The sequence below is a fragment of the Mycobacterium basiliense genome (assembly GCF_900292015.1).
GTDB lineage: Bacteria > Actinomycetota > Actinomycetes > Mycobacteriales > Mycobacteriaceae > Mycobacterium > Mycobacterium basiliense.
The window spans coordinates 114648-229990 of record NZ_LR130759.1 but is presented as its reverse complement, the minus strand read 5'-3'; the positions used below and the strand labels follow the sequence as shown (position 1 = coordinate 229990).

Genomic DNA, 115343 nt, shown 5'->3' with positions numbered 1-115343 from the left:
GCCGGACCCAGCGGCGGATCAAACATGGCGCCGTTGGCATGCTCCACCAGCATGAAGGCTGCCATCGTTTCAAACATGCCGATTTCCACTTCTTGCCCTTCACCACTGCGCTCGCGGTGAAACAGCGCCATCATCGTGGCGTAGAGCGCGGTCAGGCCGGCCACCTTGTCCGCCAGTATCGTTCCCACGTAATTGGCCTCGCCGGTCAGCTGTTCCTGCACGAACGGCAGCCCACAGGCCGCCTGAATGGTGTCGTCGTAAGCCGGTAGATCCCGGTTCGGACCCCGGCGGCCGTACCCGTAGCAGTTCGTGTAGACGATCGTCGGATTGATGGCAGCAACGTCGCCGTAGCTAAAGCCCAGCCGGGCAATCGCTTTGGACCGCATCGAATGGATGAAGACGTCGGCTTGTTCGATGAGCGCGCGCAGCGCAGTCTTTCCCGGCGCCGAACGCAGGTCGATGCTGACGGCCCGCTTGCCCCGGTTGACGTTGACGAACACCCCGCTCATGCCGGGGGCCGGCCCGACGGAGACATACCGGGTGTCATCGCCGCGCGGCGGTTCGATCTTGATCACGTCGGCACCCATGTCCGCCATGATCTGGGTGCAGTACGGGCCCATCACCATTGCGGTGAGATCCACCACGCGCACACCCGCCAGCGGCCCGGCCCCATCGCTAGGCATGGCCCACGCCGTCGCGGCTGGACGGTGCGGCCATGTCGAAGCTGTAGCGGACGTGGTCGGCATGACCATCAGGCACCACCGGGAACACCACCGGAGAGCCGACATCGCTGATGCCGTCCAGCTGTGCGCCAACATCCTCGATCGTCCACGACCGACGATGCATCCCGGGGGCTTCGGCGACAATCGCTCTGCCGACCCGCCCGGCAATGGCCACCAACATCTCGCCGGTGACCGAACACGATTCGTGCGCCAACCAGCCCACCACCGGTGCTACCACGTCGGTTCCCATCGGCGGGTAGGCGGATGTATCCAGGCCATCGGCCATTCTGGTTACGGCCGAGGGAATGATCACGTTGCACTGCACTCCTTCCGCCGCCCCTTCGAGCGCCACGACATTCGATAGGCCGATCAGCCCGGCCTTGGCAGCAGCGTAGTTCGCAATCCCACGATTGCCGTAGAGACCACCGATCGACGAGGCCAACACGATACGGCCGTAGCGCGCCCGGCACATGACCGGAAACGCGGGGCGAACCAGGTGGAATGCGCCTCGCAGGTGGACGTCGATGACCGAGTCGAAGTCCTGATAGCTCATCTGCTTCAGCGAGCCACGTCGCACATTGCCGGCATTATGGATGAGCACATCGATGCGCCCGTAATGCTCCAGCGCCGACCGCACAATCGCTTGCCCCCCGGCGGCCGTGGCCACCGACTCTCCGGATGCGACGGCCTCGCCACCCGCGGTCCTGATCTCGGCAACCACCCGATCCGCGGGCCCGGCGTCGACACCGTCGCCGGCCAGGTTGCCGCCGGTATCGTTGACGACGACCTTGGCGCCGCGCGCGGCCAGCAGCAGCGCGTAGGCGCGCCCCAGCCCGCGTCCGGCACCGGTTATCACCGCGACGCGATCATCGAATCTGAGTTCGGCCATCAATCACGATCCCAGCATGAGGCCAGCTAGATCGCCCTTGTTTCGCCACTGCGCCAACAGGTCACCGAACGCGTAGTAGCCCGGCCCATAGGGTTCGCCGAGGTGCGAGCGAATGCCCTCTCCCGCCGCCGGCCCCGCGCCACCGCCTTCGTTGTTGTAGTAACCAGGCGTACATTGCAAGTCGAACTGACTGTTGTCGATCGCGGTGTCTCGGATGGTCTGGCACCAATCGTCTTGGGCCTCTTGGGTGGGTTCCACCATTGTCGCTCCCCGGGCCAGCGCCTCGGCGATGATGTAAGCGATATGCTCGCCCTGCAGCTCGTAGTTGGCAGCAATATTCGCAGAGATCCCGACCTGAGTGAAACCGGTGAAGAACTGGTTGGGAAAACCATGGCTGGTGAATCCGTGAAATGTGCGGTAACCGTGGCGCCAATGGTCGAAGAGCGACCGGCCGTCCCGGCCTTCGATGGTGTCGATCGAGTACCGGCGGCTGACTTCGGTACTGATTTCGAAGCCGCTGGCGTAAATGATGCAGTCCACTTCGTACTCAACACCGTTGGCCACCAAACCCTTTGCGGTGGCTCGCTGCACGCCTTTGGTTCCAGACACGTCGACCAGGGTGACATTGGGCCGGTTGAAGGTCGGTAGGTAGTCGTCGTTGGTGCATGGCCGTTTACACAAGAATTGGTAGTAGGGCTTGAGCGCCTCGGCGGTGGCAGAGTCCGCCACGATGCTGTCGATGCGGCGCCGCAGCCGCTCCATGACTTTGAAGTCCTCTTCCTCCCGGATGACCGCAAACTGGTCGGGAGTCATCGAAGCCGGGTCCGGGAGCGCCAGCACCCGCGCGGCGGTGTTGCGGCCGAGTTCGGTCCAAAAATCGCAGACGTAGTCCGGCTGTCCCGGGGCCATACCCTCCATCGTCCAGGAGTGGAAATTGCGTTGCCGCTCCTGCTGCCAGCCCGGCCGCAGTGTTTTCACCCACTCGGGGTCGGTGGATGCGTTGTTGCGCGGGCCCACCGACGACGGTGTGCGCTGGAACACGTAGAGATGCTTGGCATACTCGCCCAGGTACGGCACGATCTGGACGGCGGTCGCGCCGGTGCCCACTACCGCGACGCGCTTGTCGCCGAGCTTGTCCAGACCGCCGGTGCTATCCCCGCCGGTATATTCGTAGTCCCAGCGCGAGCTGTGAAAGCTGTGGCCCTGGAAGTCCCTGATCCCCGGAATACCGGGTAGCTTCGGTCGGTGGAAGGGGCCCGAGGCCATGACAACGAAGCGCGCCCGAAGGTCATCGGCCCGGTCGGTGCCAACCCGCCAGCGCTTGATTGGCTCGTCCCACCGCAACGTTCGGACCTGGGTGGAAAAGATCGCGGAGTCGTAGAGGCCATAATGCTTTCCGATACGCCGGCAGTGCTCGTAGATCTCCGCCCCGTCGGCATACTTCTTACTCGGGACGTAGTTCAACTCTTCTAGAAGCGGTATGTAGCAATAGGATTCATTGTCACATTGCAGTCCCGGAAAGCGGTTCCAATACCAGACTCCACCGAAATCCCCGCCCAACTCGATGATTCGGACGTCGTCGACACCGGCCTTCTTCAGGTAGGCACCGGACAGCAGCCCGCCAAAGCCCCCGCCCAGCACCAAGACATCGATATCTGCCGAGATCGGGTCACGGACCAGCGGCGGCGAGTGCGGATCGGTTTCGTAAAACCCGGCAAAGTCATCCACGAGTTCGATGTATTGCTTGGACCCTTCTGGACGTAACCGCTTTTCGCGCTCCCGGCGGTATCTCTCCCGTAGTGCGGAGACGTCGATATCATCGGGGGTCGACGTCGGTGGGCAATCAGGGTCTGTCATTGCAGTCACGCCAGCGCATTCTCCGGCAGCGCCGCGGGGTGCAACGGTGCGTCCATCCGATGCACCGCCGGCAGCACCTCTTCGGCGAACAGCCGCGTGCTGGCCATCGCCTCCTCGTACGGCATGGTGCCGAACTGCGGGACCACGGTCAACTCGCTAAACGAGCATGCTTGCTGAGCCGCGCGCACCCGATTGAAGATCTCCTCCGGGGTCCCGATCAGCAGGTTGGACGCATGGTAGCCGGGCGTCCTGGTGGCGCCCTTGTTGTCACCGGTCACCGACGATGCCAGCACCGCAGTCGCGCTGGCCTCCCGCGCGGCGTAGGCCTCGTAACCCTGGACGCCCTTGAAGTTCGATGCATCGGCGAACCCATAGTGCACCGTGACGTCCCGGTTGGCCGTCCAGATCCATTCTTCGGACTTGGCGGCCGCTTCGGCGTTGGCGGTGCAGTACATGAACATCACATTCTTGGGCTGGCACGGCGCCAGGCCCTCTTCCTGTCGGAATATGTTGACCTGCTGCACTTCCCGACCAGCGTCTGCGATCGGCTTGTTACCTACGAAGAGCGGTACCATCCCGCGCCGAGCGAGAATTTCGAGCGACTCGGCGGTGGACGACGAACTGTAGATCCGGGAAAACAGGTCACGGCTTTGCGGTTCGGGGCGCAGCGACATTTCCGGCACGGTGAAGATCTCTCCTCGGTAGGAGAACCTTTCGCCACTGAGTGCCAGCTGCAGGATGTCGAGGGTCTCGTTGAAACGCTGCCTGCTTTCCTCTCGCGGGATCCCGACGGCCGCGAACTCGCCCTTCGATACCCCACGTCCGATCCCGATCGTCGAATATCGGCCACGGGAAAGGATGTCGAGGTAGGCAATCTGATGTGCCAGGCGGACCGGGTGCCACCACGGCGCGACAACGACAAAGGTGCCGAGGCTAACGCGGTCGGTACGTCCAGCGAAGTAGCTCAGCGCCTGAATTGGGTTGGGCGTCATGCCATACGGGGTCCCGCAATGCTCGGGCATCCAAATGCCGTCGAACCCCAGCGGTTCGGCCAGATCGGCAATCGCGAGCGTGGCCTGCACGCACTCGGAGTCCGGGGTCGCGGGCCGCTCGCCGAAGGCACCGGCCAGCACGCGGTCCCAGTCGTGGGAGTTGTGCGATCCAAAACCAAGATTGACTTTCATCGATCAAACTCCTGTGCAAGTTTGCGCGGCGCATCGGCGCCCAGGTAGGCCGCGAGATTTCGGTGCAGATTTGCCGTGCTGCGTTCCATGTAGGGATTGGGCTTGGGCCCAGAAAAGCCCAGGGACTTCATGCCCTGCTGGACCGCGGCCATGTTGGCGAAGTCCTGCGGCAACACCGTGCGCCAGCCCGGGTCATTCGGTGCCGCGTACACCCACTCGGTTTGTGGCTCTTCGCCTTTCGGATACAGCTCGTAGCATGCGGCTTCGAAGATGCATTCGTCCGGGTGGTAGCCGTGCGGGCGTGCGCTGTAGCACAAGGCGGTGGTCACCCCCTGCCCTATCTGGAAGTTTGGAAAAATCTGCCAGGCGGTGCCGCTGCTGGCCAGGTGTTCGGGATCGATGGTCGGCCAGATCACGCCACGGGCCGCATCGTCCCGTCGTGCCGAGGCGAGCCAGTGGTCGAGTACCTGGTCCGCGGGCGCGCCTTCGGGGACCTCGTCGACGAGTCGAAGCGCCGCATCCACCAGCGTCCTGGTGGTGGTGGCGTTGGTTTCCTCCAGGGTGTACAGCTGCATTTCCGCGGTCGACACCCGAGGGTCGGCGCCCGTGCCGAGGCGGATCTTCGACTTGGTCTCCTCCAGGTCCTCGGGGGCGTCGTAGCCGATGTTGCTGTGCTTGCCATGCGCGACGGCCCAGCCGCGGAAGTTCCCGAACTTGTTGAACTGAGGATGGGTGGTCGCCACATGGTAGGTCTCGTTGAAGGCCTCCATCGCCACCTTCCAGTTGCATTGGAAGTGCAGCCATTTTCGCCATTTGCAGCGCATGTCCTGCAGCTGGAACGGGTCGAGCATGGTGGCGGCGGGCTCAAGATAATCCCGCAGGGGCTCGGCGGCGGGATCCATGTTGATCCAGATCCAACCGCCCCAAGTGTCGACCCGTACGGGCGCGAGATGGGTGTTCTCCTGCGTCAGCGCGCCCTGCCAATCCGCGCTTTCCGGAATGTGGATGCAGTTGCCATGCCGGTCGTAGGTCCAGCCGTGGAACCCGCAGACAAACGACTTCTTTTGACCACAAGCATTTTTCGCTCCATGCGGGACGTCCACCAACCGGCGGCCGCGGTGCATGCACACGTTGTGGTGCGCTTTGAGTTCGTCGTGCGCTGTTCGCACCACCACAATCGAGTCGTCGAGAATGTCGTAGGTCAGGTAGCTGCCCACCTTGGGCAGGTCTTCGACGCGCCCCACTTGTTGCCATACCCTGCGCCACAGCTTGTCCCGCTCGGCGCGCGCATACTCCTCGGATATGTAGGCGTCGATCCCGAAGGTGACCGGTTCGGTCAACTCAAGACCATTGTGGGGCGCGTCCATCGCTTCCTCCCTTTGCCTTTTCTCGCCGCTGTGCCCTATTCCCAGCGCTTTACGGCCGCACGGAACGACTCGTCTTTCAGGAACAATGAAATGTTGTCGGCATCTAGATGCCCCCACTTGAGGTTCAGACCGCCGTCGACCAGCAGCGTTTGCCCGGTGATGTAGCTCGAAAGGTCGGATAGCAGGAAGAGGATGGCGCCCGCCACCTCTTCGGAACGACCCCGACGTCCCATCGCGATGGCGTGGCGATCGCGCTCGGGGTCAACGTCGGTGTATGCGCGCGACGCAGGTGTTTCGGTCACTCCGGGTGCCACCGCATTGACCCGGATAGCGGTTCCGGTTTCGTCACAGGCAAGTTCGAGGGCCATGGTGCGTGTCGCCGCGACAATGGCGGCCTTGGCCGTTCCGTAGGCGATATGGAACGGCGCGGTGTTCATCCCACTGATCGACGACAGCGAAACAATGGAACCGGGCCGGTTGCGGCTCTTCAGTTCCGCGGCCACCGCCTGGCTCATGAAGAACATCGTCTCCAGGTTTCGGGTGAATAGCTCATGCCAGTCGTGGCGCGCCACCCGAGTCGACGGCATCCAGGTCGATGGATCGGCGCCGCCGACGACATTGACCAAGCCATGCAACTCGCCGTCGGTGCGCCGCACCGCGTCCAACGTGGTGTTGATGCCGTCCGCGGTGGCGACGTCGGCCGCCACCGCCACTACCGACAGTCCCTCGTCCAGCAAGGGGCCCAGGTACCGGCCGAGGTTGTCCGTGCCACGGCTCACCGCGACCACCGTCGCTCCCGCTCGAGCGACCATGCGCGTCACGGCGGTGCCGATACCGCCGCCCGCCGCACCGGCGACCACAACGATGCGGCCATGCAGACTCAGGAGATCCCGTTTCATTCGGGTATCAGATAATTGTCCGGACATAATAATGGCATGCACTCATTGGAGAGTATGATTCTCTTTCGATAGGCTGCGCGTCAAGGGCGCAGGCGTAACAACCGCACGCTATTGTCTGGACCACAGATCGATTGCTATCGTCCGAGCAGTGCTAGCCGGAACCGGATTGTCACAACCCAGTGGCCGCTTCCCAGGCCGTTCCCAGGGCCGCTACCTCGCCAAGCGGTCACCCAACGTTGCCGAAGGCTGGAGTTTGGCCCGGCTCACCCCACCCAGCAGGCTGTTCGGCGCCAACGGGTTACGCACCGGTCCGGACGGCCGGGTCTACATCGCTCAGGTGACCGGCAGCCAGATCAGCGCGCTCAACGTGTTGTCCGGAACTCTCGAGACCATCACCGCCAGGGGTGGCGAGATCACCGCGCCCGACGACGTGGCCTTCGACTCCGCCGGCAACCTGTACGCGACCGAGGTGATGGACGGCCGGGTCAGCGTACGCAACCCTGCCGGCCACACCCGGGTGCTCCGAGATGACTTGCCATCCGCGAACGGGATCACCGTCCATCGGGATCGGCTGTTTGTCGGTGAATGCCGCGACGGCGGGCGCCTGCTGGAGCTCGATCTCAACGGTGGCCCGCCACAGGTGCTGCTGGACAACGTACCGTCACCCAACGCCATGGAGGTCGGACCCGATGGCCTGTTGTACTTCCCGGTGATGGGCGCCAACGAGATCTGGCGCATCGATCCCCAGGGCGGTGTCCCGGAATGCGTGGCCGGCGATCTCGGCGTTCCCGACGCGGTGAAGTTCGATTCCCGGGGCTACCTGGTGACGACCCAGGTGCACAGCGGCCAGGTGCTGCGAATCGATCCCCGCACCGGGGACCGAAAGGTGCTCGCGACCCTCAGCCCTGGCCTGGACAACCTCGCCTTTCTGGGCGAGCGGTTGTTCGTGTCCCATTTCACCGGCCAGATCACCGAGATCCTTGGCGACAACCAGACCCGGACCCTGCTGCCGGGCGGGTTGAATTGGCCGCTGGATCTGACGGTCGATGCGGCCGGAACCCTATATATCGCCGACGGCACCTTCCTGTACGCGCTGCTCGGCGACGGCACGCTACGTACAGCCGGAATGTTGTTCAGTGCCGGGTATCCCGGTTTCCTTCGCGGTCTGGCCGCCGTCGGCACCGGCGAGTTCGTGGTTACCACCTCCACTGGGGAGGTGGCCCGATACCGACCGGAATACGGCGAAAGTGAAGTGCTGGCACAGGGTTTCGACCAGCTGTACGGCGTGGCGGTGGCTTCGTCGGGCGCGGCGAGCGACAGCGTAGTGGTGGCCGAACTCGGCGCCGGACGGGTGCTGGCTATCGACCACGGCCGCGTTGAGATTCTGGCGGCCGGCCTCAACGATCCGGTCGGTGTGGCGATCGCGCCGGACGGGGCCTACCTGGCTTCCGAGGCCGGTGCCGGACGGCTGGTCAAGCTGGACGGCACCGGTACGGTGGCGGATGGATTGCAGCGACCCCAGGGCATTGTTGTGCTCGCCGGGCAGGTCTACGTCGTCGACGCGGGCGCAAAGGAACTGATCTCGATCGACCTGGACAGCGGCGCCCGATGCACCATCGCCAGCGACCTTCCGGTCGGAACACCACCCGGCGTCGTGCCCAAACCGCTGCGCGGGATGCCGCCGTTCTCCGGGCCGCAGGGACCGTTCGCCGGCCTCACCGCCGGGCCGGACGGCACGTTGTATGTGTCTGCCGACGCCGACGGCAGCGTGTTGGCGCTGCACCGGGAATCATGAAGGGCCAAAGCCTGTGTCCGAGTCGAATGCGATCGATCACCGCTATCTTCAAGTCGCACGCACCCTGCGCAAAGAGATTGTCGACGGCGTCTATCCGGTGGGGTCGCAATTGCCGACCGAGCATCAACTGTGCGAGCGATTTGCAGTCAGCCGCTATACCATTCGAGAGGCATTACGACGCCTGCGTGAAGACAACTTGGTGTCCTCGCGCCCACGGACCGGCACGCTGGTTGTGCCACGACCATCGTCGGAGTCCTACGTCCAGCACGTCATGTCGATCAACGACCTGCTGGCCTTTGCATCCGGCACCCGATTCGCCATCAAAACCATAACCATGGTCACCATCGACGACGAGTTGGCCGCCCAAACCGGGCTGGCCAGCGGCGAACAGTGGCTAGCGGTCCGCGGCTTTCGACAGGCCGATGACGCCGGGCCGGCCCTGTGTCGCACCGTGTACTACATCAACCGTGCATTCGCGGCGGTCGGAAGGTTGCTCCAGCGACACGACGGCCCCATCTTTCCCTTGATCGAGGACCTATTCGGGCTCAGCATCGTTGAGGTTCAACAGGAAATTGCCGCAGTGCTCATCTCACCGGCAGTAGCCAAGGGCCTCGACGTCGAGCCCGGCACGCCGGCACTGCAGGTGCAACGCACCTATACCACCTCCGACGGGCAGGTCGCCCAGGTCACCCTCAATACCCATCCGGCGTCCCGGTTCCGTCACTCGATGACGATGCGGCGAGTACGTAGTTAAGCTGAGCCTTCTGGTGAGACTAACGATAGGCGCCAACGGTATTCGGCACGGGGCATTTCATCGGCCTCTTCGCCCGCCGGGTAGTGGGCAATAGGCGGCGCGATGTCGTGGCGTCGGGACCGAAGGCTGATCAACGGCCACTGGGTTCGTTGGGACGAGGAACGTGCCGCCGACGCGTACGCGCGCGGCTGGTGGGTCCGCCAGACGCTGGTCGATTCGCTACGTGCGGCCGCCCAGCGAACTCCGCACCGCGCTGCGCTCGTCGACGCCGATCGCCGGCTGGATTGCCAAAGTCTCTGTGCGCAAGCAACCGCGCTGGCGCACGCTCTGCAGGCCCGCATGCCCGCCGGAAGCGTGGTGACATTCATGCTGCCGAACTGGCATGAAGCCGCGGTGATCTATCTGGGCGCAACCCTGGCAGGCATGGTGGCCAATCCTGTCCTACCGTCGCTACGGGAGCATGAACTGCGTTTCATCCTCGACGATGCGAACAGCCGCGTCATTTTTATCCCGTCGGTTTTCCGCCACCATGACTACACCACAATGTTGACGCGGCTGGTCGCCCTGATGGAGTCACCGCCGGATATCGTTGTGGTTAGAGGAAATTCGGAAGTTGGCGGGTTCTTGATACCGTTCGAGTCGCTGCTCGCCAATCGCTCGACCCCCGACCGACTACCCACGCTAGATCCCGATGCCGTACGAATGCTGCTTTACACATCCGGGACTACCGGGCGGCCCAAAGGTGTTTTGCACAGCCACAACTCCATCCACGCCCTGAGCTGTCAGATCCGCGAACACTGGCCGGTCGAGCCGGGCGATGTGTTCCTGGTTGCATCACCGATCGCCCATATCGGCGGCTCCATCTACGCATTCGAGTGCCCGCTGTTGCTGGGGACAACCGCCGTGCTGATGGACAGTTGGGACGCCGACCGCGCGGTGCAACTCATGCAGACCCAGCGATGCACCCATATGGCCGGAGCAACGCCGTTTCTAGAACAGTTGCTGGCGGCCGCGCAGCGCGCCGAGACCCGCTTGCCGTACCTCAAGCTGTTCGTCTGTGGCGGTGCATCCGTGTCGCCACCGCTGATACACCGAGCGGCCAGGTATTTCGACGGTGCGGTCATCACTCGCGTCTACGGATCGACCGAAGTTCCGGTCACCACGATCGGGGCGCCGGACAAGGCAGACCACGCCGCAGGCACCGACGGCCGTGTCGGCATGGCCGAGGTGAAACTGGTCGGCGGAGAAATTCGGGTGCGGGGGCCGCAAATGCTGGTGGGCTACCGTCATCATGAAGATGAGGCCGCCGCCTTCGACGCTGACGGCTATTTTCGTACCGGCGACCTGGCGCGCTGGGTAGACGGTGAATACCTGGTGGTCACCGGGCGAGTCAAAGACGTCATCGTTCGCAACGGGGAGAACATCTCGCCCAAGGAGATCGAGGACCTCTTGGCCGGCCACCCCGGCATCGCCGAGATCGCTGTCGTTGGGCTGCCCGACATCACGACGGGAGAGCGGGCGTGCGCTGTGGTCGTGCCTACGTCCGCACCCGGGCCAGACCTTGCCAGCTTGGGCAGCTTCCTGCGGGCGGCCGGACTGGCGCGGTTCAAAATCCCCGAGCAAGTGGTGTTCTGGGACGCGCTGCCCAAGAACGACGCGGGGAAGATTGTGAAGCACCAGATCAGGGCGGCGCTTTTGGAGGTTGAGCGGTGACATGCAGGTAGCGATCATCACCGGGGCGACCGGCGGAATCGGGTTCGGTTGCACGACAAAGCTCGCCGAGATGGGTATGGCGGTATTGGCGACGGGACGCAACGCACACAGACTTGCCGAGCTGGCACGGCTGATCGATGACCCCGATCGGGTGGCCACCCAAGCCCTCGATCTCACCAAAGACGACGCGCCCATGCGGATCGTGGACACCGCCGTCGAACGCTGGGGCCGGATCGATTTTCTGATCAACAGCGCCGGCATCGGTAGCCCCAAGCCGCTGCACGAGACCGACGACGAATCGCTGGACCACGTGTTGAGTTTGATGTTGCGGGCGCCGTTTCGCCTGACCCGGGAAGTGTTGCCGCACCTGCGGCCCGGTTCGGCGATCATCAACATCACCTCGACGTTTGCCGTGGTGGGCGGGCTTCGGGGCGGCGCCTACTCGGCCGCCAAGGGCGGACTCACCGCGCTGACCACGCACCTTGCCTGCCAATACGGTGCGCAGGGCGTCCGCTGCAACGCGGTGGCTCCCGGGGTCATTCAGACGGCAATGACCGAGCATCGGTTTGCCGATGAGCGGTTCCGGCGGATCAACGCCGAGATGACCCCGCATCAGCGGTTGGGCACGGTCGAGGACGTCGCGAGCACCGTGGCGTTCTTGTGTTCGCCGGGCGGCGCATTCATCAATGGCCAGACCATCGTCGTCGATGGCGGTTGGAGCTCCACGAGATACCTGTCCGATTTCGCGTTGACATCGGAGTGGAAGGCCGCTCAACCCGATTCGAAGTGACGCCGGATTCCGGCCAGCATCGCGACGTGCGCTTGGACGGCCTCGCGGATGGTGAGCGCGGCCACTGGCCGTGGCGCGGCGATGCGGATACGCTCGGTCACCCTGGTGCCGCCGGCGATCGGCGCGAAGGATACCGTTCCGCGGAGCCGCACCCCGGGGGATTGATCGGCCTCGGTGGTCACGTCACCCTCCGCGGGGACATACAGCCGCGCTCGGTAGGTTGCCGGTAGGGTAAACGGCCCCAGCGGAATTCGATCTTTCACCCGAGCGGTGCGCCAGGAGCCGTCCGGGGTTTCCCCGACGGACAGTACCTGTACCGCCTCGATGAGCGGGTGCACCAGCTTGATGTTGTCCAGGTCCACATAGAAATCGCGGACCCGGCCCGGAGGCGCGGGCACGTCTTCGGTCAGCGTGCGCTCGGCGTGCGCGATCCACCAGCTCATGCCCGCCAACCTAACCCGGCGGCGAACTCACCGCCGACGCACATCGGCCTCGCTTGATCTCACAGATGCCCGCCGAACAACGCGAGTAGATCGCTCGTGCGCCACCAAATCAGCACGCAGAACACGCATAAGACGGTGACCGTGACCGTAGCTTGAATCGGGTTCCGCCGTTGCTTGGGCGAGTAGACGTAGGCCCCGGCGACCAGGGCGCCTGTCACCAACCCGCCGATGTGGCCCTGCCAGCTGATCGTCGGGGCGACCACCGTGAACACCAGGTTGATCACGATCAGGGCGACGACCCAACGCACGTCGAGATTGAGCCGCCGTGCCACCACGAACGTGGCACCGAAAAGACCGAATATGGCCCCCGACGCCCCGGCCGTTGCCGTATTAAGAGGCGCGATCAAATAGACCAGCACCGAACCACCCAGCGCGCTCAGCGCATACAGCGCACCGAACCGCAGCCGGCCCAGCCACATCTCCAGCGGCGGGCCCACGATGTACAGCGCCCACATGTTCAACAGCAGGTGCAAGACGCCGTAGTGCATGAACGCGGATGTGACCAACCGGTACAGCTGGCCATCGGCAACCGCCGGCGGCCACAGGGTGAGCTGGCTCGCCAGGCCTCTGGTTGTCAGCTGCAGCAGGAAAGCCAGCACGTTCACCGCGATGAGCGCATTGGTGACCGCCGGGGTGCTCGACCGCTGCCGCCCGCCGAATTGCGTGCGGGGCTGTCGGACCGTCCGAGCACCGGCTCGCACACATTCGACACATTGATGACCGACCGGGCCCGCACGCATGCAGTCCCCGCAGATATACCGATCGCAGCGAGTGCACCGCACGTAGGTCAGGCGCCCGGGATGCCGATAGCAGGCGGGCGACTCCGGTGCGCTGGGCTCAGTCATCGCACCATTGTTGCCTGTGCCGCCGAGCGGGGTGCATACCCGCTGGGGGTTGGATCGAATCCGCTCAGCTGGGCCCAGCGGTGCCGTCGACGCCAATTAGCGAACCACCCTGACCGCCGATGCCGCCGGTGCCGCCGAAGATGCCGGGGCCACCGTCGCCACCGTTCCCGATCAGCCGGGCGTTGCCGCCGTTGCCGCCGCTGGCCGCGGAGACCAGGCTGGTGCCCGCCGCTCCGCCGGTACCGCCATTGCCGATGAGCGCGCCGGTGCCACCGTCACCCCCGTTGCCGCCGGGATTGCCGGCGCCGGCGCCGGTGCCGCCATTGCCGCCGGTCCCGCCGTTGCCGAACAGGCCGATGGCGTCGCCACCCCGGCCGCCGGCGCCGGTGACGCCACCCGCACCACCAGCGCCACCCGCACCGCCGTTGCCGATGACCAAGCCCCCATTGCCACCCACACCCCCCGCCGAGGAAATTCCGCCGTTGCCGAACTGGCCGTTACCGCCGGCGCCACCGTTGCCGAAGAACCCCGCATCACCACCATTGCCCGCCGCCCCAGCGTTGGCCAGCGCATAGCCGGCGCCGCCCTCCCCGCCGGCACCACCGCCACCGAATATCCCGCCCCTGCCGCCGTCGCCGCCGTCGCCACCGGTCACGTTGACACCTACGCCGCCGGCCCCGCCGCGTCCGCCGTCACCGAACAGCCCGGCATTGCCGCCGTGCCCACCGTCACCGCCGCTGTTACCGCCGATGCCCCCCACCCCGCCGGTGCCGGCGAAGCCCAGCAGCCCGGCGTTGCCCCCGGTCCCGCCGTTGCCGCCATCGACGGTGGCAGCCTGGCCGATCCCACCACCGCCGCCGCTGCCGCCGTTACCGAACAACCCGACGGCGTTGCCGCCAACACCGCCCAACCCGCCACTGGTGACGGTGCCGACCCCACCGGAGCCGCCGAGGCCACCGTTGCCGAACAGCCACCCGCCGGCGCCACCCGCACCGCCCGCGGCGCCAATGGCACCCGGCCCCCCGGCGCCACCGGCGCCGCCGTTGCCGACCAACCCCGCGGCACCGCCGTCGCCGCCGGCCTGACCCACGGCACCGGACCCGCCGTTGCCGCCGTTGCCGTACAACAAACCGCCCGCCCCGCCGTCTTGCCCGGTATTGGGCAAACCATTGGCACCGTCACCGATAAGCGGGCGGCCCAGCAGGGCCTGGGTGGGCGCATTCACCGCGGCGAGCAGGTTTTGCTCCACGGTCTGCACGATTTGTAGGGGCGAGGCGTTAGCCGCTTCGGCCGCCGCATAGGAACCCGCGCCGGCGTTGAGCATGCCGACAAATTGTTCGTGGAATGCCAGCGCCTGGGCGCTCAATGATTGATATGCCTGCGCGTGGGCATCGAAGAGCGCCGCAATCACCGTCGATACCTCGTCCGCGCCCGCCGCCAATACGCCCACGGTGGGGGCGGCCGCCGCCGCATTCGCGGCGGCGAGTACCGACTGAACCCCGGTTAGATCCGTTGCCGCGGCGGCCACCAACTCCGGCGTTGCGAAAACGTACGACATCTGCGACCTCCACCGCCCGCGGCCACCGGGAATTATGTCCGGCCATAATCCCGCCACCATCTACCTGGCTTGACCTGGCTTGACCTGGCTTGACCTGGCTTGATCTGGCTTGATCTGGCTTGAACTCGCCGCATTAGTTAGCGTACGGCGGTTTTAGAGCACTCCCGACACCAAATTTGTTCGGGTTTGTCCGGGCGGGCCGATGCCCATGGCATTCCGACGTCGTCGGCCGCTCGTTCAGGCTCGGGGTGTTCCCTGGTTGGCTAAATTGCCCTACTGTGTTTCGCGTGGAGGCACACGGAACCCCTGAATTGGTGGCCGTCGAGAATTTGCACTCTGGTGACCCGATCACCGATGTCAACGGTGGCGGTCAAAGGTATATCGTTCTGGAATCGAAGGCCGTCGGCGAGGGCTGCGTGGTGCTTGAGCTGGAGTCCAGGGTGGACCATCAGTTGCAGGTCATCGAAAAGTCATTCCCGACCGGCTACCACGTCGGCAGGGCAAACCACCGAATCTTGTAGGCCGCGTTTTTCGACGTTTATTAAAGGCCTATTAGAGCGATGCGGCGCCGGTCGACGGCAATCGCAAGTTTCGCTTTTTCGCGCGCTAATTACCGCTTGGCGATTGTTCCTCGCCGTGCCTTGAGCAGCCCCGGGGTTCGGCACCCGAGTGCGTGTCGCGACCACACGGCGGATCGGGCGGTCACAGCGGTGAGGCCGATACCGTCGGGCTGTCGAGAACCGTCACGCGTGATCACCGACAGCGGGCTGGATACACAAATGGCCGAGCCACCGGGTACCCGGGCTTGGTGTTTCCGGCTAACATGCTCAAGCCGCCACCAAACTGCGCCCAGTGACTGCACAATCGCAACGCCATTGAGCCGGCGTACACCTGTTCGGGAATTGGTCCTAGGGCTGCCTAGCGCAGCAACGCGAGACGACATCATGCGGTTTCGGCGGTCGGCGCTGGTGAGGCACCCGATCCAACGGGACTGCTACGCCCGGCGGCCCAGAGCCTCGGGCATCCTCGGGCACCTAGCCCGAGTTCGTGTGGACAGCTCGGGGGGTCGCCGGGAGGATTGGCGCGGTAAGCGGTGCAGTCAACATCGTTGTTGAAAAATGAGTGAAAATCATTGAAGGGTGGCGCATGAGGATTCCGGGCCTGGCCGGCCCAGTGGCCAATCTGGTCGCTGGCGTGACCGGAGGTGCCGCGCAAGCAGTGCGGGCCGGCGTGCAAACCGCAGCCGGCGCCGCCAGCGCTCTGCAGGTGCTGGCCAGCCCGGTGGTGGAGTTGGCTGGCCCGGTGGCGCAGTCAGCGGCTCAAACGACTGGCCGCGCAATCGGGCGCACCGGTTCTCCGGACGGAGCCCCCGACGGGGTCACCCCGCCGCTGCGTTGGCACAGCGGTCGGCGGGTCCATTTCGACCTGGACCCCTTGCTGCCGTTCCCGCGCTGGCACGAGCACGCGGCGGTGGTTGAGGAGCCGGTCCGTCGGATCCCGGGCGTCGCCGAGGCCCACGTGGAGGGCGCATTGGGTCGCCTGGTGGTGGAACTCGACGCGGGCGCCGACGCCGATGTCGTGCTCGACGAGGTACGCGACACCGTTTCCGCCGTCGCCGCCGACATTTTCCAGTCCAGGTCAGCTTCGTCGCCCAACTCCGCGCCGTTCGCCGACCCGGGTAACCCACTGGCCATCCTGGTGCCACTCACCGCCGCGGCAATGGATGTGGCCGCCCTGGGCGCCGCGATAACCGGTTGGGTCATCCGCTTGCCCGCGGCACCGCAGACCACCCGAGCCGCGGCCGCCCTGATCAATCACCAGCCACGCATGGTCTCGCTGCTGGAATCGCGGCTGGGTCGGGTGGGCACCGATATCGCGCTGGCCGCGACGACGGCTGCGGCCAACGGGCTGACCCAAGCGGTCGGCACACCGCTGCTCGATCTGGTGCAACGCGGACTGCAGCTCTCCGAGGCGACGGCTCATCGGCGGGTGTGGCGCGACCGGGAGCCCGCACTGGCCACCCCCAGGCGGCCGCAGGCTCCGGTGGTGCCGGTTATCTCATCGGCCGGCGTGCAGTCGCAGGAGCCGCGGCACAGCTGGGCGGCCGCGGCGGCCGGTGAGGCGTCACACGTCGTGGTGGGCGGATCCATCGACGCCGCCATTGACACCGCGAAGGGATCGATGGCGGGGCCGGTGGAGAACTATGTCGGTTCGGCGGCCAACGGCGCCCTGATTGCCGCGGCGAGCGCCCTGGTAGCCGGCGGCGGCACCGAGGACGCGGCCGGCGCCGTTTTGGCCGGGGTGCCACGTGCGGCGCATATGGGCCGGCAAGCGTTTGCCGCGGTCTTGGGGCGCGGACTCGCCCAGGAAGGGCAACTGGTCCTCGATCCGGGCGCGTTGCGACGACTGGATCGGGTGCAAGTGGTCGTTATCGACGGTGCGGCGCTCCGCGGCGACCATCGCGCGGTCCTGCGTGCCCAAGGCGACGAGCCCGGCTGGGACGACGACCGTGTCTATGAGGTCGCCGATGCGCTGCTGCACGGTGAGCAGGCACCCGATCCCGATCCCGACGAGCTACCGGCCACCGGGGCGCGCCTGAGATGGGTTCCGCCGAAGGGACCGTCGGCTACCCCCGCACAAGGCCTCGAACGCGCCGACCTGATGGTCGACGGCCAGTGCGTGGGCAACGTGGACGTCGGGTGGGAGGTCGACCCCTACGCGATTGCCCTGCTGCAGACCGCACACCGGACCGGGGCCCGGGTCGTTCTGCGTCATGTCGCCGGCACCGAAGATCTGTCCGCCAGCGTTGGCTCGACGCACCCGCCGGGTACGCCGCTGCTGACTTTGGTGCGCGAGCTGCGGAGAGATCGCGGGCCGGTATTGCTGATCACCGCATTGCACCGGGACTTCGCATCGACCGATACGTTGGCCGCACTGGCCATCGCCGATGTCGGAGTGGCGCTCGACGATCCCAGGGCGGCGACACCGTGGACCGCCGACATCATCACCGGAACCGATCTCGCAGCGGCGGTGCGGATTCTGTCCGCCATCCCGGTAGCGCGTGCCGCCAGCGAATCGGCCGTACACCTGGCCCAGGGCGGCACGACGCTGGCGGGGTTGTTGCTGGTCACCGGCGAGCAAGCCAGAACCACCAACCCGGCCAGCTTGCGGCGCTGGCTCAATCCGGTCAACGCCGCAGCCGCGACGGCCCTGCTGTCGGGAAGCTGGTCGGCCGCCACGGTGCTGCGATTGCCCGATCCCACTCCACAGCCGCTGACCGCATGGCACGCGCTGGACCCCGAGATCGTCTATTCGCGGCTGGCCGGGGGTGCCCGGCCGTTGGCGGTCGACCCCGGTACCCCCACCTGGCGACGCCTTCTGGACGACTTGTCCTACGAACCGGTCATGGCGCCGCTGCGCGGTCCGGCACACACCCTGGCCCAGCTGGCAGCGGCCACCCGACAAGAACTTGCCGATCCGCTAACCCCCATCCTGGCGGTCGGCGCCGCGGCATCGGCGATCATCGGCAGCAACGTCGATGCCGTGCTGGTGGCCGGTGTGATGGCGGTCAACGCGCTCACCGGCGGGGTGCAGCGGCTGCGGGCCGAGGCGGCGGCCGCGGAGCTGTTCGCCGAGCAGGACCAACTGGTCCGTCGGGTGGTCGTCCCGGCAGTCGCCACCACCCGGCGCCGGTTGGAAGCGGCTCGGCACGCCACCCGCACGGCCACCGTCTCGGCCAAGTCGCTGCGGGTCGGTGACGTCATCGATTTGGCCGCGCCGGAGGTGGTCCCGGCGGACGCTCGGCTCCTGGTCGCCGAGGACCTCGAGGTCGACGAGTCCTTGCTCACCGGCGAGTCGCTGCCGGTGGACAAGCAGGTGGACCCGGTTGCGGTCAACGAGGCCGACCGGGCCAGCATGCTGTTCGAGGGCAGCACCATCGTGGCCGGACACGCCCGCGCGATCGTGGTGGCCATCGGCGCCGGTACCGCGGCGCATCGGGCGATCTCGGCGGTCGCCGACGTCGAGACATCGGCCGGCGTGCAGGCCCGGCTGCGCGAGCTGACCAGCAAGGTGCTCCCGCTCACACTCGCCGGCGGCGCCGCGGTGACCGTGCTGGCCCTAATCCGGCGCGCCACGCTGCGGCAAGCCGTGGCCGACGGTGTCGCCATCGCGGTCGCCGCCGTCCCGGAGGGACTTCCGTTGGTGGCCACCCTGTCCCAGCTGGCAGCCGCTCAACGCCTCACCGCCCATGGCGCGCTGGTGCGTGCGCCGCGCACCATCGAAGCGTTGGGCCGCGTCGACACCGTTTGCTTCGACAAAACCGGCACGCTCACCGAAAACCGGTTGCGTGTGGTTTGCGCGATTCCCCACTCGGCCAAACCACAAGATCCCTTCCCCGATAGCGCCGACTCGAGTTCGGTCCAGGTGCTGCGGGCCGCCGCGCTGGCCTCCACCCAGCCCCACGACGGCCAGGGCCATGCCCACGCGACCGACGAAGCAATCGTTGTCGCAGCGAGCGCCCTTGACTGCCAAGATAATTCGGCCTGGACGATAATCGCCGAAGTACCCTTCGAATCCAGTCGGGGCTACGCCGCCACGATTGGCACGGCGGGCACGAACGACAGCCAACCGATGCTCATGCTCAAGGGCGCCCCGGAGACGATGCTGCCCCGCTGCCGGTTCGCCAACCCGGCAGCCGACCTCGAACATGCGGAGGCGTTGGTGCACAGCCTCGCTGAGCGAGGGCTGCGGGTATTGGCGGTTGCCAAGCGCGCCTGGGAGCACGAGACCGCCCACGACACCGACACCGACGCCGATGCCGTCGACGCGGCGGCACATGACCTCGAATTGCTCGGATACGTCGGTCTGGCGGACACCGCGCGCCCGTCGGCGCGGCCGTTGATCGAGGCGCTGATCGATGCCGAGCGCAACGTGGTGCTGATCACCGGCGATCACCCCACCACCGCACGGGCGATCGCCCGGCAGTTGGGCCTGTCAGCGGATGTGCGGGTGGTGACCGGCGCCGAGCTCATCGGCCTCGATGAGGACGCGGCCGCCAAACTTGCCGCCGATGTGCAGGTGTTCGCCCGCGTGAGCCCGGAACAAAAGGTGCAAATCGTGGCGGCGCTGCAGCGCTGCGGACGAGTGACCGCGATGGTCGGCGACGGCGCCAATGACGCCGCCGCCATTCGGATGGCCGACGTCGGTATCGGGGTCAGCGGGCGCGGTTCGTCGGCCGCGCGTGGCGCCGCAGACATCGTGTTGACCGACGACGATCTGGGCGTGCTGCTCGACGCTCTGGTCGAAGGCCGCAGCATGTGGGCGGGCGTGCGTGACGCGGTGACGATTCTCGTCGGCGGCAATGTGGGTGAGGTGCTCTTTACCATCATCGGTACAGCCTTCGGTGCCGGTCGGGCTCCGGTGGGAACCCGCCAGCTGCTGCTGGTCAACCTGCTCACCGATATGTTCCCCGCGCTCGCTGTCGCCATCACATCGCAGTACGACGATCCGGAGGAGGACGGCGATCTCAGCGAGGAAGAGATCGAGGAGGCGCGGCGGACCCGCCAACGCGCCGTCTTGACCGCACCGGCGCCGTCGCTCGATGCGCCCCTGATGCGCCAAATCGTCAACCGCGGTGTGGTGACCGCGGCCGGCGCAACCGCCGCGTGGAGCATTGGGCGTTGGACACCGGGAACCGAACGACGTACGGCCACCATGGGTTTGACCGCGTTGGTGACTACCCAGTTGGCGCAGACTCTGCTGACCCGCAGCCACAGCCCACTCGTCTTGGCCACCGCCTTCGGCAGCGCGGGAGTCTTGATCGGCATCATCCAGACCCCGGTTGTCAGCCACTTTTTCGGATGCACTCCACTGGGACCGGTCGCCTGGACAGGTGTGTTCAGCGCCACCGCAGGAGCGACCGCGGTATCGGTGCTGGCACCCAAGTGGCTGGCAAAGACGGTCGATGCCCTGCAGCCTGACGAGGACGCGGACTAAAGCGCGCTTAGGTCGACAACTCCCGGCGCAGCACCTTGCCGGCCGCATTGCGCGGAACACTGCCGACGATGTGGATATCTCTGGGCTGTTCGAACCGAGACACCCGGCCCTTCAGGTAGTCCCGTATCGCATCTGGGTCGACGTTGCGATCCGGGCGTACCACGATGAATGCGGCCAGCCGTTTGCCGAACTGGTCGTCGGGGACCCCGACGACCGCGTTTTCGGCGATGTCAGGGTGTTGGGCCAAAGCGTTCTCCAGCGCGCGTGGGTAGACGTTCTCCCCGCCCGAGACGATCATGTCGTCTTCCCGGCCGACGATGTACAGTCGGCCCGATTCGTCGATATAGCCCATGTCGCCGGTGCTCACCATGTTGTCGATGACGGCCTTGCCGTCGCCGGCGGTGTCGCCGTCTGAGTTCAGTTCGCCGCCAACGAAAATGCGTCCGATCACGCGCGGACCGACAAGTCTTCCGGATCTATCGAAGATCCGTACGGGACACCCCGCCACCGGCCGGCCCACCGTCTCCGGGGCAGTCCGTAGTTCGGCCGGCGTGGCCAGGGATCCGATGCCGACCTCGGTGGAGCCGTAGAGGTTGTACAGCACATCGCCGTAGGCGTCCATGAACCGACGAGCCAAGCCGGGTTCGAGCCGGTCCCCGCTGGACACCACGACCCGCAGACCCGGCACCGGGTTTCGGGCGCGCACCCGCTCCGGCAGGTCGAGGATGCGCGCCAGCATGATCGGCACCACGCTCATCGCATCGGCACGCTGCAACGACGCCTGCGCAAGCGTGGCCTCGGCGTCAAAGCGCCGGCGGGTCAGCACTGTGCCACCGAGACCAACGGTAAGCGTCAACATGCCGAAACCCAGACCGTGAAACATCGGTGTCGCCAATATCATTCGCGTACCGACACGGAGCCGAGTGCGATCGAGAATCGTCACTCCGACACCCAGCCCCGAACTAACTCTGGGTGTGCGTGGTATCCCCTTGGGTACACCCGTGGTGCCCGAAGTCAACAGGATGATTCGGCCCGACGCCGCAACCGTGGGCCGGGAAAAGTCGCCCGTCGTAACCGTCTGCGGGTCGATGACCAGGACCGAATCGGCGGTTCCGGTGATCTGGTCGGCAAATTCGTTGTCGCACAAGACCAGCCGAATCCGGTGGGCTTCCAACGCGGCCGCCAGCGCCGTGTGGCGAAACTCCGTGTTCACCAACACGACGTCGGCACCGACCAATCCCGCCGCGAATGCCGACGCAACGAAATTGCGACCGTTGCGGCACATGACGCCCACCGGCTGGCCGGCTGTGACGCCGGCACGGGCAAGTCGGTGGGCAATCGCGTCGACCATCGATTGCAGCTCGCGGTAACTGAGCGCGCCGTTGTCGTCGATGATTGCGGTCCGGTCCGGCCATCGCGCCGCCGAAATGGCCAGCAAAGTATACAGATTCGCGCCACCCCGGTAGAGTTCGCGAACCAGCCGGAGGGCCGCAACCGGACCGGGAGGACCGAGCAGACCGGAAAACAGCACCGCTCTTGCCGCGGCGCTCAACACGCTAGCGACCATCGTCGTCAGCCCCATCCGGTCCCGGCCGCGGTGTTGCAAAGAACCAGCGGTGCCACAGCCGCGCCGCATGATCGGCGGGCCCGGCCAACAACACCGAGGCCAGCTCGGCGGGCCACAACCAGGGCGGTTCGATGGTGCGCGGCCGCTCGATAATCGCTTTCGCCACGGCGTCGGCGGCCTCGTCGGGATCCAGGCCGGGAAGCCGGCCCAAGACGGGCGTGGGTGCGATCATTCGGGTACGGACCAGCGCGAAGTAGATAGATGTCACGTCCACGCCGTCATCGTGCAATTCCGGTGCCACACTGCGCATCCAGCGATCGAATGCGCCCTTCGACGCCTGGTAGGCACCCCATTGTGGGCCGGGTACCAGGCGTACGCCGACGCTGGAGACGTTCACAATCTGGCCGCGTCCGTTCTCGCGCATCGCCGGTAGCAGCCCCAACAGCAGCCAGATCGGCCCCAGGTAATTGACATCGATGGTGCGCTGGAAATCATGCGGCCGGTCGTACTGGTCGTGCAGCGACCGGCGCAGCGACTTGCCCGCGTTGCTCACCACGATGTCCATCGGCCCGTGGTTCTGATGGATTTGCTTGGCCAGCACGTTCACAGCGGCCTCGTCGGCCAGGTCGGCCGGGTAGGCGACCGCCGTCCCGCCCCCGGCGGTGATAGCGGCCGTTAGGTCGTCGAGCCTGTCGACGGATCGCGCCACGATCAACACGGTCGCTCCCGCCGCAGCCAGTTTCCGTGCGGTTGCCGCACCTATTCCGTAGGACGCGCCGGTAACGAGGACAGTCTTGCCGGAGACCGCGGCGCGCAGCCGATCGGGATCGGATATCCCCGCCGGATTGGCCAGTCTGGTACCGGCTCCGTCAAAGGCCCGGTAAATGGCCCCTGTCAAAAGCTGCGTTGCCAACTTCATCGGCCGGATCCCTCGATTGCGGACTGCTGTCTTGCCTATTGTGACCCATGGTCACTCTGGCAGGTACGGGTCCGGGTTGCGGGAATTTGACGACATCCGAGTCGGCGCTTGCGGTCCGTACCGGCGCCGACCACCGCTGCGGGCAGCTCAGCCACCAAAACTCGGCAGGTCACCCCATCGCGGCCGGTCAGCCGCGCCCATATCGGCGGTAGAACTTCTCGACGCGGCCGGCCGTATCGAGTGTGCGGCGGGTACCGGTCCAGAACGGATGCGAATCGGCGGATACCTCCACGACCACCAGCGGATAGGTGTGCACGCCCGACGGGCTCTCCCAGTCGATGCTGCGAGCGCTGGTCAGGGTGGAACGGGTAAGAAAGCGGGTGCCAGTGGTCGCATCCTCGAAAACCACCGGGTGGTAGTCGGGATGGATGACGGGTTTCATCCGGGTTCTCCTTTGTTTCCGAGTTCTCCTCTGTTGTGATGCCCGGAGAACTGCCCGGTTTCATCCGGTGTCTCATGGCACGGGTCTTCATGCCAGTCGCCGAACGGGTCGTCGTAGGCCGGCCAATCCTGCGGACGGGCCATCTCCCGGTCGGTGAGCAGCGCCCCGGTCAGGGCGCGGGTGATCTCGGCCTGGTCGGCGCCGCAGGCCAGGACCGTCATCGCGGTATGCCGGTCACCGAAGCGGTATTCCCACATCAACTCGGCGAACAAGCGCCGCTCCGGGTCGGCCCGGTCTACTTCGGCGGATGACATCGCGGCCAGCCACTTGCCCGCCGACGCGACCCGCAGACCACCGCCGGCAGATTCGAGCCACATGACCTGATCGGGCCGATTGGCTAACCACAGGCGCCCGCGGCTACGAATCACGCCATCCAGCAAGAGGTCGACGGCCTCGTGCAAGCGCTCCGGCCGAAATGGACGGCGGGCGGTGAACTCAACGATGCCGACGCCGCGGTCGGTGACCAACGGAGGTCGCCCGGCCAACAGCGGTGCGTGCGGATGATCGCTACGTCCCCTGCGCGCGTAGTCGTCCAGGTTGGCCAGCGCCAACTCGACTCGGTCGAGCCCGACGGTGATCCGCGCCCGCGGCGCCAGGCGCCTCAACACGGCCAGGGTGACCGGGTCGGGGCGGTTGAGCACCAGCACGTCGGCGAATTCGGCCTGACCGACTGTCACCTGAGCGAATGTCCGCCCGTCGAGCAGTTCGTCGTCGCCGAGGGATTGCGCCAGCCAGTTCGCCGAGTCCACACACGTCACCACCGCGCCGATCCGAACATCGCGACCAGCTGGAGCGTCCGGGTAGCCGGGCCCGACCCGGACCCGCACGTGATTGATTGCCCAGCAGATGGGTTCGGGCTCTAGCCAGGGCGCCAGGTGCACCACGATGCGGTCCACACCGTCTCGGCGGTGCAGCCTGCGCAGCAGAATCAGCAGATCGTTGCGGATGGTGCAGGACACACATCCATGCGCCAACTCCAGAGCCTCTTCGGCGGTGCTCAGCTCCCCGCGGCGCAGGGCGACGGTGGTGCGTCTGACCACGTGACCGTCAAACCGATGCTCGACAACGACCGTTCCGGACCGGCGCAGCAGCAGGCCGGTGGCGTCGTCGGTGTCGCCCTGCCCTGCCACCAGCACCACGGGAGTCCGCATCAGCACCCCTTACCGCACCTTCCCAAGCTTTCCTCTTATTGATAACGATTGTCATTAAGACGGGACTCACGATACAGTGCCTCGCACCGGGTTGTCGAAAATGATTTTCAATAAGCGCGTCAGCGAGGAGGCTGCCATGTCCGCACGATGCCAAGTCACCGGTCGCACGGTGGGTTTCGGCAATACGGTGTCGCATTCGCACCGGCGGAGTCGACGACGTTGGTCCCCGAATATCCAACTCAAGACCTACTACCTACCGTCCGAGAACCGCCGCATCAGGCTGCGGGTCAGCGCCAAGGGCATCAAGGTCATCGACCGCGACGGCATCGAGGCCACAGTTGCACGGCTCCGCCGGGCCGGCGAGAAGATCTGATGGCGCGCAACGAGATTCGCCCGGTAGTCAAACTTCGCTCCACCGCGGGTACCGGATACACCTACATCACCCGCAAGAACCGCCGCAACGATCCCGACCGGCTCACCCTCAACAAGTACGACCCGGTGATTCGCCAGCACGTCCAGTTCCGGGAGGAGCGCTGAATGGCCAAGAAGTCCAAGATCGTCAAGAACAACAAGCGGCGGGAATTGGTCGCGCGCTACGCGCAGCGGCGCGCCGAACTCAAGCAGATCATCCAATCGCCCACCAGCAGCTACGAGCAGCGGCTCGTAGCACGGCGCGCCCTGGGTCGCCAGCCGCGTGACGCGAGTGCCGTCCGGCTGCGCAATCGCGACGTCATCGACGGCCGTCCGCGCGGTCACCTACGCAAGTTCGGGTTGTCCCGGGTGCGGGTGCGCGAGCTGGCACACGCGGGCCAACTGCCGGGTGTTCGCAAGGCGAGCTGGTAGCCGAAGATGAAGAAGAAGACGAAGAACTCCGCGCGCACTCGGCGCGCCATCGCCACCCCACCAGCGCCGGCCAAGAAAAACCTGCTGACCTCGCTCGGGGTTGCCGAGGTCGACTACAAGGACGTCGCGCGGTTGCGCACGTTCATTTCCGATCGGGGCAAGGTTCGCTCTCGGCGGGTGACCGGCCTCACCGTTCAACAGCAACGCCAGGTCGCCATCGCGATCAAGAACGCCCGCGAAATGGCGCTGCTGCCGTATCCGGCTTCCCGGTCCCAGTGAGGCCCTCGTCGTGAGGCCGACCGCTAAGTCGCCGCGCTGCGGTTGTGCCGCCGGCGCGGGTCGACACCCGAACGGACCCATGCCTGTGCCGCCCAGGGCAGGTAGAGCAACCTGACAGGCAGCCGTTGCAGCGCCGGGTTCATCGCCCGCATGACAGCGGCGAAACGCTGAAATCTCCTCTCCTTCTTCGCATTCCAGTCGAGCTTGCACACCGCTCGCATCTGCGGCGGCAAGGTCCCGACGATGACCAGCCGGGCGTAGGAGTTCAGCGGCGCAGAAACGATCTTCCAGACCAACGCGGGTACATGGCGGGGGCCGCGGATCCCTTTGCGGAGATAGCCGGTCCCGTAGAGAACGGTCGGGTGTGCGACGAACCGGTCTAGCATGCCGTCCCAATACGCGACGAACTCGTCGTAAGTCTGCGGCTGACCACGGCCGCTGACGCCGTAAAGGTGGTACCAGATCTTGCTCTCTTCGAAGATCCGCCTCTTCTCGTCATGCGACAGCCGCCGGATGAACATGTCCGTGGTGTAGATGACCTGGTCGACAAAGGTGGCGTGGGCCCAATAGAACAGCTCCGGATTCAACGCGTGATAGCGCGAGCCGTCGCTAATGGTCCCCTTGATCGGCTTGTGGAAATCCCGCACGGTGCGGCCCCACGCATAAGGATCGTCGGAGTAGACGGTTTTCATCAGCGGCGGTGCGGTCCGCTTGGCTCGGCCCAGGGTGTCGCTGAAGACCACCGAATGATCGAGCACACCCTGAGCGAGTTGTTCGATGCAGTTTTCGGTGCCGGCAACGCGCTGGAACCCGAACAGCTGGGTGCGGTGGTCTCCGTAGAACTTCCAAATCAACGAGTCCGGGCCCAGCCTCGGTGCCGCCGTCTCCTCTGGTTGGTCGACCAGCAGCGGCAACGCTTCGCGAACACCGGTGTCAAAACCTGGGTCGGCGGTCAACTCAGTCGACATCCACCCTCCTTGCCAGTAGGTCCGCCACGGTTGAAGCATAGACACAAAGTTATATCTTTGTATCATGCGCCTGGCATCCGGATCGCCGCCGCGTCGTTTATCTGGGAAAACCCGGCCTTGTCGGCAATCTCGATGACGGGCGGGAACTATCATGCAGTCCAGAATGGCCGCCAAAGCAAACAACAATCGAGCCGAGTCGAGCACTGATCTCGACCGCACCATCCTGGATACCGCGCGGACGGTGTTCGAAACGTACGGCGTCCGGCGGGCGAATATCGAAGACGTCGCGGTGCGCGCGGGCGTGAGTCGCAGCACCATCTACCGACGGTTCCCTACCAAGGACGAACTGTTTGAACATGTCGTTCGGCGGGAGGCCGAACTGTTCTTCAGCACGCTGGACCAGGCCACCAGCGGGCGCAATCCGCAGGAGGCCGTGGTCGAAGCGTTCGCGCTCGGTGTGCGACTGATCAGGGACTCGCCACTGTATTCGCGGATCGCCGAGAGCGAACCCGAGTTGTTTGGCATGTTTTCGCGCTCGCACGTCTTCCCGATCGGTCGGTTCGCCGACGGGATCGCCCACACACTGCGGCGTTGCGGCGCCGATGTGGCCGACGATGCCGACCTTGCCAACATCGCCGACATCCTGCTGCGGGTCGCCGTCGGCATCATCGTCTTTCCCACCGACCGCCTCGACACCGCCGATGACGCGGCCGTCCGCGCGTACGCCGCCCGCTACCTGGTCCCGATCATTACGTTGTAACCGTGTCGCAGCTGCCCCGGACTCCCAGGACTCGCTACGCCAAGTGTGACGACCTGGACATCGCCTACCAGGTGATCGGGGAGGGGCCCATCGACCTGCTCGTGGTGCCGGGGCCCTCGATTCCCATCGACACCATCGACGCCGAACCGTCGATGTATCACTTCCACCGACGTCTGGCGTCGTTCGGTCGACTGGTCCGCTTTGACCATCGTGGCGTCGGCTTGTCCTCTCGGGTTTCGTCGCCGGAGGTGCTCGGCCCTAAAGCGTGGGCCGAGGACGCGATTGCGGTCATGGACGCCGTCGGATGCCAGCAGGCCACGATTTTCGTCTCGGGGTTCACCACGACGACCGCCCTGGTATTGGCCGCCGAGTATCCCGAGCGAGTGCGCAGCCTGGTGATCGTCAGCGGCTCCGCGCGGACGTTGTACGCACCCGACTACGAGCAGGGTCTGCAGACCAACGCGACCGAACCTTTCCTCACCATCGGGACCGAGCCCGACGCGGTTGAGCAAGGCTTTGACGTGCTGCGCATCATGGCTCCCAGCGTGGCGCATGACCAGGCTTTCCGGTCGTGGTGGGATCTGGCCGGCAACCGGGCCGCCTCCCCCAGCACGGCTCGCGCGTTCATCAACGCAGTGCGTGCCTCCGACGCTCGCGACGCGCTGCCACACATCACCGCACCGACGCTGATCCTGCACCGCAGGGGTTCGAGGTTTGTCCCGGTCGAACACGGCCGCTACCTCGCCGAGCACATCACCGGATCACGCTTGATCGAGCTGCCCGGTTCGGACTCCTTGTATTGGGTTGGCGACACCGCGGCCTTGCTCGACGAGGTCGAGGAGTTCATCACCGGCGTCCGGGGCGGCTTCGTCACCGAACGCGTACTGACCACGGTCATGTTCACCGACATTGTCGGCTCGACCCAGCGTGCGGCCGCCATGGGTGACACCCGATGGCGCGCCCTACTCGATAACCACGACAACCTTGTTCGCCACGAGCTCCAACGATTCGGCGGGCGCGAAGTCAACACCGCCGGCGACGGGTTCGTCTCCACCTTCAGCAGCCCAAGCGCGGCGATCAACTGCGCGGACGCCATCGTGGACGCGGTTGGGGTGCTCGGCATCGAGGTCCGCGTGGGGATTCATGCCGGCGAGGTCGAGGTGCGTGGCGCCGATGTCGCGGGCATGGCCGTGCACATCGGCGCACGTGTCTCGGCATTGGCTGCCGCCAGTGAGGTGTTGGTGTCCTCGACGGTGCGCGACATCGTCGTCGGCTCGCGGCATGACTTCGCCGAGCACGGTGAGCACGAGCTCAAGGGGGTTCCGGGCCGGTGGCGGCTATACGCGCTCATCCGGGAACTCCCGGCCGACCAGCCGTGGTGATCCGACGGCCAGCACCTAGCCCCCCTACACCCCGAGGTAATCCGACGCATCTGCGTCGCCGTTGACGCTGGCCTGGACCGCGTCGTGGGCGAGGTCGTGCATGGCGGCATCCATTCTGAGCACCTCGCTGAAAGCCGTTCCGTCCAGCACCCATAGCACCGTCGGTTCGATCGCGCGCACGCTCGCCTCGCGCCGCCAGCCACCGAGCAAGGCGATTTCACCGAAATGGTCACCCGCCACCAGGGTCCGCACGACCGTGCCAGCGACCAACGCCTCGAGCTTGCCGGATTCGACGACGAAAAAGTTCTCCGCCCGCTCACCCTGACGAAAGACCATCTCACCGGGACGCTTCAGCACGCGGCGATAGCCCCCCATCGAGAGCAACGGCAGCTTGCTGAGCGCCCGCAGTGGAACATCGATATTGAGGAACGATTGCACGATGTCGCCCTGATCGAGCAGCGCCAGATGCGGGTGATCGGAGGCCATGTCGCTGGCGCTGGCGCCGGACGCGTGCAGGACGGCGGCGGCCAACAATGCCATCGTGAGCGCCATCGACTCATCGCCGCACATGGGTGATCCGTCGAAGTTGACCGGGAACCCTGAGTTCAACAACGTGGCGTCGACGGTGCCGTCGCAGACCGTGAGGTCAGCATGACAGTCGGGATCCGGCTTGGTGCGCCGTCGCAGGGCGACGGCGTCAAACTCACGATCGGACGACGACGCCGACATCAACACCACGCCGGGGCGCAGCAACTCGTGCATGTCGGTGGGCACACTCGTCGCTCCCGTGGCGCCCACGATCACGTCGTAGTCGCCAATCGTGTCGACCAGATCGACCTGCGCCGCACAGCCCACCCGCGTGTCGTAAACGTCTACCCGATCATGCTGCGCACGCAGCAGGTCCGCCAGGGCGGTTCCGATTGCCCCGGCGCCGGTGATCAGGATGGCGTCGCCGGCCTCGACCGCCGTGATGCGCTCGAACGCCGTTTGCGTCACGCGGGCCGCGATGATCGGCGACTCGTATAAGAGCTTGGCCGACGAGCGGGCGATATTCACCACCGGAAATCCGAGTTGGCGCGCCGCGATCTTGGCATAGCCGGCCGATGTCTGTTCGATACCGATGACGTTGGCATCGGCGTCGAGCGCGTCGCCGGCGGCGGCCAGCAGCGAGCCACCGTCGTCGAGGAGCACCACACGCGCGGTGCGGTCGGGCACAAGTCGAGCCCAGGATTCGACGAAGAACCGTTCCACGTGGCGCGTGTACTGATCGTCGAACGGCTGATACGGGTCGTACATATCGCTGCAGTAATCGACGTAGACGCCGTCGGCGCGCATCGCGTCGGCAACTCCGCTGTGTGTCGAGTAGCACTTGCCGATCACCGCGACGTTGTGCGGGTCGAGTCCGACGCCAAATAGCGCGCGCAGCATCGCGTGCGTCGTCTCGAGCAGGTGTTGGGCGGCGATCAGGATGACCCCGTCGAGGCTGCGATCGCGGCTAGACACGATCGCGTCCACGAGTGGAAACCGTGTGACCGGCGTCACAGCGCAAAGTTAGCACACCCGCCCCGTGCCGTGGGCCGGTCTTTACCGGCCGGCGCCCAGCCACTGGAACCAAATACCGGCGGGCCGCGACTTGTAGGCTGACGAGTGTAAAAATGCCGATTTGAGGAGGCCTGTGGCGGCTCCACTTGTGGGGGACCCCGACCTCGGCTCCGCGCGGCGCATCCAGCTCGATGTTTCGGGTATGTCGTGCGCGGCGTGCGCGAGCCGCGTCGAAACGAAGCTCAACAAAGTTCCCGGCGTGCACGCATCGGTGAATTTCGCCACCCGCGTCGCCACCATCGACGTCGTCGACGTCGCGATCGACGACCTGTGCCAAGTGGTCGAGAAAGCGGGATACCAAGCGTTTCCGCACGCCGAGTCTGCCACCGACGAACGTGATCCAGACGCCGATCACGCCCGCAACTTGCTGCGCCGGCTGCTGGTGGCGGCGGTGTTGTTCGTGCCGCTGGCCGACCTGTCGACAATGTTCGCAATCGTGCCCAGCGCCCGGTTCCCCGGCTGGGGATACCTGTTGACCGCCTTGGCTGCCCCGATCGTGACCTGGGCGGCCTGGCCCTTCCACTCGGTCGCGCTGCGCAACGCGCGGCACCGGACCGCGTCGATGGAAACGCTGATATCGGTTGGTATCACCGCCGCTACGGTGTGGTCACTGTCGACGGTCTTCATCGCTGCCCCGCCGCGGCCCAGCAACGGGATCTGGCAGGCGATCCTCAACAGCGACTCGATTTACCTCGAGGTCGCCGCCGGAGTCACGGTTTTCGTGCTTGCGGGTCGGTATTTCGAGGCCCGTGCCAAATCCAAGGCGGGCGGCGCGCTGCGTGCGCTGGCTGCCCTTGGCGCCAAGAACGTGACGGTTCTGCTGCCCGACGGCGCAGAGCTGGTAATGCCGGCGGGTGAACTCAAACAAGGGCAGCGTTTTGTGACCCGGCCTGGTGAAACCATCGCAGCGGACGGTGTCGTCATCGACGGCACCGCGGCGATCGATATGAGCGCCATGACCGGCGAGGTCCGGCCGGTCCGCGCCGGTCCGGATGCGCCCGTCATCGGTGGCACCGTTGTGCTGGACGGCCGGCTGGTTATCCGGGCCACCGCCGTGGGCGCCGATACCCAGTTTGCTGCGATGGTCCGCCTGGTGGCGGAGGCGCAAGCGCAGAAGGCCCGAGCCCAGCGCCTGGCCGATCGGATCTCGGCGGTTTTCGTGCCGGTGGTCTTCGCCATTGCCGGGCTGGCCGGCGCGGTCTGGCTCATGGGTGGCGCCAGCGCGGATCGCGCTTTTTCAGTGACGCTTGGGGTGCTGGTGATCGCGTGCCCGTGCGCACTCGGCCTGGCCACCCCGACGGCGATGATGGTCGCCTCCGGACGCGGAGCGCAGCTGGGCATCTTCATCAAGGGCTGTCAGGCGCTGGAGACCATTCACGGGATCGACACCGTGGTGTTCGACAAGACGGGCACGTTGACGGTCGGGCAGTTGACCGTGAGCACGGTGACGACAACCGGCGGGCGAACCGCCGAGGAGATCGTTGCGCTCGCCTCCGCAGTCGAAGCGGCGTCCGAGCATGCGGTGGCGACGGCGATTGTTGCGGCCGCTCCCGATCCAGCTCCAGTCACCGAGTTTTCCGCGATCGCCGGATGCGGCGTGTCGGGAATCGTGGGCGGCCACCACGTGGAAGTCGGTAAGCCCTCCTGGATTACCCGAAACGGGGCCGGCAACGCCGATTTGGACTCTGCCCGGCGCGACGGCGAGTCTCGGGGTGAAACAATAGTTTTCGTTTCGGTGGATGGTGCGACAAGCGCGGCTATCACGATTGCCGACACCGTGAAAGACTCTGCCGCAGAAGCGATTGCCTCACTGCACAGCCGAGGGCTGCGGACCATTCTGCTGACCGGCGACAACCGGGCCGCAGCCGATGCGGTGGCCGTGCAGGTGGGCATCGAGACCACCATCTCTGACGTGCTTCCCGACGGCAAAGTTGATGTGATCCACAGACTTCGCAACGAAGGGCGCACCGTTGCCATGGTCGGGGACGGAATTAACGACGGTCCCGCGTTGGCTTGCGCCGACCTGGGATTGGCGATCGGACGCGGCACGGATGTCGCGATCGGCGCCGCCGACATCATCCTGGTCCGCGACGACCTCCACATAGTTCCCCAGGCGCTGGACCTGGCCCGGGCAACCATGCGGACGATACGGATGAACATGATCTGGGCGTTCGGCTATAACGTCGCGGCCATTCCGATTGCCGCCGCCGGTCTGCTCAATCCACTTATCGCCGGGGCCGCCATGGCCTTTTCATCGTTCTTTGTGGTGTCGAACAGCCTGCGGCTGCGCAACTTTGGCTCCGATGGCCGGGATCTATCCGAGGCGCGCTAGTGCCTGCCGGTTCGCTGTGCGGTCATCGCCGCATCCGGGACAGCTCGCGCAGCATCGCGTTGTAGGCCTCTAGGTCATCGTCGCCATAACTGCTATCGGCATGCCGGTCCTGACGGGCAGCGACTCGACGGTCTTGGCGCGCCCATTGCGCCACCAACGCGACTATGACGATGATGATGGGGAGTTCGGTTGCACCCCAGGCGATTCCTCCCCCGAGATGTTGATCGGCTTCGATGCTAGCCAGCCAGGGAAGATCCACGGACTTGTAGAACACGCCGCCCACCGCCGACGTCGTGGTCATCAACGCGATGCCGAAGAAAGCATGGAAGGGCATCACCGCGAAGAGGAGCCCGATACGTCCCGGGTAGGGCAGGCGACGCGGCCCCGGGTCGATACCAATGATCGCCCAATAGAACAGGTATCCGACGAGCAGAAAGTGGACGGCCATGAACTCATGACCCCAGTGATACCGAACAAGAGTGTCGAAAAGCGGTGTGAAATAGACGATGTAGGGCGAGGCGACAAACAGGATGAACGCCGTAATCGGATGCGAGAAGAATGCCGTTACCCGAGAATGCAGCAGCCATGTCAGCCACTCACGGGGGCCCGGCCGCTGTCCGTCACCAGCGGCGGGCAACACCCGCAGAGCCAAGGTGACCGGCCCGCCCAACACGAGCAGGACCGGGATGAACATGTTCAACGTCATGTGCTCGGCCATATGGACGCTGAACATCGCCGACCCGTAAGCCCGCACCCCCGAGCTGCTGGTGACTACCAGAACGGCACAACCGGTCAACCAGGACGCCAGCCTGCCCGCCGGCCAGGCGTTGCCGCGCCGTCGTAGGACGACGAAACCCGCCAGATAACCGATGGCGAGAACTATTCCCGCGACTCCAACCAGGCTGTCGAATCGCCAGGTGGTCACCAGGCGGACCGCATTCGGCGGTTGCGGAAGTTCATACCCCAAGAAGACGTCCCAGGCGGTGAACTGATGCGCAACGTAACGCGGCGCGGTCTGAACGGCCATCGCCGCCAGCGCGGCCACGGTGGTCATCGCCGCCAGTGCGGCACCGGTACTAGCATCACCGGATCGTCCCGGTGTGCGGAAGAGCTGCCGGCAGTCCGACATCCACACCAGCAGCAATAGCAGACCGGCCAGCAGACCCAGGCGCGCAAAATCGGAGTCGACCTCCCAGCGCGGGATCAACAGGTAAAGCAGCATCGCGCCGTAGGACAACGCGAGCGCACCGCATGCCACCTGGACCACCTGCACGGCGCGGCTCGGCGTCGCGGCGACCAGGACCATAGTGATTTTCAACCCGGCCAACGTGGTGACCGCCACAGCGAAAACGATCGCCGCGCTGGTCGCGTAGTCGTGATCCGGGCCCTGACCCGGGTTACCGGTCACCGCGGTCGCGATGACAGCGACCACGGTGGGGACCAGCAGCACAAGATGACCGAGCCAGCGAGTATGCAGGCGCAAGGTCACCGTGACCACCAGCGCGCAGATCACCGTGACGATCCACCCCCGCGCGATCTCGGATGCGGCGACGGCGTCGACCACCCCCCCGCCGGTCAGCAACCTGGTCGGCGCCACACCGGAATCGTGTGCGGCCTGAATGATCACCATCGCCGCCGCCAGGGCCGCCCAGGCAATAGAAACACGCTCCGCTACCAGATGGATCCGGAACGAAGCGGGATCGATCAAACCATCTCGTTCCGGCCGCGCCATCATGACCACGCAAACCATGGCGCCAAGACAAACCGCACCGGCGAGGCAGGCAGCGAAGTACCCCACCGGCTCCGCGACAGCAAGGAAAGCACCCGGATAGGGGTTGCCGACGGTGGCATACCGGCGTACCCCGGAAAGCAGGCCGTAGGCCGCCAACGCCGTCGCGCCGCCCAGCAGGCCGACCAGTAGCCAAGCCAGCGCCCAGGAGTTCGACCTGGAGGCTCGCGCGGTCGACGACGCGAGCGCGACGGGCCCTTCAGTCTCCATCCCACGAGCTTACGACTGCATGTCGTAGCCGATCCCCGTTGCCCGGGACGGGCAGGGAACTATTGGCGCGGCGGTAGCGACCTTGTCTGGGTAGGTGGCAGTTCGTCTGGGTAGACGACAAGTCAGCGAGGAGGTACGCAGCCATCATGTCGAAGCCGACCGAGGTGACTGACCAGCGCGTCGAGCGTGAGCAGCGGATACAACTCAAGATCTCCGGGATGTCCTGCTTCGCGTGCGCCCGTCGGGTCGAATCGGCGCTGAACAAGCTCCCAGGAGTTCGGGCCTCGGTGAGGTTCGCCACCCGGGTAGCGACCGTCGACGCCGGCACCGACATCGACGTTGCCGCTTTGTGCCAGGCGGTCCGCCACGCGGGCTATCCGGCCGAGTTGTGCACGGATGACGGTCAAAGCGCACGCCATCGGCCTCGTCATCCGTTGATTCGACGGGCGCTGGCGGCCGCGCTCTTCATGTCCCGCGCCTGCCACAGTGTGGTTTCTCGCTAGGGGCTAGTTCGGGGCGGGCGGCGGTGGCCACCAGGGTCGTCCTGGGTCGTCCTGGTCAGGCCGCCGAGCCGTCGATGGGCCACAAATGGTCGCGCCGGCGCCCCCGGGATGCGTTTTCCGGCAACACGATATCGATGTCGGCTATGGCCGGCACCGGGCGCGTGGTAGCGGTGTTGCGCCACAACATGATTGCCAGGATCGCGCCGATCACTAACGGCAGCTGCGTGCAGCTTCGCGTGATTGCAACAGCGCCAGATACCGCATCCCCAACGACATAGCCGGTCAGCGCCAAGACAAATGCCGTCAACACGCCCGCCACACCGGCCGCCGCACTCGGCCACAGTGCCGCACCCACCATGGCCGCCCCAAGGGCAATCGTCCACGATGTGGCCTCGTCGAGCAGGTGGTTACCGGAACCCGTTGTCCGCTGGTGACTTAGGCCCGAGTGCACGCCCAGACCCTGCACAATGCCCAGGGCGATCTGCGCGATGCCCACGTACAGCAGCGCCCATCGTTGCCGGGTCAGCAACGAAGATCGGGGCTGCGGCGCCGTCCGGTAGGTCTCGACGGGCACAACGGACACGTCAACCGGCCGGTCCGCAACGAGCCCACGGAGGCGGCGGGCTTGCCCAGCCACCTGCTCAAACCAGACGCTACACGCGCCGCACGCCTCCAGGTGCTCATCGACGCGTGCCGACGGCACCGCGGCTCGTTCACGGTCGAGCCGTGCCGACAACGCTTCGCGGGCCACCTCGCAATCCATGTCTTGTTAGTCGCGCACGGTGAGCGGATTGTTCCCGCACATCGGTGCGCTGGGTTTATGCCGGCGCATCAACCGAATTCGACGGATGTCACCGGGGCCCGCAGCCGCGACAGTCCCGGCAGCCGGTACGCCAGCGGAAGGCCCCACCGCAGCAATGCGCCACGCCCGGGTGGCGCGGGCAACTCGCGCACCCTACGGACGCCAGCGATAGCGCGTAGTTCGTCGTACTGATTGGCGGTGAACGAGAACGGCATCGGGGGCGCCGTGTAGTACTTGCTGAGCTTGAAGCCGCGTCGTTGCGAATATTCGCTCAACAGCCACGGGATGCTGTCAAAGATCAGTCGGCCCCCGGAAAAGCGATTGGCGCAGGCGGCGATCAGGTCGACAACGACGTCGCGCTGCAGGTATTGGAAAAGTCCCTCGGCGGTAATCAATACGCCGTTGGCATCGTCGACCTGGTCCATCCAGGAGTAGCACAGCGCCGACTGAGCGCAATGGCGTAATCGTGTCGATACCGGTAGCAGTTGCTGGCGCAGCCACACGATTGGCTCAAGATCCACCGAGAGCCAACTCAGCTCGCCGTTGTCGAGGCGCCAGAAGCTGGTCTGTAACCCCTCCGCCAACGCGACCACGGTGGCACCCGGATGCGTGCCCAAATATTCACGCGAGCCGTCGTCGAAGGCCAACGCGCGCAGCGCGGTAGCTTGGTGGGTCCGACCGAAGTGGTCGTAGTCGTAGCCGATGTTGTCGCGCAGGACGATGGCCATGGGGTCGTCGATGATGCCGTCGGGACGGGCAGCTTCCGTCGCTCGCTGGTGCAGGGTCAGCAGCGCGGTCTCCGATATGCCGTCGAGATGACGAGCGTCGATGACAGGCATGGGTGCACTATATAGCGAGTGGTTCCGACGCCCGCCGGCCAGTGGCGGGCCGGCCGCAGGTATCGGACTTCTCGCCAATAGCACTGCAGTGCAAAGGAATTGACCTGCCCACGCTGGCCACGTCAGGCCGACCCGAGATGAGGTCCAGCCTCAGCCGCGCCAGGTCCCTTCCGGGCTTGCCGAGGCCTTTCGGGTCATGATGGAACTTTCTCCCCGTCGTTTCCGACTAACCCCCAGGCGCTGCGAAGCGGTTGCGAGTCCGTAGCCGTCGCGCACTCGCACGCAAGGACACGCAAGGACAGGCAAGGAGACGGTGAATCCTGACAGCCGCGATATGGATGGCTATTCCTCCCGAGGTGCACTCGGCCCTGTTGAGCGCCGGACAGGGTCCGGGCTCGTTGCTTGCTGCCGCCGCCCAGTGGCAAGAGCTCAGCAGCCAATACGGTGCGGCAGCGACGGAGTTGACCCAGCTGCTGGCCGAGGTGGCGGCCGGGAGCTGGCAGGGAACCGCCGCCACCGAGTATGTGGCCGCGCACGGCCCCTACCTGGCCTGGCTCGAGCAAGCGTCGATCGATAGCGCGCTCGCCGCCGCGCAGCACCTAGCCGCTGCCGCGGCCTACGGTGGCGCCCTGGCCGCCATGCCCAGCCTGGCCGAGCTGGCGGCCAACCACGCCGTTCATGCCGTCTTGCTCGCCACCAACTTCTTCGGCATCAACACCGTCCCGATTGCCGTCAACGAGGCGGATTACGTGCGCATGTGGGTTCAAGCCGCCGACACCATGGCCGCCTACCAGGCCAGCACCGAAGCCGCGACGTCGGCGATACCGGTCACCCGGCCGGCGCCCCCGATCCTCGCCCCCGGCGGCGAAGCCCCCAGTGCCGCCCAGGACATCTTCGCCTCCATTGGGCAGCTGATCAGGGACATCCTGGATTTTATCGCCGATCCCTACAAGTACTTTCTGGAGTTTTTTCAACAATTCGGCTTCAGCCCCGCCGTTACGGTCGTGCTGGCTGTCATTGCATTGTTCTTGTACGACGTCCTTTGGTACCCCTACTACGCCTCCTACTCGCTGTTGCTGCTCCCCTTTTTCACCCCCGCGTTGAGCGCCTTGAGCGCGCTGAGTGCGCTGGCGGTGCTGCTGAACCACGCGCCGGTGGCGGCGGAAGGTCCCGGCACCGCGGCGCCCTCCGCGGCCCGGCACGGTGGCTCCCAGGTGGCCGTCGGGCTGACGCCGCCGGCACCGGCTGTTTCCGCCTTGAGCTCACAGGCCGCCCACCCCTCACCGAGCACGCCCGTCTCGGCGCCAGCCAGCGGCTCGGCACCATCGGCGGCGATCAGCTACGCCGTGCCTGGCCTGGCGCCACCCGGGATTGGCTTCGGCCCCAGGGCCGGCGCCAAAGCCTCCGCCACCGCCTCCGACACCGTCGGAGTCGCCGCGGCGGCGCGGTCGGGCTCCCTGCACGCCCGGCGCAGCAGACACGGCAAGGACGGCACCGGGATACGCGGCTACCGTGACGAATTCCTGGACTCAACCGTCACCGTCGACGCCGCCGACTGCCCGGCATCCACCCCGCAGGTGGCAAGTGGTCGGGGAGCCGGCGTCATCGGCTTCACGGGGGCCGCACCGGCGGCCGCCGGTGCTCCCGCCGGCATCGTCGAGCAATCGCGCGACTCCGCCACCACCGCCGTGCCACTGCTCCCCGCCACCTGGACAACCGACGCCGAGGAAACCCGGGGGCACGGCTAGGGGAACTTTTCGTCACCGTGTCCGACTGATCCTGTAGCTGGCGCTCGTCGTCTGCGCCGTCTGCGCCGACTGCGCCCGAGGCCGCACCAAGGAGGTACCACTGGATCGTCACCGCCAGGGATTGCAAAAGACGTTGTGTGCCGCACCCCGGCGTCGGCACGGATCGGGCTTCACCAGCTGACCAAGCAGCACCAAACGGGCACCAAACAGGCACAAACCAGCAAGGAGAACGGGGCCGATGACGCTCAATGTAAAAGGCGAGGGACTCGGAGCGCAGGTCACCGGGATCGACCCCAAGAACCTCGACGATGTGTCGACCGATGAGATCCGCGACATCGTCTACAAGAACAAGCTCGTCGTTCTCAAAGATGTTCAGCCGACCCCTGAAGAATTCATCAAACTCGGCAGAATAATCGGCGAAATAGTGCCCTACTACGAGCCGATTTACCATCACAAGCAGCATCCGGAGATCTTTGTTTCGTCGACCGAGGAGGGCCACGGAGTACCCAGAACCGGTGCGTTCTGGCATATCGACTACATGTTCATGCCGGAACCTTTCGCGTTCTCGATGGTGTTGCCGCTAGCCGTGCCCGGACACGACCGCGGTACCTACTTCATCGATCTCAACGAAGTGTGGGAGTCGCTGCCGCCCGCCCAGAAAGACCCGGTCCGCGGCACGTTCAGCACCCACGATCCGCGGCGTCACATCAAGATCCGCCCACGCGACGTGTACCGGCCGATCGGGGAAGTCTGGGATGAGATCAACCGGACCACGCCCCCGATAAAGTGGCCCACCGTCATCAGGCACCCGAAGACCGCAGAAGAGATCCTCTACATCTGCGCGACGGGCACCACGTCGATCGAGGACCGAGACGGGACGCCGCTCGACCCAACGGTGTTGCAAGAACTCATGGCCGCGACCGGACAACTCGATCCCGACTACAAATCGCCGTTCATCCACACTCAACACTACGAAGTCGGCGACATCGTCTTGTGGGACAACCGGGTCCTCATGCACCGGGCCAAGCACGGCACGGCGACAGGAACTTTGACGACCCATCGGCTGACCATGCTGGACGGCCTGGCGACACCGGGATATGCCGTATGAGCACCACCGATTTGACCGCCTCCGCGCCGACCCCGGTGGCGTCCACCGGCACGGTTCCGATAGCCGAGGAGCTGCTCACCAAGGTCCTTGAACCGTACTCCTACAAGGGATGCCGCTATCTCATCGACGCGGAGTCGAAGGCCACCGCCGATTCGGTGCTTGCGTATGGCAACTTTCGCATCGGTGAGTCCGCCTACATCCGAAGCACCGGACATTTCAACGCGGTGGAACTGATCCTGTGTTTCAATCAACTCGCCTACAGCGCTTTCGCTCCGGCCGTGGCCAACAAGGATATTCCCGCGCTGCGGGGCTGGTCGCTCGAGGATTACTTTCGACTCCAGCTTTCCAGTATGTTCATCAGGAACGCGTCCTCACGATTCAAGAGACCGATCAATCCCGGAAAGTTCTCCGCGCGCTTGCTATGTCGAGATTTCCAAGTGATCGAACGAACATGGCGCTATCTACGGGTACCGTGCGCCATCGAATTTTGGGACGACGACGGTGGGGCCGCGTCGGGCGAGATCGAACTAGCAGCCCTTAATATCCCGTAACCCGCTGGTAGAAAGCAGTTTTAGCTATGTATGACTTTGCGCCCACCGTGCTAGAACGTGTCTTTGCGCAGGCTCGGCGGCGGCCGCAAGCCATCGCCTTGCGTCGTTGTGACGGTACCAGCGCAGTGCGGTATTCCGAGCTTGTCTACCAGGTGAACACACTTGCGATGACCCTTCGCGCCCAGTCGGTTTCTCGAGGTTCTCGAGTGCTGGTCATTTCGGACAACGGGCCGGAGACCTACCTGTCGGTGCTGGCTTGCGCGAGACTCGGGGCTATCGCGGTCATGGCCGACGGCAATCTTCCGGACGCAACTATCACTCGGTTTTGTCAAATCGCCGATCCCGCCGCGATTCTGATCGCGCCCAACACCAGGGTCGAGCCGTCCTCCCTGCCGGAAGCACTCCGGTCGATGCCCGCTACCGAGATCGAGGTCCACGGTGATGCAGCGAATTCAGCTCACCGAATAGGACCGGACATCGAAACCGCTACCCCGGAACCGGAACTGGGCGTCGATGATCCGCTCGCGATGATCTTCACCAGCGGTACCACCGGCGAACCCAAAGCGGTGTTGCTGGCCAACCGCACCTTCTTTGCCATCCCGGACATCTTGCGTAAAGAGCGTTTGAACTGGGTAACTTGGGTCGATGGCGAAACCACCTACTCGCCCCTGCCGGCAACGCACATTGGTGGACTGTGGTGGATACTTACCTGCCTGATGCGGGGCGGGTTGTGCATCACTGGTGGTGAGAACACGCCGTCATTGCTAGACCTGCTCAACAACAATGCCGTCGCGACAACGTGTCTGGTCCCAACGCTTGTTTCGAAACTGGTCAGCGAACTGAAGTCGGCTGGCGCCAAAGTCCCGTCACTTCGCCTGCTGGGGTATGGCGGCTCTCGGGCAAACGCAGCAGACGTGCGATTTATCGAAGCCGCCGGCATCCGCACCGCGCAGGTGTATGGGTTGAGCGAGACGGGATGCACCGCACTGTGCCTACCCACCGACGAGGACTCGATATCGAAGATCGAAGCGGGCGCCGTCGGACGCCCGTATCCCGGTGTGGAAGTTTATTTGGCGGATACCGATGCCCCCCAGCGCGACGGTCCCACCGTCGAAGGCGCCGGCCCGTCGGCGTCTTTCGGCACATTGTGGATCAAGTCACCGGCAAACATGTTGGGCTACTGGAACAATTCAGAGCGCACCCGGTCCACTCTGGTCGACGGGTGGGTGAACACCGGTGATCTGCTGGAGCGCCGAGAGGATGGCTTCTTCTACATCAAGGGCCGATCCTCGGAAATGATCATCTCCGGTGGCGTCAACATCGCACCCGACGAGGTAGACCGCATCGCCGAGGGCATTCCGGGCGTTCAAGCGGCCGCGTGTTACGAGATTCCCGACGCGGAGTTTGGCGCCCTGGTGGGGCTGGCCGTGGTGCCTACGAGAGATCTGGACGAATCGGAGACCCGCAAGCTCAAACGAACGATCGCGGCCAGCTTTCGACATCAGTCGGAGTCCATGGCACGGCCATCGACAATCGTGATCGTCGCCGACATTCCACGAACCCAGTCCGGCAAGGTCATGCGCGCATCACTGGCGGCGTCGATCGATGGACAGCAGGCCGAAGCGGCGGTTCGTGTCTGAGGCGGTGCGCCAACGGATCCTTGCCGCCGTTTGTGAGGTGCTCTACATCGACGAGTCAGACCTCACCGATGGTGATGTAACCGATCTCCGGGATCTCGGATTGGACTCGGTTCGGTTCGTTCTTTTGATGAAGCATCTTGGCGTGAACCGAGAATCGGAATTGCCGTCCCGCCTGGCCGAGCACCTGTCGATTGCCGGCTGGGTTTGGGAATTGGAGAACCACGGAGAATGTGATGGCCACGCCTAAGGATCGGCTCGCGGATCGAGTTCCCCTAAGCAGGTCGCAGCGGAACCTCTACAACGGGGTGCTGCAGGACAACGATCCCGCGCTGTATCTGATCGGCAAACGCTATCGGTTCCATCCACTGGAACCATCGAGATTCCTGGCCGCGCTGAAAGCGTCGATACTCGGTAATCCGGTGCAGCTCTGCGTTCTCCAAGGGCCGTCCGCGGGGCTCGACTATCCAGAGCTCGTGCTGAGGCTGCAGTTCGACGACATCGTGCACGTCTGCCCGGCCACTCGGCACCAGGACGATCCCGGTGGCGATGGACTCATCCGCGCATGGTCTTCCGGTATCCTCGCCAAGCCACTGGTGCGCTACACCGTTTGGACCGGCGAGCGCGGTCATGTATCAGGCCTTGACGTCTACACACACCACATACTGCTCGATGGCGGCGCGACCGGGATGATCGAGGCCGATTTGGCACGGTACCTCGACGATGCTGCTGAGATCCCCTGCATCACTGCGGACTTGAGCAAGCTGGCAAACGCGCACCGCCGTGAGGCGGCCAGAGTGGACGAGTCGCTGGCTCGTCTAGCCGATGTCGTGCAGCGTGAGCTGGCCAACGACGCCCACCGCGGCGCCCCCGCACCAGGTCGGGGCGACGCACCCGGGGGGGCGGCCAGGGGTCGCCTGTGCGACTCAGCGCGAGTCTCCGGCCACGCCTACGACGTACTCCTTGCCCTCTCCGAGCGTGCGCACGTGCCCCTCAACGCACTGGTCGCCACCGCGGCGGTAGCGGTGGATTCGAGCGTTCGGCAGAGCACCGAGACCCTGCTAGTTCACGCAGTTGACAACCGCTTCGGAGATCCCGATCTCCATGTCGCCACCTGTCTAGTCAATTCGATTGCGCACTCCGTCCGATTTCCCCCCTTCGCTTCGGTGGGCGACGTCGTTCGAATGCTCGATCGGGGATATGTCAAGGCGGTAAGACGCCGTTGGTTGCGCGAAGAGCATTACCGACGAATGTATTTGGCGGTCAACCGGACGCCGCACGTGCAGGCGCTGACGCTCAACTTTATTCGCGAGTCGTGCGCACCGGGCCTGCGCCCGTTCCTGACGGAAGCGCCGGTCGCCACGGACATCGGGCCGGTGGAGGGCATGACCGTGGCATGTGTCCTCGACGAGGACCGGCGCACACTTGACCTGGCCATCTGGGACAGAGCCGATCTGCCTGAGCGGGAGCGGCCGACCAAGGTCGCAGACCGCATCGCTGCGGCGTTGGAGTCGATGCCGGAGCTGTGGGGCCAACCGATCGCGATGGCTGTCGGCGAATGGCTTGAAGTTACCGCGGAAGGTAGCCGCTGCCAAGGCAATACGGTAATCAACAGCGACCCGACGGGCATGCGAGCGTGGTTCTTGGATCCTGCCGGGGCCGTCCAAAAGTTTCTTGAACGGCGCCGCTACGTCGACCAATGGGTTGGCTGGCTGGTGAGCAATAACGCCGTCCCGGGTGACGTCGTGGTATTCGCCGACGACAACACCGACAAGACGATCGACCTGCTGGTCGCATGTCATCTGGCCGGCTGCGGCTACAGCGTCTGCGACAGCGTCGACGAGGTCGACGCCCGAGCGCACGCGATTGCCGCTCATGGCGAAGGCATTTCGGCGCACAAAGTAGACGTGGCCGCTGCGCACCTTGCGCCGGCGCCGGAGGCCGAGTTGCGACAGCTCGTTCGACTGCGCGTCGAGCAGGTGACTCAGGACGCTGCGTTGGCCAGCAACACGGCATACGTTATGCCGACCTCGGGATCGACCGGACAACCCAAACTCGTCCGAATCTCCCACGGATCGCTCGCGTTTTTTTGCGATGCGGTCAGGGTGGCCTATGGCTGGGCAACAAGCGACACCCTCCTGCAATGCGCGCCGTTGACATCGGACATCAGCGTCGAGGAGATTTTTGGCAGCGCGATTTGCGGGGCTGAGCTGATCCGTTCCACCGCCATGAGATCCGGCGACTTGGACACGCTGGTAGCAGAGGTGGGCACCAAGGGTCCAACGGTGCTGGATCTACCGAGCGCAGTGTGGCACCTGCTGTGCGAGGACGACGACGCGATCGATCCGCTCCGCCACTCACGCCTGCGGCAAATCGTTATCGGCGGCGAACCGGTGCGGCCCAGCGCCGTCGACAAGTGGACACGGTCCGCTGCCGCCCAGCAGATCTCGGTTGTCTCAAGCTACGGTCCGACGGAGACCACGGTCGTCGTCAGCTACTTACCCATCGTCGGCAACGGCTGGTCCGTCTCGGCGAACGCTGGCCGCAGGTTGGGCCGTCCGGTGGCGCCTAACACGGTGTTCGTGGCATTCGGTGAAGTCGTCATTGCCGGTGATTTGGTGTCCGCCGGCTATCTGGGGAGGGATGACAGCAGCTTTGGCACCGTGACGGCCAGCGACGGTTCACGACGTCGGGTCTTCGCCACTGCGGACCGGGTAACCGTGGATAATGACGGCTTTTTCGTTTTCTCGGGGCGCAGGGACGCCATCGTCAAGATCTCCGGCAAACGTGTCGACACGGCGGCGCTCGTGCGGCGCATCCACGAGGAGCCCACGATATCCGATGTCGCCGTCGAGCCGCACGACGGAAGCCTCGCGGTGTGGTTCGAAACGCTGCGGACCCGCGAAGGCGCCGAGGACGAGCCAGCACAGGCACGAATCAAGCGCATCCTCGTCGGCTCACAAGTGCCCTCGTTTTCTGTTGTCGGGGTGCCGCACATCCCCAGGAAGCCCAACGGGAAGATCGACAGTGCCAATCTGCCGACGCTGCCTCGGCTCGCGGATGCGGCCGAAAGCGATGCCGAATCCACCGAACTGGCGCGTGGCCTCGCCGAGGTCTGGAGTCGGCACCTCGGCAGGGTTATCCGCCCCGAGGCGTCGCTGCTCGCCGAGGGGATCGGCTCACTGGACCTGATCAGAATCCTCCCCGACACGCGCAGGTATCTGGGTCACAACCTGTCAATTCTCGATCTGATCAGCGCCGACAGTGCCAGCGCGCTGGCCGGCAACCTCGGTCTGGCCATGTCGGGTGCCGACGCCTGGATGGACGTCGACGCGGCCGCTGAGATCGCACGCGATCTTGCGGCGATATCGCACCGGCGGCCCGCTATTGCGTTGCACGCCACAGCGCGACGCCAGACAATCCTGGTGCTGGGCGCGTCGGGAATTCTCGGCACCGGATTTGCCCAGGCGCTCCTCGAACTGCGGCAGTCCGGACTGCGCTGCCCGGAAGTGGTCCTGGCTACCCGGTCCCAGCTGCCAGAACGAGATCCGTGGACGGCGTTACGGCGCTTCGACGGGGTGCGGATCGAACGACTCCCCGCCGAGTTTGGCGCGGCGGAACTGGATGTCCTAATCCGCGACACCGGTGCGCGAACCGTCGTGAACTGTATCGGCAATACCAACGTGCTCGTACCTTATCGCGAGCTTCGATTGGCGAACGTGCAGCTGGTATCCGCGATCGCTGAGGCATGCGCCCGACGTGCCACCAGGTTGGTGCATTTGTCGACGTACGTCGTCAATGCCGATGTGACGGTGCCACGGGTGACCGCTCCGGGTGCCGCGCCCTACCCTTACGCGGCATCAAAGTCACTGGCGGAGCTGGTGATAGCCGGATGGGGCGCGGACCTTGATTTCACCATCACCCGACTGCCCCGGGTGCTCGGCGAGGGTTATCAATTGCCCGACTCCGCCGACATTCTGGTGTCCGTCGTCGATGCCTGCATCGCGCTGCGGGCCTGCCCGGTGCTGCACTTGACCGAAGGGGTTACCACCGGCCGAGCCGCCGCCAAGGCGATACTTCGGGGGATGCCGGGGCTAGTGGAATCGGCCGAGCCGGGAGGCGGCATCACCGTGGTACGCGGTGCCGCGGTGAATTACCGGGACCTGCTCCGCGGCTATTCGCTCGAGGAAATCACCGCCTTGGACTGGAAGCATCGGCTAGACCAAAGCGACTGGGCGAGAAGGCATCCGCGAAGATGGTCGGTGGTGGACGGGTGGTTCTCCTTAGGCATGAAACTGGGCGACCGCTCGTATGCAGAGTATCTGGCCGATTACCCGACCATCGCGCTCGGCGTCGAATCCGTCACCGAGCTCACTGCGCCACCGCGGTCGGTGCGCGCCCTGCTCGCGCACGGCCTGTCCCGCTAACCCGCACCACACTCGAGTCATAATCCGTGGCGGGGATCTCCGGCGTGTCGGCGGCGTAGTTTATATGTCGCGGAGGACACTCGGCCCGTCGTGAGCAACGTGGCCGCCCTAGCGGGACCGGCCCGCCAGGGCCAGGTCCGCGGTACCGGTGTGCGCCGGCGTCACCGGCGCCCGCCCCGGTCGCGAGCGCACCCGGATCGGCCACCAGAACCAACGACCCAGCAGCGCGGCGATGGATGGTGTCATGAACGCGCGCACGATCAAGGTATCGAACAGCAGGCCCAAACCGATGGTGGTGCCCACCTGCCCGATCATCCGCACGTCACTGACCATCATGGATGCCATGGTGAAAGCGAACACCAGTCCGGCGTTGGTCACGACTTTGCCTGTGCCACCCATGGATCGGATAATTCCGGTGTTGATGCCGGCGTGTATTTCCTGTTTGAACCGGGAGACCAGCAGCAGGTTGTAGTCCGACCCCACGGCGAGCAGAACGATCACCGACATTGCCAGCACCAGCCAGTGCAACGGCATGCCGATAATGTGCTGCCAGAACAGCACCGACAACCCGAACGAAGCTCCCAGTGAGATCGCCACGGTTCCCACGATCACTCCGGCGGCCACCAAGGCCCGGGTGAGAATCAGCATGATGATGAAAATCAGGCAGAGCGAGGCAACTCCGGCGATGACAAGATCCCACTTCGCGCCCTCGGAGACATCTTTGAAGATGGCGCCCACTCCCGCCAGATAGATCTTGGAATTCTCCAGCGGAGTTCCCTTGAGTGACTCCTCGGCGGCGGTACGAATCCCGTCGATGCTCGCAATCCCGCCGGCCGAGGCGGGGTCACTTCGATGCAGGATGATGAAGCGAGCCGCATGCCCGTCCGGTGACAAGAAGTTTCCCATCGCACGCTTGAAGTCCTCGTTCTTGAACACTTCCGGCGGCAGATAGAAGGAATCGTCGTTTTTGGCCGCGTCGAACGCCTTACCCATGGCGTTCGCGTTCTCACTCACCTCGTTCATCTGGTCGAACATGCCCGACATGGTGCTGTGCATCGTCAGCATCATGATCCGCATGCTTTCCATGGTTTCGATCATCGGAGGGAACGTGGTGAGCATCTCGGGCATCAGCCGGTCCAGTTCTTTGATGTCACTGACCAGCGCATCCAGTTTCTCGTCGATCTGGTCAATGCCGTCCAGCGCATCGAAAATCGACCGGAACGACCAGCAGAGCGGAATGTCGTAACAGTGCTTCTCCCAGTAGAAGTAGCTGCGGATCGGCCGCCAGAAGTCATCGAAATCCGAAATTTTGTCCCGCAGTTCAGCGGTGATCTGTTGCATCTCGACGGTGTCACCAACCATCCGGTGAGTGCTGACGGCCAGCTGCGACATCAGGTCGTACATCCGGCTCATCAGTGCGATGGTGCGGGCCATGTCGTCAGCCTGGGTCAGCAAGTCATTCATCCGGGCCCGCTGATAGTGCAGCAACTGCACCTGACCGGCGTTTTGCATGCTCAGCTGGAACGGGATCGACGTGTGGTCCATGGTGGTGCCGTCGGGTCGGGTTATGGCCTGCACGCGGGAGATACCCGGAACCCGGAATATGCCTTTGGCCAGCTTGTCCAATACCAGAAAGTCGGCAGGATCACGCATGTCGTGATCCGACTCGATCATCAATATCTCGGGGTTCATCCGGGCGTGGGAGAAGTGGCGGTCCGCGACCGCGAAGCCTTGATTGGCGGGGATGAAACTAGGCAGATATGCCCGATCGTTGTAACTGGGCTGGTAGCCGGGCAGGGTGATCAGGCCGATGAGAGCGATGGCGCAGGTGACGACGAGGATGGGTGCCGGCCAGCGCACCACCGCAGTGCCGACTCGTCGCCAGCCGCGCACCTTGAGCACCCGCTTGGGATCGAACAGGCCGAACCGGCCGCCGACAATGAGAACTGCCGGTCCCAACGTCAGCGCGACGAACAGGGCGACCAGCATCCCCGCCGCACAGGGGACGCCCAGAGTCTGGAAATAGGGCATCCGGGTGAAGCTGAGGCAAAAGGTCGCAGCCGCGATGGTGAAACCGGAGCCCAGGATGACATGGGCGGTCCCCCGGTACATGGTGTAGAAGGCCGTTTCCCTGTCCTCGCCGGCCTGTCGAGCTTCTTGGTAGCGACCGATGATGAAGATCCCATAGTCGGTGCCGGCGGCGATGGCAAGCGACGTGAGCAGGCTCACCGCGAATGTCGAGAGTCCGATGAGTTCGTTGTGTCCGAGCAGCGCCACGGCGCCTCGGGCCGCGGTCAATTCCACCCCGACCGTGAGCAGCAGCAGGAACACGGTGATCGGCGACCGGTAGACGAACAGCAACATGATCAGGATCACCACGATGGTGGTCACGGTGATCTTGGCCATGGATTTGTCGCCGCTCTTGTGCAGGTCTGCGGCCAGCGCCGGGCCCCCGGTGACGTAGGCCGTGACCCCCGGTGGCGCTGGGGTGCTGTCAACGATCCGGCGGACCGCGTCGACGGATTCGTTGGCCAGTAGCTCGCCTTGCTTGCCGGCGAGATTCACCTGGACGGTGGCGGCCTTGCCGTCGTTGCTCTGGGCGCCGGCCGCGGTAAGTGGATCCCCCCAGAAGTCCTGGATGCTGAGCACGTGCGCGTTGTCGGCGCGCAATTTTCGGATCAGCACCTCGTAGAACTCGTGGGCGTTGTCACCGAGGGGCTTGTCCCCCTCCAGGACGATCATCGCCACACTGTCGGTTTCACCTTCGTTGAAGACATGTCCGATGCGGTTGAGGGCCACCACCGACGGCGCGTCGGTGGGGCTCAGCGACACCGCTCGTTCCTGTCCGACCACCTCCAACGAGGGCACGAACACGCTGAGTATGACGACGACTGCCAGCCAGAACAGGATGATCGGCAGCGCGAGGGCGTGGATCACTCGTGCGATAGCGGGCCGTTCGGCGTGTGTGGAACCGGCGGGCGCGGAAAGAGTGGTATTCAACCCGACGTCACCCTACCGAAACGCTGCCGCACGCCTGGGCGTGGTACAGGCGAGCACATTGAAGCCAATGCTGTTGTCTTGCAAAACAAGACGTTCCATCGCAGAAATCAAGGCGGCCAACTCTCAATCGCGTTTCATCGCGGGGTGGTTGCGCACCAAGAACGGCAGCAGCCACTCGGGCGGGGTAATCCGGACCAGGCCGGCCGAGAGCCGGTTGGCCATGCCCGGCACGACAACGGCCTTTCCTGCCGCCAAACCATCGATTCCCGCCTGTGCGACTTGAGCTGCGGGTTTCCACATGATCTTCGGCATGGCCCCATCGACTTCCTCTTGGGTGAATCCCGCGGCGTCGCCGAAGCCGGTATCCACCGGTCCTGGGCATAGCGCCGTCGCGGAGACCCCGGTACCTCGTAGCTCGCCGCGCAGGCTGTGCGTGTAGGACAGGACAAACGCTTTGGCCGCGCCGTAGGCCGCCTGTCCGGGCAGCGGACCAAATGCGGCCACCGACGCCACGTTCAACACCGCACCCCGACGACGTTCGACCATTCCCGGCAGGATTCTGCTACACAGGTCGACGACGGCGGCCACGTCGACTTCGACCAAGTTAAGTTCTTTTTCTGGAACCGATTTCGCCACCCGGCCAAGCGTCGACAGTCCGGCATTGTTGACCAGGATGTCCGGCGTCATGCCAAGCGCGGCGACCCTGTCCAACAGGGCGGCCCGCTCGCTTCGCTGCGACAGGTCGGCCGGCAGGGGATGCACCTGCGGGCCCAGCCGTCCGGCCAGGGCTTCGAGCTTGTCAGCGCTTCGGGCCACCAAGACGACCTGATAGCCACGCTGCGAAAGGATCCGGGCGAATTCCTCACCGATGCCCGACGAGGCCCCGGTGACGACGGCGGCGCGGTCGCTTCCTGAGGGGGGGAGAGCCATACGGTGACCGTACCGGGCGCCCCGACAGGGGGGCGAAGGTTGGGCCAACCAGCCGATTCCGCGGACCCTACCGCCACCATCCCGGCCGGCGGCGATACCGTGCCGTCGTCCGGACAAACTGCCTGGTCATCTCCCAGCCGAGTCGGTTGCTTCCGCGAGCGCGGCGAGCCGATCGAGGCGAAGCGCGCAGCATCTGGACGGTCGTCGCTTGCGCGCGGGCGCATCTAGCGGGGTCGGTCAGCTCCGTCCAGTCGTAGGTGTGCGTGACCGCCGTGCGCGTCGGGCCCACCGGGGTGAGCTGCCACCGCCACAAATGCCCGGGCGGTTGTCTACCCGGTTCGGACGGATGCCAGGCGATTCGTCGACCCTCGGTGAATTCGACCACGTGATTCTCCCGAACGGTACCCATGGTCAACGTCATGCGGAAGACATCGCCGACCTGGCGTACTCGCTGTCCTGCCGGGCAATGCGCGAGGTTTTCGTTGCCGTCCCATTCGGGCTGGTGGGCCGGGTCGGCGATCAGTTCGAAGAGCGTCTCCGCGCTGGCCGCTATCTCGCGGGTGGCGCTCACAATGCGTTTCCGCGGTTCCGAATCGGCGTCAGCCACAACCACATCCAAGCACCGCGGCCGATGTGACTTTGTGGCCGACAGCATCGGGATCTTTGGCCATCGACCAAAACCTGGCCGGCTGCGATAGTGATGGGATCCGGGTCACCGGTGGTCTGTCCGAAGAGCAGCAAGCCCACTTTTGGGTGAGGCCGGAAAGCGGCCTGCTTGACCCACCGTCTGAAGACGGGGATCTGCCTTCGGACAGACCTATTCGTGTCTTGCTTTCGTGCCCGCCGGCAACAAGAACGTCTAGTCCAGCACGTCCAGCAGGCGCAGCAGAATTCGAGCAGAACCGACCGCAACCTCGTCGACAAACCGATTGAAGTCCAACCCGGAATCGCCGCCGGCCAGATCGGAAAGCGCTCGCACGACCAACCATGGGATGGCAAAGGATTCGCACACTTGAGCAACCGCGCCCCCCTCCATTTCGATTGCCAGGGCCCCGAAGTCGTCTCGGAGTCTGTCTCGGGTGCGCGCGCAGTGCAGGTACTGGTCACCGGTCAGGATGGTCCCGTAGCTGATCTGCGGCGGGTGAGCGCCGCCCCCCGCAGCCGCGGATAGCGACGGCAGGGCAAAGCCCTCGAGCCGCTGTTTGACGCGGTCGATCAACTCGGGGTTGACCCGATGGCCGAGCCGTTCGGTGGGATTGATGAACGGGACGTGCCCGGGCTGATAGGGCTGCAGCGACCCATCGGTAATCAATCCAAAATCGTGCTGTACCACGCGCTCCGCGATGACAATGTCGCCGATGTCCAGCTGGGGATCCAGTCCGCCCGCCACCCCGGTGAAAACCACAGTGCGGCAACGGAATCTATCGGCAAGTAGGGTGGCGACCAGGCCGGCATTGACTTTTCCCATACCGGCTCCGGCCAGCACTACCCGGTGGGTGTCGAGGTCACCGGTGTCGAAGGTGACCTGCGCAATCGCCTGGCGTTTGGCATCGACCAAGGCGCGGCGCAGATATGCCAGCTCTGGCGGGATCGCGCAGATGACGCCGATCGTCACAGTGAGCCGTTCGGTTGCAACTCAATCTCCAATCGCCCGCGCGATTGTATCCGTACCGCCCTATCGTGCGGTTGCTACGTCGGCGCGGTACAGCGCAACTGGCCGCGGTCAGGGCCGCGCAGCCAGGAACGTTTCGTTGGCCAGTCCGGCCGCGAGTTCCTCGACGTCGAAGGGCCGGTCGAGGCGAGCGCGAAACTTCTCGGTGTCGACCAGCAGGCTTATCTCGTAGGTCTGGCGGGCAAAGAACCTTCCGACCAGGGGGTAGAGCCGACGCATCGCGACCCGGCCCGCGGCACCGCTGCTCGCCGCGCAATAGCCGACATGGCCTAGCTCGTCAGTAAGAATTTCGCTGTAGAGCCGCTCGATTCGCGTCACGACGTCCGGTTCGTCGGCGAACAACTCGACGCCGGCGCGACGCAGCTCGTCGAACATGATGCAGCCCGCCATTTCGCCCGCTCCCACGAATGGAGATGCGAGTCGATCGGGGAGGAACACGCTGGTCTTGACGAATTGGCGCACCAGGAACGGCGGCGCAACCACCTGGAACGGCAGACCGAACATGTCCAGCACATACGCCAGCAGCCGGGTGTGATAGTGCTCCTCGAGTTCGACGTAGACCCGCTCGGGCGGCATGTCGTCTCCGCTGTTTCGTCCGTAGGTCTCGCCCAAGTTCACTCCGAAACGCTCGGCCTGGTTCAGCTTGGCGGTGGCCAACAGGAACAACATCGCGCGATCAAGACCCGGTTCCGGCCGACGGCGGCGCAGATTCCGCACAAAGACCTGGCGATCGATGTGCCGAGTGGAGCGGACGGGCTCTGATTCCAACCATCCGAAAAACTCTTCGCGGCTGGCCAGCCGGCGGTTCAACAGATCGGCCTCACCATCGCGCCGCGCCAGATATGCACGGTAGCCCTCGATACCTGAATCGTTCATCGCGCCTCCATCCCTCGAACGATTGTTGTGACGTAGCGGTCCAAAAGCGCGGCCCGAGCCCGCGGCGATGCTGCGCCGGTGGTCAACAAGGCGAACAATCCGCTAAGGAAGATGACTCCCAGTTCGTCCGCCTTGGCTTCTGAGAGCACCCGTTTCGTGCGCTGCGCCTCGGCGATGGCGGCGATGACGAACGCGGCAAGCGGGTGCTGGGCCAACTCGTCCTCGACAGGTCGCGTTGCCACGAAATGTAATCCGAGCATGTCTCGAAAAACGACCGGCCCCAATCGCCGCTCGGCGGCAAGCACCTCGCGCACCAGCAGCGTCAACACCGAGATCAGATCGGCGGGTGTCGCCGTTGGATTGGCCAGCTTCGCGACTATTTTGTCTTCCTCGGCGCGCTCCAACTCCACCAGCACGTGTTCTTTGGTGGGGAAGTGGAAGTAGAAGGTGCCTCGCGATACGCCGGCCGCGGTGGCGATCGCCGCGACATCCGCGCCCGCAAGCCCCGACCGGCCGATCTCGGTCACCGCGGCATCAAAGACCAGCGCCCGGGTCTGCAGCCGCTGTGCCTCGCGCACCTTCTTCGCTGGCGAATCCGGAGAAATTGTGGACGTTCTCGGGCGCACAGTAGCACCGTACGAGTTTCACTGACAGGTGTCAATAACGGACGTCAATGACGTATGTCAACGGGTGTCAATGAGTTGCGTTACCGGGACCGCGTCTGAATCGCAGGAGATAGCCGGGCAGGCGGCGGGCCGGCAACGACCTGGGCCAGTCCTCGGCCCGAAAATAGGCATCCGAACCACCGTCTACGAACACCACACTGCCGCAGAGGAATTCCGCGGAACTGGAGAGCATGAAGCATATCCAGTCGGCCATGTGCGTGACGTCGCCAAATCCGCCGACAGGGATTGGGAAAGACCTCACGGCCTTGGACTGGGTTGGGTCCGATAACTGTTCCTGCAGCAGTGGCGTCATGGTGGCCCCGGGAGCCAAGGCGTTCAGACGGATACCCGAACCTGCCCAGGCCGGCAGCACCGCGTGTCGGCGAACCCAGGTGCTCACGGCGATTTTCGACGCGGCATACATCAGCGTGGGCGCCGCCCTGCCGAACAGGTTTACCGTGCGCACCGCCTTGTCGACGTCCGCCGCCAGCAGCGCCCGCACCACACGCCGGGGAACCACCGGAACCGTCGTCGCGGAGTTGCTTGCGACGACGACGGCCTTGGCGCGTTCGGCGGCGGCCAGCACGGGTCGCCACGCCTGCAACAACTCCACCGCGCCGAGGTAGTTGACCTCTGCGATTCGTGGCACTCGCCCCCGACCCGGGCTAGGGCCGATGCCGGCAGCCAGAACGGCGCCGTCGAGCTTGCCTCCGCAGGCCGAGACCACGTCCGCGGCGGCCCGCGCCCGGCCATCGGGTGTTGACAAATCGGCGACGACGTCGGCGTCCCGAAGGTCCACGCCGAGCACGGTGTGGCCGTCGTCGCGGAGCCGAGCCGCGGCCGCCTGGCCCATCCCTGATGCCGATCCGGTGATTGCGTAGCGACCCATACTCTCCGTTCCTGGTCCGTCACGGTAGCGCCGACGAGCATTGGACCGCTACCGACTCGGCGCGGCGGCTATCCGCCCGATCGGCTGCCGAAATCAGGCCGTCGCGGCCGCGCGTTCGAGATCTAGCAGCTGTTCGCCGTGCCGCTCCTCGTCATACGCCTTGCGGCCACCGCGCAGGCCGAACAGCCGCTTGGAGATCAACAGATACAGCACCGCGGCCACGTTGATCGTCAGGGTCACTACACGCGTCATGGTGACGCCTTTGGCCAGGTCATGGATCTCCAACGGCAGGAAAATCGAAGTGGCCACCACGGCGAAGTATTCGCCCCATCGTTTGAGCATCCATAGACCCACGCCCTCGATGACCTGCAGAACGGCGTAGGCGGAGAGCACGAGCGTTATCAGCGCCAACGTTGACGGTTTCGCGGCCAGCGCCTTCTCCAGTTCTTGGATGGCGAACATCTGATCGACCTTGAATCCAGCGGCGCGAAATATCGGCAGGTCACGATCGAGGGTCGCTTGGATAGCCCCGCGCGCACCGCGAAACTCCCACACCGCCCAGGCGGCGATCCCCAGCACCATAGCCCGCAACAGGCGTTCGACCCCAAGCGCCCGAATTATGATCGCCTGCCGTAACGCCTTGCCGCGCATGATCAGCGGCGCATCTTCGGGGCGGCCACGTCCATGAGGCGCACCCAGGGTGAAATCGCCACAGCGAAGACAGCGCCACACCTCGCCCAGCTCGGTCTTGGCCCTAAGTCTCTCCGCGAGGGCCCGATCATCGGGCTCGTAGGTGGCGTGTCCGCCGAGCGAACAGACCATCAACTCCCACCGGTTGATGCCACGGTTTTCACGCTTGACCACGGGGCGATCATTCAATGTGGGTGGGGAACCACGCAAGCCCCGCGGAGGTCAACCAGGAAATCGCTGGCCGGCGACGGCTAGTCCGGTGCCTGCCAGGTGATCAAGACGCGCCCGTAGAGCAGGCGCCGCACTCGAGCTCCGGGAAGCACCGCGCGGGCGTGGCCGCGGAGCCGTGAAAGGTTGTCCGGTGGCGACCATTTGATCGCGGCGGTGTGCTCCCATTTGCCCCTGACGCGGTTGGCGATGCCGCACGCGACCCGGCCGGTCAGATGCCACAGTCCGTTTCGGAGCGCAGGTTTCACGAAGGTGACCACCGCGAGTGTCCCCCGGACCGGACGAGGCTGGCAAGCCTGGCCAGTGCGGCGCCGCTGTCCTCGATGTGGTGCAGGCCAGAAAACCATCACCACAACCGACGTCGAGAACACGCTGAGCCCCGCTGCGGGACCTGCGACGCCAACATCGCGTCGTAGTAAGTGGTGATGTTGCACGGATGTCCCGCCAACACCGATCGAAAATATCCGTTCGGGCCCTAATGTTAACCATTGGGGGTAGGGACCGGATTGGCCCGCGTGACGTGCTGCATGCGCTTCGGAAGCCAGTTCGCGTGGAGGAGGTAGACGATATGACCGAGGTGCTCGTCGTGATCGGCGTCGGCGGCATGGGCAGTGCGATCGCGCGGCGACTGGGTTGCGGAAAGACGGTGCTGCTGGCCGACAATAATGCGGGTGCGCTGGCTGCGGCGGCCGACTCAATGGCCGCCGCCGGACATCACGTCGAGAGCCGCGGAGTCGATGTCGCGTCGTCGGATTCGGTTCGCGCGCTCGCCGAGCAGGCCGCCGCACTCGGTGAGGTCACCCAGCTGGCGCATACCGCTGGGCTCTCCCCGGCACAGGCGTCGGCCGAAGCGATCCTGGCCGTGGACCTACTGGGTACCGCACTGGTGCTCGACGAGTTCGGCGAAGTGATCGCGCCAGGTGGCGCCGGCGTGGTGATTGCCAGCATGGCCGGGCACCTGGTGCCCCCGCTGAGTGTCGACCATGAGCACGCGTTGGCGCACGATCCGCCCGGGGAGCTGTTACAGCTCGACTTCATCAGGAAGATCGTCGAACCAGCGTTTGCCTACCCGATCGCAAAGCAGGCCAACCATGTTCGCGTCCGTGCCGCCGCCGATCGCTGGGGACGCCGGGGAGCGCGGGTCAATTCGATTAGTCCCGGGGTCATCTCCACGTCCATGGGACAGCAGGAGTTGCAGTCCCCGGTCGGCGATGGGATGCGGGCAATGATCGCCATGTCCGGCACCTGTCGAATCGGCACCCCGGACGACATCGCCGCGGCCACCGCGTTCCTGCTCGGCCCGGAATCGACGTTCATCACCGGAACCGATCTATTGGTCGACGGTGGCGTCATTGCTGCAGCAAAGTCGTACTAGCTCAAGGGTTTTCGCCGGTCAGCACTGTACCTGCCGGCAATGCCGGGTGCGCATGTCAGCGGATGTCGAAATTGTGCAGAGTCTGGTTCGACCCCTCACTTACCGTCACATAGCCCCGCCCGTCCGGATGGAAGGCGATCGCCTCGCCTTGCTGCTCGGTGACCACCGGCCCGTCGACCGGCCGCTGGCCCAACGGCGCCCAGGCTGTGGTGGCAGCGCCACGGTTCCACAGCAGTACATCGCGATAGGTGCGGACAGCCAATTGCGATCCATCCGACGAGAAGTCGGCACTGGTGACCAGTTGCGAGTCGGCACGCGACAGGTCCAGTGCGGCAACCTGCTGCAATGTCGTGTCTCCGCTGGTTCCCCACGCGCTGGCCGGCGCCGAAAATACGCGAGAGACGTCTCTGCTGGTCTTCTCGATCACCATCAGATCGCCCGTGCGCGGGTCGACGGCGAGCGCCTCGGAGTTGATCTTTTCGCCGTTGGGATATACCAGCCGAAGTTGATTGACGCCGGTCAGCGTTGTGTTGGTCGGGTTGGCCGCGGTGCCGGTCACCGTGGGCTCAGGAACACGGTAAATGACGACGTTGCTACGCGAGAGACCGTTGTCGCCGATATCGCCGACGTAAATATAGGACTTCCCGTCGGCGGCGGTGGCGACCTCGATGTCCTCCCAGTCGACGGCTTTGGCGCCGCCGAGGGTGTACGTGCCCAGCGTCTGGCCGGTCTTTGCATCGATCGCGAAGATTCGCGCCGAGTCGCCGGAATCGTTGTGTACCCAATAGACATTCGGGTTGTTGATCCCGGAATCGATGCCCGAGATCTCCTTAAGCGCACCGTTAGTGATGGTTCCACCGTTCGAAGAAACCAGTGCCCCGTCACGAGCCGCATCGACCGCATTCTGGCCCGGATCGGACGGCCCGCCGGGATTACCCGGGTTTCCCGGGTCGCTGACCGTTGTTCCCAACGCTCCAGCCACGCCATCGTGGCCGGCCAGTTTGCCACCGGCGCCGCCCGCCCCGCCGACGCCCGGGTGTTGACCGGAACCACCGGCGCCGCCGTTGCCGCCGCCGCCAATCAACCCGGCGCTGCCGCCGGCACCTCCGGTGCCGCCGATCGTCCCGGCTCCGCCGCGCCCGCCGCTGCCCGCCTCGCCCGTCAGCAGCCCGCCATTCCCGCCACGACCGCCGGCAGGTGCGGCGCTGCTGGCGCCGACGCCGGATCCGCCTTGCCCACCGGAGCCGCCGTCGCCGATCAGGCCGGCGCTGCCACCATTACCGCCGGCTTGGCCGGCCCCACCCGATCCCCCGTTGCCACCGCGGCCATACAGCAACCCACCCGGTTCGCCATCTTGCCCAGTTCCGGGTGCTCCGTTTGCCCCGTCCCCGACCAGCGGGCGACCCAGGAATGTCCGAGTGGGCGCATTGATCAGATCGAGCGCGACCTGCAGCGGGCTCACGTTGGCCAGCTCGGCGGCCGCGTATGACCTCGCACCGGCGGTCAACGACTCCACAAACCGCTGGTGGATGGCGCTGATCTCGGCGCTGACCGCCTGGTACTGCCTGGCATGCGCGACGAACAGTGACGCTGCCGCCACCGACACCTCATCCTCTGCGGCGGCCAGCAAACCGGTGGTTGGCAGTGCCGCTGCCGCATTCGCTGTGCGCAGCGACGCCCCGATGGCTGCCAAATCCGTCGCCGCGGACGACAACAACTGCGGGATCGCCACCAGGTACGACATCGCTATCCTCCCCACGCCGGCCCGGGTAGATATAATCAATCGATTGATAGTATGCAGACCTCGCACGGTCGCGGTGGCGTTATCGATCAAATAATCAATCGATTGATAGCATAATCAGCGGCTCCCAGCGACCGCTCTCGGCAACGCCTGAGCCGCGCCAGCACAGATGGTGAGGACCATGAGAACCCGCGCGGCCGCCCTTCACGAGTACGGGCGCCCGTGGACGGTCGAGGAATTCGACCTCGATCCCCCGCGCGCGCGGGCGAAGTTCTGGTGCGGGTGGCCGCGACTGGCCTATGCCCCTCCGACGAACACATCCCGCTGGGCAGGCTGGCGCCACCCACCCGGACACGGCTCGGCGGCGCGTCGCGCCAAAGTGTGCGGCGAAGACACGGTGGTGGCTATCGGCGCCGGCGGCATCGGCACCGCGGCCATCCAAGGCGCGCGGATCAGCGGCGCCGCCCGCATCGTCGCGGTCGACCCGGTCGAGTTCAAGCGGACATCCGCGCCGAGTTTCGGCGCCACCCACACGGCGGCAACGGCTGCCGATGCCAACGAGTTGGTGCGGGAGTTGACTCGCGGCGTCATGGCCGACGCCGTCGTGGTCTCTGCCGCAATGATCGAGGCGGCCGACGTTGGCGCGGCCCTGACGATGACCCGCAGGGGCGGAAGCTGTGTGCTCACCGGCCTGCCGGCACCTACGACGCACTCCGCCGAGGTGCGGCTGCAAGACTTCACTCTGACCCCTGCTAGCCAGCATGTACGAGTCCGGACAGCTAATCCTGGACCAGATGATCACCACGCGCTATGCGCTGGCTCAGATCAACGGCGCCTACGCCGACCTGGCCGCAGCAGAACTCATCAGGGGCGTTATCGATCTCGATCTGGGTTGAGGACTATCCGGATCGCGCCGCTGGCCGATGCACCGCAGCCCCGGCAACGTCCTGGGCTGCCGCCGCTGCGCCGCTGCGGTGCACCCAATCGCTGCGACGCAACCGCCACGTGCGTCGAGCGTACTCCAGCTCGGTGTAGGGCCATTGAGTGACAATTCGCCCGGTCGGCGAACGAAAATAGCTGTTGCACTGAGTCCAGATCGTTCGCTCCAGAGACCCAGAAAGCTCGTCGTTGTACCGATTTTCGGCCTCGGGACGCACGTCCAGGTATCCTCCTCGGCGCGCTAACCGGGCCACCGCGCTGGCCACCAGGCGCGCGCCGGCTTGCAAGATATACACGATCGAGTTACCACCCTGGTTCGTGTTGGGGCCATACAGCATGAAGAAGTTCGGGAAACCCGCCACGGCCACACCCAGGTAGGCGCTTGGATCGGCGCCCCAACGCTGGTGCAACGACTGCCCTCCGGCACCGATGATCTCGATGCCCGATAGGTACTGTGCGGTCTCGAATCCGGTTGCCAGCACAATGGCGTCGATGTCGACGACTCCGTCGGCGGTGACGATCGAGGTCTGAGTAACCCGATCGATGGGTGTGGTGACCAGATCGACGTTCTCCTCCTGCAAAGCACGGTAATATTCGTCGCCCAGTAGCACCCGTTTGCAGCGGAACGGATAATTCGGTGTCAGCGCCCGCCGAAGTCCATCGTCGGCAACCACGCGCTGCAGAAACGCGGTCGCAAACTGGCTGCGGGCAGCGACCATCGGATCGTCGGCGAAGGTTGCGGTGTTGTCGTGCTGGAATTTCCAGATCTGCCACCGGGTACGACGGATAGCCAGAGAGCTTCGTGCGAAGCGGGCCAATTCGGTTGCGCTGTACGGTCGGTCCTCTTTGGGAACCATCCAGGGGGGCGTGCGTTGAAACACCGTAAGACGACCAGCGGTCCTGGCTAGCTCCGGCACTACCTGCACGCCACTGGCGCCGGTACCGATTACCGCCACCTTCTTGGCGCTCAGATCAACGTGGTGATCCCACTGTGCGGTGTGCATGAGGGCGCCACCGAAGTCGGGCAGACCTGCGATGTCTGGCAGCTTCGGCGAGCCGAACAACCCCACCGCACTGACCACAACATCGGCGATCAAAGTTTCGGACCGGTCTCCGTGGTCCACATCCAGTTCCCACTGCCAGCCGTTCACCTTCCAGCGCGCCGACCGCAATGTGGTACCGAGCAGGAGGTGCCGACGCAGATCAAAGTCGTCAACTACCGACTCGAGATAGGCCAGGATCTCGGGCTGGCGGGCGTAGGTGCGACTCCAGGATTTGTTCAGCGCGAAGGAAAACGAATACAGGTGGCTTTGGATATCGCAGGCGGCTCCCGGGTAGGTATTACGCCGCCAGGTGCCGCCGACCCCATCGCCACTTTCGATGATCACAAGATCGTCGATTCCAGCCCGACGCAGGGCAACCGCCGCACCAAGACCGCCGAATCCGGCGCCCACAATCGCCACCTTCGGCGAACGATTCCGCCGGGTCGCGGCACGCAGCCGACCGATACGGTAGTGCTGGCGGGCGGTCATCGGCCGTCTTCTGCGCCACGGATCTCGAACCCCGCCATGTCCCCCTTGGAACGCCAGGCCGCCAAGATATCGGCGTACTCGGTTGGGCCGCCGAAGAAGAAGCTGGCCTGCCGGGTCTTGGCGTCGGCCCGCCCCTCCCTGTTGTAGTAGCCCGGAGTGCATACCTTGGCCCGCTCTGCGGTCGCGGTCGAGCGCTGCAAAACCGTTTCGATCCACGCGGTTTCCGCGCTGGGCGAGGCCTCCACCTCGGCAACGCCGTGTTCGAGTGCCCATGCGATGATCCACGCGGCGTGGGTTGACTGCACATCAAGCAGATATGGGAAATTCACCGTCAGTCCCGCTTGGGCGATGCTTTCGATGAAGCAGTTCGGAAATCCGTTCGCGCACAAGCCTTGAAACGTGCGCACGCCGTCACGCCATTTCTCGGTGAGTGGGACGCCGTCCCGGCCGATCAGCTCGAACCCGGTGCGACGACAGTAGTCAGTGCCCACCTCGAAGCCCGTCGCGAATATCAAGCAGTCGAGTTCGTAGGCCACACCCTCGACGACCGCCCCGGACTCGGTGATGCATTCCACACCAATACCGCGAGTGTCAACGAGCGTGACGTTGTCACGGTTGAACGTCTGCAGATACTCGTCGTGAAAGCAGGGCCGTTTGCAGAAATAGCCGTACCAAGGTTTGAGCGCCTCCGCCGTGGCGCGATCGGCCACCAGCTCGTCGACCCGGGCCCGGATCTCTTCCATCTTGGTGAAGTCTGCGATCTCGAGGACCCGAGTCCGTTGCTCGGGGTCAACCGACCCGTCGGTGTCATGTCGCATCACCGGAAGCTTCCGGGTGATGCTGGTCCAAGCGTCATCGACCAGATCGTCGGATGCCTGTCCGCCGGCAGTGAGGATCTGAAAGTTCTGGATGCGGGCACGCTGCCATCCCGGCCGTAATGCGTTGGCCCACTGCGGGTCTGTGGGGCGATTGGCACGAACATCCACCGAGGACGGCGTGCGTTGGAAGACAAAGAGCTGTTGAGCTGCCGCCGCCAGGTGGGGCACACACTGGACCGCGGTCGCCCCGGTACCGATGATGCCGACGCGCTTGTCGGCTAAATGCTGCAGCTTCTCACCGGTGTAGCCGTAGTCCCATCTGCTGGTATGAAACGTGTGACCGAGAAACGAACCAATCCCGGGGATACCCGGCAACTTGGGTTTGGCCTGATATCCGTTGGCCATCGCGACAAACTTGGCGCGCATCTCGTCGCCCCGATTTGTCCGAATGATCCAGCGTGAACATTGTGCATCCCAACGGATCTCATGCACATCGGTCTGCAGACAGGAATCCCGGTACAGGTCGTAGTGTTCGGCGATGCGCCGGCAATGGCCAAAGATCTCCGCGCCTTTGGAGTACTTCTCGACCGGAACGTAACCGAGCTCTTCGAGCAACGGCATATACACGTAAGACTCCACATCGCACGCGATGCCGGGATATCGGTTCCAGTACCAGGTACCACCCACATCGGCTGCCCTGTCGATCAGCCGAACACTCGCTACACCCAGCTCACGCAGCCGCGCGCCGGTCAGCAGACCACCGAAGCCGGCGCCGATAACCGCCACATCGACCTGATCGGTAAACGGTTCGCGGGTGAATCGGGTATCCGCCCAGGGGTCCTCGGCAAACCGGGCGAAGTCGCCGGCGATCTCTAGGTACTGCTCGATCCCGTCGGGACGCAATCGGCGTTCGCGCTCTTGGGCGTATTTGCGGCGCAGCACTTCGACGTCGAACGCCAGGCCAACGGTCTCGGTCAAGGTCTCGGCTCCCTCTCACCTGACCCCGACTCTATAATTGATCACTTGATCGTATCAAGCGGCCGGTCACCGCCCCGGTGCCTCGCGAGCGGCGGCTACGGATGATCGAGCAGGGCACCTCGGACCAATACCTTGGCCGCATTCAGCGCGGCGTGATACTCCTTCGGCGTCAAGGTGGCGGCCAATTCGGTCAGGCCGTAGATCAGCGCATAGATCGCCTCGACGGCGCCCCCCGGAGCGGGGTGATCGCCAAGTTCGCCGCGCTTGCAGGCATCGGCGATGACCTCCTCGATGATGCCCCGAAAAGTTGTGAACCCGCTCTCCGTTGCCCGCCGACCCGCGACGGGCTCGTCCAACAGGTTGGCGTTCTCCGTCCGGATCGCCCACTCGAACGCGGCCAGATCCGGGTATTCGCGCATCAACTGACCGCACTCGTTGAGCACCGCCTCGATGCGACCGACGACGTCGCCGGGGCCGTGGGCGGCGGCACGCAACCTCGGCATCGCGGCCTCGGCTCGGGCCGCAATGGTCGCCGTGATCAGCGCCGACTTGTTCGGGAAGTAGTTGTACAGGCTGGCACTGGTTACGTTGGCCATCCGGGCGATGTCTCGGATCGTCGCACGCGAATAGCCGACCTCGGCCACGCACTTCATGGTTGCCACGATGATGCGCTGGCGGGTCTGCTCACCGCTGGCGCCCACGGGGCGGCCCAGCTGTGCCCGGGTCATTGCGGTGGTGTCCTCTCGCGTGTGTGCCCGCCCTTGGACCACGGGCACACTGTCGACATGGTCGAATATATTCGACTGATCAATTATTTCTGCGTTGGCGGAGGTGCGCGGTGGATAACCGGCAAACCGACGGTGGGCGCCGCGCTCCATGACCAACACGTCATCCGCTGCGGGGTCGCATCTGGGCCGACCAGTCGGTGCCAGCGGCGAACAGACCCGCCGGCGGATCATCGCCGCGGCAATGCGGTGCGTGGCCGAGGTCGGCTATTCGCAGGCAACGATTCGCGAGATCGCCCGCGCTGCCGACATGACCAGCGGCAGTCTTTATCACTACTTTTCCAACAAGTCCGAACTGCTTAAAGAGACCAGCGAAGCCATCGAGGAAATCGTGTTGCCACGGTTGCGTGCGGCCGCGGCAACCTCCGATGACGTCATCGACCGCCTCGATGCGGTGCTGGACGAGTCGAGGCAGTTAAAACGCGACTACCCTTACCTGGCCGCGTTCTTACGCGCGGTGCGCGCCGAGACGGCTACCCAGCGGCGACGGGGCGGCCCGAAATACCCCGGCTCCCGAGCGCTGCGCGACATCGTCACCGAGATCGTGGAAGACGCGCGCGAGCAAGGGACACTGTCGGCCGAGACCGACGCCCCAGCGGCCGTGGAGGCCATCTGCGCGTTGACGCGTGGCCTCTCGGAGCGAGCCGCGAGCCTGCCGCCGAAAGCCTACGAGGTCACGCTCGATTCGGCGAAGAAGATGATCCGTGGGACGCTGTTCGGTGCGCAGCCCGTCGTCGCGCGGCAGCGCTGACCCGGCGATGAGCCTGCTCACCGCGCTGCGCCTGAACATGACCAATATCGCCGATCCCGCGGCCCGCCATGCCGGTCGGTATCAGGCCGCGCTGGCGATGGCCGAATACGCCGATACCCACGGATTCACCGCCGTGAGCGCCGAGGAACATCATCTGGCCGCGACGGGTTGGCTACCGTCGCCGCTGATTCTGGCCGCGGCGGTCGCCGGTCGCACGCGCACAGTGCGGATCAGCATCAACGCCTTGATCGTGCCGCTATACGATCCGATCCGCCTGGCCGAGGATATCGCCGTGCTGGACAACATCACGCGGGGCCGCTTCAGCTTTGTGGCCGGGATGGGCTATCGGCCTGAGGAATACCTCGCCGCGGGCAAGGACTGGTCGCGGCGGGGAGCCCTGCTCGATGACGGCCTTTCGACGTTGCTGAAGGCATGGGGTGACGAGCCCTTCGAGTATCGGGGCGCCCTGATCAATGTGACGCCCAAACCGCATACGCGCCCCCATCCCATCGTCTTTGTCGGCGGAATGACCGTTGCGGCAGCGCGGCGTGCCGCGCGCTTCGGGCTCCCCTTCTCACCGCCGATGCCGATGCCCGAGCTGGCAGCGCGCTATGAGCGGGAGCTCCGCGAGCGGGGAAAGACGGGCTTTGTTTACCACCCGGAAAACGGCAGCACGGTGACGCTTCTACACCCCGACCCGGACGAAGCCTGGTCGCGGTACGGGCGTTTCATCATGAACGAGACCGCCGAATACAGCAGCTGGAAGCGCGCCGGTGTGCCGCGGCCCAACGAAGCTGCTGCCGCCACAATGACCGAGCTGCGGGGTCTCAACAACGTCGAGATCGTGACTCCAGAACAGTTGGTTGGCCAGATTCGCGGCGGCAGAAGAGAGATTGTCATGAACCCACTCATCGGCGGGTTGCCCATCGACGAGGGCTGGGCCAGCCTGCACCTGCTCGCCGACAAGGTGCTACCCCGGGTGTGAGTACCACGACGATCGATGCGATCGATTGCAGGTCAGCTGTTTTCTAGTCCCACGACCTGTTTTCTAGTCCCACGACCTGTTTTCTAGTCCCACGACGATGAGCCGTAGGCCAAATACAAACTCCTCCGACAAGTCGACGGGTAGGGCCTCGGAGACCGCCACTGTAGCGGGATAGCGGGACGGATCCAGCCGCTGAAACGCCGCTGAAAGCTCGCCATCGCGATCACCGGTAGTCGCCGATCCGGACACCTGAATGGCGAAGCCCAGGACGTAGCGCGACAAGGTGGCGTAAACATGCGCCGCGGTGACCGGGGAAAAGCCGTTGTCGAGCAACACCGTGAACATGAACTCCCGATGCGCCATCGCATTGGCGCCCATCGGAATGTCTCCGATCAACAGCGGAGCGACATGACCGTGTCGGCACAGCACGTCAAACCTTTTCTGTGCGAACAAGATACATGCTTGCTGCCAGGTCAGCCCGGCCATCGAGAAATCATCGAGATCCACTTCGCCGAGCATCCGATCGACCACCTTGGCCACCAACTCCGCACGGTTGGCGAAATGCCGGTAGAGGGTCGCGGTACCCGATTCGAGGTGCTGCGCCAGCGATCGCATCGACAGCGCCTCGGCACCCCGTTCGTCGACGAGCTCCAGGGCGGCCCCGACGATCCGGTCCGGCTCCAACGCAGGACGTCCACGCTGGCCCAACGACCGCGGGTTGACATCATTTGTATTTATGGACACACTGTATCCATAAATATGCAGTGGGTCAACGCCCGTGACCACAAGGACGTTTCGTCGTGTTTCTCCCCTTGTCAGCAAATCCGTTCAGCGCGCCAACCGACCGCGACATGCTCCCGTCCGAGCGCCGCGAATTCGTCCGGACGCACCGCACCTGCGTGTTTGGCTACCGTCGCCGCAATCACGGACCGGGGATGTCGATCGTGTACTACATCCCCACCGATGACGGTGAACTATTGGTTTCGACGATGGCCGGTCGCGGCAAGGCCCGCGTTGTGCCACGCGATGGCAAGGTCAGCTTGTGCGTACTCGACGAACGCTGGCCCTTTGCCTATCTGCAGGTCTACGCCGATGCCACCTTGGACGCGGACCGCGACTTGGCGGTCGAGGTCATGATGGCGGTCGCCGGCCGCATGTCCGGGCAGCAACTCGGCGAACCGGCTCGCCCGGCGGTTGCGGCCATGTGCGAGCGGGAGAACCGCGTGGTGATCCGCTGCCGGCCCTACTCGACCTTTGCAACGCCGCCGCGCCACCTGCATCGCAACGACCAAGTGCGGCAGCTGACACATTGGGCGTCCGGCGTGGTCCCGTGGGATGCCACCGATCCGACCTGACGAACTATCCGGCGTAGCGATCCCGCAGTTTGGCCAGCGTCGCCTCGATGCCCGCCGCGTTGGCCGTTACCGCGCCGAGCCGCTCGTAGTACCTCAGCTTGTTCTTGAGCGTGCCCGCATTGTGGTAGTCAAAGGTCTCAGTGACCCGGGTCAGCGTCGGGGACAACGATTCGAATTCCCAACGCCAGCGATGCCCCGCCGGATGGCGCCATTCGACCATTTCGTTCGGCTTGACGGCAGTCACCGTGCTGGTGATGCGGTAGGGCACGCCGAACATCCGCATGTTCGTGGAGAACTTCGACCCCACAACGAGGTTCGCCGGCGTCTTGACGTTGTCGCGCACCGTGCCCGACCCGTCCAACTCGCGATGGCGGGTCGGATCGGCCGCCATCGCGAACAGCTCGGCGGCCGAGGCGGCCACGTCGACCGACCGGCTTACGCGCCGGGGCCCCGCCTCCACAACCATGACGTTCATGGCGACTCCCTTCCACCCCTTCCAAGCGCCGCAACGCAATGGCTCGAGGCTACGCCTCGGCCCGGCACGCACAACCAGGTGCCACCGGGGCCATCGGAGAGGGCCCACTTGACACTGCATACCCCATGGGGGTATACAGTGTGCGTTGGGTTTCTACCCATTCAGGCAATACCGGGAGGTGAATCGCCATGACCACGACCGAGTACCCGATGACCGCGGCGGACTGCGAGGTGGCCACGCGCAGCGAGACGCCGGTATCCCACACGCGCGCCGTCCTGGAGGCCATCCTCTACGCCAACTACCCAGTGGCGTTGCTCTGAGAACCACCGACGATCTGAGAAACACCGGCGATCCGATGAAAACAGTAACCAAACTCGTGCTCTTCGCCACCGCACTGGCGCTGGTATTCACCGCTTCGGTATGGGCGGGTGCGGCGGTGCTGCCATTCAATAGTGCGTTCCTCAGTCCACCTGCGGCCCACCGAGCAGCCCCCACGCATGCCACCCATGCGGGCGACCCCGCGTCGGTGCGCGGGCTGTCACTCAGCGATGGCGATTTGATGCTTGCGGCCCTGACGGCCCCCACCACCGTGGCAGCGCATGGGACGCTGTCGTTTCGAATCGAAACGACAGCCGGCACACCGGTAACCAGATTCGAAACCGAGAACACCAAACAGCTGCATCTGATCGTGGTGCGCAGTGACGGCACGCAATTCCGTCACGCGCATCCCGTGATGAGCGCCGACGGTCAGTGGTCAATCCCTTGGACGTGGGATGCCGCGGGCACGTATCGCGTTTTTACCGACTTCGTCTCGGCCACCACAGGTTCGGGAACCGTCCTGTCCGACACGCTAGACGTGGGCGGCCTGTTCACACCGCGCGGTACGCCGGCCACCTCAACCATCAGCAACGTCGACGAGTTCACGATCACCCTCGACGGCACCGTCACCACCCGAACGATGTCGACGGTGACGGCAACCGTCACCCGCGGCGGCCGGCGCGTTACGACGCTGCAACCCTACCTGGGCGCGTATGGGCACCTGGTCATGCTGCGCAACGGCGACCTGGCCTATCTGCACGCTCACCCCGACGGTCCCGCCGCGACGACCGGATCCATTTCAGGACCGCGAATTTCGTTCCGAACCGATCCGCCCACCCCGGGAAGATACCTGCTGTACCTCGATTTTCAGGTCGACCAACAGGCGCACACCGCGCAGTTCGTCATCGACGTAGGTGCACCGGCCGACCGTTCGCCAACACATCACTAAACCGCCACCCAGGAGCCCCCCAAAAAAGAGATAAGAGAACTACCGAACGAGCCGCGCAGGAGGAAACCATGGCCCGGACAACGACTTCGCCATCCGGCGTTACCATCCCGGTGGGCAACATCGAGCTCGAGATCTCCGGGATGACCTGCGCCTCGTGTGCGACACGCCTCGAGAAGACATTGAACAAGCTCGACGGTGTCGCCGCCAGCGTTAACTACGCAACCGAAAAGGCCACCATCGCAGTCCCGTTCGGATACGACCCGCAGGTTCTCGTCGCCGAAGTGGAAAAGGCCGGGTACACGGCGACACTGCCACGCCCACACCAAGAACCCGAGCGACCAACCCCAGACCCGGAACTACGGACCCTGCGCACCAGCCTGGCCACCGCGACCGTCCTCGCCGGCCCGGTGATCCTGATGGCGATGATTCCCGCGTTGCAGTTCCGCTACTGGCAGTGGGCCTCACTGACGCTGGCCGCGCCGGTCGTAGTTTGGGCAGGTCGAGCGTTCCACGCGGCCGCGTGGACCAATCTCAAACACGGCACGGCGACCATGGACACCCTGGTCTCGCTCGGGACCCTGTCGGCCTTCTTGTGGTCGCTGTACGCCCTCTTTCTGGGCAACGCCGGGCAACCGGGCCTACATCACTCGTTCCACTTGACCATCACGCGCGGCGACGGGACCGCCAATATCTACCTCGAGGTGGCCGCGGGCGTCACCCTTTTCGTCCTCGCCGGCCGGTATTTTGAGAAGCGCGCAAAGCGGCGTGCTGGCGCGGCACTGCACGCCCTGCTCCAGCTCGGGGCCAAGGATGTCGCGGTGCTGCGCACCGGCACCGAAACCCGCATACCCATCGATCAACTGCTCATCGGCGACGAATTCGTGGTGCGGCCCGGGGAGAAGATCGCCGCCGACGGGACGGTGGTTTCGGGTTCCTCGGCGATCGACGCGTCGATGCTTACCGGGGAATCGGTCCCGGTCGAGGTCGGGCCGGGTGACACCGTCACCGGAGCCACCGTGAACGCCGGCGGCCGCCTGGTGGTACGCGCAAACCGGGTGGGCGAGGACACCCAGCTGGCGCAGATGGGCCAGCTGGTCGAGGCCGCCCAATCGGGTAAGGCAGCCGCCCGACGGCTCGCCGACCGCATCTCCGGCGTGTTCGTGCCTGTCGTGATCGCCATCGCCGTGGCAACGCTCGGAGTCTGGCTCGGCGCCGGCGCTCCGCTCACCGCCGCACTGACGGCGGCCGTGGCGGTGCTGATCATCGCATGCCCATGCGCGCTCGGATTAGCTACCCCGACAGCACTTTTAGTCGGAACGGGTCGCGCCGCATCGCTTGGGGTTCTGATCAAGGGCCCAGAAGTATTGGAGTCCACCCGCAAGATCGACACGATCGTGCTGGACAAGACCGGCACCGTTACCACCGGCAAAATGGCGGTGGTCGATGTGATCACCGCAGCCGGCGTCGACCGGGCCACGGTGTTGCGCTACGGCGGCGCCTTGGAGAGCTCCTCTGCGCACCCCATCGCGCAAGCGATCGCCAAGGCCGCCAAGTCCGAACTTGGCACGCTACCCGAGGCCGAGCACTTCGCCAGCGTGGACGGCCAAGGCGTGCACGGCATTATCGACGGAATGGCCGTCGTCGTCGGGCGTTCGAGCCTGCTGACCGAGTGGGCTCAACACCTCGATCCGACATTATCGGCGGCCAAGGATCGGGCCGAGAGCGAGGGCAAGACCGCCGTTGTCGTCGGCTGGGACGGACTCGCCCGCGGAGTACTCGTGATTGCCGATACGGTCAAACCCACTAGCGCACAGGCCGTCCGGGAGTTCGAGCGACTCGGCCTAGCGCCGGTATTGCTCACCGGCGACAATCGGGTCGTCGCCCGGCGCATCGCCGACGAGGTGGGCATCGGCCGGGTCATTGCCGAAGTGATGCCGGCCGACAAAGTGTCGGCGATCACGCGCTTGCAATCCGAGGGCCGGGTGGTGGCCATGGTCGGCGACGGCGTCAACGATGCTGCCGCGTTGGCCACCGCGAACCTCGGGCTGGCGATGGGCACCGGCACCGATGTCGCGATCGAAGCCGCCGACGTCACCTTGGTGCGCGATGATCTACGGGCTGCAGCGGACGCAATCAGGCTGTCCCGCAAAACACTGGCTACCATACAGGCCAACTTGTTCTGGGCCTTTGGCTACAACATCGCCGCGATTCCGCTAGCCGCGCTCGGTCTGCTCAACCCCATGCTCGCCGGAGCGGCGATGGCGTTCTCCAGCGTGGTCGTCGTTGGCAACAGCCTACGTCTGCGGTCCTTTACCGCCGGCGGGCCTGCCGATCCAGGCGACCGGCCAGCATGGCGTGGAAATGACCGGCCGCACTCTCGTGCCGACCGAATTCCACGAACTCGTTAGCCCCCGAGCACAACCCGCGTTGGACGCCCTCGGACATCTCGTTGTCTTCGATCGCACCACGGGCGATGAAGCTGGCCTCGCCCGCCGGGTTGTTGGGTCCCGGATCACGTCCCGATCGCTCGGCAACCTCCGGGCGAACCATCGCATAGATGGTCGACGTGGTGTGGCCAACGTCTACCGGGTCGACGACGACCATAAGTACCAGATCGGGAAACGTTGCGAGCATGACGTTGGGGAACAACTGATACAAGTAGGTCACCCGCGCATCGGTGGTCCAGGTTGACTCAGGCCGGTCGCGAAGGCGCTCAATATTGCGGTAGGGGAACGTGATACGGCTATTCGGCCCGAATGTCTCCACCACGTTGAGGTCATCGTATTGCAGTGGGTAGAACGTGTCTTTGTGCGTTGTACGGATGTGATAGCCCTCGAGAAACTGCTCGACGAGCACCTTCCAGTTCATCGCTCGCAACGTGCAATCCACGTAGGCCAGCCGGTTGACCGGCAAAAGTTTTTCGCGCCACGGACTGCCGTCGGTGAGCCATGTCATCGCCTCGTCGTCAGGCTTGCATCCGGCTGAACTCGCAGCGTCGAGCGCACCGATGACAACGAGCCCGTCCGCCTCCTGACTGGGCACCTCGACCAGACCGCGCGTCGAGTGGTCCAGCTCGGGGAATGCCTCGGCGTGGGGCACATGCGCCAGCGAACCATCCAACCGGTACGTCCAGCCGTGATACCGACACACCAGGGCATGAGAGCACCCGGAACCCTCGACAAGGGCGAAACCGCGGTGGCGACACGCGTTGCGGAACACGCGCACCTGTTGATCGCGTCCACGCACCGCGAACAAGGGCACCCCAAAAACGCTGCGTTCAATGTGGTCGCCCGGATTCGGGATAGCCGCGGAGGGAACGAATACGCTCGGCATCGCGCGCAGCAGCCGCAGCTCGTCGGCAAAGCGCTCAGGTTTCAGGTAGTTTGCGACGGGCTCACGCCAAGCCTCGCCCTCATCGGTGGTGCCGGCATCAATATGAGCAAGCACGCGCCGGACGATTTGCACATCGTCAGCAACCAACGACTTTGTCGGCAAGCTCATGCGCTTTAGTATCACACTCCTGAAATCACGCGTCAACGATTTAGTGATATGAGCATCCATCGGTGAAGATACCTATGTGCCTGCACTACCACGCTCCCGGGTGAGCCAGCTGATCGGCAACCGGCCGCTTAGCGCGCGCTCGGTGCTCGCATCGGCGTTACTGGGCGCCGACCAAGGCCGCCTCACGGTGGCCGAATTGGTTGGGTTGGCCACCCAGTTCGGCATCAGCGACGGCGCGGCACGCACCTGTCTGTGGCGGATGGTCTCCACCGGCGAACTGTCCAGCGATGGCGGTAGCTACGCGCTGGCGGGGCGCTTGTTAGAGCGTCGCCAGCGGGTCGACGAGGCGTCCCGAATTGCCGGCGCGATGGCGCGGAGCTGGGACGGAACTTGGGAACTGGCCATCGTGTCCTTGGACCGCCGCTCGGCAGCAGATCGGCTTGAGCTGCGGAAGGCGGCGACGACCCTGCACCTGGCCGAGCTCCGTGAGGGCGTGTGGTTGCGTCCGAACAACCTCGACCCGCAACGGCTTCCGACCTCCCGCGCGGTACTCGAACAACAGTGCACCCAATTTCACGGCGCGGCCACCCAGATCGCTCCCGACAAGGTGCTATCGCTGTTCGGCCTTGACGAATGGGCAGCGGATGCCAGGGCGCTCATCGAGGCGATAAGCGTCGCACTCGAACCCGACAACAACGACTATTCGGCCGAGACCTTCACCTACGAATTTTCGTTGTTGATCGCCGTAGTACGGCACCTTCAGCTCGATCCGCTGCTACCCACCGAACTCATACCGGACCACTGGCCTGGGCATGCGCTGCGCAGCCTGCATCACAACTTCGACGAAGCCTTCAAACGAAGGATCAACCGCGCTTTCGGTTGACCGTGCGACGGACGGCCGGCGCCGCAGCGGCTCAAATGTCGACTAGCGGCCGGCCCGCGGTATCGCTGGCCGCACCGCTACCAGGCTTTGGCACCAACTCGGTCAGCCAGCTACGGATCTCGTTGTTGTGTTCGCCAAGCCGCGGCGGCCTGGTGCGATAGGTGGCCGGCGTAGCGGACAAGTTGATTGGACTGGCCACCTGACGGCCCAGGCCCTCGCCGTCCTCGGTGTTGCGGATCGGGCGCAGACCCAGCCGCTCGGCCAGCGCGAACGCTTCGGCGATGTTGTTGACGGCACCAGCAGGAACGCCCAGTTCAGGCAATAGTCGCGCCCAGTGGCCGGCCGAGTTCGATGCCAAGGCGTGTTCCAAGTGCTCGCGCAACAGCGCTCGATTGCCCACCCGTAGTTCATTGCTGAGAAATCGCCCGTCGGTTGCCAGACCGGGGATGCCCAGCGCGTCACACAGCTGGGTGAACTGCTTGTCGTTGCCCACTGCCAAGACCAGCGTCCCCTCTCCGGTCGAGTACGTATCGTAGGGGGCGATGCTGGCGTGCCCGTTACCCATCGCGCGCGGAATCTGCCCGGTCAGAACATAACTGGCAGACTGATTGGCCAGCGCAGCCAGCAATGCCGACATCAGATTGATCTCCACATGCTGGCCACGTCCCAACCGGTCTCGCTCGCGCAATGCCGACAAGATCCCAACCGTGGCGAACAGCCCCGCCAGCACATCCACCACCGCCACGCCCACCTTGGTCGGGGTTTCAGGATCCGGCCCGGTGATGCTCATCAACCCGCCCAGAGCTTGAACCAACAGGTCATAGCCGGCCAACTCGCGCCCCGCTGCGGCGCCGAAGGCCGAGATGCTGCAGTACACCAACATGGGGTTGGCCGGGCGAATCGTGGGCTCGTCCAAGCCGAATCGCTCCATGGTGCCCGGGCGGAAGTTCTCCACCAGCACGTCGGCGCGCTCGGCGAGGACCCGAGCCACCCGCAAGTCCGCGGGATCACGGAGGTCGAGCACAATACTACGCTTGTTGCGATTAACACCCAGGTAGTAGACGCTTTCGTGGTCGACGAACGGTGGGCCCCACGACCTCGTGTCATCACCGCCCGGTCGTTCGATCTTGATCACATCGGCGCCCAGGTCGCCGAGGGTCATCGTGCAGAACGGCCCCGCCAGTACCCGGGAAAAGTCGGCCACCAGCAGCGACGAAGAGCGTTGTGACACATACTGATTCAACTTGTCATCGCCTCCAAGTCGATTAGCGGGCAGCCTGGCTGGGCGCCGCGACAGCGCCCAGCCAGATCCGGAGGGCTTGGGGCACAATCTCGGCGGCACGCCCATCGAGCCGGTCTACAGTCAGGCTACTGATCGGATGGGTAGTGACCGCGGGCTCGAGGGCGACCATTCCGCGCGCCTCACGCTGCAAGCGGGCCTCATTCTCGAACTCCGTCGTCACGATGGCCACCGTCGGCACCCCCGCCTGCTCCAGCCGCACCGCGTCGTTGATGCATGCCGAACAACAGGATCCACAATCGCCAATGGCAGTTAGCGCGATGTCGTTTTCCGCCGCGATCTGACTGACTAGCCCAGGCTCAGCGTCCGAGGAGAAATGCCGCTTGTCGTAGTGGGTTACCGATGCGAAATCGGCACCGTGACGGCTTAATTCCAATACCGTGGCACGTAGCAGTTTGGCCGCGTTCCACTTGGTGTTGCTCAGCACACCGAGGCGCAGCCCGTCAATCGTGCCGGGCCGGGGAGCCGGAGAGACAGCCTCTACCTCGACCACACCACATGGGTCATAGACAACGTTCGTCATTTGATTTCCTTCAGTGTTTGATTTCCTTCAGTATTTGAGTGCTTCGCCAGGCTTCGTGTCTCAGAGCCGACACGACCCGTCGGCGCAATTGAACTCGCGGGCAATGGTGTTGGCGTCGGGCACGCCAACACCGTCATCGTCAACGCGGCGTAGCACCGGCGTCGTCGCGGTGCTCCACCCCGGCAGGAACGCCGAGAATCGTCCAGCGGCTCCACCCGCGACAAACAGGTGAATGTCATCCGGAGTGAACACGATTGGCAGTCTCCTGCCCGACTCACGTGGATACCACTTCGGCAGATTGCGGTTGTAGGTGCGTCCACCGGGAGGTGCGTAGCGGTTGTGGTAACTCACGGCGTCCCAGTCATTGGTGCCGTTGATCCAGAGGTAGCGACGAACGTCGTCGCGGGTCCAGCCAGCGGCAGCGATCGTATGTGCATGCTCCACGCCGATGACGACCGCGCAGGAACCGCCCAGCACCGCATTGTTATGTGCGATGGTGCTCATCGCCGAGGCGATCGAGTCCAGAATCCCCTCGGGGTCATCCGAAATGTGGTTGGTGACGCTGTGCGGAGCCTCCGCCCCGATGACCAGCACCGTGCTGTCTTCGGCCCGGTAACCGTGCTCGACGTGATAGGGCGCCCAGGGGTTGGCCTCCTCGTTTTCGGCGATGCAGAACGAGTATTTCCCCGGGTGGCCCAGGGTGCTCTTGTCCCGTTCGCCCGGAATGCCACCACCGACACTGAGCATGACCAGCCGAATTGCCCGGCCAATAGTGGCGTTGGCCCGGTTGCCCGAACCGAACACATTTCCACCACAGTTCATTCCGATCTGACCAACGATCGGCCCGTTGACCACGAGCAGTGGCGCGACGACATGGGTCGTTGCCTGGATGCCGTTGAGGTTGAACCGTGCATCGGTTAGAGCCAATATGGCGGACCGCACGACGGGGGCATACTCGGGTTTGCATCCGGCCATCACCATGTTGACGGCCAGGAGTTCTCGAGTCAGGCTGCCCCACCGCGGCGGAATGCGCGCCACCAGCGCGTTGGGATGCCCTCCCAGGGCGTCCAACATCGCGGCCACGCGTGCGGGGGTCGGCGCAACCACCGGCAACCCGTCGCTCCACGGCTGTTGGAAATAGTGCTCGACAAGATCGACTTCGTCGATGATCACAGCTGTCATGGGTTGCCTCTTCTCGGGATCTGTCACCGTGAGGACAACCGTAGGTGGACCACATCTTTAGTGTCCAAGACATATTAGAACAGGTATTATATTCTGTAGATATTATGGATCCGGAGATGCGCTTGCTGCGCTACTTCGTCACCGTCGCCGAGGAGAGACATTTCGCCCGCGCCGCGGACCGACTGCACATCGCCCAACCGCCACTGAGCCAACAGATCCAGAAGTTGGAGCGCCAACTGGGTGTCGACCTCATCGATCGTTCCCGACGCCCGATCGAACTCACTGACGCCGGCAAGGCGCTTCTGCCCGAGGCCAGACTGGCGCTCACTCACGCCGAGCGCGCCTTTGCGGCGGCACGTCGGGCCGCCACCGGTCAACTCGGTCACCTTCACATCGGCGCACTGCAGGCGGCGGTGGACGGCGTCTTGTCCTATGTAATGCGGGCGCATCACCGCGACTACCCGGACGTCACACTCGAACTCAATGAGCTGGGTACCCATGAGCAGGTGACACAGCTGGTCGAGCGCCGCATCGATATCGGCTTTCTGCGCGGGCCGGTTGACGACCCATCGTTGACCATCCAAACCTTGATCGATGATCCGCTTGTCCTGGTGACATCTGAGGACGATCCGCTGGCCGCACAACAGCGCATCGCTCCGTCGCTGCTTGCGGACCAGCCGATGATCCTGTGGACTCGAAGTGCAGCGGCCACCACCTACGCCGACATCGTCGAATTTTTCCGCACACACAACATCGAGCCGCCGATCGTCGATGAAGTGCCCAGAATCCAGACAATTCTTGCCCTAGTTGCATCGGGATCTGGAAGCTCCTTGCTACCAGCATCTTTCATCAACCTCAACCGAAACGGCGTACGGTTCATACCACTACACGGGCCTCTGCCCTATCGTCCGCTCGCGCTGGCATGGCACACCACCAACAAGTCGCCCAGCGTGCGCGCGTTCATCGATGTCGCCACCCGAGCCGCCCCACAGTACCTACGCGATCTGAGCGATCACTACCCACAGCTGGCGTCACAATCCACCGAAATCTTGTGACCCAAAACGCGGACACTGATCCGAACACGTTGCAGCACAACCAAAGTCAGTGCGCTGAGAGCTACTGGCGTACCGGAGCGGGTTCGTCCAACTCCGCTTCGAGCAGGATCTGCAAGCTCTTCCGCAATTCGCCAAAGCGCCGCTCCCCCAGCAGTTTCTCCCAACGCTTCTGCACGGCTAGTGCGTTAGTCCGCATTACCCGTAGGACCTGCCTACCCCGCGGTGTCAACTCAATGATCCGAGCGCGAGCATCAGCCGGATCGGGAACTCGCGTGACGTAGCGGTGCCGCTCCATCGCCGTCACCGCCTGGGCCACCGCCTGACGACTCACCCCAAGTCGTTCGGCCAGATCCGATGCATGCAACCCACCGGCGGCCAACGGCACGAGTCCAATCGCTTGCGCCGGGCGAATTCCCTCCAATCCCGCCTCCGCGAATGCCGCTCTCAACCGAGGGCCTCCGGCGCTAGCAAGCAGTTGCACCAGGGCCGGCACGGTGGGCTCCCAGTCGGCATCTGGAACACTTTGCATGCACCGAGTCTGCCATTCGTGACACGAATGACAAGGTACTTGTCAACCGCGGGCACTAACTGTCACCATGTGAGCGTGCCGTCTCGGTTCGTCCGGGCATTCACCGGGTGCTTGCTGGCCGTCTTGGTGGCGTTGGCCGCCATCGGGCTCGGCGGCCCGCGCGTGTGGGGAACGCCTGATTTCCCGATCCCGGCCGGACGGTCCATCCAGATCGTCAAGGCAGGAGGGCTATTCAGGATCTATCGCGTGTACCGGCCACAGGGGTTGGCCGGCATGGCGCCATTGGTAGTGATGCTGCACGGCGGCTTTGGCGATGGCGCCCAGGCCGAACGCGACTACCACTGGAACAGTGAGGCGGATACCGGCCGCTTCGTGGTGGCCTACCCGAACGGCCTACTGCGCGCCTGGAACGGCGGGACGTGCTGCGGTCTGCCCGAAAACGTCGATATCGACGATGTCGGCTTCCTCACCAGCATGGTCGCCGATATCGAGCATCGGACGCCAATTGATCCGGCACGGGTCTACGTCACCGGCATGTCGGCCGGAGGCATCATGGCGCTTCGATTGGGCTGTCAGACCAACGTTTTTGCCGCGATAGCACCGGTGGCGGGCACCCTACTGACCGACTGCTCGCAAGCACAGCCCGCCTCGCTGCTACAAATCCACGGCACCGCCGACGACCGGGTTCCATACAACGGCGGGCCCGGAAGGCCCCGGTCGCTCGACGGTACGCCACGCGTCGACGGCCCCCCGGTGCCGGCCGTCAATGCCACCTGGCGTTCTATCGACGGGTGCGCGCCACCCAGCTCAAGCACGGTTGGTGTGGTGACGACAGAAATCGCGACCTGTGCAAACGGGCGTACGGTGCAACTGATCTCGGTCGAGGGGGCCGGCCACCAATGGCCGGGTGCTAGGCCCAAACCCATCGTGGAAAAGCTCGCGGGTATCCCGCCACCATCGACGGCGCTAAACGCCACCGACACCATTTGGCAATTCTTCAGTCAGAACCACCTCTGAAAGCCCCGGCTACGGTAGCCATTTCACTGTGCCATCTCCGTCACACCGGCATCGACGCGGGAGCGGCCGTTAGCGTTGCTGGGCCAAGATCGCGCCGCCCAGCCAGCGCTTGATAAAGCGTCGCAACTCTTCTGGGCTGCGACTGGGTTCGTTGGGCGCAACAAAGAACGACAACATGATGCGCAGGGTGACCTCGACAAGGTCATGCTTGGCCGGCTCATCGAACCCGTATGCCGTCCAGTCGACATCGAAACGCTCAAGCATTCTCATTCCGAATGCTTGCGCTTCCTCGGACGCGAGATTTTCCGGACGGGTGTGCGCGGACGGTTGCGCGATCAGGAGACCCAGATGGGGTGTGCGTACCACGTCTTTCAGCGTGAACATTACGGCTTCGGTCATCGCTTCCGCCGGATCGCCTATGCCATGGACGGTCTCGGTGAGCCGGTCGAGAAAACTATCCACCGATGCCACCGCTGCGGCATGCATCAGCGCCTCGGAATTCGGGTAGTAGCGGTACACCGTCTGCCTGATGATGCCTAACGACGCGGCCACCTGAGCAAGACTGACATCCGAACCGGTGTCGGCGATTAATTTCACCGCCGCGTCAATAATTCGCTGAGACGCCTCCTCGTCGGAACTGGGTGGCGCCCCGTTCCATCCACGCCTACGCGCCACTGGCGACACCCCGGGAGCTCAACACCCCGTGAGCATACCGCCCGACATTATTTGAATGAGGCGTGAGTATCCCTTGAGACGAACCTCACTACGCCATGTCCAGGGCGCCCCGCGCAACGCCAGCAAACCCGCACCCGTTGGATCCCAACGCCTGCCGGCGCGGCACCTCCAGGATTGCCATACGGCCGATGTACCAGACGTATGTTTAGTCTCCACACGTTCGCTCGGCCGCAGCCACGCGAACCGGGCCAGCGGCCACCCAAACACCCCGCCCCCGAAGAGAAAAGGAGACGCGGAAGCTGCACTTGCGCTCCGAGAGCACCGTCGGGTCCACCGCCAACGGCAGCAATGACTTCACCGCGTCACAGCGCTAATGCATTGCAGCATAACGCGAATGCGTTCCAGATGCCGCACCGAAGCCCGGCCATCGCGAACGGTCTGCGAGCGCATTGGACTGTTCTTTATCACACCTCTCGTGGAAACACTTTGCAAGAGTGGCTATCTCACCAGTCCAACGCGACCCATTGCCGACCCTCGGCGAGCGAGGAATCAATCGTCGAGCATGCCGTCGACCAGCCGACGCAGTACTTGCCGGGTTTCTCGCAAGGCCGGTTCGGGGTCATCGGCGGTGGCAATGAACATCGCCGCCTCGTCGAGTGCACCGATCAGCACATGGGCCAGCGGGCGCACTGGTTGGCTATCGAGCTGACCGGCACGGATGGCCTCGTTGATCAACTGTTCGGTCATGCCCAGGCTGTACCGCTGAGCGACATCACGAAAACCCGCCCAGCCTAGTACCGCAGGAGCATCGAGCAGAATCAATTGGCGGACCTCCGGATCCGCGGAAACCTCGAGCCAGGCATCGACGGCGGCCCGGATCGCGTCTGCGGGGGTTGCCGCACCCGAGGACGCCACGGAGGTGGCCAGGCGCGCCATCAAGTCCTGCTCCACCGCCTCCACGACATCACGGAATAGCGCTGCCTTGTCGGCGAATTGGTGGTACATCGCGCCGCGGGTCACACCGGCTTCTTTGGCGATCTCCGGTGTCCCGACCTCCGCATAGCCTCGCAGGCCCCACAGCTTTCGCGCGGCCGAGATCAGCGCCTCGCGGGTTGCCGCGGAGCGCTCCTCCTGGGTTCGTCTCTTGATTTCCATACACCCTGTTGGTAAGTTACCGGCAGCCTGTCTGTAACTATATCGAAGTGGAGGCTTTCCATGCCAACGATCGACATTAACGCCGGAACCATCCATTACGAAGTAACCGGACCCGAGAACGGCAGGCCCGTCATGTTCGTACACGGCTACCTGATGGGCGGCCAGCTGTGGCGTCAGGTCAGCCAGCAGCTTGCCAATCTGGGCCTCAGATGCGTTGCGCCAACCTGGCCGCTCGGAGCGCATCCGACGCCACTGAAGGCCGGCGCCGACCGATCCATCACCGGCGTCGCGGGCATGGTTGCCGATGTGCTCGCGGCCCTTGACCTCAACGATGTCGTACTGGTCGGCAATGACACCGGCGGTGTCGTCACACAGCTTGTTGCGGTGCATCATCCCCAACGGCTCGGCGCGCTCGTGCTTACCAGCTGTGATGCGTTCGAACACTTTCCGCCACCGATTCTCAAACCTGTCATCCTCGCGGGTCAGTCGAAGCCACTGTTTCGGACCGCGATCCAAGCACTGCGGGTGCCGGCCGCGCGGCGGAGCGCCTTCGCCGACCTGGCCTACGCCGACATCGATGAGCTCACCCAAACGTGGGTGCATCCGGCGCTAACCAACCCCGCGATCACCGAAGACCTACGCCAGTTGTCGCTGTCGCTGCGAACGGAAATCACCACCGGCGTGGCTGCCCGGTTACCCGAGTTGGCTATGCCGACGCTCGTCGCTTGGTCGGCCGACGACGAATTCTTTATGCTCGAGGACGGCAAGCGCTTAGCCGCGACGATTCCCAACGCGCGACTCGAGGTGATCGAGGGAGCACGGACGTTCGCGATGCTGGACCAGCCAGATCGACTCGCGCATCTGGTCGCCACGGTCGCGGTGAACGCCTAGCGCCGGAGAACCCACCACTACGCGACACATACTTCTCGCACACGACACGCCGGCGCGGATCGCCACCGTTTATGTCTCGGCGAGGCTCACGCGATCGCGATCGCGATCGCGGACAAACCCTGGCACACCCGCTCTGGCAACGAGCCACCGCGCGCAAGCCAGTCGTCCAGTGCGATACGGATGGTCGCCATCGCCAAGGCACCGAGGAGACGAGGCCTGGGGTCTTGGGGGGCCAAGTCGGGTATTCGCGGTGCGATCAACTCCGCGATCGCCGATTCGTAGCGCACGTAGACGCGCAGTGTCCAGGCATCCAGGGTCTCGGATGACCTGGTGAGAGTAACCAGTTCACGCACCTGACGCTCGATGTCGGCAAATCCGAGAGAAAGCTCACCAAAGGCGCCGACGACGGCCTGGGCAGCGGACAGTTCCGCCGGCTGGGCGGCCAACGCGGTGGTGATCCGCTCCAGCCACAGTGCATTGACGCCCTCGGCGACGGCGTCTTCCTTGGAGTTGAAGTATCGGAAGAAGGTTGCCCGGCTGATGTCGGCCGTGTCCGCGATGCGGTCCACCGTGGCTCCTGCCAGACCCTCCGTGGCGACCAACTGCGCGGCCGCGGCGGCGACGCGCTGACGAGTCGCCATGCGCTTCCGTTCGGCGAGCGATTTGTGCGAACTACTACCGACAAGGTGAGGGTCCACGGGCGGTTGCGGCATGGCAGTTCTTCCAACAGATGCTCAACAACGCGACCACGGTGGTCACCGAGGACGCCGAGTCCGAGCGAGAGCTGCTAGAGGGACTGCGCGTCATCGCCCGAGTGGCGTCGCTGTGCTCGCAAATGTCGGTCGAGACCGACCCAGGCCGACCGGCGTTCTTCGACATGTGTTCCCCGAACCGGATGGTTGGTGGCCCCAATCCGGACGGCAATTACTACCTGGCGATGATCCGCGGCGATCGTCGTTACCGCATCGGCGGCACTCGCGGCACCAGCGCCTACCTCGGCTTGCAGATCCTGGCGGGCACCGGCTTGACGCCACGACGAATGGCCAACTACATCAGTGACGTTGACCTGACGCTGAACGCCGGTGAATTCGCGGTCGTGCTCTCGTCGGAAAGGCCCGCGGACAGCACGGACGCGCAGTGGGTGCAGATCCCCTCCGACGCGTCTGCGGTGGTGGTCCGGGAATACATCGGTGACCGCGCTTCCGAAAAATTGGCCACCATGCGCATCGAAGTGCTCGACCCCGAACCCCGCACGCCATTGACCGACGCCGAACTATCCGATCAGTTCACGGCGATGGCTTGGTCGCTGATGAAGCTTGCGACGTTGCACCGCACCATCAAGCCCGAATTGCTCGACAGCCCCAATACGCTGGTGACCGCCGAGGCCGCCGATCTGGGTGCCGCCGACACCACCCCGGACAACCTCTACATGATGGGCAGCTTCCGGCTCGACCCCGGCCAGGCGTTGGTCCTCGATATCGCCCCGCCCGACACGCGGTACTGGAACGTTGCGCTGGAAACATCTGGCACGAGTGTCTGGAACCACGCCGCCGGCACAGTTCGGTGACCAACCGTGAGGTGAATTCAGACGTGAACGGGCGGGTACGGATCGCAATCTCCGAACACGACTTCGGATTCGGGCATTGGCTCGACACGGGAGGCCGACACCGCGGCTTCGTGGTGCTGCGCTGGCTGGACAACCCCAGCCCGCCCGACGTGCAGGTCTCGCTGCGCCACGGTGTGGAACCCTCATGACCCCACGGGACCGATTCGACCCGGATCGACTCATCGCCACCGCCTGCGAGGAAGTGGGCAGTGACGACTTCGGCGACGATCTTGGTTTCACAGGCTGGCAACCCGGACTGCACCGGGTGACCGATGGCCTGATCAATGAGGCGCGACTATCGGCCATCGGTGTCGAGATCGCGCACCTGGACCTCTTACGGGCATTGAAGAACCGGCTGAGTGTGATCGCATGGCGCAAACAACATCCCGAGGTCGCCACCAAGCCGATCACTCAGCCGATCGTCATCGTTGGCCAACCCCGAACCGGAACGACCATCCTCTATGACTTGCTCGCCCAGGATCCGGAGCTGCGGGCGCCGCTGACCTGGGAGGTCGATTCACCCTGCCCGGTCCCCCAGCCGGAGAGCTACCACAACGATCCACGCATCGCGCAGACTCAGGCCAGCATCGAGCTGTCCGAACAGATCATTCCGGGCTTCCTCGCCTTTCACCCGATGGGTGCACTGGTCGGGCAGGAGTGCGTCCGCATCACCGCCAGCCAGTTCACCAGCATGATCTATTCGGTGCAGTATCGCCTGCCCAGCTACTACCGGTGGCTGCTGTACGAGGCAGACCATGCCGGCGCCTACCGCTTCCACCGAATATTCTTGCAACACCTGCAATCCGGCGTTACTGGCCAATGGCTACTCAAGTCACCGGCACATCTGTGGCAGCTGGGTGCCCTACTCCACGAATACCCTGACGCGTTGATTGTGCAGACGCACCGCGACCCGCTCAACGTCATCTCTTCGATCGCGGCACTAACCCACCACCTACGACGGATGGCCAGCGATCAGATCGACATCGCCGAGTGCGCGGCCCAATCCTACGAAGAGATCGTTGTCGGCCTCGACCGCGAGATAGCGCTGCGCGACAGTGGCGCCATCCCCGAAGGCCGGATCATCGATGTGCTGTACACGGATTTCGTGAACGGCCCCTGGGACACGATCGGTGACATCTATCAGCGGCTGGGCCGTGAATTGCGGCCGGAAACCGAACAGCGAATGCGTGACTTCCTGGCCGCTCATCCCGGCGACGTCGGGCGCGGCCGTTACACCTGGAAGGACACCGGCCTCAACGCCGACGACGTTCGTGATCGAGTGCGCACCTACCAGGAGCGTTATGACGTACCCACCGAGCAGCTGAGGTGAACGATATCGCGAAATAAATTGGCGCGGCGCTGTCGACGCGACCGCCAAACGGCATAGAATCCTGGCTTGTGACGACCCCGTCGAACCCGTGGGGTGACGAACGACGGAGACTCTCGCATCAGCCATCGATGCGCGATCACTTTTTTGGCCGCAGTCAAGCGCGCCGGTTGAGCCGACGCTTCTCCGGAGTGGGCGTCGACATCCCACCGGGACGCCTACGGGAGATGCTGGCCGGAATGCCCGCCTCCGACGACGAACTAACCAGTTTCAATTTCGGCTTGATCGCTTTGCACATAAACCGGGAAAAGCGCCTTGCTCAGTTGCAGCGGATGCAGCGCCGGTGCCGGCAAGCACTGATCTCGCTGGGGATGGTCATCGTCGCACTGAACTTTCTCCTCTGCATCGGATACCTCTTGTTCACCCTGACCCTGCAGCGCTCGCTGTAAATCCTGGACTCCCGCGCCCGGGTATCACTACCCAAGCCGAACGGGTAGAACTACGCAGGTAGTAAGGGCCTCGAGTAGCGATGCTTCTGGCATGAGGACGCTGATGGGCTTCCCCGACCCCACCGAACTGGCCGCCCGCACACCCGTCGACCGCGACCGCGCCATCGATGTCATTCGCATCGCGGCCTTGGTTGGCGTCGTAGTCGGTCACACAGTCATGGCGATCAGCATCATCCGTGACGACGTGCTCATCTGGGACAACCTGCTCACGACCTCGACGATGTTTCAGGCCCTGACCTGGATCTTTCAGATCATGCCGTTGTTCTTCTTTGCCGGTGCGGCGGCCTGCATGACGTCCTGGCGTCGCGGCGCGAACTGGGGTGGCTGGCTGATGAGTCGCTGCACCAGGCTGTTTCGCCCGGTGTTTTACTACCTCGGATTTTGGGCAGTCGCGTTGATCACCCTGTATCCGGTGGTGCCCCAACACGTCTACCAGCCCATCGCCGGGATCAGCATTCAACTGTTGTGGTTTCTCGGCGCCTACGTGCTGGTGTTAGCGACCATGCCGGTGTTGTCGCGGATCACCACGACCGGCCGTCTCGCCGTTGGCGTGACCACGGTCTATGGGACCGTTGCGTTCATCGACGGGGTTCGGCTGCACTGGTCCGCCGCGGCACCGCTGGGCTATGTCAACCTCGTGGTCTGGCTCATTCCCGGTATGTTCGGTGTGGCCTACCGGAGCCGGTTGCTTTCCGGGCGAGCCGCGCTGGGCACCGCGGTGGCACTGTTCGCCGTGAACATTGCGCTGCTTGAGTGCGGTCCGTACGAGCTGAGCCTGGTCGGCATCGAAGGCCAAAGATTGCCCAACATGAGCCCGCCCTCATTACTGTTGGCCGGTCACGCAATCATCTTGAGCGCGTTAGCAATAGCGGCAGCACCGGCGGTCACGCAGTGGGCTCGCCGGCCGCGGGTGTGGTGGTGGACGGCGATCGGCAATTCCGGAGCGATGACCCTCTACCTGTGGCATATGCCCGTCCTGCTGGGCGTACACCTGCTCTTCGACACCGTCGGACATCCGCGCTATCCCGGCGAGCAGGATTTCGTCGCACTCAGCATCGCGCAGTTGCTGATCATCGTCGTGGCGGTGATGGCGCTTTTCGTGACGCTGAGCCCCATGGAGAACAACCCGTTGCCGGGCTGGGATGGCGCCGGGGCGGTCACGTCGGTCGGGCGCGGCGTGGGCGTTGGCATGCTGCTATGTGTGACGGGCGCAGCGGTTCTGGCTTCGGTGAAGTGGGGACTCAAAGACGACGGACTTGTCTGCGTCGCAGTCATGTTGGTGGCACTGCTGGCCGCCCGGATGCTCACCGTGACCACGGAGCGGGCCAGCCGCAACGACGTTCGGACCACGGCCGCCATCAACGGTTGACGGGCTCGTTCTCGTCTGCGCGCTGACCATCGCGACGGGTCCGCCCGGTGGGCGCATCGAGCGGGCTGGTGTTCGAGTCAGTCGTTGGTAAGTTCGCGATGCTCGATCAGATCGCGCATGCCGCCCACACCGAGCCGTTCCCGAAAAGCCTGCGCGGTGTAGCCCATCGCAGTCGCGTCGCTAAGAGCCCGCACGGTCGCCGAACGCGGCATGTGGAACAGCACGCCCATCTCACCGAAGTAGTCCCCGGGTCCGGCCACCTTGACTAATTCCTCACCGCCGTCGGCTAATTCGTGCACGATTTCGAATTCGCCGTCGGTTACCACGTAGATAAGCTCGCCCATCGTGCTCTGCTCGAACAGCACCTCGCCCGCCGCCAGCTGCACGGTTTCGGGCGGGCGATTCGATTCGGCGAAATCGGGGGTCAGTTCCACCACCCGGTCGGCCATCGGCAGCATCCGACTGTCGTGCGTGGCGACCACCACCACCCGATCACCATCGGCGAGTTCACGAATCAGCCGCAACACCTCCTCCACCTGGATGAAGTCGAGATGCGCGGTCGGTTCATCGGCCAGGATCAGCGGCGGATCCAACGCAATCGCGCGAGCGACTGCGACGCGTTGCTGCTGCCCACCACTGAGATCCCCCGGGCGGTGCTTCATTCGCTCGGCAAGATTGACGCGGGTCAGCAACTCCTCGGCACGCCGACGGGCGGCCGCACGCGACATCCCGGCGGAGCGCAGCGGAACCGTCACATTCTCGAGTGCGCTAAGGCTCGGTACGAGGTTGAACGCCTGGAACACGATGCCGACCTTGTCCCGGCGGTACTTGGCCAGCGCCGCGCCCTCCAGCGTCGTGATATCGACGTCCTCGAACTTGATTGCCCCGGACTTGGGCCGAAGGATGCCGCCGAGGCAGGACAACAGCGTCGTCTTTCCGCAGCCGCTCGGTCCCAGCAAAATAACCAACGAGCCGGCCTCCACGTCCAGATTCAGACCGTTGATCGGCCGCAGGGCATACCCACCGCTGTAGTACTCGACGACGAGGTTCTGAATGCTGAGATCACCCACCGCTCACGGACCTCCGAACGCAAGCGCGGGATCGACGGTGACTACCCGTTTCAGTCCCGCAAGACTGGCCAACAGGCCGATCCCGATCGCCACCACCGGGAGCGCCAGGTAGGCACCGACGGGCACCGCGACAATCATCGGAAACAGCGGCGCCAGCAGCTTCGAAAGGACGACACCCACGCCCGCCGCAAGCAGGGAAACCACCAGCGCCTGCAACGCCAGCCCGGACATGATCGCGCGCGTCGGCGTGCCAATGGCCTTGAACACCGCGAAATCGCGCAGGCGCTCCAGCGCGGACAAATACACCACCGATCCGACGATCATCGCCGCGACGATCCACAGCAAAACGGCCACGATCGAGATCGAGTTCACCGCGACCTTCAACGGCCGCAACAGATCATTGACAGCGCCCTCACGGTCGTAGGTCTGGTAGCCATCCGGAAGGCGCTGGGGCGTGCCGTCAACCCCGATCGATGTGACCATCGGCTGCCTGTTGTAGGCCACTTGTTGCAGCCCAGCGGTGGTCAGAAAGATGTTGGGGATCTTGGCCAGTGCGGTGGAGTTGGGCACGATGCCCACAATTCGCAACGTGTGCGCGCCAATTTCCAGCGTGTCACCGAGGTGCCTGCCCAACGTGCTAGAGACCGCGACCTCGCCCGGTTTCGCTGGCGCCCTGCCCTCTGAAATCTGCGGCATCCCCGGTCCGTGCTCCGGCGCGCCGAAAGCAGTGACGTTTCGGGTTGACGTGCCTTCTTTCATGATCGTGCCGACACACCCCAACGGGGCCGCGGCGGCGACGCCGGGCTCGGCGGCCACCCGAGCCAGGTCAACATCGGGGAAAGGCGTTGAACCCAAAAACGGCCCGGCCGAGCCCTGCTTGACCACAAATATGTCCACACCTAGCGAATCGACGGTGTGCCGAGCCTCGACCCGGAAGCCGTTTGCAAGCCCGGTCAAAACCAGCGTCATTCCAAAAATCAGCCCAGTGCTAAGGACCGCGATAACAAGGCGACGCTTTCTCCATTGCATGTCGCGCAGTGCCGCGAAGAGCATCCCCAGAACCTATCAACGTCACCACGGTCCTGGACCGGGTTCGGTTGTGAGTCGATCAATCAGCGAACTGCGATGACCGGCGACTGGTCGTGCCGACCGGTCTCCGGTAGTGGACACGCTCACCGCACCGCGGCTGGCCGAGGCCATCCATGCTTTGCTCGCGATTCATTGACTCAACCCATCCGGGGGGAATACGGTCGGAGATACGCTACTTGGCGTAGCGTAATGATTGTTCGGTTCCGGGATCGCCGCCCTGTCTTGCATCGCAGCCGGGTGACCAGAAAGAGGCTCAGAGGAACTCATGTTTGATTTGAAGATCGTCGGCGGCGATGTCATTGACGGCACCGGCGCTCAGCGTTATCTCGCCGACATCGGCATCAGGGACGGCAAGATCGTCGACATCGTCCGCCGTGGCGTCAACGACCCGCAGCTGGGTGGCGAGTCGGCCGAAACCATCGACGCAACCGGTCAGGTGGTGGCCCCCGGCTTCGTCGACATCCACACCCACTACGACGGTCAGGTGAGTTGGGACGGCTCACTCGAGCCGTCGAGCGGACACGGCGTGACAACGGTCATCACCGGCAATTGCGGCGTCGGTTTCGCGCCGGTTCGCCCCGGCAGCGAGGACTGGCTGATCAAACTGATGGAGGGTGTCGAGGACATCCCCGGTACCGCGCTCACCGAGGGCATCACCTGGGGCTGGGAGAGCTACCCCGAATACCTCGACGCGATCGGCAACCGGAAGTTCGCGATCGACGTAGGCAGCCAGATCGCCCACGGCGCCGTCCGCGCCTACACGATGGGTGACCGCGGCGCCCGAAACGAGCCGGCAACGCCGGACGATATCGCGGCCATGGGCAGGTTGGTCACCGAAGGTATCGAAGCCGGCGCGCTCGGATTCTCGACGTCGCGCACGCTGGCCCACCGCGCCATGGACGGTGAGCCGGTGCCCGGAACGTTTGCGGCCGAAGACGAGCTGTTCGGGCTAGGCCGTGCGATGGCGGCCGGCGGGCAGGCAGTCTTCGAGCTCGCCCCGCAAGGCGCCGCCGGGGAGGACATCGTCGGGCCTAAGAAGGAACTCGACTGGATGCGGCGGTTGGGCGCCGAGATCGACCGACCCGTGTCGTTCGCGCTGATCCAGGTCGACGCCGACCCGAACCTGTGGCGCGAGCAGCTGGCCCTCTCCGCGGACGCGCACGCGGCCGGCAGTCGACTGCACCCGCAGATCGCCGCGCGCCCGTTCGGGATGATGATCGGCTTCCAAGGCCACCATGCTTTTGGCCATCGGCCCACGTACCGCCGGCTCAAGGCCGAATGCAGCCGCGACGAGCTCGCGCAGCGCCTGGCCGATCCCGCGGTCAAAGCCGCGATCCTGGCCGAGGAGGATCTGCCTATCGACCCCACGGTGCTGTTCGACGGCATGTCCGCGTTCGTGCAGTACTCCCTGGGACGTCTTTATGCACTCGGCGATCCACCCGACTATGAGCCGACGCCTGACCGGACCGTCGCGGCGATCGCCGCCGCCCAGGGTGAGGACCCGTTGGCGACGCTGTACGACCTCATGCTCGAAGCGAACGCCAGCGCCATGCTGATGCTGCCGCTGTTTAACTACGCGGACGGCAACTGCGACGCGATCCGCGAAATGATGCTGCACCCTACGGGCGTGCTGGGGCTCTCGGACGGCGGGGCACACTGCGGCATGATCTGCGACGCCTCTTACCCCACTTTCTTGTTGACGCACTGGGCTCGCGACCGGCGGCGCGGCAGGAAATTGCCGCTGGAATACGTGATCCGCAAGCAGGCCCGCGATACGGCGCACCTGTTCGGCCTCACCGACCGCGGCACCATCGAGCGGGGAAAGAAGGCCGATATCAACGTCATCGACATGGCGGCGCTGCGACTGCATCCTGCGGCGATGGCCTACGACCTGCCCGCCGGTGGCCATCGGATCTTGCAGGGCGCAAGCGGATACACGGCCACGATCGTCAGCGGTGCGGTGACCCGGCGCAACGGCGTCGACACCGGGGCCCGTCCCGGCCGGCTGGTCCGCGGAGCGCGTTAAGAGACCATCCGATGAGCATGACCACCGGCGATACGGCCCGGACCCGCGATCAGGACGCGATCGCATTCGCCCAACTAGAGATCGAACGAATGTGGCCAAGGTTGTGGCAGCTTGCCTGCATGGTCGACCATGTCGCAGAACCCGGCGACCATTTTGAATACCGCTGTGGCCCATACAGTTCACTGATCATACGAGGCGAGGACGGCGTGCTGCGCGCTTTTCAGAATGCCTGTCGTCATCGCGGCAACTCGCTGTGCGTGGGCTCCGGTTCGGGGCTGCGTGAGTTGAAGTGCGGCTACCACGGCTGGACCTGGGACCTGGCCGGCACGCTCAAGCGAGTGCCCAACCGCAAGCGTTTCGGCTCGCTGAGGCTGTCCAACTTCCCGCTGGCGCCGGCCAGGGTCGACACCTGGGAGGGATTGGTCTTCGTCAATCTCGACATCAACGCGATCCCACTGATCGAATACCTGGACTCGACACCCGACGATATTGCCTGGTGCCATCTGAGCGACTTTCGCTGCTACGCCACCCTGACCGTCGAAATCGAAGCCAACAGGACATCCGGGTGCTCCCCGGGATCCAGCGTGGCTTGCGTCAGCCCGGCTTCACCCACCTGACGCTCTCCGGTGAAGAGCGGCGGGTGATCAACATGCACCGCAACCTGGAGCGCTACCTCGATCTACCCGAATCTGCGCGCATGAGCGGCGGAGACGCGTAACCGTCGGCGCCGCACGGCCTTGTGCGATAGATCACAGCAGCCCATCGGATCAGGCGGCGCATTCTCCGGGCTGTTCCCTTCGAGCGAATTTCGTCTTGCGAAGATATTGTGCGCGTGCATCTTTGACATCTACCCGGCCCACGTTCCTGCGCGCCAAGCCGCGAAATTGCTCGGGCCATCTTCGTTGCGCTGCGAAAATTGGGGAGTGACAAGCCAGCTGGTCACTGTGTATCTTCACTTCGCGTTACAAATAAATAGCCATTGACGCGATGCGGGAGAAACCTCGATGTCGAGGCGCCGTAGGAGCAATCTCCTCCCCGGGAATCTCTCAGGCCCCAGTACCGCACCGCCGAGGCAACTCTGGAGACAAGGATCGGTCGTAACGGCCGTGCCTTACCGAAGGTGTACGGGCGTCGCCGTCGCGCGAGGCCACAGACTCTCAGGTTTCAGGACAGAGCGGGGAGGGAGCAACCAGCCCGGTGCGCCCGGGCCCACTGGAACCGGAGTTGCCCCTTGTCCGAAATGCATGATCAGCCTTCTTGCGGCGCCACCGCGGCGTCGAGTTTTGTTCCGCGCCATATCGGCCCCGATCCCGTCGCGACCGCACACATGCTCGATGCCGTCGGGTACGCGAGCCTTGACGAATTGACCGATGCCGCCGTGCCGGCTCAGATCCGCAACTCCGCACCGATGGCGTTGCCCGCGGCGCGGACCGAGCAACAGGTGCTCACCGATCTGGCTGCGATCGCTGGCCGCAATACGGTCCGGGTGTCGATGATCGGCCAAGGCTACTCGCCGTGTGTTACTCCGGAAGTGCTGCGCCGCAATCTCCTCGAATCGCCGGCCTGGTACACCGCCTACACGCCCTACCAGCCGGAGATATCCCAGGGTCGCCTGGAAGCGCTACTGACCTTCCAAACCGTGATCGAAGACCTCACCGGGTTGCCGTTGGCCGGCGCCTCGTTGCTGGACGAGGCCACCGCGGTGGTCGAGGCGATGCTGCTGATGCGTCGGTCCAACAACAACCCGTCGGCGCGTCTCTTGGTCGACGACGACTGCTTTCCCCAGACACTTTCGGTACTGCGGACCCGCGCGGCGGCGGTGGATATCGAGATCGAACTTGTCGACGTCTCCGCGCCTTTGCCCGACGGCGACTTTTTCGGCATCGTACTGCAATCACCCGGGGCCAGTGGCGCCGTGCGCGATCTGAGCGCGCTGATCACCGCCGCGAAAGCCCGTAGCGCCATGTCCACTGTTGCGACCGATCTGCTTTCGCTGACCCTATTGACCCCGCCCGGTGAACTCGGCGCCGACATTGCAGTCGGTTCGGCGCAACGGTTTGGCGTTCCGCTGTTCTTCGGCGGGCCGCACGCTGGGTATCTGGCCGTGCGCAGCGGCTTGGAACGCGCGCTGCCGGGCCGCCTGGTAGGGGTATCCAAGGACGTCGACGGCGCGGCCGCATATCGGCTTGCCCTGCAGACTCGCGAACAGCATATCCGCCGTGACAAGGCCACCAGCAACATCTGCACCGCCCAGGCCCTACTGGCCAACGTCGCCGCGATGTACGCCGTCTACCACGGCCCGGAGGGATTGCGGGACATCGCGTCTCGAGTGCACGCGCACGCAGTTTCGGTTGCGGCCAGCCTGCGCCACGGCGGCCACACCGTAGTACACGACCAGTTCTTCGACACGGTGTTGGTCAAGACTCCCCAGCGCGCCGGCGAATTGGTTGCGCGCGCGAAAACCCTCGGGGTAAATCTGCGACTGGCCGACGCCGATCACGTTGGGATCAGCTGCGATGAGACCACCACCGCCGAGATCACCACATTGGTAGTCAAGGCTTTTGGTGTCGAACGGGTCGTGCCGGGCCGGTCGGGCCTCCGTTCCGGGCTGACCCGAACGACGCCCTACCTGCAGCACCGGGTGTTCCACGAACACCGTTCCGAGACAGCGATGATGCGGTTCTTGCGCAGGCTGTCCGATCGTGACCTGGCCTTGGACCGCAGCATGATTCCGCTGGGGTCGTGCACCATGAAGCTCAATTCCGCAGTGGAGATGGCACCCATCAGCTGGCCCAACTTCGCCAACATCCACCCACACGCGCCCGCCGAGCAAACCGGCGGCTATCGGGAACTGATCACCGGTCTGGAACGCTGGTTGGCCGAGATCACCGGCTATGACCGAGTATCGCTGCAGCCCAATGCGGGCTCCCAAGGTGAGCTCGCCGGCCTGCTGGCCATCCGCGCCTACCACGCCAGCCGTGGTGAGCAGCAGAGGCGGGTGTGTCTGATCCCGCAGTCGGCGCACGGCACCAACGCGGCGTCGGCGGTACTGGCCGGAATGCGGGTGGTCGTGGTGGGCACCGCGGAAGACGGCAGTATCGACCTCGCCGATCTGCGGGCCAAGATCAGCGCCCACCGCACCGAGCTCGCAGCCATCATGCTGACCTACCCATCCACCCACGGCGTCTACGAACCCGGCGTCACCGGTGTGTGCGATCTGGTTCATCAAGCGGGCGGGCAGGTGTACATCGACGGCGCCAACCTCAACGCGCTGGTGGGGATTGCACGACCGGGACACTTCGGCGGTGATGTGTCACATCTGAACCTGCACAAGACATTCTGCATCCCACACGGTGGAGGCGGTCCGGGCGTCGGACCGGTGGCGGTGCGCGCGCACCTGGCGCCATTCCTGCCGGGCGACCCGTGCGACCACTCGGCCAACTCCCCGATCGCGGCCGCGGCCTACGGATCGGCGGGTATCCTCCCGATCACCTGGGCGTACATCGCACTGATGGGAGCCGCCGGGTTGAGCGCGGCAACCAAGACCGCCGTTCTGGCCGCCAATTACGTGGCCGCCAGACTCAACGAGCACTACCCCGTGCTGTACACCGGGCCACACGGTTTGGTGGCTCACGAGTGCATCCTGGATCTGCGGGAGCTGACTCGTCGCTCGGGGGTGACCGCAGAGGACGTCGCCAAGCGGCTCATCGACTACGGATTCCACGCTCCGACACTGTCCTTTCCCGTCAAGGGCACGCTGATGGTTGAGCCGACTGAGTCCGAGGACCTCGCCGAACTCGATCGCTTCATCGACGCGATGATCGCCATCCGTAACGAGATCGACATGGTCGTCTGGGGCGAATGGCCGCTCGAGTCGAGCCCACTGCGGCAGGCGCCACACACCGCCGAAATGGTGTGCGCGGACACCTGGGACCTGCCGTACTCACGGAGTACGGCCGCCTTCCCCGCGCCCCATCTGACCGTCGACAAATACTGGCCCCCGGTACGGCGCATCGACGGCGCGCACGGCGACCGAAACCTCGTCTGCTCGTGTCCCGACGTGGAGGCATTCGAGTCGAAACCACTAGCGGAGACCGCGGCGCTCTAACCACTTGGCCTTGAGGAGGTACGTATGACAACCACCTTGGACACACCGTCCTCGCCCCTCCTGGGGGAGCATCAAGCACTCGGCGCGCGTTTCACCGACTTCGCCGGCTGGCAGATGCCGGTGCGATACGGCAGTGAGTTGGCCGAACACCACGCGGTACGCAGCACGGCCGGGCTATTCGATCTGTCCCACATGGGCGAGATTGATGTCGTCGGTCCGCAAGGCGCCGCGGCTCTCGACTACGCGCTGGTGGGCGCCTTTGCCTCGGTTCCCGTCGGCAAGGCCAAATACTCGCTGTTGTGCGGCCAAGACGGCGGAGTTATCGACGATCTGGTCACCTATCGACTCACCGAAGACCATTTCGTTGTGGTGGCCAATGCCGCCAACACGGCGGCGGTGTGCGCCGCGCTAAGGCAACGCGCCGCGGGATTCGACGCCACCATCACCGACCGCTCGGCCCAGACCGCTCTCATCGCGTTGCAGGGACCCGTCGCCGAGCGCGTGCTGGGCAAGGTCGTCGCACCCCTTGACCGCGGCACGGTTGCCGAGCTCAAGTACTATGCGGCCGCCCCTATTCGGATAGGTGGGACACCGGTATTGCTGGCACGCACCGGGTACACCGGCGAGGACGGATTTGAGCTTTACGTCGACAACGACCATGCCGCCGAGTTGTGGCGATTGTTGCTCGACGCCGGATCGCCCGACGGCGTAGTCCCGGCGGGATTGGCTTGCCGCGACACCCTGCGACTGGAAGCAGGCATGCCGCTCTACGGCCACGAACTTTCCCTAGACACCAACCCGTACGAGGCCGGTCTGGGCCGAACCGTCCGACTGGAGAAGGACTTCGTCGGCCGCGACGCCCTTGCCGAACTATCGACCCGGACCCCGAGCCGCGCATTGGTCGGACTGCAAGGTCTCGGTAAACGCGCCGCCCGCGCCGGGTACACCGTGCACACCGAAAACGGCCACCAGCAGATCGGAACGATCACGTCGGGCGCGCCCTCGCCCACGCTGGGGTACCCAATCGCGTTGTGCTACCTCGACCTAGGCTCAGCGGAAGTCAATTCGGTTGTGGCGGTGAACATCCGCGGCACCATGGAACGGTTCCGCGTGGTCTCCACGCCGTTCTACGCCCGGCCGAAACCCTCCTAGCCGTCATCGACACCCCCGCAACAAACCCCGTCCCCTACGTCAGAAAGCCACTCATGACCGACCGCGACATCCCCGGCCACCTCAGCTACACCACCGACCACGAGTGGATCGACCTCGCACCCGGAGCCACACCGCCCGAGACGCCGGTCCGCATCGGCATCACTTCGGTGGCCGTGGAAGCCCTCGGCGACCTGGTCTTCATCCAGCTTCCGGAGGTCGGCGACACCATCTCCGCCGGTGACAACTTCGGCGAGATCGAATCCACCAAGACGGTCTCGGATTTGATCGCACCGGTCTCTGGTGAGGTCGTCGAGATCAACGCCGCCGTGGTGGAGGACCCCGCGGTGATTGGCACCGACCCCTACGGCGCAGGTTGGCTGGTGAGGGTGCGGGTCGACGAGCTGGGAGCGCTGTTGAGCGCCGCCGAATACTCCGAACAGAGCGGACAGGACTGATGACGATCCTCAATCAACCCCTGGGCACCTTCGACCCCGACATCGCCGCCCTGATCGACAGCGAGCTGCGCCGCCAGGAAACTGGATTGGAAATGATCGCTTCGGAGAACTACGCGCCCCTGGCCGTGATGCAGGCCCAGGGTTCGGTGCTGACCAACAAATACGCCGAGGGATACCCGGGCCGGCGCTACTACGGCGGCTGTGAATACGTCGACGGCGTGGAACAACTCGCCATCGACCGCGTCAAGGCCCTTTTCGGTGCCGAATTCGCCAACGTACAACCGCATTCGGGGGCAACCGCCAACGCGGCCACCATGCACGCCCTGCTGACTCCCGGCGATACGATCCTTGGACTATCGCTGGCGCACGGCGGTCATCTGACCCATGGCATGCGTATCAACTTTTCTGGCAAGCTCTACAAGGTGGCCGCGTACCAGGTGTCGAAAGAGGACTACCTCATCGACATGGAGGCCGTAGCCGAAGCCGCCCGCGAGCACCGGCCCAAGATGATCATCGCCGGCTGGTCTGCCTACCCCCGCCACCTGGACTTCGCCCGATTCCGCGACATTGCCGACGAAGTCGACGCCGTGCTGATGGTCGACATGGCGCATTTCGCCGGGCTGGTCGCCGCCGACCTGCACCCCAGCCCGGTGCCGCACGCCCACGTCGTCACCTCCACCACACACAAGACACTGGGCGGGCCTCGGGGCGGCATCATCTTGTCCAACGACGCCGCCATCGCCAAGAAGATCAACTCCGCGGTCTTCCCCGGCCAGCAGGGCGGTCCACTCGAACACGTCATCGCCGCCAAGGCCACCGCCTTCAAGATGGCTGCCCAAGCCGAATTTGCCCAGCGCCAGCAACGATGCCTCGACGGCGCCCGGATCCTCGCCGACAGATTGGCCCAACCCGACGTCGCCGAGCACGGCATCACGGTGCTGACCGGCGGCACCGATGTGCACCTGGTCTTGGTCGACTTACGCCACTCCCAACTCGATGGTCAACAAGCCGAAGACCGGTTGGCCGCCGTCGATATCACCGTCAACCGCAACGCGGTACCGTTCGACCCGCGCCCACCGATGGTCACGTCGGGACTGCGGATCGGTACCTCGGCCCTGGCCTCACGCGGGCTGTCCCTGGAAGACTTCCGGATCGTGGCGGATATCATCGCGGCGGCACTAACCGCTTCCCGAGATGATCAGTTGGCCACGCTTCGAGACCAGGTTCGAGCACTTGCCGCGCGCTATCCCCTCTATCCCGAGTTACACACGCCGTGACCATCAGCGTTTTCGAGCTCTTCACGGTGGGTATCGGGCCGTCCAGTTCCCACACCGTGGGCCCGATGCGCGCTGCCAATGAGTTCGTATCCACCTTGCGCTCCAGCGATCGGCTGAAGCTCCTCGGCTCGGTGCAGGTGGAGCTGTTCGGTTCGCTGGCCGCAACCGGTGCCGGCCATGGCACCATGTCGGCGATACTGCTTGGGTTGGCAGGTTTTCAGCCCGAAGAGATCACCACCAAGGACAAGGAACGCTGCCTCGCCGAGATCGCATCATCCGGTGCAACGCGGGTCGGCGGCACCGTGGCGGTGCCACTGACCGAGGGCGACATCGTCTTGCATCCCGATGTGGTGCTGCCCACACACACCAATGGGATGACGTTCACCGCCAAGGATTCTCAGGGCAGCGTCCTGGTAACCGAGACGTATTTCTCCATTGGCGGCGGCTTTATCGTCACCGAACACTCGGGCCCCAGCGGCGGACAGCATGGGTGTACCGTTGCGCATCCCTATGCCTCGGGCCGGGAATTGCTCGAAATCTGCGACCGGCTCGACCTGTCGATCAGCGCGGTGGCGCTGCGCAACGAATCCTGCTGCCGTACCGAAAACGAGATCCGCGACGGCCTGTTGCACCTGCGTGACGTCATGGTGGAGTGCGAACTGCACAGCGTTACTCGCGACGGGGTACTTCCTGGGGGCCTCGAGGTGCGCCGGCGCGCGAAAGGCTGGTTCGAGCGGTTGAGTGCCGAGGATCCCACTCGCAAACCGGAATTCGCCGAGGATTGGGTCAACCTCGTGGCGCTGGCGGTCAACGAGGAGAACGCGTCGGGCGGGCGCGTGGTCACCGCACCGACCAATGGTGCCGCCGGCATCGTGCCCGCCGTTCTGCATTACGCAATGCATTACACACGGGCCGGCGCCGCCGATCCCGACGACACCACGGTCCGATTCCTGCTCACCGCGGGCGCCATCGGATCCTTGTTCAAGGAACGGGCTTCGATCTCGGGCGCCGAGGTGGGCTGCCAGGGGGAAGTCGGCTCGGCGGCCGCCATGGCAGCGGCCGGCCTGGCGGAAATCCTTGGCGGCTCACCGCGGCAAGTGGAGAACGCGGCCGAGATCGCCATGGAACACAGCCTCGGCTTGACGTGCGATCCCATCGCCGGGCTGGTCCAGATCCCGTGCATCGAACGGAATGCGATTTCGGCCGGTAAAGCCATCAACGCCGCCCGGATGGCGCTGCGCGGCGACGGCATCCACCGGGTCACCCTCGACCAGGTCATCGACACCATGCGCGCCACCGGTGCCGATATGCACGCCAAATACAAGGAAACCTCCGCCGGCGGGCTCGCCATCAACGTGGCCGTCAACATCGTCGAATGCTGACCACCACCGCGGCCACGAGGTCTATCCGGACACCGTTGAGCGCCTGTTACAGTCACCCGCGCAGGAACGCGATCTGATTGGGGTATCGGCATGACTCGTGACAGGTCGGCCCAGGAGACCGAATCCACCGACGTCGTGGTGATCGGTTTCGGTGCGGCGGGCGTGTGCGCGGCCATCGCCGCCCGCGAACAGGGAGTGCAGGTCATCGCGCTGGACCGCGCCAATGGCGGCGGGGCGACGGCGATATCCGGCGGGATCGTCTATGCCGGCGGGGGTACCAAGGTGCAGCAACAGGCCGGGGTGAGCGACAACTTCGAACAGATGCTGGCCTACCTTCGGCTCGAAGTCGGCGACGCCGTCAGCGACCAAACGTTGGCATCATTCGTACGCGGTAGTTCCGAGATGATCGACTGGCTCACCAAATACGGTGTGCCGTTTGACTCCACGCTGTGCCCCTATAAGACATCGTTTCCGAACAATCGCTACTACCTGTATCACTCGGGCAGTGAGAACGCCGGGGCATTCCGCAGCCATACACCGCCGGTTCAGCGCGGGCATCGAGTGAAGGGCAGGGGCACATCCGGCAAGGAGCTGTATACGCCGCTAGCCAAATCCGCAGTCGCCCTGGGGGTTCAGTTTCATCCGCACACCAAGGCGAGAAAGCTGGTTCAGGATTCCGCTGGCCGGGTGACCGGGGTGGAAGCGTTCACGATGAGCCACGCCCCGGCCCGCGTCCGGCGCTGGTATACAACGCTGGCGGCGGTGTCGACCAAGCCGGGCATCTACTACCCCCCGCTACGCCGAATGGTGGAGCGCCGCCTCGGCCGACTCGAGCGCCGCTACGCCCGACCGGTTCGGATATCCGCCCGACGGGGGGTGATTGTCTGTGCCGGCGGCTTCATCGCCAACACCGAATGGGTGCAACGCTTTGCACCGCAATACCTGACCGGACTCCAACTGGGGACCAGTGGTGATGATGGCAGCGGCATCGCGCTTGCGCAGAGCGTCGGCGCCGTCACCGAGCGGATGGACAACGTCTCGGCGTGGCGCTTCATCACGCCGCCGAGCGCCTTTATCAGCGCCATCGTTGTCGATGAGAAAGGTCAACGGATCATCGATGAGAGCCGGTACGGCGCGGCAGTTGGGCAGGCCATGGTACGAGACCATGGCGGAAAGGGCTGGCTGCTCGCGGATGCGGCGCTGATGAAAGAAGCTCGCCGCCAATTGATCGAGCAAACTCTGTGGTTCCAGCGCGCTCAGGTCGCTGCGCTGATGCTCACCGACTCCGTCCGCGCGCCATCGCTGCCCGAAGTCGCACGCGCGGCGGGCATCGATCCAGATGGACTGTTGGCCACGGTCGAAGCTCACAACAGTGCAATCGATGCCGGGACACCAGATCCCACCGGAAAGCCCGCGGAGTTTGTCCGCCGGATAAGTCAGGGACCCTACACGCTGTTGAACATCTCGGTGCGGCCCAGCCTGCTGAACCCCACGCCGATGCTCACCCTCGGCGGCATCAAAGTCGACGAGCGGACCGGAGCCGTCGTCGACGACGCCGGCGCTGCGATTCCCGGCCTGTACAGCGCGGGGCGTACCGCAACCGGAATCTGCTCCAACTCATATGTCAGCGGGCTCTCGATCGCCGACTGCGTGTTCGCCGGTCGCCGCGCCGGGACCCATGCTGCCGCCGAATCGCATGACCAGACCAGCGATCATCCAGCGAGATAGCGGACCGCGGCGGATCCGAGTCCCGGCGGCTGCACACCGGGTGGTGGCCCGGTCACGGCCAAGGCTCGAACAGACACTGCGTGAGTATTGGCTGCAGCCAGGTGGCGAGTTCTGCGTCGTCCATGTCGGGAAGCGGCGGTAGGGAAAGTACGTAGCGCGCAACCGCTAGACCAAGCAATTGCGTGGCAAACAGCGCGGCGCGCTCGGCGGCATGGTCGGGGACCATCGCGGATAGGGCTGGCGCAATCCGCTCGACGAACACCTCACGGAGCGCACCGGCGGCGTGCTTGTTCGTCGAGGCCGCGCGCAGCAACGGAAGAAACGGACCCTGGGGCCCCCAGATATCGACGAACCTCGGCACCAGCACTTCGGCGATGCGGTCCGCTGGGACATCGGAGAGATCGGGGAACGCGATATCCACGCGGGAGACCGCGGCAAAAAGTTCGGCCTTACTGCCAAAGTAGTGCATGACCAGCGCCGGGTCGACCCCGGCCGCCGATGCCACCGAGCGGATGGTTGTTCGTTCGAAGCCAAACTCCCCAAACTGCGATCGTGCGATGTCCAGGATCGCCGTTCGGGTGGCCGCTCCATCTCTGGTCTTCGCGGGCATGCGCAACAGTGTATTTAACAACTGTTGACACCGGCGGGTCAGGGACCTAGCGTCATGTCAACAATTGTTGAACTCGCGCCATCGAGGTCGCGGGCCCTAACCCTCAGCCGTCCGGTTCGGACCGCCCGTGGACGCGAAAGAGACGACGCCACATGACGAAACCCCTCAATGTGCAGGTGGTACCCGAGGAACTCATGGCAAGGGCCGCCGAGCTGGAGTCCGTGGTGGCGGTGCCGGCCGTAAATCCGGCGACACCGTGCGCCCTTCCGATGATCACCACGGCCGCGGCAAGCCTGGCATTTTCGGGTAACGCAATGCAGACCTATCTGGATGCGGGCAACAAGGCGCGGCGACAACTGGCCGACGCCTTAAGACAGGCCGCCAAGGCCTACACCGGCACTGACGAGCAGGCCGCGCAGGCACTCAACGGCGAGGGTGGCGGCGTGTCGGGGATGCGCCGTGCCGGTGCCACCGCCTCGGAGGCTCCGGCCGGCCGCCGCCTAGGTGACTACGCTCCGGGCACCGGCCCGGGCCCTGACCCTTGTGGCCCAGGCCCCGTTGTTCCTCCTGGCGGAGCTACTCCTCCGCCGTATTACCCGGTGCGGCAGGCCGCTGAGGAGATCGCCGCTCCCGACCAGGGTGCTGCCTTTAGCGCGTTTGCGCAGGCATGGACGGCGGTGCAGCAGCCGCTACTGGACTCCACCAATGCGTTTCGGCCCTTTCAGAATTGGCAGGGCACAGCGGCCAGCGCCGTGGAGGCAAATTTCGAACAGTACCGCCAATGGGTGTACTCGATGGTCAAGATGTGCCAGCAGCTGGTTACTCAGGCCCAGGGCGTCACAACAGCCCACAGCTGGGCAATCACCCAGCACCCCACAGTCGCACAACTAGACAAACTCGATGCGGACTGGAATCGGCTGGAGGCCTACAAGCTCGCGCTGCCGAAGATGTTCTTCGCGTTCGAATGGCAACGCCAACAGGCAGAAAATGAAGTGCGCTTGGAAGAGAAATCGTTCCTGAAAGCGTATGCCAAGCTGCAGTCGCAATCGGAGTCGGTGCTGGCCGAATATTACAAAAAAGCGAATTTGCCGCTGACGGCATTGGATCCGCAAGCGCCTCCCGCCGCTTACAGTCCCCCGCCGCCCGCGCCGGCACCGATCGCGCCGAATCCTGGTCCCAGTCCGTCGCCGGCCCCCACCCCCACCCCCGGGTCAATCCCTGGTTCCGGGAGCCTTCCAGGGATGCCAATGATGGGCGGTATCCCGTCACTGGGCGGCATACCGTCGGCACCGACAGCGACTATGGCCGCGGCCACGCCCCTGCCGGGCGGACCCGGGCTGCGGCCGGCCGCGCTGGGCGGTGGAGCGGGTGGTGGGATACCGCTGTCAACCGCACCGGGCGCCGAGGCGGCCCGACCTGCCGCTGCGGCGGGTGACGTCGAGGCCCTGGGCCGGGCCAACGGCGGTGCCGGTGGCGCCGCGACTGGCCGCGGCGGCATGGGCATGGCGCCGGTGGGCCACGGCGGGCACGGTCAGAGCGGCAACAAGGGCAAACGCGAGCCGGCCGACGACGAGTCGCTGTACACCGAGGACCGGGCCTGGACGGAGGCCGTCATCGGCCGCCAAGAGCCCGACGAGACCCCGACCGCTACGAAGTGGGCAAGCGAAGACATGGAGTCGGTACGGATCGCGGGTTTCCCCCGTGATTGAGCCGGTTCACGCCTTGCGCGCGGCACGGTCGGACGGACCGCAATAGGGCCCCGCTACGCGTGTGCTCCCAGGGCTCCTCCCGGCAGTTCCGGCCCGGGCGGCGTATTGCCCCGGCGGCCACCCCCGCTCAGAGCGCGCCTGCGAGGGCGTGGTCGAGCAATCCGGTGAGATGTCGCCAGTACAGCCAGTCGGCAACCGCGGTACGCTGGGCGGTCGCGTCGACCGCGGTGTGCGCCTGCCAGAGGAGGACTTCTTGGGTGTGTGCGGCATACCTGGCGAACGCAACCAGGTGTGCGACATCGCGACCCGCGCAATCGCTGGCCAACGGCTTTAGGACCTCGAACCACAACGTGTGGCGTTGGTCGGCTGGATTGGCATCCACCGGCGCCGGCGGCATCAGGTCGATCAAGTGCGCGTCGGTGGTCGCGGCCAGCCGCTTGGCCGCCGGTGGATCCACTATCTCCAGCCGGGATCGTCCGCTCATCGCGCCGGTGGCGGGGATGTCGTCGGGTTGCAGCAATATCTTGGGTGCGCCGGGATCGCAATCGGCGAGCTGCTCTTCGGTGGCGATGACCGCGCGTAGCGCGGTGTCACGATGGGCCGCCCAGCCCTGCACGGCCATCACCGGGTAGGTGGCCCAGCGCGCCCGCTCGCTGGCGGGCATGGCCTCGTCGGCGCTGGCCATATGCACTGGCACAGGTAGTTGGACCCCGTCGGGAATATAGGCCAGCCCATAGCTGTTGGCCACCACGATCGCGTCGTCGGTGGTCACTGCGGTGACCCAGAAGAACCCGAAATCATTGTTGGCGCCCGCATCGGGTGCGTTCAAAGCGGCCGCGATACGCCGGGCCAGGGTCAGCGGATCGGGCTTCTCCGCCAGCTGGGGGGTGGTGGCCGCGGCGATCGCATCGCGCGCGGCGCGCGCGACCGCGACCGGGATCAGCGTCAGCGCGCCGACCTCCGCGGCGTGCATGTCATCGGTGGAGTCCGAGTCCGCCGCGTGCCGGGCGTTCACCGGGGCCTTGTCGGTCGATTTGTCGGCCGCCGGTGTGGTGGGCGGTCGACCCGAGGCCGCCCGTCCCATGGGAGCACCCACACTTGCGCTCGGACCTGCGACGGCGCCACCAGATGCGAAGGGTGGCATCGACGCCGCCGAGGCGCCCGGTGCGGCGGGGCTGGTTTGCGACAGCACAGAATTCGCCAAAGTTTGCGGCCCCAGGAACTGGGGTCTCATTCCCAAACCACCCGCCCCCGGTGCGCCACGTCCACTCGCGGCGAGCGTCCCGGCGGCCGCCCCGGCCGCCGGGGCGGAGGGCTCCGACGAGGGCGGATCCGCTGGACCCGCGCCTGAGCTACCAGACATCCCCGCATTCGACATCGACGCCAGAGACGACAGCGCACTCAGGCTCGACAACGGGCTCAACGCGGCCGTCCCCGCCGAAGTGGGCAGGGGGAGGCCCGCCGGGGCACCGCCAGAGGCGGGCTGCAGGGTGTCCGACGGCGTCCCGGCCGACGCTGAGGTTTGCTTGCCCAGCAGCGGCTTAACGGGTTTGGGAATCTTGTTGGAGATCGGTGCGGGTAGCGGAGGTATCGGAAAGTCGAGATCGGGGAGGTAATCCCCGGGCGAATTGATATCGATCGACGGGAACATGTCTTCGGGGATCAGCCCCAAGCCCGTCTGCAGCGCCGCTGCGACGGTAACCACCAGGCTGGTGTTCGATGCATTAGCCGCAGCGATCAATGCCGCGATCTCGGCGGGGGCGGCGGGGTCCTCGGGTTCGGCGGCCTCGAGTTCGGTGATTTCCGCTTGAGCCTCTTCCACGGTGATGCAAATCTGCTCTTTGATCCGCGTGACCAACGCAGACATATCGCCGTACCAGATGTAGGCCATCTTGAGCTGAGTGACTACGGTCTGTAACCGCGAGCTGACGTCGCTGAGTTTGGCGTGCGCAGCCTGAGCGGCATCGCCCGACCAAACACCACCGTCGAAGATTTCCGCCATCTGCTGCACACACGCCGAGTGCACCTCGGCGAGTTGTTTGTGGACCATGAAGTAGTCTCTGGCCTGGTTTAGCAGCTCGACCTCATACACGTCGGGCCACCCGTTGGGTTCGAGCATCTCCTCGGCGTAGGGACCTTTGGGTTCCTTAATAAAGACCGGCATCGCCTAGTCACCTTTCACGGTTTGATAGTCCGGGTCGGGCACGCCACCAGAACCGGCGCAAAGCCGTGCATCCGCGGAAGCCGCGGAAGCCCACCACCCATCCCTTGCGAGTCCCGGTTGGGTCCCCTTTAGAGGGCATTCCCGGTCCCTGCCCAATCGTCGGCATCGGATGTCACGGCCGGCTCACGGCCGCCGATGATGGCCTCCGTCCAGGCTCGGTCCTCGGTGTACAGCGACTCGTCGTCGGTCGGCTCGCGTTTGCCCTTGTTGCCGCTCTGACCGTGCCCACCGTGGCCCACCGGCGCCATGCCCATGCCGCCGCGGCCGGCCGCCGCGCCACCCGCACCACGATTAGCCCGACCCAGACTCGCGGCGTCGCCCGCCGCGGCCACCGAAGGCGCTGGGTCAGCCCCCGACGGCGACTGCAGGGGCATGCCACCACCAGCTCCACCGCCCAGCGCGGCCGGTCGAAGCGCCGGCCCGCCCGCCAGGCCCCGGGCCACGCCCGCACCCGCACCCCCGGTTGCCGCGGATCGCATGCCGCCGAGGGAAGGAATACCGCCCATCATCATGGGCATGCCGGAAAGACCGCCAGCACCAGAACTCGGCGTCGGCGCCGGCGTGGGCCCCGGGGTCGGCGCCGGCGTGGGACTGGGGTCCGGCGCGGGTGTGGGACTGTAGGCGGCGGGAGGATCCGGTGGTTCCAACGCCGGCAGCGGCAGGTTTGCTCTCTTGGAGTATTCCGCCAGCACCGACTGCGACGTTTGCTGGTAGGTCGCGTACTTCTGCATGATCGAATGCTCGACTTTGCTGACGTTGAACCCCGCCCGCTTGAATTCCTCGGCTTCAACCCATTGGGCGTCGAGCTGCTTCAGCTGTTCGACGGTGGGGTGCTGCGTGATCGCCCAGCCTTGGGCCGACGTGACGCCTTGCGCCTGGGTGATCAGCTGCCTGACCATATCGGCCATCTTGTACACCCAGTCCCGGAACTGTTGAAAGTCCGCCTCAACCGCAGTGGCCGCGTCGCCCTGCCAGTTCTCAAAGGGCCGAAACGCCTCCGTAGAGTTCAGCAACGGTTGCAGGTATTGAGTCCACGCCTCGGCAAACGCGTTAAAGGCGGTGCCCTGGTCGGGCTCTGCGATCTGTTCCGCCGCCTGCCTTACCTCGGGATAGGACGGGGGAGGCGTTGCGCCGGCGCCAACACCGCGGCCGTCGCCAAGGCGTCCGGGTGCGCGGTCGCTCACGACGGGGTGGGGCGTGACCGGCGAGACCGTGTCGGCGCCGGAATTCAAGGCCTGTGCGGCATCCTCGTCGGTCCCTTGATAGGACTTGGCCGCCTGCCTCAGGGCGTCCGCCACTTTTCGTCGCGCCTGGGTTCCCAGGGCCAGGTAGGTCCGCATTGTGTCGGCCGAAAAACCAAGCTCTGCAGCCGCGTCGGCGATCATCGGAAGCGCGCATGGCGCCACAGGATTACCGGCTGGGACTGCGCTCACGACCTCCAGCTCGGCGGCCCTGGCCATGAGTTCCTCGGGCACCACTTGCACATTGAGCGGCTTCGTCATTTTCCCTCCGGTCCTTGCAGCGATTCCCCTGACGTTGCCGAATTAGATTCGGGCACTTGGAATTTAAATCGACTGAGCTGGACCCCCAGCGTTTGATCGGTGTGCGAGTACGCGTTAGCCGCGGCGACCATATTGGCCCCCAACTGATCCAGGGCCGCCTTGGCGTTGGCCAGCACATCTCGCACCGCGAAGTAGATATGTGGCAGCACCTCGTTGTTTGCCAATGCCGCATAGTCCGACGCCAACGAGATCGGTGGCTTCGGCGGCGACGGAAAGTCGAGGATTCGCAGTTTTTCGCCGGCGGCCTCCAGAGCTGTGGCATCGACAGTCACTGGATTATTCGACGCGGTCATTGTCGGGTCCTATTGTCCGTGTTGAGCATTGGGTGTTGGCGGGCTAGGCGAACAGTGCGGCGAGAGCCGTTTCGGTGCTGATCATTTCCTGGTTGGACTGGTTGATCGCTTGAGCGAGGCTTTGCAGCGCAGCGTTGAGCTCGGCCGAGGTGCTGTCCCATTGCTGTTGAACGTCTTGGTAGGCCGCTGAGCCGCTGCCCTCCCATGCCTTGGCCAGGGTGGCCAGTACTTGGGCTGCGTCATGGAGGTGTTTTTCGGTGGCGACAACCTCGGCCCGGATTTCGGTTACCCCGATTTCGATAGCGGCGAAGTTGTAGTGCATATCTGCCATGGTGCTTCTCCGTACTCTGCTGGTGCTCAGGGGGTTTAGAAGTCCATTTGGGCCGACAGCAGACTGGTCTGGTCGCTGTCGGTCTGTTGGTAGTGCATCGCGGCGGTGGAAATCTTCGTCGAGATTTCGTTGAGCTGCTTGACCTGGTGACTGGCCGCTTGACGGAACAGCACAATCGCGGCCTGGGCGGCCAGACTGGCCTGTCCGCGCCAGGCCAGCAGCAACCCGCTGGCGGTCAACTCCACCCGTCGAATCGATTCCTTGAGTTCATCAGCAATATGTTCGAACCGGTGGGCCTGACTGGTCAGGGTCGCGACATCGGTGGTCATCTCTGACATGGGCGATCACGTTCTCCTTTCACGCTTTTGGTTGCCGAGGTGGCATTTGTACTGTTGGCAATGGTGGTGAGACTTGCCGCGCAGGAGGCCGGCAAGTCCGCCGCACTCGGCATTTACCACTGCTGCTAGCCGAACATCCCAGTCACGTTGCCCTCGGTGGAGGCCATGGCCTGACCGGCGTCGCTGATGGTGCGCGCCAGGTTCCGCAACGCATCGTTGAGCTCGTGGGCGGTTTGATGCCACCGGTGCTGGATAGCCTGGTAAGCCTGCGAACCGCTGCCACCCCAGGCGGCCGCCAGCTTCGCCAACGACTGCTTGCCTTCATCAAGAAGAGAACCGATGCTGGAGTGATTGCCGTGAATGGCGCTCGAGGCGGCCTCGATGCCGGCGAAATTCCACTGCTGTTCTGACATGTCGTACTGCTCCGTTTCGTTCGATGTGTTAGTGGGGGTCAGAAGCCCATTTGCGAGGACAGCGCCTGCTGCTGCTCCTCGTCTGCCTTGGAGTACTGGACACCGGCATGGCGAATATTCGTCGAGATTTCGTCCAGCTGGGCCTTCTGCTTGTTAGCCGCCTCCTGGAAGCGCAACACCGCTTGCTGGGCGGCCCTGCCCGCCGCGCCCTGCCACTGGCCGTGCAGCGAGCCCGCTGTTGATTCCACCTGATCGATCTGGGTCTTCAGGTCGCCGGCGATCCGCTCGAAATTGCCCGCCTCCTGCGCGAGAGTGGCGGCGTCGGTCCTCATCTCTGCCATGCTGAACTACTTTCTGTCCGTTTCTTTCTCGCCAAAATCTTGGCAAGTCTTCCGGCCCGGATGGCCGGGAAGTCCGTTATCACCAGCCCACTCACCAGTCGTCCTCGTCGTCCCAGCCGCCGTGGTCTTCGGCGTCGTCGGCCGCCTCGCGCGGCTGGGTCGGCGTAGCCTGCGTGGCCGGCCTCGGCTGCGAGGAATCACCAGCCGTCGCGCCCGGCCCCAGTGCGCCCCCGCCCATCGGAGCAAGCCCGCTCGTGGTCGACGGGCCGGCGCCGGCTCCGATCGGCTGTGCCAGCGGATCGGCCGGCTTGTCGAGCAGCGCCCCCATCAGTGGTGTGCGAGTCAATGTCCCACCCGCACCGGGTAGCGACACCGCACGCAACAGCCCGGCACCGGTACTGGCGCCCGAACCTCCGGCCAGCGGGTGGTTGGACAGCGGGTTGGCGCCCACCAATCCCACCTGGGTTTCAAGCCCGGTTCCCAGATTCTGGCCAACCTGGCTACCCATGCCGCTCATGCCGGATCCCAGGCCAAGCAGCGAGGTGGCCGCCTGCAGCGGTTGGAACAACTGCAGCAGGGAACCGCTAGCACCCGAGATCGGCTGGATCGGCAACTCCCCGGCGCCGAAGATTTGGTTTGACGACGCCGTCGCGAGCTGGCCCACGGTATTGGTGACCTGGCCTAGGTCTTGACCCAGGATCGCCTTCATCGGTTCGAGCTTGTCGAAAACCGTGTTGATCGTGGTTTGAGCCTGATAGATATCCATTGCGGTGGCGGCCTGATTCCACAGGCGGACGAAGTAGTCGGTTTCGTTGGTACTGATGGGCACCGTGTTGATGCCGAGAAAATTGGTCGCCGCCAGCACTGCGTGGGTGATGTGGTTGGCGAGGATCTCCAGTAGCGAGGGCGTCATCGCCAGCGCCTGCGCATACGCCGCGGCCTGGGCGGTGGCCTGCAGCGCACGCTCGCGCGCCAACTCTGCGGCATTACGCAGCCAGATCACCATCGGTGTGGTCGCCGTCAGCGCACGTTCGCTGCCCGAACCGGTCCACGATTGACCGAGAAAGACCAGGTTCGCCGCCAGCTCCTCAGCTTGCTCCGCCAGCGCCGCCGCCAGCGCCTGCCATCCCGATGCCGCTTGCAGCGCCGGCGCCTCGCCCGCTCCGGCCAAGAGCCGAGCGGTGTTGAGCTCCGGCGGCATCGCGTGCCACAGCATGGTCATTAACGCCTTTCGAGTCTGTTGAAGTGAGCGGATTCTTCGGCAGTGCAGCCGATTACGCCAATGCGTCCGACCAGTTGTCGTCGACGGCGGAATACATGTTGGCGATCTGCTGAAATGCCTCACCGGCCCGGGCAAGTTCTTCCTGAGCCGAGGTGTTTAGCGCCAACACCTGGGCGCCCTCCGCCGCGAACGCCGACGCGAATTGCGCCGAGACCTCGTCGGCCCCTGCCGGAGCCAGCCCGGTCACCGCCGCCGACGCCGACGTACCAGCCGCCAAACCCCGGTAGGCATTGGCAACGATGCTGGCCACGAGGCCCGCCACGGCCGGGTCATAAGACATGGACTGCACCTGAACAGCTCCTCTACAACTAGTGTTCGAATTCGGACGGATCAGCCATCTGCCGACGTCCAGCAGACGCCCGTGGCCGGGTGGTGATGGCCGCCTTCACGGGGCCCCGGCGGCTACGGCGGGGATCTTTTCGGGGCTCGGGTCGACGGGCAGCGCCTCGTGCTCTAGCAGCGCGGCGTCTCTGGACAGCACCGGCCCCTCGGTCAGCAGACGAATAATCTCCCAAGGCGCGACTTGGGGGGAACTGAGACCTAGCGCCTTCTCCGCCTCCAGGTCGGGTACTCCGTAGCGCACACCCTGTGGGTCGACGTAGTACATCGATTCGGCGTAGCGGGGATCCGGCGACTGCAGCACAACAAACTTTCCGCCGTCGGTGAAAACGGTTGCCGCCTCATGGATCTGATTGACTCCCATGTTCATCGCCGACGGCGCCACGGGCAAGTGTCGGCCGGACAGTACGGTTGTACTTGGTGACTGGTCCCCGGCGCCACGTGCCCACGACCAGCACAGCGTGGGTTCTTGCGCCCGAGACACGAACTTGAGCGGTTCGTCGGGCAGCGGGGAGGCGTAGACCCTTTGCGGCATGCCAACAACCACGTCCGGCAACACCCACGGCGGCTCTACCAGTCCATAGGATTCCGTGTCGCGCAGCGCTTCAGCGGTGTTGGTGTTCACCGCCGCGATGCCGTCGCGCAGCACCACGAAATGTTGTGGTCCCGAAGATGTATCGCTTTGCAGCACCGAGCCGATGACCAAATCCGCGGGCAGCCCAATCGAATTGGGCGCGCCGGCGGCGGCTATCGGAGGGAGCTGCCAGGATCCCTGATCGGACAACGCGTTGAACATGCCCTCGGAGATAGGGGCCGGCTTGGCGGTTTGGGGTATCTTCATGGCCGTAGTGAGCGCGTGGTCTGCCAGGTCTATGGCGTGCCGCCCCTTCGGGGTGACGATCCATGTCCCGCCGCGGTGAGAGGTCAGCACGGCCTCGTCTGACCGCAGCGCTTCGACGTCCGGATCGATCCGCAACGGCGTCGCGATTATCGTCGTGTGTACCGCCGGCGAGGTGCTGTCGGCGTGCGTGACCGTGTCGCACAGGGCCCAGGTCGAGGTACTGCTTTCGGTGACAGGCGTGGCGTACGGTGCGCCGGGAATTCCGATCGCGGTGCCCTTGGGCAGCGTGTTCAGTTCGGAGGATTTCACCGACGTGGGGTTGACCGGGTTGCCCAGCTCCAGCCGCGCCGAAGTCAGGTTGTACACGGGATGCAACTGTCCCGACAATCTCACAAAGAGCTGATTGGTCGTGCGGTCCGCGAGCAGGTTCGCGCCGCCGAGGTCACCCTGCGGCTTAAAGAACGCCAGCAACCCCGCGCCCGCCAGAATGAGGACCGCGACCACAGCGCCGAGCGCGGCCGAACGGCTGTAAAACTGCAGCGGATCGTCGAACATCCGAGTGTCCCGACGCACGATGGCGTGTTCGAGTCGGCGCAGCAGGAAGCGCCAGCCGCTAACCTGCACCCTGGTGGTCAGCCGAATCCCCGCCATGGGCTATTGGTTGATGTCGAGGCGACCGGCGGCTTCGATGGTCCGGTCGGTGTCGTGGGCAACCTCGCTCGGCGAGACGTCGTATCGAACGTTTTCAGTCATAGGCCAGTTCTTTCATAGCTCATTTCAAATGGAGTAATGAGGCATCCGCCTATGAATAGCATTGACGCGCCTCGCGCTCCATATGGTTTCGCTGAGAATTTCCTGGAGATTGATTCCGGGCGACGAAAATATTCATCAATAGTGCGTCGAATAATTCACGGTTTTATCGGAAACCAGGCGGACTCAACGGGCTCATCGACCGGAAGACGCACTAACTTCCCTGGTCACTGGGTTCCCGTTGCGTTCCGCAGCGAACGGCAGGGCTTGCAGAAATTCACTCCCGAGGGCCGTTAATTTCATCCGCGCTGGGCGGAAATTCACCCGCGGTTTATTAATTGTGGCCGTCGCGCATTATTCACAATTGATTAACATTTTGGAGATTTTCCCGAGGGGAATACTGCACCGCCACGTAGAATCATTGCGTCGCGACAAGGCCGGCCGGCCCAGGGGTCAGCCCATCGGATAGCCGACCCCGGTGAGTTCTTCGGATATTGCCCACAGCCGCTGCTGCAGTTCGACGTCGTGAGACTGGGCGCTGGACGCCACGGGCCTCGGGTAGCCCCGCAGCTCGCCGACCCCATCTGGTCCGATGTATTGGCCACCGGTCACGTCGGGGTCGGTGGCGGCACGCAATGACGGCAGGGCGCCCAGCTCGGCGCTCTGCATCCAGGGTTCCAGCAGGGCACTGGCCGCGGCGACCAGCCGGGGTAGGTGGCGGGTCAACTCGGTGTTGGAGGCACCCGGGTGAGCCGCCACCGAGATCGTGGTGCCGTGCGGGGCCAGTCGACGCTGAAGCTCGTAAGTGAACAGCAGGTTGGCGAGCTTGGATTGGCCGTACGCGCCCACCCGACTGTAGCCCCGCTCCCAATGCAGGTCATCGAAGTGAATTGCGGCGCGGATGCGATGGCCCACACTGCTGACCGTGACCACTCGCGATCCGGCTACGGGCAACATGCGTTCGAGTAGCAGACCCGTCAACGCAAAGTGGCCCAGATGATTGGTGCCGAACTGTAGTTCGAATCCGTCCGCGGTGGTCGATTTGGGCGGGTACATTACCCCCGCGTTGTTGATCAACAGGTCGATTCGCTCGTAAGCGGACCGTAGCTGCGTGGCCGCGCTTCGCACGGACGCTAGTGAACCCAGGTCAAGCTCCTGCAGCTCCACCTCCGCCCCGGGATTGTCCTGGCTAATCCGCGCCGCGGCTTGCTTGCCTTTGTCCAGACTGCGCACGGCCAGCACCACTCGGGCGCCACGAGCGGCGAGGGTGGCCGCGGTCTCGAAACCGAGGCCGGTGTTGGCGCCGGTAACGATGGCGGTGCGGCCGCTCTGATTGGGTATGTCGGCGGCGGTCCATCTGCTCATGAGAGCTCCTCGGTAAGATGCACTAAACGGGGCGGGCGCTCCGCTTGAGTCAACGATACGGAACGCTCGCCCCGCTTTGCAATAGCTCGGGACCGGAGGTGCGACTCTTGCCTGCAAGTGAGCGGCCGGTACGAGCCGATGCCGCCCGCAACCGTGCGCGCGTGCTGGACGTCGCCTACCAGACATTTGCGGCCGATGGGCTATCGGTGCCGATCGACGAGATCGCCCGGCGCGCGGGGGTTGGCGCGGGCACGGTGTACCGGCATTTCCCAACCAAAGAGGCCCTGTTTCGCGCGGTGATCGCCGACCGCATGCGCCACATCATCGACGACGGACGTGCCTTGCTTGGGTCCGAACAACCAGGCGAAGCCCTGTTTGTGTTCCTGCGGTCGATGGTGTTGCGGTGGGGAGCCGCCGATCGCGGTCTAGTCGAAGCCTTGGCCGGCGCCGGGATCGAGATCGACGGCGCCGCCCCGGACGCCGAGGAAGAATTCATGGGCCTGCTCGCCGAGCTGTTGCGGGCCGCCCAGCAGGTAGGCACCGCTCGGTCCGACGTCACGGTTCCGCACGTCAAGACGCTGCTGGTCGGCTGTCAAGCGATGCAGAGTTACAACGCCGAATTGGCCGAACGGGTAACCGATGTCGCCCTCGATGGCCTTCGCCGCAGCCAGAGCTGAGGGGACTCATCCCGAACAAGCACGCGTTATTTGCGGCGAAATGCCCATCCGCGATACTGGTAGCCGCCATACAACGCTGAGCCCTCGATACAAAACCACATGCGACGCCGGGAGACACGACCGATGAGCGACGAGCAGCCAACCATCATCTACACGCTGACTGACGAGGCGCCGCTACTGGCGACCTATGCCTTTCTGCCGATAATCCGCGCCTTTGCCGAGCCTGCGGGCATCCGGATCAAGTCCAGCGACATCTCCGTCGCGGCGCGTATCCTCGCCGAATTTCCCGACTACCTCACCGACGAACAACGCGTACCGAACAATTTGGCCGAGCTCGGCGAGCTGACCCAGCTACCGGACACCAACATCATCAAGTTGCCGAACATCAGCGCCTCGGTGCCACAGCTCAAGGCCGCCATCAAAGAGCTCCAAGAAAAGGGCTACGCGGTACCGGATTACCCGGCGGATCCGAAGACCGACGAGCAGAAGGCGATCAAAGAGCGTTACGCCACTTGCCTGGGTAGTGCGGTCAATCCAGTTTTGCGCCAAGGTAACTCCGACCGTCGCGCCCCCAAAGCTGTCAAGGAGTACGCGCGCAAACACCCGCACAGCATGGGCGAGTGGTCGATGGCCTCACGCACCCATGTTGCGCACATGCGACACGGCGATTTCTACGCCGGCGAAAAGTCGATGACGCTGGATCGCGCCCGCAAAGTGAAGATGGAGCTGGTGACCAAGGGCGGCAAAACGCTGCTACTCAAGCCCGAAGTGTCGCTGGATGACGGCGACGTCATCGACAGCATGTTCATGAGCCAGAAGGCGTTGTGCGAGTTCTACGAAGAGCAGATGGAGGATGCCTACAAGACCGGCGTGATGTTCTCGCTGCACGTCAAGGCAACGATGATGAAGGTCAGCCACCCCATCGTCTTCGGGCACGCCGTCCGGACCTTTTACAAGGACGCCTTCGCCAAGCACCAAGAACTGTTCGACGAATTGGGCGTCAACGTCAACAACGGATTGTCCGATCTCTACAGCAAGATCGAGTCGCTGCCGGCGTCGCAACACGAAGAAATCATCGACGACCTGCACCGGTGCCATGAGCATCGTCCCGAGCTGGCCATGGTGGATTCGGCCAGGGGAATCTCCAACTTCCATTCGCCTAGCGATGTGATCGTGGACGCCTCGATGCCGGCGATGATCCGTGCTGGCGGCAAGATGTACGGCGCCGACGGAAAGCTCAAAGACACCAAGGCGGTCAACCCCGAGTCCACCTTCTCGCGCATCTACCAGGAGATCATCAATTTCTGTAAGACCAACGGCCAATTCGATCCGACCACCATGGGTACGGTCCCCAACGTAGGCCTGATGGCGCAGCAGGCGGAGGAATACGGTTCACACGACAAGACGTTCGAAGTACCCGAAAGCGGTGTCGCCAACATTGTTGACCTCGACACCGGCGAAGTGCTGCTGACGCAGAACGTCGAGACCGGCGATATCTGGCGGATGTGCGTCGTAAAGGACGCGCCCATTCGCGACTGGGTCAAGTTGGCCGTCACTCGCGCACGCAACTCGGGCATGCCGGCGCTGTTCTGGCTCGACCCTTACCGCCCGCACGAGAACGAGCTGATCAAGAAGGTTAAGACCTACCTGAAGGACCACGACACCGAGGGCCTGGACATCCAGATCATGTCCCAGGTTCGGTCCATGCGTTACACG

At 64.7% G+C, this 115343-nt stretch carries 96 protein-coding genes, 6 pseudogenes and 1 riboswitch (2 of these 103 cut by a window edge); of the genes and pseudogenes, 47 read left to right on the top strand and 55 right to left on the bottom strand.

Annotated features, from left to right (window positions below; translation table 11 throughout):
* The 6 genes in view from MB901379_RS01095 to MB901379_RS01070 are tightly spaced (at most 35 nt apart) and all read right to left on the bottom strand, a layout consistent with a single transcriptional unit that may run on beyond the window.
* Window positions 1-683: the 5' portion of a CaiB/BaiF CoA transferase family protein gene (locus MB901379_RS01095; protein WP_158014923.1), read on the bottom strand. 496 nt of this gene lie to the left of the window's left edge; the window shows 683 of its 1179 coding nt (coding positions 1-683); it begins with the start codon at window positions 681-683; the stop codon falls past the left edge of the window.
* On the bottom strand, window positions 676-1611 hold the full coding sequence (locus tag MB901379_RS01090) for an SDR family NAD(P)-dependent oxidoreductase (RefSeq protein WP_158014922.1): 936 nt from the start codon (window positions 1609-1611) through the stop codon (window positions 676-678). Before MB901379_RS01090 ends, MB901379_RS01095 begins: the two co-directional genes overlap by 8 nt.
* A gap of 3 nt (window positions 1612-1614) precedes the next feature.
* Window positions 1615-3468: a flavin-containing monooxygenase gene (locus tag MB901379_RS01085; RefSeq protein WP_158014921.1), complete on the bottom strand. Its 1854-nt coding sequence runs from the start codon at window positions 3466-3468 to the stop codon at window positions 1615-1617.
* Between the two features lie 5 nt (window positions 3469-3473).
* Entirely contained in the window at window positions 3474-4652 is a 1179-nt protein-coding gene (locus MB901379_RS01080; RefSeq protein ID WP_158014920.1) for an LLM class flavin-dependent oxidoreductase, read from the bottom strand.
* Window positions 4649-6019 carry an aromatic ring-hydroxylating oxygenase subunit alpha gene (locus tag MB901379_RS01075; protein WP_158014919.1) on the bottom strand — a complete coding sequence of 457 codons (1371 nt, stop codon included), beginning with the start codon at window positions 6017-6019 and terminating at the stop codon, window positions 4649-4651. Before MB901379_RS01075 ends, MB901379_RS01080 begins: the two co-directional genes overlap by 4 nt.
* A 35-nt stretch (window positions 6020-6054) precedes the next feature.
* Entirely contained in the window at window positions 6055-6918 is an 864-nt protein-coding gene (locus MB901379_RS01070; RefSeq protein WP_158014918.1) for an SDR family NAD(P)-dependent oxidoreductase, read from the bottom strand.
* Between the two features lie 253 nt (window positions 6919-7171).
* On the opposite strand from MB901379_RS01070, the gene MB901379_RS01065 reads away from it, so the two are divergent.
* The 4 genes from MB901379_RS01065 (at window position 7172) to MB901379_RS01050 (ending at window position 11970) form a co-directional block, all read left to right on the top strand.
* Window positions 7172-8713, top strand: a complete 1542-nt coding sequence (locus tag MB901379_RS01065; RefSeq protein WP_408632345.1) for a Vgb family protein — start codon at window positions 7172-7174, stop codon at window positions 8711-8713.
* Between the two features lie 13 nt (window positions 8714-8726).
* Window positions 8727-9467, top strand: coding sequence for a GntR family transcriptional regulator (locus MB901379_RS01060; RefSeq protein ID WP_158014917.1), 741 nt, complete (start codon window positions 8727-8729; stop codon window positions 9465-9467).
* 102 nt (window positions 9468-9569) lie between these two features.
* Entirely contained in the window at window positions 9570-11180 is a 1611-nt protein-coding gene (locus tag MB901379_RS01055; protein ID WP_158014916.1) for an AMP-binding protein, read from the top strand.
* 1 nt (window position 11181) lies between these two features.
* On the top strand, window positions 11182-11970 hold the full coding sequence (locus tag MB901379_RS01050) for an SDR family NAD(P)-dependent oxidoreductase (RefSeq protein WP_158014915.1): 789 nt from the start codon (window positions 11182-11184) through the stop codon (window positions 11968-11970).
* Here MB901379_RS01050 and MB901379_RS01045 read toward each other — a convergent pair.
* The 3 genes from MB901379_RS01045 to MB901379_RS01035 form a co-directional block, all read right to left on the bottom strand.
* Window positions 11952-12413: an SRPBCC family protein gene (locus tag MB901379_RS01045; protein ID WP_158014914.1), complete on the bottom strand. Its 462-nt coding sequence runs from the start codon at window positions 12411-12413 to the stop codon at window positions 11952-11954. The genes MB901379_RS01050 and MB901379_RS01045 overlap by 19 nt on opposite strands.
* Before the next feature lie 59 nt (window positions 12414-12472).
* Complete coding sequence (locus MB901379_RS01040) at window positions 12473-13318, bottom strand: rhomboid family intramembrane serine protease (RefSeq protein ID WP_174236960.1); 846 nt, start codon at window positions 13316-13318, stop codon at window positions 12473-12475.
* A 64-nt stretch (window positions 13319-13382) separates the two neighbouring features.
* Window positions 13383-14876 carry a PE family protein gene (locus MB901379_RS01035; RefSeq protein WP_158014913.1) on the bottom strand — a complete coding sequence of 498 codons (1494 nt, stop codon included), beginning with the start codon at window positions 14874-14876 and terminating at the stop codon, window positions 13383-13385.
* A 287-nt stretch (window positions 14877-15163) separates the two neighbouring features.
* On the opposite strand from MB901379_RS01035, the gene MB901379_RS01030 reads away from it, so the two are divergent.
* Both MB901379_RS01030 and MB901379_RS01025 read left to right on the top strand, forming a co-directional pair.
* Complete coding sequence (locus tag MB901379_RS01030) at window positions 15164-15397, top strand: hypothetical protein (protein ID WP_174236959.1); 234 nt, start codon at window positions 15164-15166, stop codon at window positions 15395-15397.
* Window positions 15398-16022: 625 nt separating this feature from the next.
* Window positions 16023-20873 (top strand): cation-translocating P-type ATPase, encoded by a 4851-nt coding sequence (locus MB901379_RS01025; RefSeq protein ID WP_158014912.1) that lies wholly within the window; start codon window positions 16023-16025, stop codon window positions 20871-20873.
* A gap of 7 nt (window positions 20874-20880) precedes the next feature.
* Here the strand turns inward: MB901379_RS01025 and MB901379_RS01020 are convergent, their stop codons facing one another.
* The 4 genes from MB901379_RS01020 to mrf form a co-directional block, all read right to left on the bottom strand.
* Window positions 20881-22440: an AMP-binding protein gene (locus tag MB901379_RS01020; RefSeq protein WP_158014911.1), complete on the bottom strand. Its 1560-nt coding sequence runs from the start codon at window positions 22438-22440 to the stop codon at window positions 20881-20883.
* Window positions 22430-23359 (bottom strand): SDR family NAD(P)-dependent oxidoreductase, encoded by a 930-nt coding sequence (locus tag MB901379_RS01015; RefSeq protein ID WP_158014910.1) that lies wholly within the window; start codon window positions 23357-23359, stop codon window positions 22430-22432. The genes MB901379_RS01020 and MB901379_RS01015 overlap by 11 nt, the downstream gene beginning before the upstream one ends.
* 187 nt (window positions 23360-23546) lie before the next feature.
* Window positions 23547-23801, bottom strand: a complete 255-nt coding sequence (locus tag MB901379_RS01010) for a type B 50S ribosomal protein L31 (protein WP_158014909.1) — start codon at window positions 23799-23801, stop codon at window positions 23547-23549.
* Window positions 23798-25012, bottom strand: coding sequence for a ribosome hibernation factor-recruiting GTPase MRF (gene mrf / locus MB901379_RS01005; RefSeq protein ID WP_158014908.1), 1215 nt, complete (start codon window positions 25010-25012; stop codon window positions 23798-23800). Before mrf ends, MB901379_RS01010 begins: the two co-directional genes overlap by 4 nt.
* Before the next feature lie 136 nt (window positions 25013-25148).
* Between mrf and rpmB the strand changes: the two genes are divergently transcribed.
* Genes rpmB through rpsR form a run of 4 tightly spaced genes read left to right on the top strand, consistent with a single transcriptional unit; the run spans window position 25149 to window position 26134 of the window.
* The gene (gene rpmB / locus MB901379_RS01000; RefSeq protein WP_158014907.1) at window positions 25149-25385 is read left to right on the top strand and encodes a 50S ribosomal protein L28; all 237 of its coding nucleotides are present in this window, start codon (window positions 25149-25151) and stop codon (window positions 25383-25385) included.
* Window positions 25385-25549 carry a 50S ribosomal protein L33 gene (rpmG, locus tag MB901379_RS00995; protein ID WP_158014906.1) on the top strand — a complete coding sequence of 55 codons (165 nt, stop codon included), beginning with the start codon at window positions 25385-25387 and terminating at the stop codon, window positions 25547-25549. The genes rpmB and rpmG overlap by 1 nt, the downstream gene beginning before the upstream one ends.
* The gene (rpsN, locus tag MB901379_RS00990; RefSeq protein ID WP_158014905.1) at window positions 25550-25855 is read left to right on the top strand and encodes a 30S ribosomal protein S14; all 306 of its coding nucleotides are present in this window, start codon (window positions 25550-25552) and stop codon (window positions 25853-25855) included.
* A gap of 6 nt (window positions 25856-25861) precedes the next feature.
* Window positions 25862-26134 (top strand): 30S ribosomal protein S18, encoded by a 273-nt coding sequence (gene rpsR / locus MB901379_RS00985; protein ID WP_158014904.1) that lies wholly within the window; start codon window positions 25862-25864, stop codon window positions 26132-26134.
* Window positions 26135-26157: 23 nt separating this feature from the next.
* On the opposite strand, the gene MB901379_RS00980 is transcribed toward rpsR, so the two are convergent.
* Window positions 26158-27102 (bottom strand): oxygenase MpaB family protein, encoded by a 945-nt coding sequence (locus MB901379_RS00980; protein WP_158014903.1) that lies wholly within the window; start codon window positions 27100-27102, stop codon window positions 26158-26160.
* Between the two features lie 163 nt (window positions 27103-27265).
* Here MB901379_RS00980 and MB901379_RS00975 point away from each other — a divergent pair, with 163 nt between their 5' ends.
* Together MB901379_RS00975 and MB901379_RS00970 are read left to right on the top strand one after the other, a co-directional pair.
* Window positions 27266-27862 (top strand): TetR/AcrR family transcriptional regulator, encoded by a 597-nt coding sequence (locus MB901379_RS00975; protein ID WP_408632326.1) that lies wholly within the window; start codon window positions 27266-27268, stop codon window positions 27860-27862.
* A 2-nt stretch (window positions 27863-27864) separates the two neighbouring features.
* Entirely contained in the window at window positions 27865-29244 is a 1380-nt protein-coding gene (locus MB901379_RS00970) for an adenylate/guanylate cyclase domain-containing protein (RefSeq protein WP_158014901.1), read from the top strand.
* A 24-nt stretch (window positions 29245-29268) separates the two neighbouring features.
* Here the strand turns inward: MB901379_RS00970 and MB901379_RS00965 are convergent, their stop codons facing one another.
* Window positions 29269-30786: a cyclic nucleotide-binding domain-containing protein gene (locus MB901379_RS00965; RefSeq protein ID WP_158014900.1), complete on the bottom strand. Its 1518-nt coding sequence runs from the start codon at window positions 30784-30786 to the stop codon at window positions 29269-29271.
* Between the two features lie 133 nt (window positions 30787-30919).
* On the opposite strand from MB901379_RS00965, the gene MB901379_RS00960 reads away from it, so the two are divergent.
* Window positions 30920-33178, top strand: a complete 2259-nt coding sequence (locus MB901379_RS00960; protein WP_158014899.1) for a heavy metal translocating P-type ATPase — start codon at window positions 30920-30922, stop codon at window positions 33176-33178.
* Between the two features lie 22 nt (window positions 33179-33200).
* On the opposite strand, the gene MB901379_RS00955 is transcribed toward MB901379_RS00960, so the two are convergent.
* Window positions 33201-35177, bottom strand: a complete 1977-nt coding sequence (locus MB901379_RS00955; RefSeq protein WP_158014898.1) for a cytochrome c oxidase assembly protein — start codon at window positions 35175-35177, stop codon at window positions 33201-33203.
* A 146-nt stretch (window positions 35178-35323) separates the two neighbouring features.
* Between MB901379_RS00955 and MB901379_RS00950 the strand changes: the two are divergent.
* Window positions 35324-35671 (top strand): annotated as a pseudogene (locus tag MB901379_RS00950) (cation transporter); the annotation flags it as partial.
* A 64-nt stretch (window positions 35672-35735) separates the two neighbouring features.
* Here MB901379_RS00950 and MB901379_RS00945 read toward each other — a convergent pair.
* Entirely contained in the window at window positions 35736-36443 is a 708-nt protein-coding gene (locus MB901379_RS00945) for a zf-HC2 domain-containing protein (protein ID WP_158014896.1), read from the bottom strand.
* Window positions 36444-36511: 68 nt separating this feature from the next.
* Window positions 36512-37321, bottom strand: a complete 810-nt coding sequence (locus MB901379_RS00940; RefSeq protein WP_158014895.1) for a class I SAM-dependent methyltransferase — start codon at window positions 37319-37321, stop codon at window positions 36512-36514.
* A 338-nt stretch (window positions 37322-37659) separates the two neighbouring features.
* Between MB901379_RS00940 and MB901379_RS00935 the strand changes: the two genes are divergently transcribed.
* The 6 genes from MB901379_RS00935 (at window position 37660) to MB901379_RS00910 (ending at window position 46792) form a co-directional block, all read left to right on the top strand.
* Entirely contained in the window at window positions 37660-39069 is a 1410-nt protein-coding gene (locus MB901379_RS00935; RefSeq protein ID WP_158014894.1) for a PPE family protein, read from the top strand.
* Window positions 39070-39307: 238 nt separating this feature from the next.
* Window positions 39308-40177, top strand: coding sequence for a (3R)-3-[(carboxymethyl)amino]fatty acid oxygenase/decarboxylase (scoE, locus tag MB901379_RS00930; RefSeq protein WP_158014893.1), 870 nt, complete (start codon window positions 39308-39310; stop codon window positions 40175-40177).
* Window positions 40174-40728 (top strand): FcoT family thioesterase, encoded by a 555-nt coding sequence (locus MB901379_RS00925; RefSeq protein WP_158014892.1) that lies wholly within the window; start codon window positions 40174-40176, stop codon window positions 40726-40728. Before scoE ends, MB901379_RS00925 begins: the two co-directional genes overlap by 4 nt.
* A gap of 26 nt (window positions 40729-40754) precedes the next feature.
* The gene (gene fadD10 / locus MB901379_RS00920; RefSeq protein WP_158014891.1) at window positions 40755-42368 is read left to right on the top strand and encodes a fatty acid--CoA ligase FadD10; all 1614 of its coding nucleotides are present in this window, start codon (window positions 40755-40757) and stop codon (window positions 42366-42368) included.
* 4 nt (window positions 42369-42372) lie between these two features.
* Window positions 42373-42615 carry an acyl carrier protein gene (locus MB901379_RS00915; protein ID WP_158018859.1) on the top strand — a complete coding sequence of 81 codons (243 nt, stop codon included), beginning with the start codon at window positions 42373-42375 and terminating at the stop codon, window positions 42613-42615.
* On the top strand, window positions 42602-46792 hold the full coding sequence (locus tag MB901379_RS00910) for an AMP-binding protein (RefSeq protein ID WP_158014890.1): 4191 nt from the start codon (window positions 42602-42604) through the stop codon (window positions 46790-46792). The genes MB901379_RS00915 and MB901379_RS00910 overlap by 14 nt, the downstream gene beginning before the upstream one ends.
* 108 nt (window positions 46793-46900) lie before the next feature.
* On the opposite strand, the gene MB901379_RS00905 is transcribed toward MB901379_RS00910, so the two are convergent.
* From MB901379_RS00905 to MB901379_RS00865, 9 genes and pseudogenes are all read right to left on the bottom strand, one after another.
* A complete protein-coding gene (locus MB901379_RS00905; protein ID WP_158014889.1) occupies window positions 46901-49792 on the bottom strand; it encodes an MMPL/RND family transporter in 2892 nt (963 codons plus the stop codon).
* Window positions 49793-49915: 123 nt separating this feature from the next.
* Window positions 49916-50722, bottom strand: a complete 807-nt coding sequence (locus MB901379_RS00900) for an SDR family NAD(P)-dependent oxidoreductase (RefSeq protein WP_158014888.1) — start codon at window positions 50720-50722, stop codon at window positions 49916-49918.
* 126 nt (window positions 50723-50848) lie between these two features.
* Window positions 50849-51335: pseudogene (locus MB901379_RS00895) on the bottom strand (SRPBCC family protein).
* Window positions 51336-51581: 246 nt separating this feature from the next.
* Complete coding sequence (locus MB901379_RS00890) at window positions 51582-52337, bottom strand: 5'-methylthioadenosine/adenosylhomocysteine nucleosidase (protein WP_158014887.1); 756 nt, start codon at window positions 52335-52337, stop codon at window positions 51582-51584.
* Between the two features lie 108 nt (window positions 52338-52445).
* Entirely contained in the window at window positions 52446-53270 is an 825-nt protein-coding gene (locus MB901379_RS00885; RefSeq protein WP_158014886.1) for a hypothetical protein, read from the bottom strand.
* Window positions 53267-53896 carry a TetR/AcrR family transcriptional regulator gene (locus MB901379_RS00880; RefSeq protein WP_158014885.1) on the bottom strand — a complete coding sequence of 210 codons (630 nt, stop codon included), beginning with the start codon at window positions 53894-53896 and terminating at the stop codon, window positions 53267-53269. Before MB901379_RS00880 ends, MB901379_RS00885 begins: the two co-directional genes overlap by 4 nt.
* Window positions 53897-53963: 67 nt before the next feature.
* The gene (locus tag MB901379_RS00875) at window positions 53964-54824 is read right to left on the bottom strand and encodes an SDR family oxidoreductase (protein WP_158014884.1); all 861 of its coding nucleotides are present in this window, start codon (window positions 54822-54824) and stop codon (window positions 53964-53966) included.
* 93 nt (window positions 54825-54917) lie between these two features.
* Window positions 54918-55688: a DUF2127 domain-containing protein gene (locus MB901379_RS00870; protein ID WP_158014883.1), complete on the bottom strand. Its 771-nt coding sequence runs from the start codon at window positions 55686-55688 to the stop codon at window positions 54918-54920.
* 77 nt (window positions 55689-55765) lie between these two features.
* Window positions 55766-56082, bottom strand: a pseudogene (locus MB901379_RS00865) (SAM-dependent methyltransferase); the annotation flags it as partial.
* Between the two features lie 228 nt (window positions 56083-56310).
* Here MB901379_RS00865 and MB901379_RS00860 point away from each other — a divergent pair.
* Complete coding sequence (locus MB901379_RS00860) at window positions 56311-57117, top strand: SDR family oxidoreductase (protein ID WP_158014882.1); 807 nt, start codon at window positions 56311-56313, stop codon at window positions 57115-57117.
* 55 nt (window positions 57118-57172) lie between these two features.
* On the opposite strand, the gene MB901379_RS00855 is transcribed toward MB901379_RS00860, so the two are convergent.
* On the bottom strand, window positions 57173-58861 hold the full coding sequence (locus MB901379_RS00855) for a PE domain-containing protein (protein ID WP_158014881.1): 1689 nt from the start codon (window positions 58859-58861) through the stop codon (window positions 57173-57175).
* A gap of 178 nt (window positions 58862-59039) precedes the next feature.
* On the opposite strand from MB901379_RS00855, the pseudogene MB901379_RS00850 reads away from it, so the two are divergent.
* Window positions 59040-59754 (top strand): annotated as a pseudogene (locus MB901379_RS00850) (zinc-binding dehydrogenase).
* A 3-nt stretch (window positions 59755-59757) separates the two neighbouring features.
* Here the strand turns inward: MB901379_RS00850 and MB901379_RS00845 are convergent.
* The 3 genes from MB901379_RS00845 to MB901379_RS00835 form a co-directional block, all read right to left on the bottom strand.
* The gene (locus MB901379_RS00845) at window positions 59758-61329 is read right to left on the bottom strand and encodes a flavin-containing monooxygenase (protein ID WP_158014880.1); all 1572 of its coding nucleotides are present in this window, start codon (window positions 61327-61329) and stop codon (window positions 59758-59760) included.
* Complete coding sequence (locus MB901379_RS00840) at window positions 61326-63125, bottom strand: flavin-containing monooxygenase (RefSeq protein WP_158014879.1); 1800 nt, start codon at window positions 63123-63125, stop codon at window positions 61326-61328. The genes MB901379_RS00845 and MB901379_RS00840 overlap by 4 nt, the downstream gene beginning before the upstream one ends.
* A gap of 95 nt (window positions 63126-63220) precedes the next feature.
* Window positions 63221-63853, bottom strand: a complete 633-nt coding sequence (locus MB901379_RS00835; protein ID WP_158014878.1) for a TetR/AcrR family transcriptional regulator — start codon at window positions 63851-63853, stop codon at window positions 63221-63223.
* Between the two features lie 148 nt (window positions 63854-64001).
* Here MB901379_RS00835 and MB901379_RS00830 point away from each other — a divergent pair, with 148 nt between their 5' ends.
* Window positions 64002-64661, top strand: coding sequence for a TetR/AcrR family transcriptional regulator (locus MB901379_RS00830; RefSeq protein ID WP_158014877.1), 660 nt, complete (start codon window positions 64002-64004; stop codon window positions 64659-64661).
* 7 nt (window positions 64662-64668) lie between these two features.
* Entirely contained in the window at window positions 64669-65646 is a 978-nt protein-coding gene (locus MB901379_RS00825; protein ID WP_158018858.1) for an LLM class flavin-dependent oxidoreductase, read from the top strand.
* A gap of 63 nt (window positions 65647-65709) precedes the next feature.
* On the opposite strand, the gene MB901379_RS00820 is transcribed toward MB901379_RS00825, so the two are convergent.
* Complete coding sequence (locus tag MB901379_RS00820) at window positions 65710-66330, bottom strand: TetR/AcrR family transcriptional regulator (RefSeq protein ID WP_158018857.1); 621 nt, start codon at window positions 66328-66330, stop codon at window positions 65710-65712.
* Between the two features lie 116 nt (window positions 66331-66446).
* On the opposite strand from MB901379_RS00820, the gene MB901379_RS00815 reads away from it, so the two are divergent.
* Window positions 66447-67001 (top strand): pyridoxamine 5'-phosphate oxidase family protein, encoded by a 555-nt coding sequence (locus MB901379_RS00815; RefSeq protein WP_158014876.1) that lies wholly within the window; start codon window positions 66447-66449, stop codon window positions 66999-67001.
* Window positions 67002-67005: 4 nt separating this feature from the next.
* On the opposite strand, the gene MB901379_RS00810 is transcribed toward MB901379_RS00815, so the two are convergent.
* Complete coding sequence (locus tag MB901379_RS00810; RefSeq protein WP_158014875.1) at window positions 67006-67476, bottom strand: SRPBCC family protein; 471 nt, start codon at window positions 67474-67476, stop codon at window positions 67006-67008.
* Between the two features lie 188 nt (window positions 67477-67664).
* Here MB901379_RS00810 and MB901379_RS24925 point away from each other — a divergent pair, with 188 nt between their 5' ends.
* The 3 genes from MB901379_RS24925 (at window position 67665) to MB901379_RS00800 (ending at window position 71151) form a co-directional block, all read left to right on the top strand.
* Window positions 67665-67796 (top strand): hypothetical protein, encoded by a 132-nt coding sequence (locus tag MB901379_RS24925; RefSeq protein WP_269462774.1) that lies wholly within the window; start codon window positions 67665-67667, stop codon window positions 67794-67796.
* 35 nt (window positions 67797-67831) lie between these two features.
* Complete coding sequence (locus tag MB901379_RS00805; protein WP_158014874.1) at window positions 67832-68743, top strand: hypothetical protein; 912 nt, start codon at window positions 67832-67834, stop codon at window positions 68741-68743.
* Window positions 68744-68811: 68 nt separating this feature from the next.
* On the top strand, window positions 68812-71151 hold the full coding sequence (locus MB901379_RS00800) for a heavy metal translocating P-type ATPase (protein ID WP_158014873.1): 2340 nt from the start codon (window positions 68812-68814) through the stop codon (window positions 71149-71151).
* Here MB901379_RS00800 and MB901379_RS00795 read toward each other — a convergent pair.
* On the bottom strand, window positions 71054-72244 hold the full coding sequence (locus MB901379_RS00795) for an aromatic ring-hydroxylating oxygenase subunit alpha (protein WP_174236958.1): 1191 nt from the start codon (window positions 72242-72244) through the stop codon (window positions 71054-71056). The two genes, MB901379_RS00800 and MB901379_RS00795, sit on opposite strands and share 98 nt — an antisense overlap.
* A gap of 100 nt (window positions 72245-72344) precedes the next feature.
* Between MB901379_RS00795 and MB901379_RS00790 the strand changes: the two genes are divergently transcribed.
* Entirely contained in the window at window positions 72345-73127 is a 783-nt protein-coding gene (locus MB901379_RS00790) for a PaaX family transcriptional regulator C-terminal domain-containing protein (RefSeq protein WP_232021959.1), read from the top strand.
* Window positions 73128-73158: 31 nt separating this feature from the next.
* Here MB901379_RS00790 and MB901379_RS00785 read toward each other — a convergent pair whose 3' ends face one another.
* The 3 genes from MB901379_RS00785 to MB901379_RS00775 are packed head-to-tail and all read right to left on the bottom strand — an operon-like array spanning window position 73159 to window position 76132.
* Window positions 73159-74358 (bottom strand): CaiB/BaiF CoA transferase family protein, encoded by a 1200-nt coding sequence (locus MB901379_RS00785; protein WP_232021958.1) that lies wholly within the window; start codon window positions 74356-74358, stop codon window positions 73159-73161.
* A gap of 34 nt (window positions 74359-74392) precedes the next feature.
* Entirely contained in the window at window positions 74393-74950 is a 558-nt protein-coding gene (locus MB901379_RS00780; RefSeq protein WP_158014869.1) for a UGSC family (seleno)protein, read from the bottom strand.
* A 60-nt stretch (window positions 74951-75010) separates the two neighbouring features.
* Complete coding sequence (locus MB901379_RS00775; RefSeq protein ID WP_197717849.1) at window positions 75011-76132, bottom strand: hypothetical protein; 1122 nt, start codon at window positions 76130-76132, stop codon at window positions 75011-75013.
* A 116-nt stretch (window positions 76133-76248) separates the two neighbouring features.
* Between MB901379_RS00775 and MB901379_RS00770 the strand changes: the two genes are divergently transcribed.
* Window positions 76249-77187, top strand: a complete 939-nt coding sequence (locus tag MB901379_RS00770; protein ID WP_232021957.1) for a LysR family transcriptional regulator — start codon at window positions 76249-76251, stop codon at window positions 77185-77187.
* A gap of 61 nt (window positions 77188-77248) precedes the next feature.
* On the opposite strand, the gene MB901379_RS00765 is transcribed toward MB901379_RS00770, so the two are convergent.
* A complete protein-coding gene (locus tag MB901379_RS00765; protein WP_158014867.1) occupies window positions 77249-77716 on the bottom strand; it encodes a MarR family winged helix-turn-helix transcriptional regulator in 468 nt (155 codons plus the stop codon).
* A gap of 69 nt (window positions 77717-77785) precedes the next feature.
* Here MB901379_RS00765 and MB901379_RS00760 point away from each other — a divergent pair, with 69 nt between their 5' ends.
* Window positions 77786-78733 carry an extracellular catalytic domain type 1 short-chain-length polyhydroxyalkanoate depolymerase gene (locus tag MB901379_RS00760; RefSeq protein ID WP_408632325.1) on the top strand — a complete coding sequence of 316 codons (948 nt, stop codon included), beginning with the start codon at window positions 77786-77788 and terminating at the stop codon, window positions 78731-78733.
* Between the two features lie 69 nt (window positions 78734-78802).
* Here the strand turns inward: MB901379_RS00760 and MB901379_RS00755 are convergent, their stop codons facing one another.
* Window positions 78803-79408, bottom strand: coding sequence for a TetR/AcrR family transcriptional regulator (locus MB901379_RS00755; RefSeq protein WP_158014866.1), 606 nt, complete (start codon window positions 79406-79408; stop codon window positions 78803-78805).
* A 549-nt stretch (window positions 79409-79957) separates the two neighbouring features.
* On the bottom strand, window positions 79958-80563 hold the full coding sequence (locus MB901379_RS00750; protein WP_158014865.1) for a TetR/AcrR family transcriptional regulator: 606 nt from the start codon (window positions 80561-80563) through the stop codon (window positions 79958-79960).
* Between the two features lie 60 nt (window positions 80564-80623).
* Between MB901379_RS00750 and MB901379_RS00745 the strand changes: the two genes are divergently transcribed.
* Window positions 80624-81454 carry an alpha/beta fold hydrolase gene (locus MB901379_RS00745; RefSeq protein WP_158014864.1) on the top strand — a complete coding sequence of 277 codons (831 nt, stop codon included), beginning with the start codon at window positions 80624-80626 and terminating at the stop codon, window positions 81452-81454.
* Window positions 81455-81540: 86 nt separating this feature from the next.
* Here MB901379_RS00745 and MB901379_RS00740 read toward each other — a convergent pair whose 3' ends face one another.
* Window positions 81541-82095, bottom strand: a complete 555-nt coding sequence (locus MB901379_RS00740; protein WP_232021956.1) for a TetR family transcriptional regulator — start codon at window positions 82093-82095, stop codon at window positions 81541-81543.
* Between the two features lie 89 nt (window positions 82096-82184).
* Here MB901379_RS00740 and MB901379_RS00735 point away from each other — a divergent pair.
* The 4 genes and pseudogenes from MB901379_RS00735 to MB901379_RS00720 all read left to right on the top strand — a co-directional run bounded on the left by MB901379_RS00735 (window position 82185) and on the right by MB901379_RS00720 (window position 86265).
* Window positions 82185-83209 (top strand): annotated as a pseudogene (locus MB901379_RS00735) (hypothetical protein).
* Entirely contained in the window at window positions 83206-84390 is a 1185-nt protein-coding gene (locus MB901379_RS00730) for a sulfotransferase family protein (RefSeq protein ID WP_158014862.1), read from the top strand. The pseudogene MB901379_RS00735 and the gene MB901379_RS00730 overlap by 4 nt, the downstream one beginning before the upstream one ends.
* Window positions 84391-84458: 68 nt before the next feature.
* A complete protein-coding gene (locus MB901379_RS00725; protein ID WP_158014861.1) occupies window positions 84459-84836 on the top strand; it encodes a hypothetical protein in 378 nt (125 codons plus the stop codon).
* A gap of 91 nt (window positions 84837-84927) precedes the next feature.
* The gene (locus MB901379_RS00720) at window positions 84928-86265 is read left to right on the top strand and encodes an acyltransferase family protein (RefSeq protein WP_158014860.1); all 1338 of its coding nucleotides are present in this window, start codon (window positions 84928-84930) and stop codon (window positions 86263-86265) included.
* A 77-nt stretch (window positions 86266-86342) separates the two neighbouring features.
* Here MB901379_RS00720 and MB901379_RS00715 read toward each other — a convergent pair whose 3' ends face one another.
* Both MB901379_RS00715 and MB901379_RS00710 read right to left on the bottom strand, forming a co-directional pair.
* The gene (locus tag MB901379_RS00715) at window positions 86343-87335 is read right to left on the bottom strand and encodes an ABC transporter ATP-binding protein (RefSeq protein WP_158014859.1); all 993 of its coding nucleotides are present in this window, start codon (window positions 87333-87335) and stop codon (window positions 86343-86345) included.
* Between the two features lie 3 nt (window positions 87336-87338).
* Window positions 87339-88388: an ABC transporter permease gene (locus MB901379_RS00710; protein ID WP_158014858.1), complete on the bottom strand. Its 1050-nt coding sequence runs from the start codon at window positions 88386-88388 to the stop codon at window positions 87339-87341.
* A gap of 301 nt (window positions 88389-88689) precedes the next feature.
* On the opposite strand from MB901379_RS00710, the gene MB901379_RS00705 reads away from it, so the two are divergent.
* The 8 genes and pseudogenes from MB901379_RS00705 (at window position 88690) to MB901379_RS00670 (ending at window position 100552) form a co-directional block, all read left to right on the top strand.
* Complete coding sequence (locus MB901379_RS00705) at window positions 88690-90450, top strand: N-acyl-D-amino-acid deacylase family protein (RefSeq protein WP_158014857.1); 1761 nt, start codon at window positions 88690-88692, stop codon at window positions 90448-90450.
* 11 nt (window positions 90451-90461) lie between these two features.
* A pseudogene (locus tag MB901379_RS00700) lies at window positions 90462-91004 on the top strand (aromatic ring-hydroxylating oxygenase subunit alpha); the annotation flags it as partial.
* 426 nt (window positions 91005-91430) lie between these two features.
* Window positions 91431-91522: riboswitch (glycine riboswitch) on the top strand.
* Window positions 91523-91690: 168 nt separating this feature from the next.
* The gene (gcvP, locus tag MB901379_RS00695) at window positions 91691-94558 is read left to right on the top strand and encodes an aminomethyl-transferring glycine dehydrogenase (protein ID WP_174236957.1); all 2868 of its coding nucleotides are present in this window, start codon (window positions 91691-91693) and stop codon (window positions 94556-94558) included.
* Between the two features lie 24 nt (window positions 94559-94582).
* Complete coding sequence (gene gcvT, locus MB901379_RS00690) at window positions 94583-95710, top strand: glycine cleavage system aminomethyltransferase GcvT (protein WP_158014855.1); 1128 nt, start codon at window positions 94583-94585, stop codon at window positions 95708-95710.
* A gap of 53 nt (window positions 95711-95763) precedes the next feature.
* Window positions 95764-96165, top strand: a complete 402-nt coding sequence (gene gcvH / locus MB901379_RS00685) for a glycine cleavage system protein GcvH (protein WP_158014854.1) — start codon at window positions 95764-95766, stop codon at window positions 96163-96165.
* The gene (gene glyA, locus MB901379_RS00680; protein ID WP_158014853.1) at window positions 96165-97442 is read left to right on the top strand and encodes a serine hydroxymethyltransferase; all 1278 of its coding nucleotides are present in this window, start codon (window positions 96165-96167) and stop codon (window positions 97440-97442) included. Before gcvH ends, glyA begins: the two co-directional genes overlap by 1 nt.
* Window positions 97439-98824, top strand: a complete 1386-nt coding sequence (locus MB901379_RS00675; RefSeq protein ID WP_158014852.1) for an L-serine ammonia-lyase — start codon at window positions 97439-97441, stop codon at window positions 98822-98824. The genes glyA and MB901379_RS00675 overlap by 4 nt, the downstream gene beginning before the upstream one ends.
* A gap of 90 nt (window positions 98825-98914) precedes the next feature.
* A complete protein-coding gene (locus MB901379_RS00670) occupies window positions 98915-100552 on the top strand; it encodes an FAD-binding protein (protein ID WP_158014851.1) in 1638 nt (545 codons plus the stop codon).
* A 52-nt stretch (window positions 100553-100604) separates the two neighbouring features.
* On the opposite strand, the gene MB901379_RS00665 is transcribed toward MB901379_RS00670, so the two are convergent.
* Window positions 100605-101162, bottom strand: coding sequence for a TetR/AcrR family transcriptional regulator (locus MB901379_RS00665; protein WP_158014850.1), 558 nt, complete (start codon window positions 101160-101162; stop codon window positions 100605-100607).
* A 152-nt stretch (window positions 101163-101314) separates the two neighbouring features.
* Here MB901379_RS00665 and espB (MB901379_RS00660) point away from each other — a divergent pair, with 152 nt between their 5' ends.
* Window positions 101315-102871 (top strand): EspB family ESX-1 secretion system-associated protein, encoded by a 1557-nt coding sequence (gene espB / locus MB901379_RS00660; protein WP_158014849.1) that lies wholly within the window; start codon window positions 101315-101317, stop codon window positions 102869-102871.
* 127 nt (window positions 102872-102998) lie between these two features.
* Here espB (MB901379_RS00660) and MB901379_RS00655 read toward each other — a convergent pair whose 3' ends face one another.
* The 11 genes from MB901379_RS00655 to MB901379_RS00605 form a co-directional block, all read right to left on the bottom strand.
* Window positions 102999-105035, bottom strand: coding sequence for a hypothetical protein (locus tag MB901379_RS00655; protein ID WP_158014848.1), 2037 nt, complete (start codon window positions 105033-105035; stop codon window positions 102999-103001).
* A gap of 128 nt (window positions 105036-105163) precedes the next feature.
* Window positions 105164-106597 (bottom strand): EspB family ESX-1 secretion system-associated protein, encoded by a 1434-nt coding sequence (gene espB / locus MB901379_RS00650; RefSeq protein WP_158014847.1) that lies wholly within the window; start codon window positions 106595-106597, stop codon window positions 105164-105166.
* A complete protein-coding gene (locus tag MB901379_RS00645; protein WP_158014846.1) occupies window positions 106594-106950 on the bottom strand; it encodes a hypothetical protein in 357 nt (118 codons plus the stop codon). Before MB901379_RS00645 ends, espB (MB901379_RS00650) begins: the two co-directional genes overlap by 4 nt.
* A gap of 43 nt (window positions 106951-106993) precedes the next feature.
* Window positions 106994-107281: a WXG100 family type VII secretion target gene (locus MB901379_RS00640; RefSeq protein ID WP_158014845.1), complete on the bottom strand. Its 288-nt coding sequence runs from the start codon at window positions 107279-107281 to the stop codon at window positions 106994-106996.
* 35 nt (window positions 107282-107316) lie between these two features.
* Entirely contained in the window at window positions 107317-107619 is a 303-nt protein-coding gene (locus MB901379_RS00635; RefSeq protein WP_158014844.1) for a WXG100 family type VII secretion target, read from the bottom strand.
* A 125-nt stretch (window positions 107620-107744) separates the two neighbouring features.
* Window positions 107745-108032: a WXG100 family type VII secretion target gene (locus MB901379_RS00630; protein WP_158014843.1), complete on the bottom strand. Its 288-nt coding sequence runs from the start codon at window positions 108030-108032 to the stop codon at window positions 107745-107747.
* A 38-nt stretch (window positions 108033-108070) separates the two neighbouring features.
* Window positions 108071-108373, bottom strand: coding sequence for a WXG100 family type VII secretion target (locus tag MB901379_RS00625; protein ID WP_158014842.1), 303 nt, complete (start codon window positions 108371-108373; stop codon window positions 108071-108073).
* A gap of 91 nt (window positions 108374-108464) precedes the next feature.
* Window positions 108465-109589, bottom strand: a complete 1125-nt coding sequence (locus tag MB901379_RS00620; protein WP_158018855.1) for a PPE family protein — start codon at window positions 109587-109589, stop codon at window positions 108465-108467.
* Between the two features lie 58 nt (window positions 109590-109647).
* Complete coding sequence (locus MB901379_RS00615) at window positions 109648-109944, bottom strand: PE domain-containing protein (RefSeq protein ID WP_158014841.1); 297 nt, start codon at window positions 109942-109944, stop codon at window positions 109648-109650.
* A 96-nt stretch (window positions 109945-110040) separates the two neighbouring features.
* Window positions 110041-111486 carry a type VII secretion protein EccB gene (gene eccB / locus MB901379_RS00610; RefSeq protein WP_158014840.1) on the bottom strand — a complete coding sequence of 482 codons (1446 nt, stop codon included), beginning with the start codon at window positions 111484-111486 and terminating at the stop codon, window positions 110041-110043.
* A gap of 552 nt (window positions 111487-112038) precedes the next feature.
* Window positions 112039-112950 carry an SDR family NAD(P)-dependent oxidoreductase gene (locus MB901379_RS00605; RefSeq protein WP_158014839.1) on the bottom strand — a complete coding sequence of 304 codons (912 nt, stop codon included), beginning with the start codon at window positions 112948-112950 and terminating at the stop codon, window positions 112039-112041.
* A 107-nt stretch (window positions 112951-113057) separates the two neighbouring features.
* On the opposite strand from MB901379_RS00605, the gene MB901379_RS00600 reads away from it, so the two are divergent.
* Together MB901379_RS00600 and MB901379_RS00595 are read left to right on the top strand one after the other, a co-directional pair.
* Window positions 113058-113627, top strand: coding sequence for a TetR/AcrR family transcriptional regulator (locus MB901379_RS00600; protein WP_158014838.1), 570 nt, complete (start codon window positions 113058-113060; stop codon window positions 113625-113627).
* 123 nt (window positions 113628-113750) lie between these two features.
* A protein-coding gene (locus MB901379_RS00595) for an NADP-dependent isocitrate dehydrogenase (protein WP_158014837.1) crosses the window boundary here: on the top strand, window positions 113751-115343 show its 5' portion. It continues 645 nt past the right edge of the window; only the first 1593 of its 2238 coding nucleotides appear in the window; the start codon lies at window positions 113751-113753; the stop codon falls past the right edge of the window.

Bases quoted from the DNA above. Each gene is read 5' to 3' on its own strand.
- MB901379_RS01090 (WP_158014922.1), bottom strand. From the start codon at position 1,611: ATGGCCGAACTCAGATTCGATGATCGCGTCGCGGTGATAACCGGTGCC.
- MB901379_RS01085 (WP_158014921.1), bottom strand. From the start codon at position 3,468: ATGACAGACCCTGATTGCCCACCGACGTCGACCCCCGATGATATCGAC.
- MB901379_RS01080 (WP_158014920.1), bottom strand. From the start codon at position 4,652: ATGAAAGTCAATCTTGGTTTTGGATCGCACAACTCCCACGACTGGGAC.
- MB901379_RS01075 (WP_158014919.1), bottom strand. From the start codon at position 6,019: ATGGACGCGCCCCACAATGGTCTTGAGTTGACCGAACCGGTCACCTTC.
- MB901379_RS01070 (WP_158014918.1), bottom strand. From the start codon at position 6,918: ATGAAACGGGATCTCCTGAGTCTGCATGGCCGCATCGTTGTGGTCGCC.
- MB901379_RS01055 (WP_158014916.1), top strand. From the start codon at position 9,570: ATGTCGTGGCGTCGGGACCGAAGGCTGATCAACGGCCACTGGGTTCGT.
- MB901379_RS01050 (WP_158014915.1), top strand. From the start codon at position 11,182: ATGCAGGTAGCGATCATCACCGGGGCGACCGGCGGAATCGGGTTCGGT.
- MB901379_RS01045 (WP_158014914.1), bottom strand. From the start codon at position 12,413: ATGAGCTGGTGGATCGCGCACGCCGAGCGCACGCTGACCGAAGACGTG.
- MB901379_RS01040 (WP_174236960.1), bottom strand. From the start codon at position 13,318: ATGACTGAGCCCAGCGCACCGGAGTCGCCCGCCTGCTATCGGCATCCC.
- MB901379_RS01035 (WP_158014913.1), bottom strand. From the start codon at position 14,876: ATGTCGTACGTTTTCGCAACGCCGGAGTTGGTGGCCGCCGCGGCAACG.
- MB901379_RS01025 (WP_158014912.1), top strand. From the start codon at position 16,023: ATGAGGATTCCGGGCCTGGCCGGCCCAGTGGCCAATCTGGTCGCTGGC.
- MB901379_RS01020 (WP_158014911.1), bottom strand. From the start codon at position 22,440: ATGGTCGCTAGCGTGTTGAGCGCCGCGGCAAGAGCGGTGCTGTTTTCC.
- MB901379_RS01015 (WP_158014910.1), bottom strand. From the start codon at position 23,359: ATGAAGTTGGCAACGCAGCTTTTGACAGGGGCCATTTACCGGGCCTTT.
- MB901379_RS01010 (WP_158014909.1), bottom strand. From the start codon at position 23,801: ATGAAACCCGTCATCCATCCCGACTACCACCCGGTGGTTTTCGAGGAT.
- mrf (WP_158014908.1), bottom strand. From the start codon at position 25,012: ATGCGGACTCCCGTGGTGCTGGTGGCAGGGCAGGGCGACACCGACGAC.
- rpmB (WP_158014907.1), top strand. From the start codon at position 25,149: ATGTCCGCACGATGCCAAGTCACCGGTCGCACGGTGGGTTTCGGCAAT.
- rpmG (WP_158014906.1), top strand. From the start codon at position 25,385: ATGGCGCGCAACGAGATTCGCCCGGTAGTCAAACTTCGCTCCACCGCG.
- rpsN (WP_158014905.1), top strand. From the start codon at position 25,550: ATGGCCAAGAAGTCCAAGATCGTCAAGAACAACAAGCGGCGGGAATTG.
- rpsR (WP_158014904.1), top strand. From the start codon at position 25,862: ATGAAGAAGAAGACGAAGAACTCCGCGCGCACTCGGCGCGCCATCGCC.
- MB901379_RS00980 (WP_158014903.1), bottom strand. From the start codon at position 27,102: ATGTCGACTGAGTTGACCGCCGACCCAGGTTTTGACACCGGTGTTCGC.
- MB901379_RS00975 (WP_408632326.1), top strand. From the start codon at position 27,266: ATGGCCGCCAAAGCAAACAACAATCGAGCCGAGTCGAGCACTGATCTC.
- MB901379_RS00955 (WP_158014898.1), bottom strand. From the start codon at position 35,177: ATGGAGACTGAAGGGCCCGTCGCGCTCGCGTCGTCGACCGCGCGAGCC.
- MB901379_RS00945 (WP_158014896.1), bottom strand. From the start codon at position 36,443: ATGGATTGCGAGGTGGCCCGCGAAGCGTTGTCGGCACGGCTCGACCGT.
- MB901379_RS00940 (WP_158014895.1), bottom strand. From the start codon at position 37,321: ATGCCTGTCATCGACGCTCGTCATCTCGACGGCATATCGGAGACCGCG.
- MB901379_RS00935 (WP_158014894.1), top strand. From the start codon at position 37,660: ATGGCTATTCCTCCCGAGGTGCACTCGGCCCTGTTGAGCGCCGGACAG.
- scoE (WP_158014893.1), top strand. From the start codon at position 39,308: ATGACGCTCAATGTAAAAGGCGAGGGACTCGGAGCGCAGGTCACCGGG.
- MB901379_RS00925 (WP_158014892.1), top strand. From the start codon at position 40,174: ATGAGCACCACCGATTTGACCGCCTCCGCGCCGACCCCGGTGGCGTCC.
- fadD10 (WP_158014891.1), top strand. From the start codon at position 40,755: ATGTATGACTTTGCGCCCACCGTGCTAGAACGTGTCTTTGCGCAGGCT.
- MB901379_RS00910 (WP_158014890.1), top strand. From the start codon at position 42,602: ATGGCCACGCCTAAGGATCGGCTCGCGGATCGAGTTCCCCTAAGCAGG.
- MB901379_RS00900 (WP_158014888.1), bottom strand. From the start codon at position 50,722: ATGGCTCTCCCCCCCTCAGGAAGCGACCGCGCCGCCGTCGTCACCGGG.
- MB901379_RS00885 (WP_158014886.1), bottom strand. From the start codon at position 53,270: ATGAACGATTCAGGTATCGAGGGCTACCGTGCATATCTGGCGCGGCGC.
- MB901379_RS00875 (WP_158014884.1), bottom strand. From the start codon at position 54,824: ATGGGTCGCTACGCAATCACCGGATCGGCATCAGGGATGGGCCAGGCG.
- MB901379_RS00860 (WP_158014882.1), top strand. From the start codon at position 56,311: ATGACCGAGGTGCTCGTCGTGATCGGCGTCGGCGGCATGGGCAGTGCG.
- MB901379_RS00855 (WP_158014881.1), bottom strand. From the start codon at position 58,861: ATGTCGTACCTGGTGGCGATCCCGCAGTTGTTGTCGTCCGCGGCGACG.
- MB901379_RS00845 (WP_158014880.1), bottom strand. From the start codon at position 61,329: ATGACCGCCCGCCAGCACTACCGTATCGGTCGGCTGCGTGCCGCGACC.
- MB901379_RS00835 (WP_158014878.1), bottom strand. From the start codon at position 63,853: ATGACCCGGGCACAGCTGGGCCGCCCCGTGGGCGCCAGCGGTGAGCAG.
- MB901379_RS00830 (WP_158014877.1), top strand. From the start codon at position 64,002: ATGACCAACACGTCATCCGCTGCGGGGTCGCATCTGGGCCGACCAGTC.
- MB901379_RS00825 (WP_158018858.1), top strand. From the start codon at position 64,669: ATGAGCCTGCTCACCGCGCTGCGCCTGAACATGACCAATATCGCCGAT.
- MB901379_RS00810 (WP_158014875.1), bottom strand. From the start codon at position 67,476: ATGAACGTCATGGTTGTGGAGGCGGGGCCCCGGCGCGTAAGCCGGTCG.
- MB901379_RS24925 (WP_269462774.1), top strand. From the start codon at position 67,665: ATGACCACGACCGAGTACCCGATGACCGCGGCGGACTGCGAGGTGGCC.
- MB901379_RS00805 (WP_158014874.1), top strand. From the start codon at position 67,832: ATGAAAACAGTAACCAAACTCGTGCTCTTCGCCACCGCACTGGCGCTG.
- MB901379_RS00800 (WP_158014873.1), top strand. From the start codon at position 68,812: ATGGCCCGGACAACGACTTCGCCATCCGGCGTTACCATCCCGGTGGGC.
- MB901379_RS00795 (WP_174236958.1), bottom strand. From the start codon at position 72,244: ATGAGCTTGCCGACAAAGTCGTTGGTTGCTGACGATGTGCAAATCGTC.
- MB901379_RS00780 (WP_158014869.1), bottom strand. From the start codon at position 74,950: ATGACGAACGTTGTCTATGACCCATGTGGTGTGGTCGAGGTAGAGGCT.
- MB901379_RS00775 (WP_197717849.1), bottom strand. From the start codon at position 76,132: ATGACAGCTGTGATCATCGACGAAGTCGATCTTGTCGAGCACTATTTC.
- MB901379_RS00770 (WP_232021957.1), top strand. From the start codon at position 76,249: ATGCGCTTGCTGCGCTACTTCGTCACCGTCGCCGAGGAGAGACATTTC.
- MB901379_RS00765 (WP_158014867.1), bottom strand. From the start codon at position 77,716: ATGCAAAGTGTTCCAGATGCCGACTGGGAGCCCACCGTGCCGGCCCTG.
- MB901379_RS00750 (WP_158014865.1), bottom strand. From the start codon at position 80,563: ATGGAAATCAAGAGACGAACCCAGGAGGAGCGCTCCGCGGCAACCCGC.
- MB901379_RS00745 (WP_158014864.1), top strand. From the start codon at position 80,624: ATGCCAACGATCGACATTAACGCCGGAACCATCCATTACGAAGTAACC.
- MB901379_RS00740 (WP_232021956.1), bottom strand. From the start codon at position 82,095: ATGGCGACTCGTCAGCGCGTCGCCGCCGCGGCCGCGCAGTTGGTCGCC.
- MB901379_RS00730 (WP_158014862.1), top strand. From the start codon at position 83,206: ATGACCCCACGGGACCGATTCGACCCGGATCGACTCATCGCCACCGCC.
- MB901379_RS00720 (WP_158014860.1), top strand. From the start codon at position 84,928: ATGAGGACGCTGATGGGCTTCCCCGACCCCACCGAACTGGCCGCCCGC.
- MB901379_RS00710 (WP_158014858.1), bottom strand. From the start codon at position 88,388: ATGCTCTTCGCGGCACTGCGCGACATGCAATGGAGAAAGCGTCGCCTT.
- MB901379_RS00705 (WP_158014857.1), top strand. From the start codon at position 88,690: ATGTTTGATTTGAAGATCGTCGGCGGCGATGTCATTGACGGCACCGGC.
- gcvP (WP_174236957.1), top strand. From the start codon at position 91,691: ATGCATGATCAGCCTTCTTGCGGCGCCACCGCGGCGTCGAGTTTTGTT.
- gcvT (WP_158014855.1), top strand. From the start codon at position 94,583: ATGACAACCACCTTGGACACACCGTCCTCGCCCCTCCTGGGGGAGCAT.
- gcvH (WP_158014854.1), top strand. From the start codon at position 95,764: ATGACCGACCGCGACATCCCCGGCCACCTCAGCTACACCACCGACCAC.
- glyA (WP_158014853.1), top strand. From the start codon at position 96,165: ATGACGATCCTCAATCAACCCCTGGGCACCTTCGACCCCGACATCGCC.
- MB901379_RS00670 (WP_158014851.1), top strand. From the start codon at position 98,915: ATGACTCGTGACAGGTCGGCCCAGGAGACCGAATCCACCGACGTCGTG.
- MB901379_RS00665 (WP_158014850.1), bottom strand. From the start codon at position 101,162: ATGCCCGCGAAGACCAGAGATGGAGCGGCCACCCGAACGGCGATCCTG.
- espB (WP_158014849.1), top strand. From the start codon at position 101,315: ATGACGAAACCCCTCAATGTGCAGGTGGTACCCGAGGAACTCATGGCA.
- MB901379_RS00655 (WP_158014848.1), bottom strand. From the start codon at position 105,035: ATGCCGGTCTTTATTAAGGAACCCAAAGGTCCCTACGCCGAGGAGATG.
- espB (WP_158014847.1), bottom strand. From the start codon at position 106,597: ATGACGAAGCCGCTCAATGTGCAAGTGGTGCCCGAGGAACTCATGGCC.
- MB901379_RS00645 (WP_158014846.1), bottom strand. From the start codon at position 106,950: ATGACCGCGTCGAATAATCCAGTGACTGTCGATGCCACAGCTCTGGAG.
- MB901379_RS00640 (WP_158014845.1), bottom strand. From the start codon at position 107,281: ATGGCAGATATGCACTACAACTTCGCCGCTATCGAAATCGGGGTAACC.
- MB901379_RS00635 (WP_158014844.1), bottom strand. From the start codon at position 107,619: ATGTCAGAGATGACCACCGATGTCGCGACCCTGACCAGTCAGGCCCAC.
- MB901379_RS00630 (WP_158014843.1), bottom strand. From the start codon at position 108,032: ATGTCAGAACAGCAGTGGAATTTCGCCGGCATCGAGGCCGCCTCGAGC.
- MB901379_RS00625 (WP_158014842.1), bottom strand. From the start codon at position 108,373: ATGGCAGAGATGAGGACCGACGCCGCCACTCTCGCGCAGGAGGCGGGC.
- MB901379_RS00620 (WP_158018855.1), bottom strand. From the start codon at position 109,589: ATGCTGTGGCACGCGATGCCGCCGGAGCTCAACACCGCTCGGCTCTTG.
- eccB (WP_158014840.1), bottom strand. From the start codon at position 111,486: ATGGCGGGGATTCGGCTGACCACCAGGGTGCAGGTTAGCGGCTGGCGC.
- MB901379_RS00605 (WP_158014839.1), bottom strand. From the start codon at position 112,950: ATGAGCAGATGGACCGCCGCCGACATACCCAATCAGAGCGGCCGCACC.